At 70.5% G+C, this 113,466-nt stretch carries 97 protein-coding genes (2 of these 97 cut by a window edge); 56 read left to right on the top strand and 41 right to left on the bottom strand.

Features of this window, described 5'->3' with window-relative positions:
• The 8 genes in view from atzF to ACLBKU_RS14815 are tightly spaced (at most 23 nt apart) and all read right to left on the bottom strand, a layout consistent with a single transcriptional unit that may run on beyond the window.
• Positions 1-129: the start of an allophanate hydrolase gene (atzF, locus tag ACLBKU_RS14850; RefSeq protein WP_410180335.1), read on the bottom strand. The gene continues 1,638 nt to the left of window position 1, outside the view; only the first 129 of its 1,767 coding nucleotides appear in the window; its start codon is at positions 127-129; its stop codon lies beyond the left edge, outside the window.
• Positions 126-3,668 (bottom strand): urea carboxylase, encoded by a 3,543-nt coding sequence (gene uca / locus ACLBKU_RS14845; protein WP_410180334.1) that lies wholly within the window; start codon positions 3,666-3,668, stop codon positions 126-128. Before uca ends, atzF begins: the two co-directional genes overlap by 4 nt.
• A complete protein-coding gene (locus ACLBKU_RS14840; protein ID WP_410180333.1) occupies positions 3,665-4,300 on the bottom strand; it encodes an urea amidolyase associated protein UAAP2 in 636 nt (211 codons plus the stop codon). The genes uca and ACLBKU_RS14840 overlap by 4 nt, the downstream gene beginning before the upstream one ends.
• A gap of 23 nt (positions 4,301-4,323) precedes the next feature.
• Positions 4,324-5,145 carry an urea amidolyase associated protein UAAP1 gene (locus tag ACLBKU_RS14835; protein WP_410180332.1) on the bottom strand — a complete coding sequence of 274 codons (822 nt, stop codon included), beginning with the start codon at positions 5,143-5,145 and terminating at the stop codon, positions 4,324-4,326.
• On the bottom strand, positions 5,142-5,618 hold the full coding sequence (locus ACLBKU_RS14830) for a CopG family ribbon-helix-helix protein (protein WP_410180331.1): 477 nt from the start codon (positions 5,616-5,618) through the stop codon (positions 5,142-5,144). The genes ACLBKU_RS14835 and ACLBKU_RS14830 overlap by 4 nt, the downstream gene beginning before the upstream one ends.
• Before the next feature lie 12 nt (positions 5,619-5,630).
• Positions 5,631-6,434, bottom strand: coding sequence for an ABC transporter ATP-binding protein (locus ACLBKU_RS14825; RefSeq protein ID WP_410180330.1), 804 nt, complete (start codon positions 6,432-6,434; stop codon positions 5,631-5,633).
• Positions 6,434-7,249 carry an ABC transporter permease gene (locus ACLBKU_RS14820; RefSeq protein WP_410180329.1) on the bottom strand — a complete coding sequence of 272 codons (816 nt, stop codon included), beginning with the start codon at positions 7,247-7,249 and terminating at the stop codon, positions 6,434-6,436. Before ACLBKU_RS14820 ends, ACLBKU_RS14825 begins: the two co-directional genes overlap by 1 nt.
• 4 nt (positions 7,250-7,253) lie before the next feature.
• A complete protein-coding gene (locus ACLBKU_RS14815; protein WP_410180328.1) occupies positions 7,254-8,354 on the bottom strand; it encodes a putative urea ABC transporter substrate-binding protein in 1,101 nt (366 codons plus the stop codon).
• A 180-nt stretch (positions 8,355-8,534) separates the two neighbouring features.
• On the opposite strand from ACLBKU_RS14815, the gene ACLBKU_RS14810 reads away from it, so the two are divergent.
• Complete coding sequence (locus ACLBKU_RS14810) at positions 8,535-9,524, top strand: YncE family protein (RefSeq protein ID WP_410180327.1); 990 nt, start codon at positions 8,535-8,537, stop codon at positions 9,522-9,524.
• Positions 9,525-9,590: 66 nt separating this feature from the next.
• Here the strand turns inward: ACLBKU_RS14810 and ACLBKU_RS14805 are convergent, their stop codons facing one another.
• Positions 9,591-12,143 (bottom strand): TonB-dependent receptor, encoded by a 2,553-nt coding sequence (locus ACLBKU_RS14805; protein WP_410180326.1) that lies wholly within the window; start codon positions 12,141-12,143, stop codon positions 9,591-9,593.
• A gap of 343 nt (positions 12,144-12,486) precedes the next feature.
• Here ACLBKU_RS14805 and ACLBKU_RS14800 point away from each other — a divergent pair, with 343 nt between their 5' ends.
• The 8 genes from ACLBKU_RS14800 (at position 12,487) to ACLBKU_RS14765 (ending at position 20,585) form a co-directional block, all read left to right on the top strand.
• Complete coding sequence (locus ACLBKU_RS14800; RefSeq protein ID WP_410180325.1) at positions 12,487-13,158, top strand: GntR family transcriptional regulator; 672 nt, start codon at positions 12,487-12,489, stop codon at positions 13,156-13,158.
• 84 nt (positions 13,159-13,242) lie between these two features.
• Positions 13,243-14,151 (top strand): hydroxymethylglutaryl-CoA lyase, encoded by a 909-nt coding sequence (locus tag ACLBKU_RS14795; protein WP_410180324.1) that lies wholly within the window; start codon positions 13,243-13,245, stop codon positions 14,149-14,151.
• 11 nt (positions 14,152-14,162) lie between these two features.
• Positions 14,163-16,220 (top strand): hydantoinase/oxoprolinase family protein, encoded by a 2,058-nt coding sequence (locus tag ACLBKU_RS14790; protein WP_410180323.1) that lies wholly within the window; start codon positions 14,163-14,165, stop codon positions 16,218-16,220.
• A gap of 4 nt (positions 16,221-16,224) precedes the next feature.
• Positions 16,225-18,111: a hydantoinase B/oxoprolinase family protein gene (locus ACLBKU_RS14785; RefSeq protein WP_410180322.1), complete on the top strand. Its 1,887-nt coding sequence runs from the start codon at positions 16,225-16,227 to the stop codon at positions 18,109-18,111.
• Complete coding sequence (locus ACLBKU_RS14780) at positions 18,108-19,289, top strand: CaiB/BaiF CoA transferase family protein (RefSeq protein WP_410180321.1); 1,182 nt, start codon at positions 18,108-18,110, stop codon at positions 19,287-19,289. The genes ACLBKU_RS14785 and ACLBKU_RS14780 overlap by 4 nt, the downstream gene beginning before the upstream one ends.
• Positions 19,289-19,924, top strand: a complete 636-nt coding sequence (locus ACLBKU_RS14775; protein ID WP_410180320.1) for an isochorismatase family protein — start codon at positions 19,289-19,291, stop codon at positions 19,922-19,924. Before ACLBKU_RS14780 ends, ACLBKU_RS14775 begins: the two co-directional genes overlap by 1 nt.
• Before the next feature lie 400 nt (positions 19,925-20,324).
• Entirely contained in the window at positions 20,325-20,438 is a 114-nt protein-coding gene (locus ACLBKU_RS14770) for an enoyl-CoA hydratase (protein WP_410180319.1), read from the top strand.
• Positions 20,439-20,471: 33 nt separating this feature from the next.
• Positions 20,472-20,585 carry an enoyl-CoA hydratase gene (locus ACLBKU_RS14765; protein WP_410180318.1) on the top strand — a complete coding sequence of 38 codons (114 nt, stop codon included), beginning with the start codon at positions 20,472-20,474 and terminating at the stop codon, positions 20,583-20,585.
• A 27-nt stretch (positions 20,586-20,612) separates the two neighbouring features.
• On the opposite strand, the gene ACLBKU_RS14760 is transcribed toward ACLBKU_RS14765, so the two are convergent.
• Entirely contained in the window at positions 20,613-22,838 is a 2,226-nt protein-coding gene (locus ACLBKU_RS14760) for a TonB-dependent receptor family protein (protein WP_410180317.1), read from the bottom strand.
• 191 nt (positions 22,839-23,029) lie between these two features.
• On the opposite strand from ACLBKU_RS14760, the gene ACLBKU_RS14755 reads away from it, so the two are divergent.
• Positions 23,030-24,955: a PAS domain S-box protein gene (locus tag ACLBKU_RS14755; protein WP_410180316.1), complete on the top strand. Its 1,926-nt coding sequence runs from the start codon at positions 23,030-23,032 to the stop codon at positions 24,953-24,955.
• A 3-nt stretch (positions 24,956-24,958) separates the two neighbouring features.
• On the opposite strand, the gene ACLBKU_RS14750 is transcribed toward ACLBKU_RS14755, so the two are convergent.
• Positions 24,959-25,933 carry an alpha/beta fold hydrolase gene (locus ACLBKU_RS14750; protein WP_410180315.1) on the bottom strand — a complete coding sequence of 325 codons (975 nt, stop codon included), beginning with the start codon at positions 25,931-25,933 and terminating at the stop codon, positions 24,959-24,961.
• A gap of 50 nt (positions 25,934-25,983) precedes the next feature.
• On the opposite strand from ACLBKU_RS14750, the gene ACLBKU_RS14745 reads away from it, so the two are divergent.
• The 3 genes from ACLBKU_RS14745 to ACLBKU_RS14735 are packed head-to-tail and all read left to right on the top strand — an operon-like array spanning position 25,984 to position 29,652.
• Complete coding sequence (locus ACLBKU_RS14745) at positions 25,984-27,831, top strand: PQQ-binding-like beta-propeller repeat protein (RefSeq protein WP_410180314.1); 1,848 nt, start codon at positions 25,984-25,986, stop codon at positions 27,829-27,831.
• Entirely contained in the window at positions 27,828-28,907 is a 1,080-nt protein-coding gene (locus ACLBKU_RS14740; protein ID WP_410180313.1) for a VOC family protein, read from the top strand. The genes ACLBKU_RS14745 and ACLBKU_RS14740 overlap by 4 nt, the downstream gene beginning before the upstream one ends.
• Positions 28,908-28,956: 49 nt before the next feature.
• Positions 28,957-29,652, top strand: a complete 696-nt coding sequence (locus tag ACLBKU_RS14735; RefSeq protein ID WP_410180312.1) for a TetR/AcrR family transcriptional regulator — start codon at positions 28,957-28,959, stop codon at positions 29,650-29,652.
• Here ACLBKU_RS14735 and ACLBKU_RS14730 read toward each other — a convergent pair.
• From ACLBKU_RS14730 to ACLBKU_RS14715, 4 genes are all read right to left on the bottom strand, one after another.
• Complete coding sequence (locus ACLBKU_RS14730) at positions 29,618-30,394, bottom strand: SDR family NAD(P)-dependent oxidoreductase (RefSeq protein WP_410180311.1); 777 nt, start codon at positions 30,392-30,394, stop codon at positions 29,618-29,620. The two genes, ACLBKU_RS14735 and ACLBKU_RS14730, sit on opposite strands and share 35 nt — an antisense overlap.
• Positions 30,394-32,715: a TonB-dependent receptor gene (locus ACLBKU_RS14725; protein ID WP_410180310.1), complete on the bottom strand. Its 2,322-nt coding sequence runs from the start codon at positions 32,713-32,715 to the stop codon at positions 30,394-30,396. The genes ACLBKU_RS14730 and ACLBKU_RS14725 overlap by 1 nt, the downstream gene beginning before the upstream one ends.
• Positions 32,716-32,844: 129 nt before the next feature.
• Entirely contained in the window at positions 32,845-33,222 is a 378-nt protein-coding gene (locus ACLBKU_RS14720; protein ID WP_410180309.1) for a response regulator, read from the bottom strand.
• A complete protein-coding gene (locus tag ACLBKU_RS14715; RefSeq protein WP_410180308.1) occupies positions 33,219-34,712 on the bottom strand; it encodes an HWE histidine kinase domain-containing protein in 1,494 nt (497 codons plus the stop codon). The genes ACLBKU_RS14720 and ACLBKU_RS14715 overlap by 4 nt, the downstream gene beginning before the upstream one ends.
• A 242-nt stretch (positions 34,713-34,954) precedes the next feature.
• On the opposite strand from ACLBKU_RS14715, the gene dps reads away from it, so the two are divergent.
• From dps to ACLBKU_RS14690, 5 genes are all read left to right on the top strand, one after another.
• On the top strand, positions 34,955-35,440 hold the full coding sequence (gene dps, locus ACLBKU_RS14710; protein ID WP_410180307.1) for a DNA starvation/stationary phase protection protein Dps: 486 nt from the start codon (positions 34,955-34,957) through the stop codon (positions 35,438-35,440).
• Between the two features lie 11 nt (positions 35,441-35,451).
• Positions 35,452-36,711 carry an alginate export family protein gene (locus tag ACLBKU_RS14705; protein WP_410180306.1) on the top strand — a complete coding sequence of 420 codons (1,260 nt, stop codon included), beginning with the start codon at positions 35,452-35,454 and terminating at the stop codon, positions 36,709-36,711.
• 38 nt (positions 36,712-36,749) lie between these two features.
• Entirely contained in the window at positions 36,750-37,622 is an 873-nt protein-coding gene (locus tag ACLBKU_RS14700; RefSeq protein WP_410180305.1) for a pirin family protein, read from the top strand.
• Between the two features lie 5 nt (positions 37,623-37,627).
• On the top strand, positions 37,628-37,975 hold the full coding sequence (locus ACLBKU_RS14695) for a GNAT family N-acetyltransferase (protein ID WP_410180304.1): 348 nt from the start codon (positions 37,628-37,630) through the stop codon (positions 37,973-37,975).
• 107 nt (positions 37,976-38,082) lie between these two features.
• Positions 38,083-38,994, top strand: a complete 912-nt coding sequence (locus ACLBKU_RS14690) for a helix-turn-helix domain-containing protein (RefSeq protein WP_410180303.1) — start codon at positions 38,083-38,085, stop codon at positions 38,992-38,994.
• On the opposite strand, the gene ACLBKU_RS14685 is transcribed toward ACLBKU_RS14690, so the two are convergent.
• The gene (locus ACLBKU_RS14685) at positions 38,991-39,911 is read right to left on the bottom strand and encodes a helix-turn-helix transcriptional regulator (RefSeq protein ID WP_410180302.1); all 921 of its coding nucleotides are present in this window, start codon (positions 39,909-39,911) and stop codon (positions 38,991-38,993) included. The two genes, ACLBKU_RS14690 and ACLBKU_RS14685, sit on opposite strands and share 4 nt — an antisense overlap.
• Before the next feature lie 210 nt (positions 39,912-40,121).
• Between ACLBKU_RS14685 and ACLBKU_RS14680 the strand changes: the two genes are divergently transcribed.
• From ACLBKU_RS14680 to ACLBKU_RS14645, 8 genes are all read left to right on the top strand, one after another.
• Entirely contained in the window at positions 40,122-40,778 is a 657-nt protein-coding gene (locus tag ACLBKU_RS14680; protein ID WP_410180301.1) for a hydrolase, read from the top strand.
• A 141-nt stretch (positions 40,779-40,919) separates the two neighbouring features.
• Positions 40,920-41,195: a XapX domain-containing protein gene (locus ACLBKU_RS14675; protein WP_410180300.1), complete on the top strand. Its 276-nt coding sequence runs from the start codon at positions 40,920-40,922 to the stop codon at positions 41,193-41,195.
• Between the two features lie 68 nt (positions 41,196-41,263).
• Positions 41,264-43,141, top strand: coding sequence for an amidohydrolase (locus ACLBKU_RS14670; RefSeq protein WP_410180559.1), 1,878 nt, complete (start codon positions 41,264-41,266; stop codon positions 43,139-43,141).
• A 2-nt stretch (positions 43,142-43,143) separates the two neighbouring features.
• Positions 43,144-43,536: a DoxX family protein gene (locus tag ACLBKU_RS14665; protein WP_410180299.1), complete on the top strand. Its 393-nt coding sequence runs from the start codon at positions 43,144-43,146 to the stop codon at positions 43,534-43,536.
• The gene (locus tag ACLBKU_RS14660) at positions 43,533-44,207 is read left to right on the top strand and encodes a DUF1275 family protein (protein WP_410180298.1); all 675 of its coding nucleotides are present in this window, start codon (positions 43,533-43,535) and stop codon (positions 44,205-44,207) included. The genes ACLBKU_RS14665 and ACLBKU_RS14660 overlap by 4 nt, the downstream gene beginning before the upstream one ends.
• 100 nt (positions 44,208-44,307) lie before the next feature.
• Positions 44,308-45,498 carry an efflux RND transporter periplasmic adaptor subunit gene (locus ACLBKU_RS14655; RefSeq protein WP_410180297.1) on the top strand — a complete coding sequence of 397 codons (1,191 nt, stop codon included), beginning with the start codon at positions 44,308-44,310 and terminating at the stop codon, positions 45,496-45,498.
• A 16-nt stretch (positions 45,499-45,514) separates the two neighbouring features.
• Positions 45,515-48,715, top strand: a complete 3,201-nt coding sequence (locus ACLBKU_RS14650; protein WP_410180296.1) for an efflux RND transporter permease subunit — start codon at positions 45,515-45,517, stop codon at positions 48,713-48,715.
• The gene (locus tag ACLBKU_RS14645; protein ID WP_410180295.1) at positions 48,712-50,139 is read left to right on the top strand and encodes an efflux transporter outer membrane subunit; all 1,428 of its coding nucleotides are present in this window, start codon (positions 48,712-48,714) and stop codon (positions 50,137-50,139) included. Before ACLBKU_RS14650 ends, ACLBKU_RS14645 begins: the two co-directional genes overlap by 4 nt.
• An 85-nt stretch (positions 50,140-50,224) precedes the next feature.
• Here the strand turns inward: ACLBKU_RS14645 and ACLBKU_RS14640 are convergent, their stop codons facing one another.
• Together ACLBKU_RS14640 and ACLBKU_RS14635 are read right to left on the bottom strand one after the other, a co-directional pair.
• Complete coding sequence (locus ACLBKU_RS14640; protein ID WP_410180294.1) at positions 50,225-51,235, bottom strand: fumarylacetoacetate hydrolase family protein; 1,011 nt, start codon at positions 51,233-51,235, stop codon at positions 50,225-50,227.
• Between the two features lie 144 nt (positions 51,236-51,379).
• Positions 51,380-52,117 carry an SDR family NAD(P)-dependent oxidoreductase gene (locus tag ACLBKU_RS14635; RefSeq protein ID WP_410180293.1) on the bottom strand — a complete coding sequence of 246 codons (738 nt, stop codon included), beginning with the start codon at positions 52,115-52,117 and terminating at the stop codon, positions 51,380-51,382.
• 226 nt (positions 52,118-52,343) lie between these two features.
• Between ACLBKU_RS14635 and ACLBKU_RS14630 the strand changes: the two genes are divergently transcribed.
• The 4 genes from ACLBKU_RS14630 to ACLBKU_RS14615 are packed head-to-tail and all read left to right on the top strand — an operon-like array spanning position 52,344 to position 56,357.
• Positions 52,344-54,611 (top strand): TonB-dependent receptor, encoded by a 2,268-nt coding sequence (locus ACLBKU_RS14630; RefSeq protein WP_410180292.1) that lies wholly within the window; start codon positions 52,344-52,346, stop codon positions 54,609-54,611.
• The gene (locus tag ACLBKU_RS14625) at positions 54,611-55,468 is read left to right on the top strand and encodes an SDR family oxidoreductase (RefSeq protein ID WP_410180291.1); all 858 of its coding nucleotides are present in this window, start codon (positions 54,611-54,613) and stop codon (positions 55,466-55,468) included. The genes ACLBKU_RS14630 and ACLBKU_RS14625 overlap by 1 nt, the downstream gene beginning before the upstream one ends.
• Positions 55,465-55,893 (top strand): organic hydroperoxide resistance protein, encoded by a 429-nt coding sequence (locus tag ACLBKU_RS14620; protein ID WP_410180290.1) that lies wholly within the window; start codon positions 55,465-55,467, stop codon positions 55,891-55,893. The genes ACLBKU_RS14625 and ACLBKU_RS14620 overlap by 4 nt, the downstream gene beginning before the upstream one ends.
• Positions 55,890-56,357, top strand: a complete 468-nt coding sequence (locus ACLBKU_RS14615) for a nuclear transport factor 2 family protein (RefSeq protein ID WP_410180289.1) — start codon at positions 55,890-55,892, stop codon at positions 56,355-56,357. Before ACLBKU_RS14620 ends, ACLBKU_RS14615 begins: the two co-directional genes overlap by 4 nt.
• A 95-nt stretch (positions 56,358-56,452) precedes the next feature.
• Here the strand turns inward: ACLBKU_RS14615 and ACLBKU_RS14610 are convergent, their stop codons facing one another.
• Both ACLBKU_RS14610 and ACLBKU_RS14605 read right to left on the bottom strand, forming a co-directional pair.
• Positions 56,453-56,806 carry a metal-sulfur cluster assembly factor gene (locus ACLBKU_RS14610; RefSeq protein WP_410180288.1) on the bottom strand — a complete coding sequence of 118 codons (354 nt, stop codon included), beginning with the start codon at positions 56,804-56,806 and terminating at the stop codon, positions 56,453-56,455.
• Positions 56,788-57,867 (bottom strand): amidohydrolase family protein, encoded by a 1,080-nt coding sequence (locus ACLBKU_RS14605; protein ID WP_410180287.1) that lies wholly within the window; start codon positions 57,865-57,867, stop codon positions 56,788-56,790. Before ACLBKU_RS14605 ends, ACLBKU_RS14610 begins: the two co-directional genes overlap by 19 nt.
• 138 nt (positions 57,868-58,005) lie before the next feature.
• Between ACLBKU_RS14605 and ACLBKU_RS14600 the strand changes: the two genes are divergently transcribed.
• From ACLBKU_RS14600 to ACLBKU_RS14575, 6 genes are read left to right on the top strand one after another with little or no spacing between them, the layout of a single operon-like run.
• Positions 58,006-59,301, top strand: a complete 1,296-nt coding sequence (locus ACLBKU_RS14600) for an aromatic ring-hydroxylating oxygenase subunit alpha (protein ID WP_410180286.1) — start codon at positions 58,006-58,008, stop codon at positions 59,299-59,301.
• On the top strand, positions 59,298-59,777 hold the full coding sequence (locus ACLBKU_RS14595; protein ID WP_410180285.1) for an aromatic-ring-hydroxylating dioxygenase subunit beta: 480 nt from the start codon (positions 59,298-59,300) through the stop codon (positions 59,775-59,777). Before ACLBKU_RS14600 ends, ACLBKU_RS14595 begins: the two co-directional genes overlap by 4 nt.
• 10 nt (positions 59,778-59,787) lie before the next feature.
• Complete coding sequence (locus ACLBKU_RS14590; protein ID WP_410180284.1) at positions 59,788-60,990, top strand: thiolase family protein; 1,203 nt, start codon at positions 59,788-59,790, stop codon at positions 60,988-60,990.
• Complete coding sequence (locus ACLBKU_RS14585; protein ID WP_410180283.1) at positions 60,984-62,492, top strand: AMP-binding protein; 1,509 nt, start codon at positions 60,984-60,986, stop codon at positions 62,490-62,492. The genes ACLBKU_RS14590 and ACLBKU_RS14585 overlap by 7 nt, the downstream gene beginning before the upstream one ends.
• The gene (locus ACLBKU_RS14580) at positions 62,482-63,390 is read left to right on the top strand and encodes an alpha/beta hydrolase (protein WP_410180282.1); all 909 of its coding nucleotides are present in this window, start codon (positions 62,482-62,484) and stop codon (positions 63,388-63,390) included. Before ACLBKU_RS14585 ends, ACLBKU_RS14580 begins: the two co-directional genes overlap by 11 nt.
• A gap of 17 nt (positions 63,391-63,407) precedes the next feature.
• Positions 63,408-64,310 carry a LysR family transcriptional regulator gene (locus ACLBKU_RS14575; protein WP_410180281.1) on the top strand — a complete coding sequence of 301 codons (903 nt, stop codon included), beginning with the start codon at positions 63,408-63,410 and terminating at the stop codon, positions 64,308-64,310.
• Between the two features lie 107 nt (positions 64,311-64,417).
• Here the strand turns inward: ACLBKU_RS14575 and ACLBKU_RS14570 are convergent, their stop codons facing one another.
• Both ACLBKU_RS14570 and ACLBKU_RS14565 read right to left on the bottom strand, forming a co-directional pair.
• On the bottom strand, positions 64,418-65,041 hold the full coding sequence (locus tag ACLBKU_RS14570) for a flavin reductase family protein (RefSeq protein WP_410180280.1): 624 nt from the start codon (positions 65,039-65,041) through the stop codon (positions 64,418-64,420).
• Positions 65,041-65,994 (bottom strand): carbon-nitrogen hydrolase family protein, encoded by a 954-nt coding sequence (locus tag ACLBKU_RS14565; protein WP_410180279.1) that lies wholly within the window; start codon positions 65,992-65,994, stop codon positions 65,041-65,043. The genes ACLBKU_RS14570 and ACLBKU_RS14565 overlap by 1 nt, the downstream gene beginning before the upstream one ends.
• Positions 65,995-66,029: 35 nt before the next feature.
• On the opposite strand from ACLBKU_RS14565, the gene ACLBKU_RS14560 reads away from it, so the two are divergent.
• Positions 66,030-67,205, top strand: coding sequence for a cupin domain-containing protein (locus tag ACLBKU_RS14560; RefSeq protein ID WP_410180278.1), 1,176 nt, complete (start codon positions 66,030-66,032; stop codon positions 67,203-67,205).
• Between the two features lie 11 nt (positions 67,206-67,216).
• Positions 67,217-68,128, top strand: coding sequence for a fumarylacetoacetate hydrolase family protein (locus ACLBKU_RS14555; protein WP_410180277.1), 912 nt, complete (start codon positions 67,217-67,219; stop codon positions 68,126-68,128).
• Here the strand turns inward: ACLBKU_RS14555 and ACLBKU_RS14550 are convergent.
• From ACLBKU_RS14550 to ACLBKU_RS14535, 4 genes are all read right to left on the bottom strand, one after another.
• On the bottom strand, positions 68,102-68,530 hold the full coding sequence (locus ACLBKU_RS14550; RefSeq protein WP_410180276.1) for an acyl-CoA thioesterase: 429 nt from the start codon (positions 68,528-68,530) through the stop codon (positions 68,102-68,104). The genes ACLBKU_RS14555 and ACLBKU_RS14550 overlap by 27 nt on opposite strands.
• Positions 68,531-68,534: 4 nt before the next feature.
• Positions 68,535-70,841, bottom strand: coding sequence for a bifunctional salicylyl-CoA 5-hydroxylase/oxidoreductase (locus ACLBKU_RS14545; RefSeq protein ID WP_410180275.1), 2,307 nt, complete (start codon positions 70,839-70,841; stop codon positions 68,535-68,537).
• 6 nt (positions 70,842-70,847) lie between these two features.
• Positions 70,848-71,504, bottom strand: a complete 657-nt coding sequence (locus ACLBKU_RS14540; RefSeq protein WP_410180274.1) for a DsbA family protein — start codon at positions 71,502-71,504, stop codon at positions 70,848-70,850.
• 130 nt (positions 71,505-71,634) lie between these two features.
• Positions 71,635-72,555: a formylglycine-generating enzyme family protein gene (locus ACLBKU_RS14535; RefSeq protein WP_410180558.1), complete on the bottom strand. Its 921-nt coding sequence runs from the start codon at positions 72,553-72,555 to the stop codon at positions 71,635-71,637.
• Positions 72,556-72,871: 316 nt separating this feature from the next.
• Here ACLBKU_RS14535 and ACLBKU_RS14530 point away from each other — a divergent pair, with 316 nt between their 5' ends.
• Positions 72,872-74,782, top strand: coding sequence for a TonB-dependent receptor domain-containing protein (locus tag ACLBKU_RS14530; RefSeq protein ID WP_410180273.1), 1,911 nt, complete (start codon positions 72,872-72,874; stop codon positions 74,780-74,782).
• Here the strand turns inward: ACLBKU_RS14530 and ACLBKU_RS14525 are convergent.
• Positions 74,777-75,292 carry a hypothetical protein gene (locus ACLBKU_RS14525; RefSeq protein ID WP_410180272.1) on the bottom strand — a complete coding sequence of 172 codons (516 nt, stop codon included), beginning with the start codon at positions 75,290-75,292 and terminating at the stop codon, positions 74,777-74,779. The two genes, ACLBKU_RS14530 and ACLBKU_RS14525, sit on opposite strands and share 6 nt — an antisense overlap.
• Before the next feature lie 260 nt (positions 75,293-75,552).
• Between ACLBKU_RS14525 and ACLBKU_RS14520 the strand changes: the two genes are divergently transcribed.
• Entirely contained in the window at positions 75,553-76,545 is a 993-nt protein-coding gene (locus ACLBKU_RS14520; protein WP_410180271.1) for a LysR substrate-binding domain-containing protein, read from the top strand.
• 12 nt (positions 76,546-76,557) lie between these two features.
• On the opposite strand, the gene ACLBKU_RS14515 is transcribed toward ACLBKU_RS14520, so the two are convergent.
• From ACLBKU_RS14515 to ACLBKU_RS14485, 7 genes are all read right to left on the bottom strand, one after another.
• Entirely contained in the window at positions 76,558-77,544 is a 987-nt protein-coding gene (locus ACLBKU_RS14515; protein ID WP_410180270.1) for a hypothetical protein, read from the bottom strand.
• Positions 77,541-78,344: a hypothetical protein gene (locus tag ACLBKU_RS14510; RefSeq protein WP_410180269.1), complete on the bottom strand. Its 804-nt coding sequence runs from the start codon at positions 78,342-78,344 to the stop codon at positions 77,541-77,543. Before ACLBKU_RS14510 ends, ACLBKU_RS14515 begins: the two co-directional genes overlap by 4 nt.
• Before the next feature lies 1 nt (position 78,345).
• Positions 78,346-78,768 carry a DUF6152 family protein gene (locus tag ACLBKU_RS14505; RefSeq protein WP_410180268.1) on the bottom strand — a complete coding sequence of 141 codons (423 nt, stop codon included), beginning with the start codon at positions 78,766-78,768 and terminating at the stop codon, positions 78,346-78,348.
• A 15-nt stretch (positions 78,769-78,783) separates the two neighbouring features.
• Positions 78,784-81,210, bottom strand: coding sequence for a TonB-dependent receptor (locus ACLBKU_RS14500; RefSeq protein WP_410180267.1), 2,427 nt, complete (start codon positions 81,208-81,210; stop codon positions 78,784-78,786).
• Positions 81,211-81,236: 26 nt separating this feature from the next.
• Positions 81,237-82,577 carry an SMP-30/gluconolactonase/LRE family protein gene (locus ACLBKU_RS14495; protein ID WP_410180266.1) on the bottom strand — a complete coding sequence of 447 codons (1,341 nt, stop codon included), beginning with the start codon at positions 82,575-82,577 and terminating at the stop codon, positions 81,237-81,239.
• A gap of 176 nt (positions 82,578-82,753) precedes the next feature.
• A complete protein-coding gene (locus tag ACLBKU_RS14490) occupies positions 82,754-83,572 on the bottom strand; it encodes a DUF6644 family protein (protein WP_410180265.1) in 819 nt (272 codons plus the stop codon).
• Positions 83,569-84,198: a DUF6644 family protein gene (locus ACLBKU_RS14485; RefSeq protein WP_410180264.1), complete on the bottom strand. Its 630-nt coding sequence runs from the start codon at positions 84,196-84,198 to the stop codon at positions 83,569-83,571. Before ACLBKU_RS14485 ends, ACLBKU_RS14490 begins: the two co-directional genes overlap by 4 nt.
• Before the next feature lie 344 nt (positions 84,199-84,542).
• On the opposite strand from ACLBKU_RS14485, the gene ACLBKU_RS14480 reads away from it, so the two are divergent.
• From ACLBKU_RS14480 to ACLBKU_RS14460, 5 genes are read left to right on the top strand one after another with little or no spacing between them, the layout of a single operon-like run.
• Positions 84,543-86,333: a CocE/NonD family hydrolase gene (locus ACLBKU_RS14480; protein ID WP_410180263.1), complete on the top strand. Its 1,791-nt coding sequence runs from the start codon at positions 84,543-84,545 to the stop codon at positions 86,331-86,333.
• On the top strand, positions 86,330-87,328 hold the full coding sequence (locus ACLBKU_RS14475) for a DUF1611 domain-containing protein (protein WP_410180262.1): 999 nt from the start codon (positions 86,330-86,332) through the stop codon (positions 87,326-87,328). Before ACLBKU_RS14480 ends, ACLBKU_RS14475 begins: the two co-directional genes overlap by 4 nt.
• Positions 87,325-88,311 carry a dipeptide epimerase gene (locus ACLBKU_RS14470; RefSeq protein WP_410180261.1) on the top strand — a complete coding sequence of 329 codons (987 nt, stop codon included), beginning with the start codon at positions 87,325-87,327 and terminating at the stop codon, positions 88,309-88,311. The genes ACLBKU_RS14475 and ACLBKU_RS14470 overlap by 4 nt, the downstream gene beginning before the upstream one ends.
• A gap of 14 nt (positions 88,312-88,325) precedes the next feature.
• Positions 88,326-89,702: a hypothetical protein gene (locus ACLBKU_RS14465; RefSeq protein ID WP_410180260.1), complete on the top strand. Its 1,377-nt coding sequence runs from the start codon at positions 88,326-88,328 to the stop codon at positions 89,700-89,702.
• Positions 89,699-91,105 carry an FAD-binding oxidoreductase gene (locus ACLBKU_RS14460; protein WP_410180259.1) on the top strand — a complete coding sequence of 469 codons (1,407 nt, stop codon included), beginning with the start codon at positions 89,699-89,701 and terminating at the stop codon, positions 91,103-91,105. The genes ACLBKU_RS14465 and ACLBKU_RS14460 overlap by 4 nt, the downstream gene beginning before the upstream one ends.
• A 3-nt stretch (positions 91,106-91,108) precedes the next feature.
• On the opposite strand, the gene ACLBKU_RS14455 is transcribed toward ACLBKU_RS14460, so the two are convergent.
• The 7 genes from ACLBKU_RS14455 to ACLBKU_RS14425 all read right to left on the bottom strand — a co-directional run bounded on the left by ACLBKU_RS14455 (position 91,109) and on the right by ACLBKU_RS14425 (position 102,901).
• Positions 91,109-91,453, bottom strand: coding sequence for a RidA family protein (locus ACLBKU_RS14455; protein ID WP_410180258.1), 345 nt, complete (start codon positions 91,451-91,453; stop codon positions 91,109-91,111).
• The gene (locus tag ACLBKU_RS14450; RefSeq protein ID WP_410180257.1) at positions 91,450-93,021 is read right to left on the bottom strand and encodes a serine hydrolase domain-containing protein; all 1,572 of its coding nucleotides are present in this window, start codon (positions 93,019-93,021) and stop codon (positions 91,450-91,452) included. The genes ACLBKU_RS14455 and ACLBKU_RS14450 overlap by 4 nt, the downstream gene beginning before the upstream one ends.
• The gene (locus ACLBKU_RS14445) at positions 93,018-94,511 is read right to left on the bottom strand and encodes a M81 family metallopeptidase (protein WP_410180256.1); all 1,494 of its coding nucleotides are present in this window, start codon (positions 94,509-94,511) and stop codon (positions 93,018-93,020) included. The genes ACLBKU_RS14450 and ACLBKU_RS14445 overlap by 4 nt, the downstream gene beginning before the upstream one ends.
• A complete protein-coding gene (locus ACLBKU_RS14440) occupies positions 94,508-95,890 on the bottom strand; it encodes an MFS transporter (RefSeq protein ID WP_410180255.1) in 1,383 nt (460 codons plus the stop codon). Before ACLBKU_RS14440 ends, ACLBKU_RS14445 begins: the two co-directional genes overlap by 4 nt.
• A gap of 54 nt (positions 95,891-95,944) precedes the next feature.
• Entirely contained in the window at positions 95,945-97,846 is a 1,902-nt protein-coding gene (locus ACLBKU_RS14435) for a serine hydrolase domain-containing protein (protein ID WP_410180254.1), read from the bottom strand.
• Between the two features lie 3 nt (positions 97,847-97,849).
• Positions 97,850-100,210: a TonB-dependent receptor gene (locus tag ACLBKU_RS14430; RefSeq protein WP_410180253.1), complete on the bottom strand. Its 2,361-nt coding sequence runs from the start codon at positions 100,208-100,210 to the stop codon at positions 97,850-97,852.
• A gap of 327 nt (positions 100,211-100,537) precedes the next feature.
• Positions 100,538-102,901 carry a prolyl oligopeptidase family serine peptidase gene (locus ACLBKU_RS14425; RefSeq protein ID WP_410180252.1) on the bottom strand — a complete coding sequence of 788 codons (2,364 nt, stop codon included), beginning with the start codon at positions 102,899-102,901 and terminating at the stop codon, positions 100,538-100,540.
• 65 nt (positions 102,902-102,966) lie between these two features.
• Between ACLBKU_RS14425 and ACLBKU_RS14420 the strand changes: the two genes are divergently transcribed.
• From ACLBKU_RS14420 to ACLBKU_RS14370, 11 genes are all read left to right on the top strand, one after another.
• Positions 102,967-104,082 (top strand): NAD(P)/FAD-dependent oxidoreductase, encoded by a 1,116-nt coding sequence (locus ACLBKU_RS14420; RefSeq protein WP_410180251.1) that lies wholly within the window; start codon positions 102,967-102,969, stop codon positions 104,080-104,082.
• The gene (locus ACLBKU_RS14415) at positions 104,079-105,158 is read left to right on the top strand and encodes a serine hydrolase domain-containing protein (protein WP_410180250.1); all 1,080 of its coding nucleotides are present in this window, start codon (positions 104,079-104,081) and stop codon (positions 105,156-105,158) included. Before ACLBKU_RS14420 ends, ACLBKU_RS14415 begins: the two co-directional genes overlap by 4 nt.
• Positions 105,155-105,541 (top strand): SgcJ/EcaC family oxidoreductase, encoded by a 387-nt coding sequence (locus ACLBKU_RS14410; RefSeq protein ID WP_410180249.1) that lies wholly within the window; start codon positions 105,155-105,157, stop codon positions 105,539-105,541. The genes ACLBKU_RS14415 and ACLBKU_RS14410 overlap by 4 nt, the downstream gene beginning before the upstream one ends.
• Before the next feature lie 31 nt (positions 105,542-105,572).
• Positions 105,573-106,775, top strand: a complete 1,203-nt coding sequence (locus ACLBKU_RS14405) for a M20 family metallopeptidase (protein WP_410180248.1) — start codon at positions 105,573-105,575, stop codon at positions 106,773-106,775.
• Positions 106,772-107,548: a TetR/AcrR family transcriptional regulator gene (locus ACLBKU_RS14400; protein WP_410180247.1), complete on the top strand. Its 777-nt coding sequence runs from the start codon at positions 106,772-106,774 to the stop codon at positions 107,546-107,548. Before ACLBKU_RS14405 ends, ACLBKU_RS14400 begins: the two co-directional genes overlap by 4 nt.
• Before the next feature lie 7 nt (positions 107,549-107,555).
• A complete protein-coding gene (locus tag ACLBKU_RS14395) occupies positions 107,556-108,419 on the top strand; it encodes an NAD(P)-dependent oxidoreductase (protein WP_410180246.1) in 864 nt (287 codons plus the stop codon).
• A 131-nt stretch (positions 108,420-108,550) separates the two neighbouring features.
• Entirely contained in the window at positions 108,551-109,510 is a 960-nt protein-coding gene (locus ACLBKU_RS14390) for a 3-keto-5-aminohexanoate cleavage protein (protein WP_410180245.1), read from the top strand.
• A complete protein-coding gene (locus tag ACLBKU_RS14385; protein ID WP_410180244.1) occupies positions 109,510-110,859 on the top strand; it encodes an aspartate aminotransferase family protein in 1,350 nt (449 codons plus the stop codon). Before ACLBKU_RS14390 ends, ACLBKU_RS14385 begins: the two co-directional genes overlap by 1 nt.
• Before the next feature lie 32 nt (positions 110,860-110,891).
• Positions 110,892-111,692, top strand: a complete 801-nt coding sequence (locus ACLBKU_RS14380; RefSeq protein ID WP_410180243.1) for a TIM barrel protein — start codon at positions 110,892-110,894, stop codon at positions 111,690-111,692.
• A gap of 13 nt (positions 111,693-111,705) precedes the next feature.
• Entirely contained in the window at positions 111,706-112,962 is a 1,257-nt protein-coding gene (locus tag ACLBKU_RS14375) for a cytochrome P450 (RefSeq protein WP_410180242.1), read from the top strand.
• Between the two features lie 31 nt (positions 112,963-112,993).
• On the top strand, positions 112,994-113,466 hold the 5' portion of the coding sequence (locus ACLBKU_RS14370; protein WP_410180241.1) for an alpha/beta hydrolase family protein. 1,003 nt of this gene lie beyond the right edge of the window; the window shows 473 of its 1,476 coding nt (coding positions 1-473); it begins with the start codon at positions 112,994-112,996; its stop codon lies off the right edge, out of view.

The raw sequence follows: 113,466 nt of genomic DNA, 5'->3' as shown, positions 1-113,466 counted from the left end.
CTGCGGCTGATGCGCGTCATAGGCGGCAAGGCGCGCGAGGGTGTCTTCCATCACCGCGCTGGCGGTGGTCGCACCGCTGTTAACGGCGTCCGCGATGGCCCCGGCACTCATGCGGGTGAAGGTGCTCATGAGGCCCTCCGCAAGGCCAGCATCGGCGCGCCGGGGCTGAGCGATTGGCTTTCGGCGATATACACAGCCTCGACCGTGCCGCTTGCCGGGGCCTCGAAGGGGCACTCCATCTTCATCGCCTCGATCACCGCGATCACCTCGCCTTCGGCCACAGCGTCACCGGGTGCGACGAGCAGCTTCCAAACGCTCCCGCCGAAGGGGGCCTCGATGAGGTCGGCGCCCTCGGGGATGTCGATCGCCGCCGTCTCGCCCGCGCCGTCATCGGCCCCCAGCAAGGCGCTGACCCGGTCGAACTCGCCGGAGGCCTCCCACGCCGCGCGCTCGGCATCGAAGGCGGCCTGACGGGAGGCCTCGAAGGCGGCGATGCTTGTCGCATTGTCTGCAAGGAACTTGCGATAGTCGACGAGGCGGAACGTCGTCTCCTCGATGCGGATCGAACGCCGCCCGTGGGGGAAATCACGCCGCCACTCGGCGAGTTCCGCGGCGCTGACGGGGAAGAAGCGGATCTGGTCGAAGAACCGCAGCAGCCACGGCTTGCCCCCGGTGAATTCCGCCGTCTGCCGGTGCGTGTTCCAGACCTGCACCGTGCGCCCGAACAGCTGGTAGCCCCCCGGCCCCTCCATCCCGTAGATGCACATATAGGCCCCGCCGATCCCCACCACGTTGGGCGGGGTCCAGGTGCGCGCCGGGTTGTACTTGGTGGTGACGAGCCGGTGGCGCGGATCGAGTGGTGTCGCGACCGGCGCGCCGAGATAGACGTCGCCGAGGCCGAGAACCAGGTAGCTCGCATTGAAGATCAGGTCGTGGGCCGCCTGCGCGTCGGGCAGGCCGTTGATGCGGCGGATGAACTCGATGTTGTCGGGGCACCACGGCGCATCGTCGCGGACGGCGGCGACGTACTTGTCGATCGTCTCCTGCGTCGCCGGATCGCGCCAGCTCAAGGGCAGGTGGACGATCCGCGAGGGCGCCTCGAAGTCGGCGAGGTCACCCATCGCCTCCTCGCATTCCATCAGCGCGGCGAGCGCCCCCGCCTGATCGAGGCGCTCCCCGTCGAAGTGCAGCTGGAGCGAGCGGATGCCGGGGGTGATGTCGATCACGCCGGGGAGGTTCATCGCCTCCAGCGCCTGCATCAGCGCATGGATGCGGATGCGCAGCGCGATATCGAGCACGATCTCGCCGTACTCGACGAGGATGTTGCGGTCCCCCTGCTGGCGGTAGGTGGTGCGCGGGCGGGTGGCGGTGGCGGGTAGCTCGGCGAGGATCGGGGAAAGCGCGGCGATCGGCTGCGGTGTCGCGGTATCGGCGATGCTGACCGGCACGAAGCGCACCCGGTCATCGGGGCTCAATTGCCCGATCATCCAGCGGTCCTCGGCGATTACGGTGAAGGGGCAGACGAAGCCGCCCAGCGAAGGGCCGTCGGGGCCGAGGATGATCGGCATGTCCCCGGTGAAGTCGACTGCGCCGATCGCATAGGGGTTGTCATGGATGTTGGAAGGGTGGAGCCCCGCTTCCCCCCCGTCGCGCCGCGCCCATTCGGGCTTGGGGCCGACGAGGCGCACGCCCGTCCGGTTGGAATTGTAGTGCACCTGCCATTCGGCCGCGAGGAAGGTGTCGATATCGGCAGGCGTGAAGAAATCGGGGGCGCCGTGGGGGCCGTAGAGGACCCTGAGGTGCCATTCGCGGCCGAGTTGAGGGAGTGCGGCCGCCTCGCCCTCGCCCACCGCGCCCGATCCGAGGTGCAGCACATCCCCCGCCACCAGCGCGCGCGCGGCGTGGCCGCCGAACTGGCCGAGGCTGAAGGTCGCGGCGCTGCCGAGATAGGGGACGACGTCGAGCCCTCCGGCGAGGAGGATATAGCCGCGCATCCCCCCGCCGCTCGCCCGGCCCATCGCGAGGGTCTGCCCGGCGGCGATGGGGAGCGCCTCTCCGCGCGGGACCGGCGCGCCGTCGAGGGTCGCGGCGAAGTCGGCGCCGGTCAGGCAGATCGTCGCCTCGGCCTCGAACAGCAGGGTCGGGCCGCTCGCCGTGACCTCCAGCCCCGCGGTGCCCTCGGGATTGCCGAGGATGCGGTTGCCGAGGCGGAAGGAGCGGTCGTCCATCGGCCCGCTGGGCGGGACGCCCACGCTCCACAGCCCGAGCCGCCCGGGCCAGTCCTGCACCGAGGTCGCGGTGCCCCCGGCGATCACCCGGATCGCGCGGCGCTGACAGGTGACGGCGTCGAGCATCCGGGTCGAGACATTGCCGGAGGTGAAGCCCCCGTGCCGCACGACCTCGCGCAGCCACCGGAGGTTGGTCTCGATCCCGTCGACCCGCGAGGCATCGAGCGCCCGCTGCATCCACGCGATGGCGGCCGCGCGGGTGTCGGCGCGGGTTATCAGCTTCGCCAGCATCGGATCGTAGAAGGCGCTGACCTCGCTGCCGGCCATGACCCAGGTCTCGGCGCGGATATCCTCGGGGAAAGCGACATTGGTGAGCGTGCCGGTGGTCGGGCGATAATCCATCGCCGGGTCTTCGGCATAGAGCCGCACCTGCACCGCGTGGCCCTGCGGCTGCGGCGCGGGCGCATCGAGCATCGCGAAGTCGCCCGCCGCGCCGCGGATCATCCACTCGACGAGGTCGATGCCCATCACCTCCTCGGTGACGCCGTGCTCGACCTGGAGGCGGGTGTTCATCTCGAGGAAGAAGAAATCCTCGCGTTGCGCGTCGTAGAGGAACTCGACCGTGCCGGCGGAGAGATACCGCGCCGCCTCGCCGAGCCGCACGGCAGCGGCGATCAGCTCGGCGCGTTTCTCCGGCGCAAGGCACGGCGCGGGGGCCTCCTCGACGACCTTCTGGTTGCGCCGCTGCAAGGAGCAATCGCGCTCGCCCAGCGCCATGACCCGGCCCGTGCCGTCGCCGAAGATCTGCACCTCGATGTGCCGCGCGCGGGGGACGTAGCGTTCGAGGAAGACGCCCGCATCGCCGAAGCTCGCCTCGCCCTGGCGGACGACGGTCGCGAAGCCCGCGCGCACTTGCGCCTCGTCCTCGCACACCCGCATGCCGATGCCGCCGCCCCCGGCGGTCGCCTTGAGGATCACCGGATAGCCGATCCGCGCCGCCGCTTCCGCCGCCTCGTCCGCGCTCTTGAGCAGCCCCGTGCCGGGCGCGAGCGGGAGGCCCTGCGCCTCGGCGAGCGCCCGCGCGGAGTGCTTGAGGCCGAAGGTGCGGATGTTCTCCGGCGTCGGCCCGATGAAGGCGATGCCCGCGGCCGCGCAGGCTTCCGCGAAATCGGCATTCTCGGCGAGGAAGCCGTAGCCGGGGTGGATCGCGCCCGCCCCGGTTGCCTTCGCCGCCGCGAGGATAGCCTCGACGTTCAGATAGGAGAGCGCCGCCGGGCCCGGCCCGATGCACACCGCCGCGTCCGCCGCGCTGACGTGGAGCGAGCCTGCGTCGGCGTCCGAATAGACCGCCACCGTCCTCAGCCCCATGCGCTTCGCCGTGCGGATGATCCGCGTCGCGATCGCGCCCCGGTTGGCGATGAGGACGGTGTCGAACGTCATGCGGCGACGATCATCCGCACCGGGGTCGGGTTGAAGCCGTTGCAGGGGTTGTTGATCTGCGGGCAGTTGGAGACGACGACGATCACGTCCATCTCGGCCCTCAGGTCGACGGTCAGCCCCGGCGCGGAGATGCCGTCGACGATGCCCAGCGTCCCGTCATCCTCCACCGGCACGTTCATGAAGAAGTTGATGTTGGAGACCATGTCGCGCTTGCCGCGCCCCTCGCGAAGGTTCGCCTCGAGGAAATTGTCGACGCAGGCGTGTTGCGACTTCGTGTGATGACCGTAGCGCAGGGTGTTGGATTCGCACGAGCAGGCCCCGCCGATCGTGTCGTGATACTCCACGGCGCTGGCGACGATGGTCATCATCGGATTGCCCTCGTTCGAGAGCAGCACGCTGCCGGTGCGCAGGAACAGGTTGCCCTGCGCGGCGACCGTATCCTGCGCCGAATAGCGCTCGGCATCGTCGGCGGCGGCGTAGATCAGGAAATCGACCGCCTGATTGCCCTCGACATCGACGATCCGCAGCACCTCGCCCGCTTTCACATGGTGCAGCCACGGCGCGCGGGCGGGCACGATCTCGTCGTGGATGATGGTGCCGGAAAGGCCGGAGAGGGCCGGATCGCTGGTCATGTTCGCGTTCTCGTGGGAAGGGGTTAGCGGCGGTAGTAGTCCTCGGTGTTGAGGAAGGCCCTGAGCCCCTCCGGCGTGGCGGTGCGGACCGGATCGTCCTCGCCCGTCACCGCCCCGCGCCACGCGGTCGCGCGCAGCGGGGTCGAGTGCCAACCCTCGCGCGGGTCGAGGACATGGGGGCAGTTGGCGATCACGAGGATCACCTCCATCTCGGCGCGCAGCAGGACTGCGCGGCCCGGCACGAAGGGGGCGACAATGGGCGTGATGCTGCCATCGGCCTCGATCTTCGTGCCCTTGAACAGGTTCACCGCCGGGTGAACGTCGCGGCGCGTGAGGCCATGCTTGGCCGCGCCGAGGATCAGCCGGTCGCGCCCGCTGGGGAAGGCGCCGGAATTGCGCCCTTCCCCGTATTTCCGAAGGTTGGAGGCTGCATTGGACACACCGCAGAAGGTGTCATGCGTCCCCGCGCCGTCTTCGAGGATGCTCGCCATCACGCGGCCCATGTCGGAGAGCAGCAGCTTGCCCGCCCCCAGATAGGCGTTCCACTGCACCTTGACCGTGTCGGCGACGTTGAGCCGCTCGGTCGGCATTTCGGCGTTGAAGATGTTGAGGCTCGCGCAGGCATCGCCCGCCTTGTCGATCAGCCGCAGCCGCGTGCCGCGCGCCAGCCTGCGCGAGGCGTAGCCGCCGGGCGCGATGGTCTCTTCCCACACCAGATCGGCAGGGGAGACGCCTTCGGGCAGATCGTCCGCCACCGGCGGCAGGACCGGCATGGTCTCGACCCGCGTGCCCCCTTGCGCGCGGGCGTGGTCGCGGGCGGATTTGGGGTCTGCGGTCGCGCTCATTCGGCGGCCTCCTTGTGGGGGGGCAGGTCCTGTTCGTGGAGCGGCGGGAGCAGCGCGGTGGTGGTGACGAGCTGCAATTGCTGCACGCCGCGGATCGCCCTGAGCGCATCGCAGAGCTGCTTCAGCCTGACCGCCGGGCCCTGCACCAGCAGCACCTCGAGCGACTGGTCTTCCTCGAGGAAGACGTGCTGCGAGGAGATCACCTCCTTGAGGTAGTCCCCCTGGGTCTCGGCCAGCTGCTGGCGCACCCGCCCGCCGCCGCCGGTGTAGACGATGGTGACCGTGCCCGCGAGCGTCTCGTCCGGGCGGGTCAGCGCCTCGTGTTCGGCGAGCGCGTGGCGGATCAGTTCGGCGATCAGCTGCGAGCGTGAGGGCAGGCCGCGCTCCTCCACCATCATGTCGAGCTGGCGGAACAGGTCCGCCGGCAGGCTCATCGAGAGGCGCGCGAGGCGCGGGGTTTCGGGGGAGGTCATGCGGCTTGCATCTCAATTATTACCTATCGTGTCAATCGTAATACCGGCCGCTTGTTCAGGGTCCGCAATCCCCGGCTCCGCATGTACTTCCTGACTTTTGCGCGTCAGTTCGAGGTCATAGACCACCCCTGCGCCGTAGCGCTGCGGCGCGTGCGGATCGTGGCGGCGCTTGTCGAGCGTCAGCACCCGCGTGCCGAGCCCGAAGGCCTCCTTGATGTCGTGGGTGACCATGATGACGGTGAGGCCGTGCTCGCGCCACAGCCGGGTGATGAGCGCGTGCATGTCGGCGCGGATGCCCGGGTCGAGCGCGCCGAAGGGCTCGTCGAGGAGCAGGATGCGCGGCCGCTTGATGAGCGCCTGGGCGATCGCGAGGCGCTGCTGCATGCCCCCCGACATCTGCGCGGGGTAGAGGTGCCGCGCGTCGCCGAGCCCGACCTCGTGGAGCATCGCCTCGGCCTCCTCGCGGGCGGCGCGGCGGGCGCTGCCGAACAGCCGCGCGGCGAGCGGGGCCTGTGCGAACTCGAGCCCGAGGAGGGTGTTGCCGAGCACCGTGAGATGCGGGAAGACCGAGTAGCGCTGGAACACCACCCCGCGGTCCGGCCCGCACTCGGGCGGCAGCGGCGCGCCGTCGAGGGTGATGCTCCCGCGCGTCGGGCGCTCCTGCCCGAGGATCACGCGCAGGAGGCTGCTCTTGCCCGCGCCGGAAGGCCCGATGATCGAGACGAACGACCCTTGCGCGATGTCGAGCGAGACGCGCTCGAGCACGACCTTCTCGCCATATTCGACCCAGACGTTCCTGAGCGCGAGGAAGGCCATCAGCGCGCGTCCAGGTGGGCCCAGCCGAACAGGCGACGGCTCGAGCGGGTCAGGGCGAAGTCCATCGCCACCGCCAGCAGCGCGATCCAGGCGACGTAGGGGATGATGACATCCATCGCGAGGTAGCGGCGCACGAGGAAGATGCGGTAGCCGAGGCCGACGTCGGCGGCGATCGCCTCGGCCGAGATCAGGAACACCCAGGCCGGGCCGAGCGAGAGGCGCAAGGCCTCGAACAGCCGCGGCAGCGCCTGCGGAAGCGCGACGCGCAGCACCACGCCCCAGGAATTGGCGCCGAGGGTGAGCGCCTTCACCACCTGCTCGCGCGGGAGCGCGCCGATGTGCCCGGCGAGGTCGCGGATCATGAAGGGGGCGATGCCGATCACGATCAGCGCCACTTTCGCTGTCTCGCCGAGGCCGAAGGTGATGAACAGGATGGGGAGGAGCGCGATCGGCGGGATCACCGCGATGGCCGTCACCAGCGGGCCGAGGGTCGCGCGCACCCGCGGCAGCGCGCCGAGGACGAGGCCGACCAGCAGCGCCGAGAGGGTCGCGATCCCCAGCCCCGCCGCGAGCCTGCCGAGGCTCGCCAGCGTGTCGGCCCAGAACAGGTACTGGCCTGACAGGCGGTCCTGCTCGAGCACGAGGTCCGACATGGCGGCGAGCATCGCGCCGGGGAGCGGCAGGATCTTGTCGGCCGGATTGTCGGCGTGCCGCGCCGCGGCGGCGATGACATAGCCGAGCGCCAGCACCACCAGCGGCGCCGCGCCGAGCAGCAGGGCTCCGCGCCGGCCCGGCGTGGCGGTCACCCAGCGCATCGCCCTAGAGCGTCCCGTCGGCGGCGGCCTGCGTGAAGGTCGGATCGAAGCGCAGGGTCACGGCATTGGCATCGCCGAGCACCTTGCCGCCCGGGAAGCTCATCCCCACCGCATCCGCCGAGCGCGCGCCCTGCCCGAACAGGCCTTGCGCGAAGCTGAAGTCGCGCACGCGGGTCATGGTGGTGACGAGATCGGGCGAGGACATGGCGGCGAGCGCCGCCTTGGGATCGGTGTAGAGGAAGGTGGTGGCGAGCTGGCCCTCGAAAGCCTCGGGCGTGGTGCCCGCGAGCTTCGCCATCGCCGCCCGCGCCGCCGCGCCCTCGGCGTCCTGCCTCGCCATCAGCGCCATCGTCTCGTACCAGATCCCGGCGAGCGCCTTGCCGAGGTTGGGATTGGCCTTGAGCGTCGCGGTGTCGACCACCATCAGGTCGAGGATCTCGCCCGGCACGTCCGCCGAGGTGAACACCGCCCTCGCGCCCGGCACGCCCTTCATGGTCGTCACCTGCGGGTTCCACGCCACCGCCGCGGTCACCTGCGGCGCGCCGAAGGCGGCGGCGATGTCGGCGTCCGAGGTGTTGACCGTCTTGACGTCGGTGAGCTTCAGCGCGTTCTTTTCGAGCGCGCGGGCGAGCAGGTAGTGCGAGACCGACAACTCGGCGAGGTAGACCTCGCGGCCCTTGATCCCGGCGACCGAATCCGCGCCCTTCAGCAGCACCGCGTCATTGCCGTTCGAATAGTCGCCGAGGATGATCGCCGAGGTGTCCTTGCCGCCCGCCGCCGGGATCGTCAGCGCGTCCATGTTCGCGACCGTCACCCCGTCGAGCTTGCCCGCGGTGTACTGGTTGACGCTCTCGATATAGTCGTTGACCTGCACGAAGCGGATCGTGATCCCGTATTTGTCGCTCCACTTCTTCACGATCCCCGCCTGCTCGGCATAGGGCCAGGGCATCCACCCGGCGTAGATCGACCAGCCGATGGTGAAGTCCTTGCGCGGCGCGGCGGCCTCCTCCTCGCCGCCCGAACAGGCGGTGACCAGCAGCGCCGTGAGGGAGAGCAGGGCCAAGGCCCAGATGCGGCGCCACGAGCGAGCAAGGCTGTTCAGCATGATTCGTCCCCGATGTTGCGCCTGCGAACATCAGGCCCCCGGAGCCGTTTGTCCACCGAGAATATTACGATTGCCAGCAAACGTAATATGAGCGAGATTGTTCCGGCCAGCAGGGGATGCGGGACCTCGCGCAAGGGAGTGCGGGGGCCGCCCCTGCGCCTTGCAGAAGGGTCCCGCCGCATGAAGCCTCCCGCCGCCGCTCCGCTCCTCGCCGGGGTCCTCGCCGCCGCGCTCGGCACCGCCGCCTGCTCTGCCGAGCAGGGCCCGCCCCCGGATGACGCGGTCGGCCCGGTGCCCGACCTCGTCGAGAATGCGCTGAAGGTGCCCGGCTTTGCCGACTTCATCGCGATCGACGGCGACACGGCCTGGGTCACCAATGACGGGCGGGTCGAGCAATGGTCGCCTGCCGGCAAGAAGCTGTCGGCCGATGTGCCGCGCCCCTGCGGGACGATGGCGATCGCGGCAGGCTCGCTGTGGGTCGCCAATTGCAAGGGCGGCGAGGTGTGGCGGATCAACCTCAGGACCGCCGCCGTCGAGGCGAAGATCGCGACCGGCCTCGCCAATCCCAAGGGCGAGACCAATGTCGTCGCCGGAGCAGGCTCGGTGTGGGTGCCGAGCGATGCGGAGGGCAAGGTCGCGCGGATCGACCCCGCAACCAACGCGATCGTCGCCACGGTCGGCGTGGTGCCCGAGACCTGGTATCTCGCGTGGGGCTTCGACGCGCTCTGGGCGGTGTCGAGCGAGGGCAAGCTGCTCCAGCGGATCGACCCCGCGACCAACGCGGTCACGGGTACGGCCGCGCTCGGCGACACCCCAGGCTTCCTCGCCGCGGGCGAAGGCGCGGTGTGGGTGCAGGAGCAGGGCGACGGGACGGTCGCCAAGGTCGATCCCGCAAGCCTCAAGGTCGCGGGCCGCACCAAGGTCGGCGACAACCTCAAGTGGGGCGATATCGACACCGGCGGCGGCGCGGTGTGGCTGCGCACGACCGACGTGCAGACGATGGTGGTGATTGACCCCGCCAGCCTCAAGATCCGCGCCCGCATGGGCCCCGCCGTCGGCAGCGGCGCGCTGCGCTGGACGCCCGCGGGGGTGTGGACCTCGGCCCACGACAACCAGACGCTCTCGTGGTGGAGCCCCGCCGCGAAGCCCGCGGCCACGCCCACGCCCTGAGGGCAGGAGAAAAGCGCGCGGGGCGGGTCGCAGAACCCCGCGCGCTCCCTCTTCGGCCCGAAGGCGTCAGAACTTGTAGCTCAGCTCCACCCCGAAGCGCTGGCGCCCGCCGGGGGAAATGAAGGAGCCGCCGAACTCGACCGCGGTGATGACCTCGTTCAGGTACTTCTCGTTGAAGAGGTTTTCGGCATAGGCGATCACCGACCAGTTCTCGCCCTCGAACCCGACGCGCAGGTCCATCACCCCGAAGGCGTCGCGCCGCGCCACCGAGTAGTCCGCCGTGCCGAAGGAAGCCGGCAGTTGCAGCGCCGAGCCGGGGAGCAGCCCGCTGAACAGCGTCGGGTTGGTATCGTTCTGGAGCGTGTGGAACCACGTCGGCCCGGTGATGCGGTAGTCCGCGCGGGTGACGAGATCGACGCTGCCCGTCACCGGCAGGTCGAGCTGCGTGCCGAGGTTGATCGTGTAGTCGGCGGTGTAGGGCGACTTGTTGCCGACCGTCTGCGGGCGCGAGGCGTTCGCCTTGATCTCGCTGCCGGTGACGTTGGCCGCGCCGAACACCGTCCACCCCTTGACCGGCTCGACGGTGAGGTTGAGCTCGCCGCCGTAGACGTCGACCTTGTCGATGTTTGAGACAACGCGCAGCAGGCCGAAGCCGCCGACGAAGAACTCGAAGAACTGCATGTCGTCGATGCTGGTGTAGTAGCCGGCGAGGTCGAACCGGACGGTCCCGTCCAGCAGCGTGCCCTTGACCCCCGCCTCGAAGGCGCTCGAGACTTCCTTCCGATACTTGTCGTTGATCAGCACGTTGGTGCCGATGAACTGGTTGAAGGCCGAGTTGACGATCGCCGCCGAGCCCTGGTTGTTGAAGCCGCCCGATTTGAAGCCGACGCCCCAGTTGCCGTAGAGGTTGATGTCGTCGGTGAGCTCGTAGCGCAGCGAGATCTTCGGCTGGAACTGCTCGAAGGTCTCCGATTGCGGCGCGATCGGCTGGACGACGCCGTTCACCACCTGCTGGCCAGGGTTGATCGGGCCGCCGGTGATCGGATCGCGCACCGCCGGCACGAGGCTCCTCACCTTCCGGTCCTCGATGTCGTAGCGGCCCGCGACCGAGATGTTGAAGCGGTCGGTCACGTCCGCGTCGGCGGCGGCGAAGATCGCGTAGACGTCGGTGGTGAAGCCGTCGTGGTAGAGCTGGGTCGTCGGATTGCTCGTCGAGGGCGCGTTGTAGAGGCGCGGGATGATCCCCTGCCCGAGGTCCGCGCCGAGGCTCACCCCCACCTCGCGGTCGATGTTGAGGTAGTAGGTGCCGACCTGCCAGTTGATCGGCCCGTCGCCGTTCGACGACAGGCGGATCTCGCCGCTGATGTCCTTCTGCTTGCGCGACTGGAACTGCGTTCCGTCGCAGGTCGTCGGGCTGTAGGCGCCGAAGGTCGAGCCGGTCGCGGGGTTGAAGATGAAGGGCACCGGGCTCGTGCCGATGAAGGTCGGCGGGTTGAGCGGGTAGTCGGCGAGCTGCCGGGTCGTGGCGGCGCAGCTATTGGCCGCCGCGACCGAGGCGGGGGTGCTGCCGGGGAAGGTGAAGCGCGCGAAATCGGCCGAGGTGCCGTCGGCGGTCAGCGACTGGTCGACATCGCTGTAGAGCACCCACGCGGTTAGGGTCGCGCCCTCGAACTTGTGCTCGATCTTGGCCGAGGCCTCGAAGGTTTCCTGATCGTTGGTCGGCCGGATGTTCGAATAGTAGTCGAAGGGGTGCTCGTTGACGTCCTCGAAGAAGGCGGGGTTGACCGCTCCGAAATTGGGCAGGTGGAAGCTCGCGTTGAAGTTGATCGAGGCGCCCGAGAGCTTGGCGTAGCGGGCCTTCACGTCGAGTTCGGTGTCCGGCCCGAGGTCGGCGACGAAGCGCCCGTCGATGCCCCACACCTCCTGGTCGTCGACGGTCTTGGAGTTGCCGAGGAAGCGGTTGCGGAAGAAGCCGTCGGTGGTCGAGTAGTTGCCCGAGAGCACGAAGCCGGCGCTCTCGCCGATCGGGGTCGCGATGTAGCCGTTGGCGAGGTAGGTGTTGTCCTCGGCGGCGCGAACCAGCACCCCGCCCTCGAGCCGGTCGCCGGGCTTCAGCGTCTGGAGCACGATCGCGCCCGCGGCGGCGTTGCGCCCGTAGAGCGCGCCCTGCGGGCCCTTCAGGATCTCGACCTGGCGCAGCGTGCCCTGGTTCTGGTTGAGCTGCGCGGTGTTGGTCTTGAGGATGCCGTCGACGACCAGCGCGACCGAGCTTTCCGCGTCGCGCGCGCCGTTGATGCCGCGGATGTTGATCTGGGTGTCGCCCGCCTCGGCGGTGCCGGTGACGATGGTCACGCCGGGGGTGAGCTGGATGAAGTCGTCGGCGCGCTGAACGCCGGTCGCGGCGAGGGTCTCGGCGGTGAACACCGTGACCGCGGCGGGGACGTCCTGGAGACTTTCCGACTGGCGGCGGGCGGTGACGATGATGCCGCCCCCTTCCTGGCCCTCGTCTTCGCTTGCGGCCGCCGGGGCGTCGGCGGGAGCGCTCTGCGCGGCGGCGGGCGTGGCGAGGGCGATGGCGCCGAGCGCCGCGCCGGAGGCAAGAAGCAGACGGACATTCATAGAGCGGCTCTCCTGGGAAAAGCGGGAACGGGGGCAGCGGGAACAGCGGTGGTGGTCGGGTGGATCGCGCACCGGCGCGCCGGACGCACGGCAGGGCGCCGGGCCCTGCCCGGAACGGCTGGCGCTGTTCCCCCGATCTGCGTCACGGCACTCCCCTGTTGCCTGTGTCGCGGTGGGTATTGTATACAAAACGCGTCCGTCAAGCGATTTGCATTCCGCACGCGCGATGGCGAGGGAAGTGTGTTTTTGCCGCCGCACAGGCTTGCCGGGGCGCAGGGGCGGGCGCAGAGAGGATGCATATGAACTTGCGCGCTTTCCCTCCCCCTCCCGAGACCCCCGCCGCATGAGCCGCGCCTCCGACCAGGCCTATGCCAAGATCCGTGCGCACCTCCTGAGCGGTGCTGTCGGCGCGGGGGAGCAGCTCACCGAGGACCAGCTCGCGCAGATCACCGGGGTGAGCCGCACCCCCGTGCGCGAGGCGGTGCGGCGGCTCGAGGACGAGCTGCTGCTGGTGCGCTCGGACACCAAGCGGCTGTTCGTCGCCGATTGGAGCCGCGACGACATCGAGGAGATGTTCACCCTGCGCGGCATGCTCGAGTGCCACGCCGCCGAGCGCGCGGCCAAGCGCCTCTCGCGCGAGCAGGTCGCCGCGCTCGAGGCGCTCAACCGCGACCTCAAGGCGGCGATCGAGCGGACCCCGCCCGACGTCGCGCGCTTCCTCGAGGCCAACCGCGCGTTCCACGAGGTGATCTACGACGCCGCGGATTCGCCGCGCCTGCGCCAGCTGCTCGCGCGGTTGATCGAGGCGCCGGTGGTGCTGCGCACGGCGCGGACCTACTCGCAGGGCGAGCTGAGGCAGTCGGCGCGCGACCATGACGAGCTCGTCGCCGCCTTCCTCGCGCGTGATCCCGACTGGGCGCGCGCGGTGATGGGCAGCCACCTGCGCCGCGCCTTCCACACCTTCGCGCGCGCGGTTGGCCCCGCAGCGAACGACCAGGACGACGGCGGCGGCTGAGAGCCTCGCGGCGGGCGGCAAAGCCCGATTGCAATTGTATACAAACCCGGTAAGTGGGCAGCAGCAGCAACCAGGCGGGACGGCATGTCAGGCGCATCAATCGAACTGGTCGAGGTCGGCCCGCGCGACGGGCTCCAGAACGAGCCGGACATCATCGCCACCGAGGTGAAGCGCGCGCTCATCCTCCGCATGATCGGCTACGGCGCGCGGCGGCTCGAGGTGGCGAGCTTCGTCCACCCGGCGCGGGTGCCGCAGATGGCCGATGCCGAGGCCGTGATCGCCGCCCTGCCCGACCGGAAGGACTGCATCTATGTCGGCCTCGTCCTCAACAAGCGCGGGGTGATGCGCGCACTCGCCACCCGCGAGGGCGGCCGTCGCGGCGTGGATCAAGTCGGCTGCGTGGTGGTCGCCAGCGACACCTTCGGGCAGCGCAACCAGGGCCAGACCATCGCGCAAGGCGTTGCCGAGACGCGCGACATGCTGCGCTTCGCCCGCGCCGAGGGGATGCGCGCGCAGGTCACGATCAGCGCCGCCTTCGGCTGCCCCTTCGAGGGTGAGGTCAAGCATGAGACGGTGCTCGCCATCGCCGAGGAACTCGCGATCGAGCGCCCGGAGGAGATCGCGCTGGCCGACACGATCGGGGTCGGCACCCCGCATGAGGCGGGCGAGCTGTTCGGCAAACTCGGCGAACTGCTTGGGCCAGCGATCCCGATGCGCGCCCATTTCCACAACACCCGCGGCACCGGCATCGCCAATGCCTGGGAGGCGTACAAGGCGGGGGTGCGCATCTTCGACGCCGCGCTCGGCGGGCTCGGCGGCTGCCCCTTCGCGCCGCGGGCGACGGGCAACATCGCGACCGAGGACCTCGTCTACATGATGGAGCGGTCGGGCGTCGCGACCGGCATCGATCTCGAAGCGGCGATCGCCGCCAACACGTGGTTTGCGGGCGAGCTGGGGCGCGAACTCCCCTCGGCGGTCGCGCGCGCGGCATAGAAGGACTGGGCATGACTTACAGGCTGGGCGTCGACGTCGGGGGGACCTTCACCGACCTCCTGCTGTTCGACGAGGCGAGCGGGGCGTTCTGGCGGCACAAGACGCCCTCGACCCCGCATGATTCCTCTGAAGGCATCCTGACGGGCGTAAAGGCGATCTGCGAGAAGGCCGGGATCACCGCCGCCGACATCGCCTATTTCCTCCACGGCACCACGGTCGCCACCAACGCCGTGCTCGAGGGCAAGGGCGCGCGGGTCGGCCTTGTCACCACGCAGGGGTACCGCGACATCATGCAGATCGCGCGGAGCTACGTGCCGGGGGGCCTCGCGGCGTGGATCGTGTGGCCCAAGCCCCAGCCCCTCGCCCGGCTCGAGCACACCGTCGAGGTGCCGGGGCGGATGGACGCGCGAGGGAAAGAGGTCGCCCCGCTCGACGAGGAGGCGGTCCGCGCGGCGCTGCGGAAGCTCAAGGGCGAGGGCATCGAGGCGCTCACCGTCAGCCTGATGAACGCCTACTTGAACGGCGCGCACGAGACCCGCATCGGCCAGATCGCCGCCGAGGAGCTGCCGGGCATTCCCGTCTCGCTCTCCCACGAGGTCCTGCCCGAGATGCAGGAATACGAGCGCACCCTCTCGACCGTCGCCAATGCCGCGGTGCGGCCGGTGGTGTCGAAATACGTCTCCAACCTGCGCACCAAGCTCGAGGCCGAGGGTCTCAAGGGCCGCCTCTCGCTGCTGCGCTCCGACGGCGGGCTGATGAGCAGCCAGAAGGCCGAGGAGCATCCCGTCAACATCCTCATGTCCGGCCCCGCCGGCGGGGTCACCGGCGCGTTGTGGGTCGCCAAGAATGCCGGCTTCCAGAACATCCTCACCCTCGACGTCGGCGGCACCTCGACCGACGTCGCGCTGATCCAGGGCCTCGAGCCGCGCCGCCAGCGCACCACCGAGGTCGGCCACCTCTCGGTGCGCGCCTCGGCCTTGGACGTGAAGACCGTGGGCGCGGGCGGCGGTTCGATCGCCCATGTGCCCGAACTCACCAAGGCGCTGCGCGTCGGCCCGGAGAGCGCGGGCGCGGTGCCGGGGCCGGTCGCCTATGCCAAGGGCGGCACGCTCCCCACCGTCACCGACGCCAACGTGGTGCTCGGCTACCTCCCCGAGGACCTGCTCGGCGGCAGTTTCAAGCTCGACCGCGAGGGCGCCAAGGCGGCGGTGCAGACCATCGCCGACGCGCTCGGCGTCACGCTGATGGAGGCCGCGCGGGGGATCATCGACATCGTCAACGAGAACATGTTCGGCGCGCTCCGGATGATCTCGGTCCAGCAGGGCTACGACCCGCGCGAATTCGCGCTGATGGGCTTCGGCGGGGCCGGCCCGCTCCACGTCAACGCGGTCGCGCGGCTGATGGGCTCGTGGCCCGCGATCTCGCCCGTTTCCCCCGGCGTGCTCTGCGCTCTGGGCGATGCGACCACCCGGATGCGCACCGAGACCGCGAGGAGCTTCTCGCGTCTCGCCCGCGACACGGCGATCGCCGACCTCGCCCGCGTGCTCGACGAGATGGCCGCCCAGACCCGCGGCGAACTGCTGGCGGACGGCATCCCCGAGGAGCAGATCACCTCGCTCTTCGAAATCGACGTGCGCTACGCCGGGCAGGCCTTCGAGGTGCCGCTGACGATCACCAGGGAGGTGCTCGAGCGGGACGGCATCGAAGGCATCCTCGCCCGCTTCGACGAGGAGCACCTCAGGCTCTTCACCTTCAACATGGACACGCCCCACGAGATCGTGAACCTGCGCGCGGTCGCTCAGGGGCAGGCCCCCGCCCTCCCCGCCGCCGAGCTCCCCAGGGGCGACGGCAACCCCGCCGCCGCCAGGATCCGCGATCACGCGATGTGGATCGGCGGCGAGGAGCGCGCGGCGGTGATCTACGACCGTGCGAAGCTCAGGCAGGGCGACGTCATCGAAGGCCCGGCGATCATCACCGAGATGGATTCGACCACCCTCGTCGAACACGACTGCCGCGCGACCGTCGACGCCGTGGGCAACATCCTGATCACTCTGAAGGCGAAGGGCTAAGACCATGCCGGCTCGCATCATCGAAACCAACCCCGCGCCCTTCAACGCCGTCGCCATCGACCCGGTCACGCTCGACATCATCGAGAACGCGCTCAGGAACGCCCGCATCGAGATGGACGCGACCCTCGTGCGCACCGCGATGAGCCCCGGCATCCGCGAACAGGGCGACGCCTTCCCGCTGATCTCCGACCCCGCCGGCAAGATGATCGTCGGCCAGTTCGGCAGCTTCATCGACGGCTTCCTCAAGAGCTACGAGGGCACGATCGAGGACGGGGACATGATCTTCCTGTCCGATCCCTATTCCTGCGCCGGGGCGATCTCGCATTCCAACGACTGGCTGGTGCTGCTGCCGGTGTTCAAGGACGGGCGGCTGATCGCCTACACCGCGATGTTCGGCCACCAGAGCGACATCGGCGGCGCGGTCCCCGGCTCGATGCCCATCGGGGCCTCCTCGATCTTCGAGGAGGGGGTGCGGATTCCGCCGGTGAAGATCTGGAAGCGCGGCGAATACAACGAAGACCTGATGAAGCTGGTCATGCACCAGACCAGGAAGCCCGACTGGTGCCAGGCCGACCTCAACGCCCTCATCGCCTCGTGCCGCGTCGCCGCGCGCCGGGTGATCGAGATGGCGACGCGCTTCGGCGACGACGTCTATGTCTCGGCGACGCAGGAGCTTCTCGCCCGCAACCACCGCGCGATGAAGGCGCTGATCGGCATGGCGGTCGCCGAGGAGCCGGTGAGCTTCGAGGACTATATCTGCGACGACGGCAAGGGCTACGGCCCCTATAAGATTCGCTGCACGATGTGGCGCGAGGGCGACAAGGTGGTGCTCGATTTCGCGGGAACCGACCCTCAGTCGGCGGCCTCGATCAACTTCTTCCTCAACGAGAACATGTTCAAGATGTTCTTCGGCATCTACATGATCATGGTCTTCGACCCGCAGATCCTGTTCAACGACGGGTTCTACGACCTCATCGAGGTGCGCATCCCCGAGGGCTCGCTGCTGAAGCCGCGGTTCCCCGCCGCGCTCTCGGGCCGGACGCACGCGCTGGGGCGGATCTTCGACATCCTCGGCGGATTGCTCGGGCAGAAGACGCCCGAGTTCCTCAACGCCGCCGGCTTCTCCTCCTCGCCGCACCTGTTCTACTCCGGCTGGGACGCGCGCGAGGACGGGACGCGCGACTGGTTCCAGCTGTTCCAGATCGGCTTCGGCGGCATTCCGGGCCGGCCACTGGGCGACGGGCCGGACGGGCACTCGCTGTGGCCGGGCTTCACCAATGTTCCCAACGAATTCCTCGAGCGCTACTTCCCGCTTCGCATCGAGCGCTATTCGACCGCGCCCGACAGCGGCGGGGCGGGCCTCCACCGCGGGGGCAACGGCATCCACATGACCTACCGCTTCCTCGCCGACGGGGAGATCGCGATCCATGACGACCGCTGGTTCGTCCCGCCCTGGGGCGTCAATGGCGGCCACCCGGGTGCGCGGGCGAGGAAGGTGCTCGAACGCGCTGACGGCACCACCGCGATCGTCGGCAACAAGGTCGAGAGCGTCGCGGTGAAGGCCGGCGATCTCCTCCACTTCATCACCTGGGGTGGTGGCGGCTGGGGCGACCCGCTGGCGCGCGATCCCGCGCTGGTCGGCCTCGAAATCCGGCAGGGCCTCGTCACTCCAGAGGGCGCGCGCGCCTATGGCGTGGTCGCCGACGCCGAGGGCGCGGTGGACGTCGCCGCCACCGAGGCGCTGCGGGCCGAAATGTCTGCCTCGCGCGGCGAACTCCCGCTCTTCGACTATGGCCCCGGTATCGAGGCGCTCCGGGCGAACTGCGCGGCCGAAACCGGCCTTCCCGCCCCTGTGCAGCCGGTCTGGAACCTCAGGGAGGCCGCGGAGTGAGCGCGCTGGAGGGGATCAAGGTCGTCGAGATGGGCCAGCTCCTCGCGGGGCCCTTCTGCGGGCAATTGCTCGGCGACATGGGCGCGGACGTCGTCAAGATCGAGCCGCCGGGCGCGGGCGATCCGATGCGCAACTGGGGCCAGGGCGAGGAGAAGGTCCAGTGGGAGGTGATTGCGCGCAACAAGCGCTCGGTCACCTGCAACCTGCGCGTCCCCGAGGGACAGGCGCTCGCCAAGCGGCTGATTTCGCAGGCCGACGTGCTGATCGAGAACTTCAAGCCCGGCACGCTCGAACGCTGGGGGATGAGCCCCGCCGAGCTCCACGAGGCGAACCCCGGCCTCATCATCGCCCGCATGTCGGGCTATGGGCAGGACGGGCCTTACAGCGACCGCGCGGGCTTCGGCGGGATCGGCGAGGCGATGGGCGGGTGGCGCTACATCGTCGGCGAGCCCGACCGGCCGCCGAGCCGTATGGGCATCTCGATCGGCGACACGCTTTGTGCGACATATGGCGCGATGGGCGTTCTCGCCGCGCTCCACCACCGCTCGAGGACCGGCGAGGGGCAAGTGGTTGATTCCGCGCTCTATGAAGCGGTGCTTCAGGTGATGGAGGGGCTCATCCCCGAGTACGACCGCAACGGCGTGATCCGCGAGCGCTCGGGCTCGGTGCTCAAGGGCATCGCGCCCTCCAACGTCTACACCTGCAAGGACGGCAGCTACATGATCGGCGCCAATGGCGATGCGATTTTTTCCCGGCTTTGCAAGGCGATGGGCCGCCCGGAGCTGGCGCAGGACGAGCGCTATGCCACCCACATCGCGCGGGGGCACCACCAGGACGAACTCGATGCGCTGATCAACGACTGGACCGGGACGCTCACCGTCGACGAGGTCGATGCCCTCATGATCGCGCACTCGATCCCCGCCGGCCGGGTCTATCGCGCGCCCGACATGCTCGCCGATCCGCACTTCCAGGCGCGGCAGGCGATCGTCGCGGTGGAGACGCAGAACCGCGGCAAGATCATGATGCAGAACGCTTTTCCCAAGCTCTCGAAGACCCCCTCGGGGATCCGCCGCCCCGCCCCGGCCGAGCCGGGGCAGGACAATGCCGAGGTCTATGCCGAGCGGCTCGGGATCGGGCCCGAGGAACTGGCGCGGCTCGCCGGGGCGGGGGTGATCTGATGGTTGGAGGCTCGCCCTCGGACTCCTACGCAGGCGTCTTCGAGGGGCGACTCCAGCCAGGCACGCGGCCCGCGCTGCTGGTGGTCGATGTCGTGGCGGCCTATCTCGCGGAAAGCTCCCCCCTCTACATGAAAACCGCCGCCGCGGCGCTGGAGAGCAACCGGCGGCTCGCCGAGGCCGCGCGGGGGGCTGGGGTGCCGGTGGTGCTGACCAATGTCAGCTACAGGGAGGACGGTTCGGACGGCGGGGTGTTCTGGCGCAAGTCCCCGGTTTTGCGTGTCTTTACAGAGGGCTCGCCGCTCGGCGTCTTCCCGGACGAGCTCGCAGATCCGGCTGACCATGTGGTCACGAAGCAGTTTCCCAGCGCCTTTTTCGCGACCGGGCTTGCCGGGATGCTCCATGCCCGAGGAGTCGATACCCTGCTGATCGGCGGCTATTCGACCTCGGGCTGCGTGCGCGCTTCGGCGCTCGATGCGGTGTGCCACGGCTTCGTCCCGCTGGTGGTGCGCGAGGCCTGTGCCGACCGGCATTCGGCCCCCCACGAAGCGAATCTCTTCGATCTTCAGGCGAAGTATGCCGAGGTGGTCAGCGAGGCCGCTGCAATGGCGGTCCTGGAGCGGGCTGGCGCGGGCTAGGCGGGGTCTGGAGGGGGTCTGGAGGGGGTGTGGACCCACCCTGGAGCGGGCTGGAATCGCGCGCCATCGCGGCCTTGTCCTTGCAAAGCCTCGACTTTTCGGATTTCGAAGAGTTTTTCGGCGAATTTTCGCGCGGGCCATCGCTATGTGCGACGCTCGCGATCCTAGGCCCCGGCACAGCGGTAGGAAAGCGCGCCCTTCCGCATGGCCGGAAAAGCGCCTCGCCAAAATGCGGCGAAGAATCCCAATCTTTCGTTTCGCTGAACGAGGCCCTGCGCCACTGCGCGACCCGAAACCGCGGAAATCCGCCATTTCTCCAGTTTGGCACACCTGATGCAATCTATCCGGCATCCCCGGGACGGTCCCGGAAACACGAAGCAAAGCCCAAAGGAGACCTCAGATGTTCGCCACCGAAACCACCAGCCGCCTCGCCGCCGCCGCCTTCTCGGTCGTGCTCTCGGCCGCCTTCTTCGCCTACGCGATCCTCCCCGCCAGCCCCTCGCTCGTCGCCTGATCCGGCGAGAGCCCCAAGCCAAGGACCACAGCCATGTTCGCTCCCGACACCGCCGCCCGCTTCGCTTCCGCCGCCTTCGCGCTCGTGCTGACCGCGGCGAGCTTCGCCTACGCGATTATCCCCGCCAGCCCGACCCTGCTCGCCTGAGCCGGGCCGGGTCGGCAGGAAGGAGCTTCAGCCCTTCCAGCCGATCGAAACGTAGAAGCTCCGCGGCGCGCCCGGATCGAAGCCGCCGCCGCCGCCCGGCCGGACCCGCCCGGCATATTCTTCATCCAGCAGATTGTTCACCCCCGCGCCGACCGAGAAGCCGCCCGCGACGGGCCATTCGACCGAGGCATCCAAGACCTCGTAACCCGGCAGGAAGAAATCGGCCACGTTGTTGTCCGCGCCCTGCTGATCGCCCACCGAGGTGAAGATCAGCGCCGCCCGCGCCCCGTCCGTGCCGATCCACGCCAGCGTCGAGCGCAGCAGGTGTTCGGGCGCATATTGCGGGGTGAAGCCGTCCGCCACGCCGCTCGTGAAATCCGCGTCGAGCAGCTGGAGATTGGTCGAAAGCCGCAAGCTGCCGCCCTCGGCCTTCGCCAGCCCCTCGGGCCCGACGAGATCGAGCCGCAGCGCGAGATCGACGCCCTGGTTCCTCATCGAGCCGACATTCTGCCGCCGCGCCCCGCCCGCGCCCACCGCGCCGAAGGGCGGCGAGGCGGGCAGCGGCCCGGCGAGGAAGCCGACCTGGTTCTCGAACTCCACCCGGAACAGGCTCGCGTCGATCCGCAAGGGCGGCGCGGGTTCGGCCTGGAGCCCCGCCTCGACGGTGAAGGCATAGGAGGCATCGAAGGTCCCCGCCGCGTCCACGCCCGCCTGGAAGGTCACGCCGTCATTGTAGAGCAGCGGCTTGAACCCGCGGCTGGCATTGGCGACAAAGCGCAGGGTCTCGCTCGCGTCCCAGGTCACGCCGATCCCGTAGAGCGGCACGGTCTGGGTGTCGGAGCGGTTGCCGAGAGGGCCATTGGGCGCGCCGGGCCCGCCGCCGGTGGCGCTGCCGGTGGCAAGGTCCAATGTCTCGACGACCTTCTGGCGCAGCCGCTCGACCCGGAAGCCGGGGACGATATGCACGTCGCCGAGGCCGAGCTTGACCTCGCCGAAAGCCGCGAGCGTGTCGCCGCTGCGCGAGACCCGCGCGAGCGCGCCCGCGGTGCCGCGGAAATCGGCGTTGCTCGCGCCCTTGTCGACGAAGACCGGCGCGTCGGAGGTGTGGCCGAGCACGCCGAGGGTGAGGCTGTGCTGCGCGCTGCTGCCGAAATCGTGGCGGGCGCGCAGATCGATCCCGGCGGTGTCGAAGACCTGGCGCTGGCGGATCAGCACGTTGGCGTCGGGCGTCACCTGCCCGAAGCTCCCGCCCGCCTGGCGCCAGCTGGTGCGCTCGAAGCGGCTGTAGAAGGCGCGCGCGGTGACCAGCGTCGCGTCGCTCGCCTGCCATTCGAGCGCGAAGGTCGGGGCGAGGCGCTCGATCGCGATGCGATCTCGCGGGGTCGATCCGTCGCGGCGGTCGGCGGCGAGGCGCGCGCGGCTGAGGCCGCCGGGCTCGCCGAACTCGCCCTTGTAGTAATCGAGCGCGAGGGTCGCGGTGACGCTCTCGCCAAGGTAGTGCGCGCGGCCGCGCGCGGTGGTCTGCTGGTGGTCGGAATTGACGCGGCGCGGGCCGTCGCCTTCCGAATATTGGACGAAGCCGTCGGCGGCGAGCGTGCCGTTCGAGGCGGCGAGGCTGGCGAGGCCCGATCGCAGGTCCCAGCTGCCCGCGGCGAGGCGCGCCTGCCCTTCCACTCCGGCCGCGCGGCGCGGCCCCTTGAGGACGTAGTTGATCGCCCCGCCCGGCTGCGGCCCGTAGAGCAGGCCCGAAGCGCCGCGGATGAACTCGACCCGCTCGACCGCCTCCAGGGGCGGGATGAAGTAGCCCGCCGGGTAGGAATACATGTCGGGGACGGCCGGCACGGCGTCCTGGAGGGTGAGGATGTTCCAGCTCTCGTGCGGCTCGCCGAGCCCGCGGTAGGAGAGCGAGGCCCAGGCGCCGTTCGAGACCTCGGAGACGAGCAGGCCCGGGATGTCGGCGAGCGCGACGCGCAGGTTGCGGGTCGGCACCGGGGCGATGTCGGAGAGCACCGCGATGTCGCCGAGCTTGCCGGCGAAGATCAACGTGCCCGACTGATCCGGGAGCCGGTCGCCCTCGCGGTCGGCGGTGACGATGATCGAGGTCGCCTGGCTGGCGGTCGTCCCCGATCCCTGGGCCTCGGCGGCGCTGTCGCTTTCGGCGGCGGCGGTCCCGGCCTCGGCGAGCGCGGGGGCGGCGACCGAGGCGAGCAGGGCGGCGACGGCAAGGCGGACAGCGGCAGCGGGAGAGGACATCGGGGCTCCGGTTGTGGTGAATCGGTGCCGCGGTTTCTTGCTATTGCGAATGATTGTCAATCGATATTAAGGTGCGTCCCGCAGCTCAAGGTCGTTCCGTGGACGCTGCATGAAATGGGGCGGGCCGAACGTCATAGGATTCGGACACAGTTAAGAAACCTGATACGCACACACTCCTGAAGGGATCGAGCTTGCCGAAGGAACGCGCCAGACCTGCCGAGGTGGACGCTGCCTTGCGTGCGCGGCTGATGCTGCTCGTCAAGGCGGTGCAGGAGCTCGCCGGGGCGCGCTGCCTCGACGAAGTGGTCTCGACCCTGCGCGCCACCACCCGCGCGGCGATCGGCGCGGACGGGATCGCGATCGTGCTGCGCGACGGCGAGCACAGCCACTATGTCGCCGAGGACGCGGTCGGCAAGCTGTGGACTGGGCAGCGCTTCCCGCTTGCGGAATGCATCTCTGGCCGCGCGATGCTCGAGGGCGCGCTGATCGCCATCCCCGACATCTATGCTGACCCGCGCGTGCCCTACGAGGCCTATCGCAAGACCTTCGTCGCGAGCATGGCGGCGGCGCCCATCGGCGTGCCGCAGGCCTCGGCAGCGCTGTGCGCCTACTGGGCGAAGAAGGGCCCCATCTGCGAGGAGGTGCTGCAATCGCTCCAGACCCTCGCCGGAGCGGCCGCGAACGCGATCGAGAACGGGCGCCTGTTCGAGCGCCTGTTGGCGAGCGAGCGGCGCTTCCGTACGCTGTTCGAGCTGTGTCCCGTCGGCATCGCGATCTACAATGCCGAGACGCGCGTGGTGCCCGACGTGAACGAGGCGATGCTCGGCATAGCCGGCATGACCCGCCGCGAATTCGAGAGCGGGGCATGGGATTTCGTGCGCGCGACGGCGCCCGAGTTCGTGCCCATCGACGCGCTGGCCCGCGAACAGATCCAGCGCACCGGCGCGATCCGCCCCTACGAGAAGGCCTTCCTGCACCGCGACGGGAAGCGGGTCCCCGCGCTGATGGCGGCGTCGGCGCTCGATGCGGACAGCGGCGCGACGATCGTGGTCGCGCAGGACCTCACCGCGGTGAAGGCCGCCGAGGCCGCGCTCGCGACGAGCGAAGCGATGCTGCGCGGCATCACCGACACGGTGCGCGAGGCCTTCTACACCATGGAATGGCGCGAGACCGGCCCGAAGGTCGCCTATATCAGCGCCGCCTTCGAGGAGATCTGGGGCCGCTCGCGCGAGAGCCTCGTGGAAGCGCCGATGTCCTTCCTCGATGCCATCCACCCCGAGGATCGCCCGCGCGTCGAGGAGGCGGTGGAGCGCCAGAGGGCGGGCCACGAGACCGAGACCGAATACCGCATCGCCGATCCCGCGGGTCGCCAGAAGTGGATCTTCGACCGCGCCTACCCGGTCATCGACGAGGACGGCAGGGTGGTCCGCACCATCGGGGTCGCCGAGGACATCACCGCGCGCAAGCACACCGAGATGCGCGCCGAGCTGATCGCGAAGGAGATGGACCACCGCGCGCGCAACCTCATGACGATCGTGCGCGGGATCGTCGGCCAGACGCTGCGCTCGCAGAACGTCGCGCCCGAGGTCACCGAGGCGCTGCTCGGGCGGCTCGCGGCGCTCTCGGCGGCGCACAAGGCGATCATGCGCCAGAACTACACCTCCGCCTCGCTGGCCGAGCTGGTCGCGCTCGCACTGGAGCCGTTCAGCGCCCGCACCGCGCGGATCGCGGCGAGCGGGCCGGACTGCGAGCTGGTGCCGCAGATCGGGCTGATCCTCGCCCTCGCGCTCCACGAACTCGCGACCAACGCGATGAAGCACGGCGCGCTGTCGGTGCCGGCCGGGACGGTGACGCTCGGCTGGGAGCACGTCACCATCGGCGATGCGCCCGCCTTCCGCCTGACCTGGCGCGAGCGCGGGGGCCCGCTGGTGCCCGCCGCGCGGCCGAAGCTGGCCGGGTTCGGCACCAACCTGCTCGAACAGGGGCTGACCTGGTACGGCGGCGAGACTCGCCTCGACTTCGCACCGGAAGGCCTGACCGCGACGCTCTCGCTGCCGCTCGCGCTCAACCCCGAGGGCGGGCCCGAGGCTGCGCCCGGCCTGCGCGCCGCGGCGTGATCCTCAGGGGCACCTGCCCCCCGGCAGCCCTATGAAGGCGCCCAGCGCCGCATTGGCGCCTTCCGGCTTCTCGAAGGGTGTCCAGTGCCCGACGCCCGCGAGCGTCACGGAGGTGAGGTTCGGCGTCCGCGCCTTCGCGCGCGCGGCGAGGCTCGGGGCGAAGGTGCGGTCGGCGCTCCCCTCGATCAGCAGCACCGGCAGCGCGAGCGGCTTCGCGCGGCGCGGCCAGCGCGGCGCGGCCGCCGCTTGATCGAAGGGCGGGATGTTGGCGCGATACCAGGCGATCCCCGCATCGACCGCCGCCGGATCGGCGAGGCTCGCGCGAAACAGCGCCCCTTCCTCGGCCGTGAGCACGCCCTCCTCGACCATGCGGCGATAGGCGGTCTCGTAGAGCGTCGCGGGCACGTTGCGCTCCGCCACGGATGCCCGGTCGAGCGCGGTGAGGCGCGGGATATAGGCCGAGGCGGCGCGCTGCTCGGGATCCTCGGCCAGCAAGTCGAGGAACAGGTCATACGAAGGCGCGCTCAGCACCGCGAGCCGCTCCACCCGCGCGGGCTTCCACTGCGCATAGGACCAGGCGAGCGCCCCGCCCCAGTCGTGGCCGACGAGCGTCACCTTCTCGCGCCCCGCAAGCGCGGCAATCGCCTCGTCGAGCCGCCGCGCCAGCCGCTCCACGCGATAAGCCTCGTCCCCCGCCGGTCGCCCCGAGCGCCCCGCCCCCGGCGCGTCGATCGCGATCATCCGGCGGCACGCGGCGAAGGCCTCCATCTGGTCGAACCAGACATACCAGAAGCTCGGGAAGCCGTGGACGAGGATCACCGTCGGCCCTTTGCCGGTCGCGACATAGTGGATGCGGCTCTCGCCCGTCCCGAGGTAGCCCTCCTCGTAAGGCTGGCGGCCGACGGCGTTGGCGTGGAGGACCGCGGGATCAGGCGGCGGGGTCCCGAGACCGGCCGCGGCGGCGAGCAGCGCGAGCATTGACACTCCCCTTGTATTGCAATAATCGTCAATAACTGAGGGAGAGAGCCTTGTCACCACATTTCCGCCCCCTTCCGGCGGCCACCCTGCTCGCGGGCCTGCTGCTGCTCGCGGCCTGCGCACCTGCCGAGGAGACCGCCGGCGAGGACCCCGCCGGGACGAGCGCGACCAGCGGGCAGGCGGCGCTGGGCGAGGCGCTCTACAAGGCGAACTGCGCAAGCTGCCATGACGCGGGCGTCGGCGGCGCGCCGACCCGCGCGGCGCTCGAGAAGCGCTCAGCGGCCTATATCAAGGCGGCGCTCACCGCCGGGGTGATGAAGGCGCAGGGCGCGGCGCTCAACCCCTACGAGACCGCGATCCTCGCCGAGCATCTCGGCAGCAAGGCGCCCGTGCAGGCGGAGAGCGGCAAGCGCTGCGAGGGACGCCTCGCACTCGCGGGCGCGCCGCTCTGGAACCGCTGGGGGAACGGGACCGCCAACACCCGCCACCAGCCCGCGACCGCGATCACCCCGGCGAATGTCGGTCGGCTCGAGCTCGCATGGGCCTTCGGCTTTCCCGAGGCCCAGCGCGCGCGCTCGCAGCCGGTGGTGACCGAGAGCGCGATCTTCACCGGCAGCCAGTCGGGCCGGGTCTATGCGCTCGACCCCGCGAGCGGGTGCATCTGGTGGACCTTCGACGCCGCCGCCGAGGTGCGCAATGCGCCGGTGCTCGACATGGGCGCGGCGGGCGGCCCGGCGCTCTATTTCGGCGACTTCGGGGCGCGGGTCTATGCGCTCGACGCGGCCACCGGAGCGCTGCGCTGGAAGACCGAGGTGCGCGATCACCCCGACGGGACGATCACCGGCAGCCTTGCGCTTCACGAAGGGCGGCTGTTCGTGCCGCTCTCCTCGACCGAGGTGCTGAGCGCCTACAACCCGGACTACGCCTGCTGCACCTTCCGCGGCGGCGTGACCGCGCTCGATGCGGCGAGCGGCAAGCGGCTGTGGCGCTGGCATTCGGTCGAGCCTCCGGTGAAGCAGAAGGGCGGCGGCTTCGGCCCGAGCGGTGCGCCGGTGTGGGGAACCCCGACGGTCGATCCCGCACGCGGCCTCCTTTACGTGGGGACGGGGGAGAACTACTCCTCGCCGGCCAACGGCATGAGCGATGCGATCGTCGCGATCGAACTCGCCACCGGCAAGCGTCGCTGGGTGATGCAGGCGACCGCGCGGGACGCGTGGAACGCCGCCTGCGGGACCGACAAGCCCGCCAACTGCCCCGCCGAGGACGGCCCCGACTTCGACTTCGGCGCGCCGCCGATGCTGGTGAAGGCGGGGGCGCGCGACCTGCTGCTCGCCGGACAGAAGTCGGGCGAGATATTCGCCATCGACCCCGACAGGGGGAGCATCGTGTGGCGCAGGCGGGTCGGGCGCGGGGGCTTCAACGGCGGCATCCACTGGGGCATGGCGAGCGACGGCAAGGCGCTGTTCGTGCCCGTCGCGGACACGCCGGGCAGCCGCTTCGCCAAGGGCGACGCGCAGCCGGGCTTGCATGCCTTCGATGTCGCGACCGGCCGGCCGCTGTGGTCGAATGTCGCGCGGCTGAGGTGCAAGGCGTTCAGCTTCGCCTGCATCACCGCGCTCTCGGCGCCCGTGACGCTCGCGCCCGGGCTGGTCTTCGCCGGAGGGCACGACGGGCGGCTGGTCGCACATGACGCCTCGACCGGCAAGGTGCTGTGGATGGCCGAGACCAACCGCGCCTTCCCGACGGTTAACAAGGTGGAGGCCAAGGGCGGCACGATCGACGGCCAGGGCCCGGTGGTCGCGGGCGACAGGGTGATCGTCAATTCGGGATACGACAAGTTCGGCGAGATCGGGGGCAATGTGCTGCTCGTCTACCGCCTCAAGGGAGCCAGACCATGATCCGCCCTGCCCTGCTTGCTGCCGCCTGCGCCCTCATCGCGGGCTGCGCCGCCGCTCCCGCCCCCGCGCCGCTCGCCGCCGCCCCGGTCGTGGCGGGCGCGATCAAGGGCGTCCATCACATCGGCATCACGGTCAGCGACATCGACGCGACGCTCGCCTTCTACCGCGCTGCGGTGCCCTACGAGCTGGTCGAGCGCCGGATGGTCCCGGCGAGCACCTTCCCGGCCGAGGTGCTGGCCAAGCGCAAGGGGCATGTCGAGATCGCGCTGGTCAGGACCCCGACGGTGTTCCTCCAGCTGATCGACCTCGACCCCGCCGCGCGGCAGCCTGCCGAGCGCCGCGCCGTCACCGGGCCGGGCTACACCCACATCTGCTTCCAGTCGCCCTCCACCGCGCCCGCCTACGATCGCTTCAAGGCGCATGGCCTCGCCATGCTCTCGCGCGGGGAGGGGCCGGTCGACCTCGGCGGCTACGGGATCACCTATGCCTATGGCTTCGACCCCGACGGGGCGATGATCGAGATGGAGCAGCTGACCCCGCAAGTGATCGCCGCCCATGGCGAGCTCGGTACCAAGCGCGCGCGGTTCCCCGCCTGGGCGACGCATATCGGCACCATCACCGGCGACAAGCCCGCGCTGGTCGCCTTCTACACCATGCTGCTCGGCCACGGCCCGCGCCGCGAGCTGCCGCCGACGCGGCGCGCGACCTTCGACGCGATCACCGACATCGACGGCATCGTCGCCGAGGCGAGCTGGTTCGACGCGGGCAATTTCGAGCTCGAGTTCTGGCACTACATCGCCCCCGTCCCGACCCCGCGCGGGACTCAGCCGCAGAGGATCGACCGGATCGGCTACAACGCGATCGCCTTCGAGACCGACGACCTCGCCGCCGCCACCGCCCGGCTGGAGCGCGAGGGGGTGCGCTTCGCCGGCAAGGCCTTTACGCTCGGCGGCTGGCGGGTCCGCTATGCCCGCGACCCGGAGGGCAATCTCATCGCGCTCCAGCAGAACGTCGCCGCGGGCCCGGCGCGCTCGATCGACGCCATGCTGTGGCTCAAGGACCGCGCGCCCGGCTGAGCCATCGGGCCAAGTTGATCGCCGCCGCCAGTCTGCTAGGCTCAGGCCCATGGACGCCGCCGTCACCAAGCGCAGGACCCGGCTCGCTCCCGAGGAGCGGCGCTCGCTGATCCTCGATTCCGCCGCCGAGATGATCGCGCAGGGCGGGATCGCGGCGCTGACGATGGACGCGATCGGGCGCGCCGCGGGGGTCAGCAAGTCGCTGGTCTACAACTACTTCCCCAACCTCCAGATGCTGATGAGCGAGCTTCTGGAGCGCGAGTTGAAGCGCCTGCGCCGCCTCCAGCGCGAGGCGATCGGCGCCGCCGACACCTTCGAGGGGATGGTGCGGGCGACCACCCATGTCTACCTCTCCTATATCGAGGAGCGCGGGCTCATCATCGAGCGGCTCCAGCAGGAACCCTCGGTCAGCGACCACCACGATCCCACCGAATACGGGCGCGACGCGGCGGTCGAGTTCCTCGCGCAGATCGTCGAGCGGCACTTCGACCTGCCCCCCGAGGTCGCCCGCGCGGCGACCGACATCAGCTTCGGCCTGCCCGCCTCGGCCGGGGCCTACCTGCTGCGCACGGGGATGGACCGCCAGCGGCTCGAGGACATCACCGTGGCGATGATCCTCGGCTCGATCACCTCGCTCAAGACCGACTTCGCCGCCCGCCGCAAGCCATTGTGGGACGGGCTCGCGGCGGAGCGGCAGGCCGAGGAGCGGCCTACATCGGAAAGATCGACTGGCCCCCGTCGATGACCAGCGTCTGGCCGGTCATGTAGCGGCTCGCGGGCCCCGCAAGGAACACCGCCGCGCCGCCCATGTCGTCGACCGTGCCGAGCTTGCCCGAGGGCGTTCGCCTGAGGCACGCCTCCTGGAAGGCCTTGGGCGTGTTGATGCTCATCTCGGTTTCGATGAACCCCGGCAGGATTGCGTTGGCGCGGATGCCGGCGGGTGCGAGCTCGACCGCGAGCGAGCGCACGAAGCCCGCGACCGCCGCCTTGGTCGCCGAATAGCCCCCGCCCGGCACCCCGAGGATCGCCGCGACCGAGGAGGTGACGACGAGGCTCCCGCCGCTCTTCTGCGCGAGGAACTGCTTCGTCGCCGCCTGGAAGGTGTGGAACACCGAATTGACGTTGAGGTCGAGCGTCGCCTGCCAGTCGGCGGGGCTGAGCAGCGCGAAGGGCTTCCTCACCCCCGAGCCCCCGGCATTGGCGAAGCAGCTGTCGAGGCGGCCGAAGCGCGCCACCGTCTCCTCCATTGCGCGAGCGACCTCGGCAGGATCGGTGACGTCGCAGACGAAGTCCGCGACCTCGGCCCCGCCCGCGGCGAGCTCGGCGCTCGCCGCGCGGTTGCGCTCGGCGTTGCGCCCCCAGATCGCGACCCGCGCCCCCGCCGCGGCGAGCCCGCGCGCCATGCCGATCCCGAGCCCCCCGTTGCCGCCCGTGACGAGCGCGACATGGCCGGAGAGGTCGAACGGCATACCCGGAAGCGCGTCCATCAGAAGCCGACCCTCACGTTGACCCCGTAGACCCGGGGATCGAGCAGGAAGGCGCTGCGGAAGCTGCCGACGAGGTTCGAATTGGTCTCGAGGAAGGTGATGTCGTCGTTGTTCTGGACGTTCTTGACGTAGAAGATCACGGCGAGGTCCTTCCCGGTGTTGACCACCTGGAGCTGCAGGTCGAGCTGCTCCCAGCTGCCCACCCGGTCGGCGCCGACGTTGAACTCGCGCGACCAGAAGCCGGTCTGCGAGTACCAGTCGACGCGCGGGGTCAGCGACCAGCTGCCGGTGACGGGTATCGCGTATTCCGCCGCCAGCTTGAGCGTCCGCCTGGGCGCATTGGGCAATTCGTTGCCCTTGATCTGGAAGAAGGCCCCGCCGCGCGCGGGATCGGAGGACTGGAAGCTGCTCCGGATCTCGGTGTCGAGCAGGCCGAGCGCGCCCTCAAACCGCAGGCCCTCGACCGGGGTCGCGACAGCCTCGAGCTCGAAGCCCTGCACCCGGCTGTCGGGAATGTTGACGTTGGTCGCGAGCGTTCCGACGATGTTGCCGACGATGAGGTTCTTGTAATCGTAGCGGAAGGCCGCCGCGTTGAGGGTCAGCCGGTCGCCGAACAGGGTGTTCTTCGAGCCCAGTTCCCACGAGTTGATGTATTCGGAATCGAAGGTCGGCGTGCCGACGTTGCCGGGGTTGAAGCCCCCCGACTTGAACCCGCGCGAGAAGGTCAGGTAGAGGTTGTTGTCGGGCGTCGGCTGCCACGAGACGCTGCCGCGCCCGGTCCAGGCGTCGAAGCTGGTCTTGCCGTTGAACACCGGGCCGAGCACGAAGGTGCCGCTCGCGGTGCTGATGGTCTTGTCGTCCTTGGTGTAGCGCAGGCCGCCGAGCACCTTCAGCGTCGGGGTGATGTCGACGTAGAGTTCGCCGAACACCGCCTTCGAGGTGACCCGCGCGCCGCTCGTCACGCCCGCGGCGATGAAGCCGTTGGTGCGGTTGGCGGGCATGTAGGTGACGACGCTGCCGCTGCTGTCGGCCTTGAGGTAGTAGCCGCCGACGAGGAAGTTGACGCTCCCCGCGAAGTCCGAGGCGAGCCGCAGCTCCTGGCTGAACTGGTCGCGCGCGCCGTCGCCATATTGGGCCGAGCGCCAGTCGGCGGACGAGATCGTCCGGCCGGGGCCGAGCAGGTAGGTGAGCACCCCGTTGCCCTGCGCATTGGCGGGCGAGATCGCGCTGGGGTTGAAGGCATTGGGCCGCGTGCCCTGGTCGAAGTCGCGCACGCTGTCGTTGTCGCCGTCGCGGTAGCCGGTCACCGAGGTGAGGCGCAGGCTGTCGCCGATGTCCTGGTTGATCTCGAGCGTCGCGAGGAAGTCCTCGGCGCGCTGTTCGGGGAGCACGTCGATCCGCACCTGACGCAGGTCCGCAGGGTTCTGCGAGAAGGTGCCGGGGCGCACGATATTGGGGAGCAGCGCGCGGTCGATCAGGAAATTGACCTGCGGGAAGTTGGTGCTGACCGAGTCCGGCGAACAGCCGAAGGTCGCATCCGGGGTGCACAGCGTCTTGACCGCTCCGGCGCGGTTCGAGTCCTCCTTGAAATACGTCACCACCGCGTCGATCGTCGTCCCCGAACCGCTGTCGAAGCGCGCAGAGCCGCGCAGGGTGAACTGGTCGCGCCCGTCGATCCGCGAGCCGTCCTCGAGGTTGCGGGTGTAGCCGTCGCGCTTGAGGTAGTGCCCGGCGAAGCGCAGCGCGAACTGGTCATTGAGCGGCAGGTTCACCGCGCCCTCGATGCGGCGGCCGTCGAAATTCTCGACCTGCGCGCTGACATAGCCGCCGAAGTCGAAGGTCGGCCGCTTGGAAATGATGTTGACGAGGCCGCCGGTGGTGTTGCGCCCGAACAGCGTGCCCTGCGGTCCGCGCAGCACCTCGATGCGCTCGAGGTCGAAGAACTCGCCGAAGGTGCTGCCCTGCTGGAGGAATACGCCGTTCACGAGCACGCCGATATTGGTGTCGTTCGAGCCGCCGAAGGACTGCGAACCGACGCCGCGGATGGTGAGGTTGCGGTTCGCCGAGAGGATCACGTTGGGGGCGTTGAACTGGAGGTCGAGCGCGTCCTCGATGCGCGCGGCCTGGAGGTTTTCGGAGGTGAGCGCGGTGATCGCGATCGGCACCTCCTGGACGTTCTCCTCGCGCAGCTGGGCGGTGACGATGATGACGTTGCCGTCGTCCGCCGGGGGTTCGTCGGAGGTGGCGGCGTCCTGCGCCAAGGCCGGCTGGCAGAGCGCGACGAGCGGCAGGGCCGAGATGGCCGGGAACAGCTTTTTCATTGGTATCCTCCCCATATGTTATGGGGGCGGGATAGGCCTTAATGGACTATACGTCAATAGTGAGACGCGGACGCGCGAAATTCGGCCCCGCAACAGGTGCGTTGCCGCTCTTAACAGCATGAAACGTCATTAATTGCGGGGCAGCAGCTCTTCCAGCACCTTGAGCAGGTCGCGCGCGCGCAGCGGCTTGGCGAGCACCGGCACCGCCGCCATCGCGGGGGGCAGCTGGCTGGCGCTGAAGCCCGTCACCACCGCGAAGGGCTTAGCCTGCTCCGCCAGCGCCTCGGCCACCGGGAGCGAGCTCTCGCCGCGCAGCGAGGCGTCGAGCACCGCCGCATCGCAGCCTTCCACCCAAGCCATCGCCTGGCGCACGCTCGGACAGGGGCCGACCACCGCGTAGCCCGCGGCGGCGAGCGCGTCGGCGATCTCCTCGGCGATGAAATACTCGTCCTCGACGACGAGGATCCGGGGCTTCACCGGCGCGGCGTCCTGCGGGGGCGAGGTCATGGCGCGTCCTGCTCGGCGATATCCTCGATGGCGCATTCGAGCCGCCAGGCGAAGCCCTCGGGTGCGTAGCCGGCCTCGACCTCGGCGTTGAGGCTGGCGACGAGCATGTCGCTGGTGACGATCGAGCCGAAGCCCCTGTGGGTGGGCGCCACCACCGGCGGCCCGCCGGTCTCGGTCCAGGTCATCACGAAACGCTCTCCCTCTTCGCCCGCCAGCCGCTGCCAGCCGAGCGTGATGCGCCCGGCGTCGGTCGAGAGGGCCCCATACTTGCTCGCATTGGTCACCAGCTCGTGGATCGTCATCCCGATCGCCTGCACCGCCGAGGAGGACAGCGCGAGGGGCTCGCCCGAGAAGACGATCCGCTCGGGGATCATGTCCTTGAAATGCCCGAGCTGCGCCCGCACCAGCGCCTCGAGGTCGACGCCCTTCCATTCGCTGCGCACCAGCAGGTCCTGCCCCTCGGCGAGCGAGTGGATGCGCGCGGTGAAGTTCTCCATGAACTCCTCGTGACTCGCCCCGCCGGTCCGCCGCGCGACCGAGAGGACCACCGCGAGCAGGTTCTTGGCGCGGTGGTTGACCTCGCCCAGCAGCAGGCGGACGTGGCTTTCGCGGTTCTTCTCGTCGGTGACGTCGAGATTGGTGCCGACCACCCACTCGGTCGTCCCGTCCGGCCCCGCGCGCGCCACCTCGACCGCGCGCAGGTGGCGCACCTGCCCGTCGTTGCCGCGCCGGATCCGGAACTCGCGGGTGCTCTCGGTGCAGTGGGCGACGGTCTCGGCAAGGACGCGCTCCTGCTCGGGCGCATCCTCGGGGAGCACGCTCGCCACGTAATCGTCGTAATGGACCGCCCCGTCGGCCGTCTGCGGCAGGCCGTAGAGCCGGAACATCGTGCTGTCCCAGTGCACCGTATTGCTCGCGATGTGCCACTGCCACAGCCCGATCCCGGCGGTCTGGGTGGCGAGCAGGGTCTTCACCTCGCTCTCGCGCAGCGCGTCGAGCGCCGCCTTGCGCTCGGCCGCGCGCCGTTCGAGCTCCTCGACGATCTGTTCCTTGGCGAGCGCCAGCTCGGCCGAGATCTGGCGCTCGCGGCGCAGCTGGCGATTGGCGACCTGGAGGCCGTGGATCAGCACGAGATCCGTGATGACGACGAAGGCATAGAGGCCGAGCGCCACCTCGGCCCCTTCGAGCGTGAAGGAGCGGATCGGGGGGACGAAGTAATACCACGCGACCAGCCCGCACAGCAGCGCCGAGAGGCTCCCGAGCCGCACGCCGAAGAAGAAGGCGGTGATGACCACGGCCGGGAAGAAGGTGAGGTAGGGAAAGCCCGGCGGGAGCGAGCTGTCGAGCAGCGCGCGCGCGGCCCAGGCGAGGCCGAAGATCCCGAGCGTCGCGGCGAGGCCGACGATGCCGCTGTGGCGCGTCGAGGGCAGCGCCTCGACCAGGCGCGTGATCGCGCCCGAGGTCTCGCTTGCCTGCACCGCCTCACTCACATGCGCCCCCTGAAGTGCGTTTCGCATCATGGTATCGAGCACGATTTCGCCCCCGAAGTCGAGAGGGCCCGGGGCCGCACCGCCGATCGCCCCGCCTGTGTCGGCACGGCCCAGTTAGCAGCAAGTTCGGTGCGGTGCGAGCAATCACGGCCCTGCCCGCGGCGCGCCGCGGCGCTACGCCGCGAGGGCGGCGCCGCGCCCGCCCGGGCCGGGCACCGCCATCATCTTCAGGAGACGCCGCGATGACCTACACCTCCCGCCTCGACCTTCCCCGCGCCGTCACCAAGGCCTCGATCGAGCTGCTCCAGGCGCGGCTCGTCGATGCCATCGACCTCGAGGCGCAGATGAAGCAGGCGCACTGGAACGTGCGCGGCAAGGACTTCATGCAGCTCCACGAGCTGTTCGACGCGGTCCACACCATCGTCGAGGAGTTCGTCGACACCATCGCCGAGCGGATCGCGGCGCTCGGCGGCATCGCCGACGGGCGGGTGCAGACAGTGGCGGCGCAGAGCCACCTCTACGAATACCCGCTCGAGGCGCGCGGCGGCGAGGCGCACCTCAAGGCCGTCGCCGGCTCGCTCGCCGAGTTCGGCAAGCTGGTGCGCGCCGACATCGACGCGGCCTCCGAGGGCGGCGACCAGGACACCGCCGACCTCTTCACCGGGATCAGCCGCGAGACCGACAAGCAGCTGTGGTTCGTCGAGGCGCATCTCGACCCGGCGCCCTGAGCGCAGCGGGCGTGCGTGCGCTCGCCGCGGCACCCCTCGCCTTGATGGCGGCAGCGGCGGCGGCGCAGGCGCAGGAAGCCCCGCCGCCGCCCGCGCCGATCCGCCTCTCGGGCGAGCTGCGCGAGCGGGTGACGTGGCAGTCGGCCGTGGCCTTCGACAGCGCTGACCCGGCGGCCGGCCTGTTCTGGACACAGCGCATCGCGCTTGCCGCCGATGCCGAACCCGCCCCGCTGCTGCGCGCCCGGCTCGCCCTCGTCAGCGCGCTCATCGAAGGCGGGGACGAGGCCTCGCCCGCCGAGCGCAACCCGCTCGACCTTCAGGAGGCCTTCGTCGAACTGGGCCCGCGCGAGGCTTTCGTCCGGCTCGGGCGGCAGGAGATCCGGCTCGGCTCGCAGCGCCTCGTCGCGGTGCGCGACGGCACCACCGTGCGCCGCACGTGGGACGGGGTGCGCGGGCACGCGGCGCTGGGCCGGGTGGCGCTCGACGCCTTCGCCTTGAGGCTGGTCGCGGTGCGGCCCGAGGGCCTGTTCAACGACGGCCGCAACGAGGGGCGCGACCTCGCCGGGGTGCAGGCGAGCGTCCCCGCCCCGCTCGGCGCGCTCGACGCCTACTGGCTGCGCACCACCGTCGCGGACCGCGCGACCATCGAGGGCACCGCCGACGAGCGCCGCCAGTCGCTCGGCCTGCGCGCCCACGGCACTTCAGGCGGGTGGTTCTGGGACTGGGAGGCGGTGCTCCAGACCGGGCGCTTCGGCACCGGCACGATCCGCGCCTGGACGCTCGCCACCAACACCGGCCACCGCTGGCAGGATGCGCCGTGGCGGCCCGAGGTGATGCTCTCCGCCAACATCGCCTCGGGCGACGGCACGCCGGGGGACGGGCGCCTCGGCACCTTCAGCGCGCTTTATCCCAATGCGAGCTACTTTTCCGAGAACGCCGTCCTCGGCCCCGCCAACTTCTTCAACCTCCACCCTTACGCGAAGGTCCGCCCGCGATCGGACCTGATGCTGGGGATCGACCTCAACCTGTTCTGGCGCCTCAACCGGGCCGACGGGGTCTACAACCCGCAGGGGCAGCTGATCCGGGCGGCCGGCGGGCGGCGCGAGCGCTTCGTCGATGCAGCGCTTTCGGGGGTGATCGAGTGGACGCCGCGGCCCGGCCTGCTGCTCGGCCTCGTCGCCACCCGCTCGCAGCCGCAGGCCTTCCTGCGCGCGACCGGGCCCGCCGACCCGTCCGACTTCGTCGAGGCGACGGTGCAATTCACGTTCTGATCCCCATGTTGGGCCCTGCCCGATCCAAGGAGTGACCCATGCTCGAACGCGTCATCACCAAGCGCACCCACGACCTCGGCGGAGGCTTCACCGTCGGGCGGGTGCTGCCCTTCCACGTGCGGCGGATGGTCGGGCCCTACATCTTCTTCGACCATATCGGCCCGGTCGAGCTTGCGCCGGGCATCCCGCGCGAGCTCGACGTGCGCCCGCATCCGCATATCGGGCTCGCCACGGTCACCTACCTCTTCGACGGTGCGATCACCCACCGCGACAGCCTCGCGGTGCATCAGGAAATCCATCCGGGCGAGGTCAACTGGATGATCGCCGGCAAGGGCATCACCCATTCCGAGCGCTTCGAGCACGCGCGGCTCCATGGCGCGCTGATGCACGGCATCCAGGCCTGGGTGGCGCTTCCCGAGGCGCACGAAGAAGCCGACCCCGCCTTCTCGCACCATGCCGACCTGCCCGCCTGGGACGAGCCGGGGCTGAGCGGCCGGCTGATCGCGGGCGAGATGGAGGGGATGCGCGCGGGCACCCCGGTCCACTCGCCACAGTTCTACGCGCATTGGCAGTTGGAGCCCGGCGCGCGGCGGGTGCTTCCTGCGGAGTATCCGGAGCGCGCCGCCTATGTCGCCGCCGGCGTGGTCGCCATCGGCGGCGAGCGGCTCGAGGCGGGTGCGATGGCGGTGCTCGCGCCGGGCGCCGAGGTGCCGCTGGTCGCCGAGACCCGCGCGACGGTCATGGTGCTCGGCGGGGAGCCGGTGGGCGAGCGCTTCATGTTCTGGAACTTCGTGCATTCGCGCAAGGACCGCATCCGCCAGGCCGCCGAGGACTGGCGCGAGGGGCGCTGGACCCTGCCGCCGAACGACAATGCCGAGTTCACCCCGCTTCCCGAGTTCAAGGGCTTCTGACCATCATGTCCGACATCGCCATCCGCATCGAGGAGCACGGCCGCAAGGGCCGCTACATCGCCACCGTCGCGGGCCGCGAGGGCGAGGCCTACATCGCCTTCACCCACCGTGAGGAGGGCGTAATCAGCGCCGACCACACCATCGCGCCCGACAGCCTTAAGGGCTCGGGCGCGGCGCTCGCGCTGGTCGAACACCTCGTCGCCGACGCCCGCGCGCGGGGGTTCCGGGTGCTCCCGCTGTGCCCCTATGTCCGCGCGCAATACAGGAAGCATCCCGAGTGGGCCGACGCCTTCACCGTGCCGCCGGACTGGGAGCCGCCAACGGCCAAGGACACAAATACAACCGGTTTGTGACAAACAAGCAAAACTTGTTCAGCATCAAATCGGCTCCAGTATAGCATGAAATCGCAAGTGCAGGGGGGCGCAGTTGCAAGGGATCGGGTACGAAAGGATCACCTTGCATGGGTCAAATACTCACTGCCGTGCCGCCTTCCGGTATCGCCGCCTATGACAACGCCGTGTGGAGCGGCGGCGTCCCCCGCGTGAACCGGGTCTACAAGGCCTTCGGCATGTCGACGCTGCTCCAGTCCGGCGGCGATTGCTACGGCGGGGTGATGGAGGCCGAGGTGCCGGAGAACGACGCCGCGGTCGCGCTGTTCCGCGTGGGCGGCCCGGCCCGCATCGACCGGCGCATCCACGGCCAATCCGCACGCGCCAGCTACCGCGTCGGCGAGGGCACGCTGCTCGCCGCCGGGACCGACAGCTGGTGGGCCGTCGACGAGGCGACCAGCGCCAACTGGTTCCACGTCCACTTCGACCGCGCGCTGGTCGCGAGCGCCGAGGCGACCCACCGCCTGCGGCTCGAGACCGTCCCCTCGATCAGCGATGCGAGCGTCACCGCGCTCGTCAACATGATCTACGAGCTGGTCTCCTATACCGAGGAGCCCGATCCGCTGCTGTGGCAATCGCTCGGACAGGCGCTGCTGTGGCGCCTGCTGCTGCTCACCGGCAAGGCGCGCGAGCCCGACCTCGCGCGCGGCGGGCTCGCCCCGTGGCAGGCGCGGCGCACCACCGAGTACATCGCCGACAACCTCGATCGCCGCGTGACCCTCGAGGAGCTGGCGACGGTCGCACGGCTCTCGCCCTTCCACTTCGCCCGCGCCTTCGCCCGCACCGTCGGGATGCCGCCCTACCGCTACCAGCGCAAGCTGCGCATGGAGAAGGCCTGCGAGCTGCTCGCGACGAGCGGGATGCGGATCATCGATATCGCGCTCGCGGTCGGCTACGAGAGCCCGCAGGCGCTCGCCCGGGTGTTCCAGGCGGCGCATGGCGTCACCCCGTCGGAATGGCGCCGGCGGCACGGCGGAACCTAGCTGAGCGCGCGGCGATAGCCTTGCGGCGTGCAGCCGTAGTGCCGGCGGAACACGCGGGCGAAGGATTGCGGGCTTTCGTAGCCGACCGCGAGCGCCACATCGGTCACGCTGTGGCCCGGCTGGCGCAGTAGCTCGCAGGCACGCTCCATCCGCCGCAGGAACTGCCAGCGATGCGGCGAGCAGCCGACCGTGCGGGTGAAGGCGCGCTGGAAGTGGAACTCCGACATCCCGCAATGCGCGGCAAGTGCCTTCAGCCCGGCCGGCTCGTCGAGCCCCGCCATCAGGAACTCGGTCGCCCTGCGAACCGCCGCCGGACTGAGCCCGCCCGACAGCAAGGGACGCCCGCCGCGCGCCGACCCGCCGATCCGCTGGAGCGCGAGGATCGCCGTGACCAGCAGCGAATCCAGGAGCAGCAGCCCGCTCGCACCCGGAAAGGCGCGCGCCTCGTCGATCTGCGCGAGCACGCCGGCGAGGAAGGGATCGGCAAAGCCCCGGGCGAACAACGGTTCCAGCTCCTCCTGCGCGCGCATCCCGTGGCGCCCGAGCAGCTCGCGCACCTCGTGCATCGGCACGGCGAGCACCTGCGCGATGTGGTCGTGCTCGACCGCGAAGGCCGAAGGGGCGCCCGCGGGGCTGAGGAAGAACGGCGTTGCGGCGCTATCGAAGCGGAAACCGCCCGCGCCGAAGTCGATGTCGGCGCCGACCCCCTGCCCGGCGAGCGAACACAGCACGAGGTCCTCGGTGCCGTGGGTGGTGTAGCGCCCGGCGGGCTGCTCGATCAGCAGCGCCGTTGCGCCCAAGCTGCCGATCGCGGCGGCGTCGAGCACGAAGCGGCCATGCTCGCCCGCGCGGTAGCTTTCGCCGAAACGCCTGTGGTGCTGGCTGCGCGGTCCTTCCCGCAACGTCGTGTGTGCCATCGCGCTCGCCTCGAAGTCCGGCCACAATCCTTGCGGGCCGCGGCAGTCTAGCACGTTCGCCATTCACCGGAAAAGCGCGTCTGCAGAAAGGCGACTTGCGCCGGATTAGCGCAAAATCGGTGCCCTCGCAGCAACCTCGGCGGCGCACGAACACGGGCGCCCCCATAGGCTGGCAGCGGCACGCCCTCTCCAGCAACAGGATCACAAGCCATGCCCACTGCCACCGCGACCCCCGGTGCGGCCCTGCTCGCGCCCGACGATCACCTCCTCATCATGATCGACCACCAGTCGCAGATGAGCTTCGCGACCAAGTCGATCGACGCCATCATGCTGCGGAACAACGCCGCGCTGGTCAGCAACGCCGCGCGCATCTTCGGCGTCGCGACGATCCTCACCACCGTCGCCGAGAAGACCTTCTCGGGCCCGATGTTCGACGAGATCAAGCGCGAGTTTCCCGGCCACGAGGTGATCGACCGCACCACGATGAACACCTGGGAGGACGAGCGCATCGCGGTGCGCGTCAACGAGGCGGGCAAGAGCCGCATCGTGCTCGCGGGGCTGTGGACCAGCGTGTGCATCGTCGGCCCGGCGCTCTCGGCGCTCGACCAGGGCTTCGAGGTCTATGTCATCGCCGATGCCTGCGGCGACGTCTCGGACGAGGCGCACGAGCGGGCGATGGACCGCATGGTGCAGATGGGCGTGCGCCCGATCACCTCGCTGCAATACCTGCTCGAGCTCCAGCGCGACTGGGCGCGGCACGGCACCTACGACGCGGTCACCCACGCGGCGGCGGATTTCGGCGGCGCCTATGGGCTCGGGCTGATCTACGCCAAGACCATGCTCGGCCCGGACGCGCACGAGGGCTGAGCGACGCCCCTGACATTGCCACGTTCGCCGCATCCGCCTGTCCCCCCCCTTGCGCGGGTCCGCAGCGAACGGGCCGGCCGGCCACCGCCCCCGGGTGGCCGGCCCCACCGCCCCCCGCATGAGGGAGGAAGGAGCGAGGCGATGAAGCCCTATCTTGCAGCCCTGGGTGCCGGCCTGCTGGTCGGGATCGTCTACAGCCTGCTCAATGTCCGCTCGCCCGCCCCGCCGGTCATCGCCCTCGTCGGCCTGCTCGGCATTCTCCTCGGCGAGCAGATCGTGCCTTTCGCCCGGCGCCTCTGGAGCGGCCATCCCGAGGCCGTGGCCGAGACCCGCGCCGATTGCGCCGAGCACATCCTCGGGCCCCTGCCCGCGCGCGCCGGGCTGAAGGACGCTCCGGAGACAGGGCGCGAGGCATGATCGACCGCCGCACCGCCAGCGCCGGGATCGCGCTCGCCGGCCTTGCTCCGCTTTTCAAGGGATCGCCGATGCACGCCGCACCGACCTCCGCCGACCTCATCCTCGTGGGCGGCAAGTTCACCACGCTCGACCGCGCCAACCCGGCGCCGGAGGCGGTCGCGATCAGCGGCAACCGCTTCGCCGCGGTCGGCACCCGCGCCGAGGCGATGGCGCTCGCCGGGCCCGACACGCGGGTGATCGACTGCGGCGGGCGGCGGGTTATCCCGGGGCTTTGCGACAATCACATCCACGTGATCCGCGGCGGGCTCAACTACAACATGGAACTGCGCTGGGACGGGCTCACCTCGCTATCAGACGCGATGGCGATGCTGCGCGCGCAGGTCGCGAGGACCCCCGCGCCGCAATGGGTGCGCGTGGTCGGCGGCTTCTCCGAGCACCAGTTCGCCGAGAAGCGCCTGCCGACGCTCGAGGAGATCAACGCCGCCGCCCCCGACACGCCAGTGTTCATCCTCCACCTCTACGACCGCGCGCTGATGAATGCCGCGGCCCTGCGCGCGGTGGGCTACACGAAGGACACCCCGAACCCGCCCGGCGGCGAGATCCAGCGCGATGCCTCGGGCAATCCCACCGGCCTCCTCATCGCCTCGCCCAATGCAGGGATCCTCTACTCGACGCTGGCCAAGGGGCCGAAGCTGCCCTTCGACTACCAGGTCAACTCCACCCGCCACTTCATGCGCGACCTCAACCGGCTGGGGGTGACGAGCGTGATCGACGCGGGCGGCGGCTTCCAGAACTATCCCGAAGACTATGCGGTGATCGAGCAGCTCCACGCCGAGGGGCAGCTCACGGTGCGGATCGCCTACAACCTCTTCACCCAGAAGGCGGGCGAGGAGAAGGAGGACTTCCTGCGCTGGACCTCGAGCGCCAAGTATCACCAGGGCGACGACTATTTCCGCTTGAACGGCGCGGGCGAGATGCTGGTCTTCTCGGCGGCCGACTTCGAGGACTTCCGGATGCCGCGCCCCGACATGCCGGAGAACATGGAGGGCGATCTCGAGGGGGTGATCCGGATCCTCGCGCAGAACCGCTGGCCGTGGCGGCTCCACGCGACCTACGACGAGACGATCACCCGCGCCCTGGACGTGTTCGAGACAGTCAACCGGGACATCCCGCTGGAGGGCATCCACTGGTTCTTCGACCACGCCGAGACGATCAGCGCGAAGTCGATCGACCGCGTCGCGGCGCTCGGCGGCGGGATCGCCTTCCAGCACCGCATGGCCTATCAGGGCGAGTATTTCGTCGAGCGCTACGGCGCCCGCGCGGCCGAGGCGACGCCGCCCTTCAGGCGGGTGCTCGAGGCGGGGGTGAAGACCTCGGCGGGCACCGACGCGACGCGGGTCGCTTCCTATGACCCGTGGGTGTCCCTGAGCTGGCTCGTCACCGGCAAGACCCTGGGCGGCACCGGGCTCTACCCGCAGCGGAACCTGCTCGACCGCGAGACGGCGCTCCGTATGTGGACCGAGAACACCACCTGGTTCTCGAACGAGGAAGGCCGCAAGGGCCGGATCGAAGCCGGGATGCTCGCCGACCTTGCGGTGCTCGACCGCGACTATTTCAGCGTGCCGGGGGAGGAAATCCGCCAGATCGTCTCGGTGCTGACCCTCGTCGACGGCAAGGTGGTCTACGGCGCGGACGGCTTCGCCAGCCTCGCCCCGCCGCTCCCCCCCGCGATGCCCGACTGGTCGCCGGTGAACACCTGGGGCGGCTACAACAAGGCCGCGCCCGGCGCCGCGACCCTCGCCAGGGTCGCGGCGGCATCATGCGGCTGCGCCACCACCTGCGGCGTCCACGGCCACGACCACGCGAAGAGCTGGGGCGCGGGGCTCCCGGTGAGCGACCTCAGGAGCTTCTGGGGCGCGCTCGGCTGCGCGTGCTGGGCGGTGTGACGATGCCGGCGCTCCCTCCCGTCCTCCTCTGGCTCGCGCGGCTCGCGCTCGCCTCGCCCTTCCTGTTCAGCGGGATCACCAAGGCGCTCGACTTCGCCGGGGCGACCGGCGAGGTGCGCGCCCTCACCGGGCTGGAGCCCGCGGGGGTCTTCGCCGCCGCGGTGATCGCGGTGCAGCTCGGCGGGTCGGCGCTGCTGCTCGCGCGGGGCCGCGCGGTGTGGCTCGGTGCGGCGCTGCTCGCGGGCTTCACGCTCGCCGCGACACTGGTCGCGCACGATTTCTGGAACAAGCCCGCGGGCACGGCCTTGCGCGATGCGACGACCTTCCTCGAGCATGTCGGTCTGATCGCGGGGCTGGCGCTCGCCGCATACCTGTCGGGCGGGCGCAGGCCGTGAGCACCAACGAGTCCGGCGGGCTCCTGTCGCTCGCCACGCTGCTCGCCTTCCTCTCGGGCTTCGTCGACACCGCCGCCTTCATCCACATGCACGGGCTGTTCGTGGCCCACGTCACCGGCAACTTCGTGCTGCTCGGGGCGACGCTGGCCGGAGGGGGTTCGCTCGGGGCCGAAGCGCCCGAGGCGCTGCAACTCGCCGCGCTGCCGATCTTCTTCTTGGGCGCGATGCTCACCGGCGCCATCGCCCCGCGCCTTTCCGCCGCCCGCAGCCTGCCGGCGGTGCTGTGGAGCGCGGTGCTGCTGATGCTCGGCGTCGCGGGCGCAAGCGCCTGGGCGGGCGCGGGGCCGTGGGACGCGGCCTCGGCGGTGGTGCTGATCCTCGCGATGGGCATGCTCAACGCGGCGCACCGCCTCAACCCCGCGATGGGCCCGCCCTTCGCGCTGATGACCGGCAATGTCGCGCAGCTCGCGATCCGCGCCGCGCAGCTCCTCCACTTCGCCCCGCCCCCGGCTGAGACGGCCGCGAGCGGGCCCGAGGGCAAAATGCTGCGCGCGGTGCTGGGCTTTGCCGCGGGCTGCGCGGCCGGGGCGGCGGCGCAGGTCTGGCTCGGCCTCGCCGCGGTCGGCATCCCCGCGCTGCTGTTGGCGATCGGGCTCGCGCGGCGTGGCTGAGGCGCGGGAATTGCTGCACCTGCGCCATCCTTGCGCCGAAACGCGCATCCGTGCGTGCGCGACTCGAACCGTCATGATGATCGTGCATTGAAGGGCGACGATGGCAAAGACACGCAACCTGCTGATCGCCGCGGCGCTTTTCGGGAGCGCCGCCTGTTCCCAGCCCACGCCCCCCGCCCCGCCGCCGCCCACCGTCGCGGTCGCCGCGCCGCTCCAGCGCAGCATCACCGACTGGGACGACTATGTCGGCCGCTTCGAGGCGGTCGAGGACGTCGAGGTCGTGCCGCGTGTCTCGGGCAACGTCACCCGCATCGCCTTCCGCGAGGGGCTCGCGGTCGGCAAGGGTCAGGTGCTCTACGAGATCGACCCGCGCCCGTTCCGCGCCGCGCTCGCCCAGGCCGAGGCCGAGGTCGCGCGCGCCCGCGCCAATGCCGCCGTGGCGCGCAGCGAGCTCGCCCGCGCCGAGACGCTGCTTCCCGAGGAAGCGATCAGCAAGGAGCTGTTCGAACAGAAGCGCGCCGTCGCCCGCGCCGCCGAGGCGGCGCTGGCGGGCGCGCGCGCGACCGCCGAGGCGCGCCGGCTCGACCTCTCCTTCACCCAGGTCCGCGCCCCGGTCGCGGGTCGGGTCTCCGACCGCCGCGCCTCATTGGGCGACTACGTCACCGCCGGGCAGACCGTGCTCACCCGGGTCGTCTCGGTCGACCCGATCTGGTTCACCTTCGACGGGGCGGAGAGCTTCTACCTCAAGTATATCCGCCAGGACGCGAGCGGCGAGCGCAAGTCCTCGCGCTATGCCCCCAACCCGGTCGAAATACAGCTCGCCGACGAGGACGGCTACCGCTGGCGCGGGCGGATGGTGTTCGTCGACAACGCCCTCGACCCGCGCTCGGGCACGATCCGGGCGCGCGCCGAGGTTTCGAACCCCGAGGGCTTCCTCGTCCCCGGCCTGTTCGGCCGCGCGCGCCTGCTCGGCTCGGGGGCCTATACCGGGCTGCTCGTCCCCGACGAGGCGGTGATCACCGACCAGACCCGCCGCGCGGTGTTCGTGCTCGGCAAGGACAACAAGGTCGAGATGCGCAATGTCGAGCTCGGGCCGATGGTCGAGGGCCTCCGGGTGATCCGCAGCGGGATCAAGCCGGGCGACAAGGTGGTGCTCGACGGCCTCGCCCGGCTCCAGCCCGGCGCGGTGGTGACGCCCAAGGCGGGCTCGATCCGCCCACGCGCCAAGAATGCCGCGCCGGTCGCGCTGCCGGTCAACGCGCCGCCGCCTGCCGAAGCCAAGTCGCAGTAAGGCGGGGTCCAGCGCGATGACCTTCCCGCACTTCTTCATCAACCGCCCGATCTTCGCGGCGGTGCTCTCGATCCTGATCGTTATCGTCGGCGCGATCGCCTACCCGACCCTGCCGGTCGCGCAATATCCCGAGATCGCGCCGCCGACCGTGGTCGTCTCGGCGAGCTTCCCCGGCGCTTCGGCCGAGACGCTCGCGGAGACCGTCGCCGCGCCGCTCGAGGAGCAGATCAACGGGGTCGAGGACATGCTCTACATGTCCTCTTCCTCGACCGGCGACGGGAACGTCTCGATCACGGTGACCTTCGCGCAGGGGACCGATGTCGACCAGGCGCAGGTGCTGGTGCAGAACCGCGTCTCGACTGCCGAGCCGCGCCTGCCCGAGGAGGTGCGGCGCCTCGGCGTCACGGTGCGCAAGAACTCGCCCGACCTGCTGCTGGTCGCGACCTTGATCTCGCCCGACAACCGCTACAACCAGCAATACCTGTCGAACTACGCGACGCTCCAGCTCGTGGACCGGCTGAGCCGCGTCGAGGGTGTCGGATCGGTGCGGATTTTCGGCGGGCGCGACTATTCGATGCGCGTCTGGATCGACCCCGACCGGGCGACCGCGCTCGATCTCGACGCGGCCGAGATCGTCGCCGCGGTGCGCGCGCAGAACGTCCAGGTCGCCGCCGGGGCGATCGGCCAGCCGCCCTACAACACCGGCGGGACCGCCTTCCAGCTCAACATCCAGACGCAGGGGCGGCTGGTCACGGTCGAGGAGTTCGGCGGGATCATCGTCAAGCGCTTCGACGACGGGCGCCTGATCCGCCTGCGCGACGTGGCACGGATCGAACTGGGCGCGCAGGATTACAGCGTCAACGCCTTCAATTCGGGCAAGCCCACCGTCGCGGTGGTGGTCTCGCAGCTCCCCGGCTCGAACGCGCTCGCCACCGCCGAGGCGGTCCGGGGCGAGCTCGAGACGGCGAAGCGCGACTTTCCCCCGGGGCTCGATTACGCGATCCCCTATGCGCCCACGACCTATATCGAGGCCTCGATCGCGGCGGTCGAGGACACGCTGGTCGAGGCGATCGTGCTGGTCGCGCTGGTGGTGCTGGTGTTCCTCCAGAGCTGGCGCGCGGCGCTGGTGCCGATCATCGCCATCCCGGTTTCGCTGATCGGCTCCTTCGCCTTCCTCGCCGCCTTCGGCTTCAGCCTCAACAACCTCTCGCTGTTCGGCCTCGTGCTCGCCATCGGGATCGTGGTCGACGACGCGATCGTGGTGGTCGAGAACGTCGAGCGCGTGATGGAGGAGGAGGGCCTCTCCCCGCGCGAGGCCGCGCACCGGACGATGGACGAGGTCTCGGGCGCGCTGATCGCGATTGCGCTGGTGCTGATCGGGGTGTTCCTGCCGACCAGCTTCATCCCCGGCATCTCGGGCCAGTTCTACCGCCAGTTCGCGCTCACCATCATGAGCGCGACGGCGATCTCGGCCTTCGTCTCGCTGACCCTCTCGCCCGCGCTCGCCGCGCTGCTGCTCAAGCCCAAGGCCCACGCCGACACCCCGCCCGCCCCCGGCTGGCGCGGCTGGGGGACGCGCTTCGCGCGCGGGTTCAACCGCGGTTTCGACCGGCTCTCGAACCGCTACGGCCGCTTCTCCGCGCGCGCGGTCAGGATGCTCGCGATCGTCGGAATCGCCTATGGCGCGCTGATCGGCCTCACCGTCTGGCGCTTCGCCGAGACGCCGACCGGCTTCATCCCGGCGCAGGACCAGGGCTACCTCATCGCGGTCCTCCAGATGCCGCCGGGCACCTCGCTCGAGCGCACCACCGAGGCGCTCGAGAAGGCGCAGGCGATCGCGCTCGCCAACCCGGCGACCGCCAGCACCGTCGCCTTCGGCGGCTTCGACGGGGCGACCTTCACCAACGCGCCCAACGCGGCGGCGATGTTCATCTCGCTGAAGCCCAAGGACCAGCGCCCCGGCGCCAACCAGCTCTTGGGCGAACTCAACGGCGCGCTCCAGTCGATCACCGCCGGCAACATCTTCGTCATCCCGCCGCCCCCCGTCTCGGGGATCGGCACCGGCGGGGGCTTCAAGATGATGCTCGAGGACCGCGGCGGGGCGGGCTACCAGGCGCTCGAGACGGTCGCCTTCACGATGATGATGAAGGCCAATCAGGCGCCCGGCGTCGGCGGGGCCTTCACCACCTTCAACACCCGCACCCCGCGCCTCTATGCCGACATCGACCGCGAGCGCGCGGAGCAATTGGGCGTCCCGCTCGAGAACGTCTTCGCGACGCTCGCGACCTATCTCGGCTCGACCTACGTTAACGATTTCAACCTGCTGGGCCGCACCTTCCGGGTCACTGCGCAGGCCGACGCGCCGTTCCGCGAGAGCGCGGCGGACATCCTGCGGCTGCGCGTGCGCTCCGACAGCGGGGCGATGGTGCCGCTCGGCGCCTTCGTGACGATCCGCAACGAGGGCGGCCCCTACCGCGTGGTGCGCTACAACCTCTATCCGGCGGCCGAGCTCCAGGGGAACACCCTCCCCGGCTTCTCCTCGGGCCAGTCATTGGGCACGATGGAGAAGCTCGCCGAGGAGACCCTGCCGCAGGGCTTCGCCTTCGACTGGACCGAGCTCGCCTTCGAGCAGAAGCAGGCGGGCAACACCGGGACGGTCGCCTTCGCGCTTGCTGTGGTGTTCGTGTTCCTGCTGCTCGCCGCGCAATACGAGAGCCTCGTGCTGCCGCTGGCGGTGATCCTGATCGTGCCGATGTGCCTCCTGGCGGCGCTGCTCGGGGTGGGTGCGATGCGGCTCGACAACAACATCCTCACCCAGATCGGGCTCGTCGTGCTGATCGGGCTCGCGGCGAAGAACGCGATCCTGATCGTCGAGTTCGCACGGCAGAACGAGGACAACGGGATGGAACTGCGGCAGGCCGCGCAGGAGGCGGCGAAGCTGCGCCTGCGGCCGATTTTGATGACCTCGATCGCCTTCATCCTCGGGGTGCTGCCGCTGGTGCTGGGCCAGGGACCGGGCTCGGAAATGCGCCAGGCCTTGGGCGTCGCGGTGTTCTTCGGCATGCTCGGGGTGACGATCTTCGGGCTGATCTTCACGCCCGCCTTCTACGTCATCGCGCGGCTGTTTGGCGACTGGGTGGGCAAGCGGGTGAAGCGCCGCAAGTCCGGCGAGCCGCTGCCGCCGCCCGCCACTCCCGAGCTGGAGCCGGGCGCATGAGCGCGCGCGCCCTCGCCCCGCTCGCCGCCGCGCTGATGCTTTCGGCCTGCGCGGTGGGCCCGGACTACGTCGTCCCGCCCTCGCCCGGCGGCACTGCGCCGAAGCTCACCGAGGCGGACGCGGCGACCACCGCGCCGACGCCGCTCCCGCCGCAATGGTGGCGGCTGTTCGGCGATCCTGTGCTCGACGGTCTCGTCACCCGCGCTCTGGAGCGCAACACCGACCTGCGGGTCGCTGCCGCCAACCTCCAGCGCGCCCGCGCGCTCACCTCCGAGGCGCGCGCCGGGCGCCTGCCATCGACCACGCTCAACGCGCAATACGTGCGCCAGCGCTTCGGCGGGCAGGTGTTCAATTCGATCGGCAACGTGCCGGTCGTCACCACCGACTTCTTCACCACCGGCGTCGACGCAAGCTACGAGGTCGACCTGTTCGGCGGGGTGAGCCGCGCGGTGCGCGCCGCGATTGCCGACGAGCAGGCCGCCCGCGCGCAGGTGGAGGCCGCGCGGGTGGCGGTCGCCGCCGAGGTCGCGCAGACCTATGCGCAGGGGTGCGCGCTCGCGGTGCGGGTGCGGACCGCCGAGGAGACCGCGACCCTCGCGCGCCGCTCGCTCGGCCTCGTAGAGACGACCACCAAAGCCGGGTACACCGACCGGCGCGACCTTGCCGCGGCGCGCACCGCACTCGCTCAGGCCGAGGCGGCGCTGCCGCAGCTCGTCGCCGAGCGGCGCGCTTCGCTCTACGCGCTCGCCTTCCTCACCGGCGACCCGCCCGAGGAGGTTTCCGAACCGGCCGCCGCCTGTGCCGCGGTGCCGGGCCTCGCCGCGCCGCTGCCGGTCGGCGACGGGCAGGCGCTGCTCGCGCGCCGCCCCGACATCCGCGTCGCCGAGCGCCAGCTCGCCCGCGACACCGAGCGGGTCGGCGTCGCCATCGCGGCGCTCTATCCCCAAATCCGCCTGCTCGGCACCCCCTCGCTCGGCGCGGCGCGGGTCGGCGATCTCGGCTCGGCGGCGAGCTTTGGCTTCTCGATCGGCCCTGCGATCAGCTGGAACTTCCCCTTCAACGGCGCCGCCCGGGCGCGGGTGCGCGCGGCGCGGGCCGACACCGAGGCTTCGCTCGCGCGCTTCGATGCGGCGGTGCTCGTGGCGCTGCAGGAGACCGAGCAGGCGCTCGCCCGCCTTACAGGCGCGCTCGCGGCCGAGGCGCGGCTGCGCGAGGCGGCGGATGCGGCGCGGGAGACCTCGCGGCTCACCGAGCTGCGCTTCAAGGCGGGGAGCGATGATGCGCTGCGGCTGATCGAGGCGCAGCGGCAATGGCGCGCCGCCGAGGCCGCCTATGCCGAGGCCGCCGGGGCGCGGGCGGCGGCGCAGGTGAGCGTGTTCCGGGCGCTCGGCGGCGGATGGGAGGCCGAGGCGCCGGCTGGCTGATTGCGCGATGTTTCACGTGAAACACCGCTGCGGGCGGGGGTTTAGGTGGGGTCTAGAGGGGGTGTAACAAGGGTCTAAAGGGGGTCTAGACCGCGATGACGTGCTGCTCGATGGCCCCGAAGATCGAGTGGTTCGCGGCGTCGCGCATCTCGATCCGCACAGAGTCGCCCGGCTGCATGAACGGGGTGCTCGGCTGGCCATCGCGGATCGTCTCGATCATGCGGATCTCGGCGATGCAGGAATAGCCCGCGCCGCCCTCGGCGACCGGCGTTCCGGGGCCGCCGTCGGCGCCCTTGTTCGAGACCGTGCCGGTGCCGATGATCGTCCCCGCGCCGAGGTTGCGGGTCTTCGCCGCGTGCGCCACCAGCTGCGCGAGGTTGAAGGTCGCGTCGACTCCGGCGTTGGCGCGGCCGAAGGGCTGACCGTTGAGGTCGACCATCAGCGGCAGGTGGATCAGCGCGTCCTGCCACGCATCGCCCAGCTCGTCCGGCGTCACCGCGACCGGCGAGAAGGCGCTCGCGGGCTTGGACTGGAAGAAGCCGAAGCCCTTCTCGAGTTCCGCGGGGATCAGGCCCCTGAGGCTCACGTCGTTGACCAGCATCAGCAGCCGGATCTGCGCGGCGGCCTCCTCGACCGAGCACCCCATCGGCACATCGCCGGTGATGCACGCGATCTCGCCCTCCATGTCGCAGCCCCATGCGGGGTCGCCCAAGGGAATGTCCTGCCGCGGCCGGAGGAAGGAGTCCGAGCCGCCCTGATACATCAGCGGATCGGAGTAGAAGCTCTCCGGCACCTTCGCGCCGCGCGCCTGCCGGACGAGTTCGACGTGGTTGATGTAAGCGCTGCCGTCGGCCCACTGATAGGCGCGCGGGAGCGGGGAGTGCGCCTGCCGCTCGTGGAACCGCTCGCACGGCACCGCCTCGTGCTCGACGTCGCGGGCGAGCACCTCGAGCTCGGGCGCGATCCGGTCCCAGTCGTCGAGCGCGGCCTGGAGCGTGGGCGCGATATAGCCCGCCGCCGAGCAGCGGGTGAGGTCCTTGCTGACCACCACCAGCCGCCCGTCGCGCGTGCCGTTGTCGAGGGTTGCGAGTTTCATGTGCGGTCCGTCCTTGTCTTCTTGTTCGTCATCGCGAGCCGCAGGCGAAGCGATCCATGGCCCGAGTTCGCCGCTCGGCGCGAGGGCAGTCCATGGATTGCCGCGTCGCCTTCGGCTCCTCGCAATGACGAGGAAGAAGCAAAGTCACCGCGCCGACAGCCCCCCATCGACCGCCAGCGTGTGGCCGGTCACGAAGCTCGCCTTGTCGGAGAGAAGCCATGCCGCCGCCTCGGCGATCTCCTCGGGGCGGGCGATGCGGCCCATCGGGTGCGCGCTCGCGGCGGCGGCGGCGAAGTCGGGGTTGGCGACGAAGCCGCGCTCGGTGAGCATCGGCGTCGCCACCGCGCCGGGCAGCACGGCATTGACCCGGATCGCCAGCATGGCCCCCTCGAGCGCCGCCGAGCGCGTCAGGCCGACGACCGCATGCTTCGAGGCCGAATAGGCCGCCATGCCCGCCGCGCCGAGCCAGCCCATCACGCTCGACGTGTTGACGATCGCCCCGCCGCCGTTCGCCTGCAATGCGGGCAGTTCGGCCTTGAGGCAGTTCCACAGCCCCCGCACGTTGACGGCGACAACCTTGTCGAATTCCTCGTCGGGATAGTCGGTGACCGGCAGGAGCGCCCCGCCCGCACCCTCGATCCCGGCATTGTTGAAGGCGCCGTCGAGCGCGGGGAAGCGCGCGATCACCTCGGCGAGCGCGCCCGGATCGGTGATGTCGCAGGCGCAGCTGTGCGCGCCCGGCAATCCGTCCGCGACCGCGCGCACCGCCTCGTCGCGGTCGACCAGCATCAATGTCGCGCCATAGCCCGCGAAGATCCGCGCGGCGGCGAGCCCGATCCCGCTCGCCGCGCCGGTGACGATGATATTGCGACCCTCCAGCATTGTCCAAGTCCCTCTGCCCTATCGCGAACCTGCTTGCACCGACCCGCGCGCCAAGGCTCATGAATAGGCCGCGCCGCGCGATAACATCGGGTGGCATCGCACTTGTATTCATCGCCCCATGCCTGAAATTCACTTCATCTCACCCGCCCCGCCACCGAAGCTTGCCGACACGCAGCGAATGCGGGCCCAAGGGCCGGGTGCAGGCGCGCGACCAGGGGAGAACGAGATGAACCGCGCACACCACATGATTGCCGCGCTGACCGCCGGTCTGATGGCGACCACGGCGATGCCCGCTGTCGCCCAGGACGCCGCGCCCGCGGCCGGCGAGGAGGACACCGGGGCCCCCGTCGGCGACATCATCGTCACCGCCGAACGCCGCGCGAGCAACCTTCAGGAAACGCCGCTCGCCGTGACCGCGGTGACCGGCGAGACGCTCCAGGCCGCCGGCATCGGCGTCATCAACGACGTCGCCGCATCCGTGCCCAACCTCACCTCGACGACCGGGCCGCAGGGCTCCGCCGACGCCAACTTCTTCGTGCGCGGGGTCGGCCAGTTCGACTTCATCATCACCAACGACCCCGGCGTCGGCCTCTATGTCGACGGCGTCTATCTCGGCCGCACCGTGGGGGCGATGCTCGATAGCGGCGACATCGAGCGGGTCGAGGTGCTGCGCGGGCCGCAGGGCACGCTGTTCGGGCGCAACACGCTGGGCGGCGCGATCAACATCGTCTCGCGCCAGCCCGATCCCTCGGGCTTCTCGGGGAGCGCCAGCGCGCTCTACGGCAGCCGCGACCGGATCGAGTTCACCGGCGCGGTCAACGCCCCGATCGGCGCGGACAGCGCGGTGCGCGTCTCGGGCTTCTTCCGCGAGCAGGACGGCTTTGCGCGGAACGCGGCGACCGGCGAGCGCTTCGGCGCGACCGACCGCTACGGCGGGCGCGCGCAGGTCCGCCTCGGGCTGACCGAGACCCTCACGGTGGACCTCTCGGCCGACTACTCGCTCGACAAGTCGAACCCCGCGCCTTCGGTGACCCGCGCGATCGTGCCCGCGCCCTTCTTCCCGCCCGCGGCGCTGGGTGACGTCTTCGATCCCGACAACTTCTACCGCGTCTACGCCTCGAACAGCCCCGAGGCGAGGAACGAGACCTGGGGCTTTTCGGGGACGGTTAGCCTCGAGCTGGGCGATGCGACGATCAAGTCGATCACCGCCTACCGCGAGCTCGACAGCTTTTCGACCTCGGACCCCGACGGCACGCGCTTCCGGCTCTACGATCAGGACGTGACGACGAGGCAGAACCAGTTCAGCCAGGAATTGCAGATTTCGGGCGAGGCCTTCGGGGGGAGCCTCGACTACCTGCTCGGCGGCTATTTCTTCCGCGAGGAGGCGGAGCAGGTCTTGGCGCTGTGCTTCGCCCCGATCAGCGATCCGGGCGCGCAGCCCTTCGCCGCGTGCAACACCTGGACGCAGGGGAACGACCAGACCACCAAGAGCTACGCCGTCTTCGGACAGGCGCGCTACGAGGTGGCGGGCGGGCTCTCCTTCACCCTCGGCGGGCGCTACACCTGGGACAAGAAGGACATCGTCTCGAACCAGTTCTTCGACTTCCGTCCGCAGGCGGTGGGCCCGGGCGCGATCGCGGGCTTCGGCCTGCCCCAGGCGCTGCTCGGGCAGCGGATCGTGCTGCCGATCGTCACCGACCTTGCCGACAGCGTCTCCTTCGAGGAGTTCACGCCCAAGGTGGGAATCGAGTACCGGGTCAATTCCGACGCCTTCCTGTTCGCCTCCTATTCCAAGGGCTTCCGCGCCGGGGGCTTCAACGGCCGGCTGATCCGCCCGCAGGCGAGCGTCCCGGCCTATGCGCCCGATACCAACGACACCTACGAGGCGGGCTTCAAGACCGACTGGCTGGACGGGCGCCTGCGCGTCAACGGGACGCTGTTCTACTCGAAATACAAGGACATCCAGCAGACCATCGTCGATCCGCAGGTGCAGTTCCGGGTGGCGAACGCGGGGGACGCGACGCTGAAGGGCTTCGAGCTCGAGACGGTGATCGTGCCCACCGACGGCTTCCGGATCGACGCCGCGGTGGGCTACACCGACAGCGAATTCGAGAACGTGCCGGCGACGGTCGGCGACATCAACGGCAACCGCCTGCCCTTCAGCCCCGAGTTCACCGTCAGCCTCGCCGCGCAATACGACATCGCGACGAGCTTCGGCACCCTCACCCCGCGGGTCGACTACCGGCTGCAATCCGAGGTGTTCTTCACCGCCTTCAACCTCCCGCTGGAGCGCCAGGAGAGCTACGGCCTCCTCAACGCCCGCCTCACCTGGACCGACCCGGACGAGCGCTTCACCCTTGCGGTCTACGGGCAGAACCTCACCAAGGAGGAATATTTCACCTTCGGCCAGGACGCGCTGGCGACGCAGGGGGTGGCCTATAGCTACCTTGGCCGGCCGCGCGAGTTCGGTGTGACGGCGGGAGTGAAGTTCTGATGGCGGGCCGCCGTGTCCTGGTGATCGGCGGGACGGGCAAGATCGGCCGCCCGCTGACCGCCCTGCTGCGGGAGCGCGGGGCCGAGGCGGTGGTGCTCGCCCGCGGGCCCGGGCCGGGCGGCATCGCGCTCGACACCGCCGATGCTGCCGGGCTCGAGGCCGCCGCGCGCGGCTTCGATGCGGCCTTCCTGACGACCCCGCTCGGGCCGGAGGAAGCCGCGATCGGCACCGCCGCGGTCGCCGCGCTCCGGCGGGCCGGCGTCTCGCGCATCGTCTATATCGGCATCCACAATCTCGAGGCGATGCAGGCGATCCCGCACTTCGCGGCCAAGATCCCGGTCAAGGCGGCGGTGCTCGAATGCGAGGGCGGCACGGTGCTCCAGCCCAATTTCTTCTTCCAGAACGACCTCCTCGCGCTCCCCGCGATTGTCCACGGCGGCATCTATCCCATGCCGATCGGGAGCGCCGGGGTGTGGAGCCTCGACGCCGCCGACATCGCGCTCGCCGCCTCCAATGCGCTCATCGATGGGAAGGGGCTCGGCGCGGCGGTCAACCTGTGCGGGCCCGAGGCGCTGACCGGCCCCGCCTACGCCGCCAACTGGTCCGCCGCGCTCGGGCGGCCGGTGATCTACCCCGGCGACGACATCGCCCCCTTCCTCGGCGCGATGGAGCAGGCCATACCGGGCTTCGGTGACTGGGAGCGCGAGGATTTCCGGCTGATGATGGAAGTGACGCAAACGCTCGGCTGCCCCGCGACCGGGGCCGACCACGCCGCCACCCGCGCCATCCTCGGCCGCGCGCCCCGTTCGCACCGTGACTTCATTGCCGACGCCCTCAAGGAGGAGACCCCCGCATGAAACCCCTCTACACCGCCACCGCCACCGCTTCCGGAGGCCGCAACGGCCATGTCGAATCCGACGACCGCCTCGTCAGCCTCGACCTCGCGATCCCCAAGCCGATGGGCGGCCCGGGCGGCGGGAGCAATCCCGAACAGCTCTTCGCCGCGGGCTATGCCGCCTGCTTCCATTCGGCGATGCAGTTCGTCGCCGGGCAGTCGAAAACCGACGTCAGCGGCTCCTCGGTGACCGGCCACGTCAGCATCGGCACCCGCGACGACGGCCCGGGCTTCGGCCTCGCGGTGCACCACGAGGTGAACCTCCCCACCCTCTCGCAATCCGACGCCGAGGCGCTGGTCGCCAAGGCGCACGAGGTGTGCCCCTATTCGAACGCCACCCGCGGCAATGTCGAGGTGCGCTTCACCGTCGCCGGAGGCGCGGCATGAGCGAGATGGGCTACACCGCCGCGCTCGCGGCCGAGCATGACGACGTCCCGCCGATGCGCGCCTTCACGCAAGCCGATCACCCCAACGCGATCATGCTCTACGAGGCGCACAACGCCTTCAAGGCGGGCGATGCCGAGGCGCTGTTCTCGAGGATGGCGGACGATGTCGCGTGGCATATGCCGGGCGACAACTGCCTCGCCGGGACCTATGTCGGGCGCGAGGAGATCCTCAGGAACTTCGCGATGCTCCAGGAGGCGGTCGACGCCTACTGGGCGCACCCGCTCGACTATTTCGGCAGCGACGACCACGTCGTGCTCATCGCCGAGGTCCGCGCCCGCAAGGGCGACCGCACGCTCAGGACGAAGGAGGCGATGACCTGGCGGATCGAGGACGGCAAGCTCAAGGAATGCTGGCACATGTGCCTCGAGCCCGAGAAGTGGGACGCGTTTTTCGTGAAGGGGTGAAGTCGTCGGCCCGCACTTGATGCGGGCCTTGGCTTCCTTTTTTTCGCTCAGCCAGAAGAAGCCAAGCCCCGTGTCAAGCACGGGGCGACGGCGCTCTAGGGGGCAACCCGCTCCCGCCACGCCTGCGGGCGCCCGCGCATCGGCACGGCAGCCGCCTGCATCAGCTCGGGCGTCCACACGAAGTCGGTGTCGATCACCGTCACCACCCGCTCGACGCCCAGCAGCCCGGCAAGATCGCGCTCCGCGGCCTGCGCGAAGTGCGGGGCCATCGTGCAGCCCGCGAAGGTGACGCAGAAGGTCACCGTCAGCGTCCCCCCGTGGAGCGTCCAGCCGCGCACCAGCCCCATGTCGAGCACCGAGACCGGCCGCCCCGCCGCCACCGAGCACGGATCGTGTATCCGCGCCAGCACCGCGCGGACCTCATCCTCGATCACATCGCCTGCCAGCACGACCACGGCTCCTTCAGCTCCACCCCGTCGAACTCGTCGCCCTGCTGCCGCGCGCGCCAGTCCGCGATGTCGAGGCCGATCATCCGGGCATAGTTGCCGCCAAGGATCATCCGCCTCACCGCCTCGTCGATCTGCGGAATGCCGTGGCGCTCGAGTGTCGCCGCCTCGAAGCGGAAGTCCCAGAACAGCTTGAGCAGGTGCTGCGGATGGACCACGGTGCAGCCCGTCGACCACAGGATCTTCTCCGGCCCGCCCCACTGCATCAAGAGCGCAAGCGCCGCCGCGAAGCGCCCGGGCGCCTGCCACAGCATCGCCGTCGTCGTCTCGAGGTTCGCATAGACGTTCGGGAAGCGCCCGATCGCCATTGCGGTCTCCTCGATGAAGGCCATGCCGGAGTGGACGATCTCGAAGGCCATGTCGGGGAAGGCGTCGGCGGCCTCTTCGAAATCCTCGCCGATCCGGTAGGGGGCGAGCGGGACCGAGCCGTTGGGGAGCGCCTTGTGGATCGCGATGCTCTTCAGCCCCAGCGCCCGCGCGCGCTCGATCAGGCGCAGCACCGTGTCGTCGGTGGCGAGCCAGCGGCGATAGGGGTCCATCTGGTGCGGGTAGAGCTTCACCCCGACCGCGCCCGGCGTGTCGGCGACCTGCCGCTCGAGGTCCTCGAGCACCGCGGAGGCCTCCTGCGTCGGATCGAGGCCGACATAGCCGAGCACCCGCGTCGGCCAGCGGGTGGTCATCTCGACCGTCTTCCACTCGGCCGCGAAGCCGTCCCTGAACCAGGTGTCGAGCCGCAGCGTGTGGGTCGCCGCGAGGCTGGTCTGGCTCTCCGCGAAGATCGTGCGCACCAGCGCCTCGGGGGCCATGTCGGTCATGTAGGTCCCTTGCGGGCACAGCGCCTCGCGAGGGCTGAGCATCGCGTGAAGCCCGTAGGACATCTGGTAGAGCTGCTCGCCATACTTGCTCGCGACATTGTCGGCCGCAAGGTTCAGCGCGTGGATCACCGGATCGATGACGAAGACGTCGTCCGGCAGGTTGGGCAGGTGGGCGTAGGGTGCGGGCATGGGCTCTCCTCGGCCCCTCTTATGCCGCGAGCGCGCCGGCGATCCAGTGTGCGGATGGCGCAGCTTCATAACCAGAATTCATGAACCGGGGGCAGCGGGTGACATGAAGGCGGGGGCGGCGCGGCCTAATGTCCTCGCATGACCACCACCCTCCTCCGGCCCGGCGACCTGGTGCGCCCCGATGCCGTACACCGCTCGGTCTACACCGATCCGGCGATCTTCGACCTGGAGATGGAGCGGATCTTCGGCCGCGCCTGGCTCTACCTCGCGCATGACAGCGAGCTGCCGCAGCCGGGCGACTACGTGGTGCGGCACATGGGGACGCAGGGCGTGATCCTGACGCGGGGGAAGGACGGGGAGGTCCACGCGATCTTCAACCGCTGCTCGCATCGCGGATCGACTCTCTGCGCCTTCGAGAAGGGCAGCGCGCCCGCCGGGCACCAGTGCCCCTATCACGGCTGGCTGTTCAACGCGGACGGCACGCTCAAGGGCATCCCCCACCCCGGCGGCTACGAGGGCGCGCTCGACAAGGCCGACCTCGCCATCACCCGGGTCCGGACCGAGAGCTACCGCGGCTTCATCTTCGGCAATCTTTCCGGCGACAAGGCGGAGCCGCTCGAGGACTTCCTCGGCCACATGAAGACCTCGATCGACGACCTCGTCGACCGCTCGCCGACGGGGAGGCTGGAGGTCGGGAAATACCAGCTGCGCCACTACTACCGCGCCAACTGGAAGATGACCTTCGAGAACCTCAACGACACGATCCACCCCGGCTTCGCCCATGCGGCCTCGGTGGTCTCGGCGCGGGCGGTGGTGGCGGAAGTGGGCGCTCAGAACATCGTGCCGACCGTCGGCATGATGCTGGCGAACGGCAAGCCGATCGACTTCTTCCAGAACCTCGACATGGTGACGGCGCCCGGCGGGCACAGCTATATCGGCGGGCACATGGGGGCGGACTACACCCCCGACACCTCCGACGCCTACACCGCCGCGCTGGTCGACTATCATGGGGCGGAGCGCGCGAAGAAAGTGCTGTCCGTCGACCGCCACCTGATGCTGCTCTACCCCTCGTCCTTCTGGCACGCGCGCTACCAGACGATCCGCATCATCCGTCCGGTCCGCCACGACCTCACCGAGATGATCGGCTACACCTTTCGCCTCGTCGGCGCGCCCGAAGAGACCCACGTCAACGCGATCGAATATTGCACCGGGGCCAATTCCGCCGCCTCGCCGGTGATCGCCGACGACCTCGAGATCTACGAGCGCTGCCTCGAAGGCAACGGCTACGACGCGCGCGAGTGGGTGCCGATGGCGCGCGGCCTGCACGAGGTGCGCGAGGCGGGGAACGAAGCCACCCGCTCGCCCTCGACCTCGGAAATCTACATCCGCAACCAGTTCGCCGCGTGGTCGAAGTACATGGAGCAGCCCGCATGATCGCCGAGGTGACGGCGCTGATCGAGCGGGAAGCCGCCCTCCTCGACGACCGCCGCTACGAGCAATGGCTCGCGCTGTTCACCGAGGACTGCCTCTACTGGGCGCCGGTCTCGCCCGAGATGCTCTCCCCGCGCGAGGGCCCGAGCCACTTCCGCGACGACCGCCAGATCATGATGGTCCGCACCCACCGCTTGGCGAACCCCCGCGCCTTCGGGGCCGAGCCGTCCCCGCGCACCCTCCACGTCATCTCCTCGATCCGCATCGAGGCAGAGAGCGGGGCGGAGATCCTCGCCTCCTCGAGCCAGATCATGCTCGAATACAGGAACCGCGGCCGCTTCGAGGAGGACCAGCGCGTCTTCGGCTCGCGGGTGCGGCATCGGCTCAGGCGCACGCCCGAGGGGCTCAGGATCGCCGAGAAGCGCATCGACCTCATCAACGCCGAAGGGCCCTTCAACGCGATGGCGGCGCCGCTGTGAGAACCCGGTCATGACGATCGCTTACATCCCGTATGGCGCCTATTGGTCGACGCCCTTCGTGCGCTGGCAGGGCGCGCTCGCCGAGCTCCACAGCCTGCGCCTCGCCGCCTGGGTGGCGGAGCGCGCGCTGGCGAAGCGGGAGCTTTCGCCCGAGATCTTCGACTTCGGGGTGCTCGGCATGACCGTGCCGCAGCAGGGGTGCTTCTACGGCCTGCCCTGGGCGATGGGGGCGCTCGGGGCGGCGCAGGTCGGCGGGCCGACGGTCATGCAGGCCTGCGCCACCTCGGCGCGCTCGGTGCAGGTCGCGGCGCAGGAGGTCGCGGGTGGCCTCGCGGAGTGTGCGCTGGTGCTGACCTGCGACCGGGTCTCGAACGGCCCGCACATCTACTACCCCGCGCCCTCGGCTCCGGGGGGCACCGGCGCATCCGAGAACTGGGTGCTCGACAACTTCGCGCGCGATCCCTTCGCCGGCGTCGCGATGATCGCCACCGCCGAGAACGTGGCGAGGAAGCACGGCGTGACCCGCGAGGCGCAGGACGACCTCACCCTCGCCCGCTACGCCCAGTACGATGCCGCGCTGGCCGAGGACCGGGCGTTCCATCGCCGCTTCATGGACCTGCCCTTCGCGGTGCCCGACCCGCGCTTCGGCAAGGTCGTCGCCAGCCTTGAAGGCGACATCGGCATCCAGCCCTCGGACCCCGACAAGGTCCGCGCGTTGAAGCCCGTCGTCGAGGGCGGGAGCGTCACCTTTGCCGGGCAGACCCACCCCGCGGACGGCAATGCGGGCCTCGTCGTCACCACCCGCGAGCGCGCCCGCGAGCTCGCCCGCGCGCCCGGCATCGAGGTCGCGATCCTCGGCTTCGGCACGGCCCGCACCGCCATCGCCCACATGCCCGAGGCCCCGGTCCCCGCCAGCGCCCGCGCGCTCGCGCAGGCGGGGCTCGGCATCGGGCAAATCGACGCGGTCAAGTCGCACAACCCCTTCATCGTCAACGACCTCGTCTTCGCCAGGGAGACCGGCTTCCCGCTCGCGGCCATGAACAACTACGGCTGCTCGCTCGTCTGGGGCCACCCGCAGGGGCCGACCGGCCTGCGCGCGCTCATCGAGCTGATCGAGGAGCTCGCGATCCGCGGCGGCGGGCGCGGGCTGTTCCAGGGCTGCGCGGCGGGGGACACGGCGATGGCCGTGGTGATCGAGGTGACCGGATGCTGACCGGAGCCGACGGCACCCCGCTGTGGGTGCCCGAGACCACCCCCGACCTCCTCGACCGCGCCGCCGCGCGCTGGCCCGACGCCCTCGCGCTCGCCTGCGGGGAGGAGCGGCTCACCTACGCCGCCTATCGCGAGCGGATGCGGATCATCGCCGCGGGACTCGCCGCGCGGGGTGCGAACGGCGGGCGGGTGGCGATCGTGCTCCGAAACGGCATCGACATCGCGCTCGCGCTGTTCGGCGTGCAGGCGGCGGGGGCGGCCTCGGCTGCGCTCAATCCCGACTACACGCCGGGCGAGCTCGCGCCGATCCTCGCGCAGGTCGCCCCGCGCGTGGCGATCACCCATGCGGACCTGCGCGACACCCTCGCCCCGCTGCTCCCGCCGACCTGCGCGATCCTGACCGTCGCCGATATCGAGGCCGAAAGCCCGGGCCCTCGCCCCCTCCCCGCAATCTACCCCGCGAGCATGGCGGTCCTCCAGTTCACCGGCGGCACCACCGGCACGCCCAAGGGCGCGATGCTCAGCCACCGCGCGGTCGCCACCAACGTCGCCCAGCGCGAGGCGGTGCTGCCGACCGTGCCGGGGGAGGAGCGGATCGTCTGCATGATGCCGCTCTACCACTCCTTCGCCGCCGCGATGTGCCTGCACCTTGCGGCCTACAGCGGCGGCGCGCTGCACATCCTGCCGCGCTACCGCCCCGACTGGCTGCTCGACACCATCGCGCGCGAGCGCATCACCCGCCTCCCCGCCGGGCCGACCGTGTTCAACAGCCTGCTGGGTTTCGAGGGCCTGTCGCGCGAGAAGGTGGCGAGCCTCGTCTGCGCCTATTCGGGCTCCGCCCCCCTCCCCCACGACACGCTGGCGCGCTGGGAGGCGGCGACGGGCGTGCCGATTTACGAGGGCTACGGCCAGTCCGAGGCGGGGCCGGTGCTCACCTATCACGGCCCCGGCATGGTGCTGAAGCAGGGCTCGGTCGGACCCGCCCTGCCGCTGACCGAACTGCGCATCGACGGCGACGGCCCCTTGGGCGAGGTGCTCGCGCGCGGCCCGCAGATCATGGACGGCTACCTCGGTCGCCCCGAGGAGACCGCCGCCACCCTCAGGGACGGTTGGCTCCACACCGGCGACATCGGGCGCATCGACGAGCAGGGCTACCTCTTCATCGAGGACCGCAAGAAGGACATGGCGATCGTCGGCGGCTTCAACGTCTACCCGCGCGAGATCGACGAGGCGCTGATGGCGCACCCTGCCGTGCGCGAGGCGGGGGCGGTGGGCGTGCCCGACGCCTATCGCGGCGAGGTGATCTGGGCCTTCGTCGCCGGGGAGGATGCCAGTGAAGCCGCGCTCGCCGAGCACTGCACGCAACGGCTCGCGAAATACAAGCGCCCCGCCCGGCTGGTGGTGCTCGAGGCGCTGCCGCGCACCCCGGTCGGCAAGATCGACAAGCAGGCGCTGAAGGCGCTCGCCCGCGACATGGTGGAGCACGCCGAGAATGCCGCCTGAGCAGCTCGCCCCGATCCGCGCCGGGCTGCTCGCCCGCCGCGCCGCCCCGCCGCCGCCGATCGACGCGCGCCGCGCCGGCTTTGCGGCGCAGATGGCCGCGCTCCCGGTCGATCCCGAGGTCGTCGTCGAGCCGCTCGACCTCGGCGGCGTTCCCGCCGAACGCTCGCGTCACGGCGAGCCGAGCGGGCGGGCGCTGCTGTGGCTCCACGGCGGGGCCTTCGTGCTCGGCTCCTCGCAGAGCTACCGCCCCTTCGCCGCACGCCTCGCGCGGGCCACAGGGGCGGACGTGATCGTCGCCGACTACCGCCTCGCCCCCGAGCACCCCTTCCCCGCCGCCTTCGACGACACCCGCACCGCGATGGATGCGCTCGAGGCGGAGGGATACGCGCCCGGCAGGATCGCGATCGGCGGCGACAGCTGCGGGGCGAACCTCGCGCTCGGCGCGCTCCAAGGGCGTATGGCCCGCCGCGCCGCGCTGCCTTCCGCGCTGTGGCTGATCTCGCCCTATCTCGACCTCACCCACTCGGGCGCGAGCATCGCCGCGCGCGCCGCCGCCGACCCCTTCATCGATCCCGCAGGGATGCCCGAGACCGCGCGCACCTATCTCGGCGAGCTCGACCCCGCCGACCGCCGCGCCTCGCCGCTGTTCGGGCGCGCCGCGGGCCTGCCGCCGACGCTGATCCAGGTCGGCTCCGACGAGGTGCTGTTCGACGACGCCGCCCGGCTGCGCGACCGGATCGTCGCGGCGGGCGGCCGCGCGGTGTTCCAGGAATGGGCCGGGATGATCCACGTCTGGCCGCTCTTCGCCCATGTCGTCGACGAGGGGCAGTGGGCAATTGCGCAGGGAGCGGCCTTCCTCGGCGACGTCTGGGCCCGCGATTTGGCGCAAGCCGGATAGTGCGGTAAGCTTGGCCAATGGAGCTTCGCCAGATCAAGTACTTCCTCGAGATCGTGCGCTGCGCGAGCTTCGGGCAGGCGGCCGAGCGCCTCCACATCACCCAGCCCGCGCTCTCGAAGTCGATCCGCAACCTCGAGCAATCGCTCGGCGTGATGCTGCTCGAACGCCACCCCGGCGGCGTCGTGCCGACCGAATACGGCAAGCTGTTCCTCGATTATGCCGCGCTCATCACCGGCGAGGTCGACAGGGCGCTCGAGGAGATCCAGCAGCTCAAGGGCACCGGGCGCGGGATCGTGCGCGTCGGCGCGGGCGCGACGATGATGCAGTACCTCATCCCCCAGGCGGTGCGCGCCTTCGTCGCGGGCGACGACAAGGCGGTGGTGACCTTCCGCCAGGGCCTGCGCGACGAGCTGATCGCCTGCCTGCGGCGCGGCGAAGTCGACATCGTGGTCGGCTCGATCGGCGGCCTCGCGCACGACGACGACCTCAGGCAGGAGGTGGTGGTCCAGGACGAGATCGTGGTGGTCGCCGACAGCACGCACCCCCTCGCGGGCCGCGAGAGCGTGGGGATCGCCGACCTCGGCGCCTACAAGTGGGTGCTGCCCGACGGCACCGAGGGCGAGCGCAGCCGGCTCACCCGCGTGCTGCGCGGCGCCGGCCTGCCGCCGCCGACCTGCGTGATCTCGACCCCCTCCTCGACCTTCATGGCGGAGATGCTCCGCGAGAGCGAATTCCTGAGCTACCTGCCGCGCGCGCTGATCCAGCTCGACCGCGAATATGCGCACCTCGTGCCGCTCAGGGTCGACACGCCGATCTGGGACGCGGTGACGGTGGGGGTGACCTATCGCCGCCGGGGCGTGATGCTCGCGCCGGTGCGCAAGTTCATCAACCGGCTGATCGAGGTGGGTCAGAGCCTCTGAACCATTCCCGTTCGTCCTGAGCTTGTCGAAGGACTGCGTTTCTCTCGATGCGTCGCGTGGAGCCCAGGTGAAGGACAGCCCGTCGACAAGCTCAGGGCGAACGGAGCTCAGGCGCTGCCCGAATTCCACACCGGGCGCTCCGCCGTGAGGTCCGGGGCGATGCGGGTGTAGGTGCCGGTGCCGGTCACCCGCCCGACGAGGCCCATCGCGTAGGGGTCCGGGCGCAGGCGCTCGGCGTCGAGGAAGGCGTCGTCGATCGCCATCGCCAGCACCTCGCCGATCAGGATCACCGTGTCGGGCGGGGCGTCGACGGTCTGGTGGAGGCGGCACTCGAAGGCGGCGGGCGCGGCGGCGATGGTGGGCGGCGCGACCCGCTCGGAGGGCACCATGTCGAGGCCCGCGAGCGCCGCCTCGTCGACCTCGGACGGCGCATCGACGCAGGTCGCGTTCATCGCCGCGAGCTGGCTCTCGCCGACGAGGTGGATGACGAATTCCCGCGTTGCGAGGATGTTCGCCGCGGTGTCCTTGAGCCGCCCGCCGGGGAGCCGCATCGTGCCGAGCACCATCAGCGGGGGCGATGAACCCATCATGTTGAAGAAGCTGTAGGGCGCGAGGTTGCCCACGCCTTCCGCCGAGAGGGTCGAGACCCACGCGATCGGGCGCGGGACGATTGCCCCCGCCATCAGCTTGTAACGCTGCGCGTCGCTCAAGCGGGCCATGTCGAAGCGCATCAGTTGTCGCCCCGGAAGGCGACGGGGGGCCGCGCGCGGGTGTCGACCTCGAGCCGGAAAACGTCGGGCCGCGCATAGTGCCCGGCAACGTCGAAATCGTAGCGGGCGCGGGGGATCTCGCCGGGATCGATGTCGGCGTAGAGGATCGTCTCGCCCGCATAGTCCGGCCCGGCGAGCACCTCGCCGAGCGGCCCGACGATCATGCTCCCGCCGCGCAGGAGGATGGTGTCGGGATCGTCGCCGAGGGCGCAGTCGTAATCCCCGGGGTAGTCGCCGCGGCGGATGAACTGGCAGGCGGAGAGCACGTGGCAGCGGCCCTCCAAGGCGACGTGGCGCATCGAGGCCGCCCAGCCGTCGCGGTCGTCGGCGGTGGGCGCGCAGTAGAGCGTCACGCCTTGCGCATACATCGCCATGCGCATCATCGGCATGTAGTTCTCCCAGCAGATCACCGCCCCGACCTGCCCCAATGCGGTCTCCACCACCGGCAGGGTCGAGCCGTCGCCGAAGCCCCAGATGAGGCGCTCCGCGCCGGTCGGCATGAGCTTCCTGTGATGCGCGATGGCGCCCACCGCCCCGTCGATGATGAGCGCGGTGCAGTAGAGCGTCGATCCGGCGCGCTCGATGATGCCGATGACGACCACCATCCCCGTCGCCCCGGCCGCCTCGCGGACAGCCGCGACCTCCGGCCCGCCAAGCGTCACCGCCTGATCGAAATAGCGCGCATAGTCCGCCCTGCCCTCGGGCTTCCGCATGCCGACCGGCGTCCCGAAGCTCGCGCCCTTGGGGTAGCCGCCGATGAAGGCCTCGGGGAACACCGCCAGTCGCGCGCCGCCCGCGCCCGCCTCGGCGATCAGCGCGGCGGCCTTGGCGGCGCTCGCGGCGCTGTCGGTGGGGACGGCGCTCGCCTGGATCACGGCGGCGCGGAAGGGCTCGTTGCGAACAGTCATGGCCATGGCACCGATTAGCATGACCGCGCGGGACACGCGCAATGGCAATGTCGCCCGCGCCGATAACCGCCGCGCATGAGGTGAAGCCGATGGGGGAGCAGAGTTTCGACGCCTGGCGCGAGGATGTCGCGGGCCGTGCCAATGTCGCCGACACGCCGGAACTGGTCGCCTATTACGAGCGGCTGGCGAAGCTGGGGACGGGGGCCTTGTGGACCGTCGCCAACAGGATCGAGCCGTGGGAGCCGGTCTCGACCTCGGTGCCGATGCTGTGGCGCTACGAGGACCTGCGCGACGACGTGCTGCGCGCCCTCGACCTCGTCACCCCGGAGCAGGCGGGGCGGCGGGTGGTCTATCTCGAGAACCCGGGGCGCTCCGACGTGGTGGCGGCGGTCGGCTGGCTCTATTCGGGCCTCCAGGTGATGAAGCCCGGCGAATGCGCCTCGAGCCACCGCCATTCGGCCTCGGCATTGCGCTTCATCATGGAGGGACAGGGCGCCTTCACCAATGTCGACGGGCACAAGCTGACCTTGGGGCGCAACGATTTCGTGCTCACCCCCAACGGCACCTGGCACGAGCATGGCGTCGCCGAGGACGGCACGATCTGCATCTGGCAGGACGGGCTCGACATCCCGCTGATGAACGCGCTCGAGGCCAATTTCTACGAGGTCCACCCCGAGCTCAACCAGGCGGTGTCCTTCCCCATCGACGACACCACCGCGACCTGGGCGGGATCGGGCCTGAGGCCGCAGGGGCACGAATGGTCGAAGCGCTATTCGCCGATGCTCAAATACGAATGGGCACCGACCTACGAGGCGCTGACGAACCTCGCCAGGGTCAGCGACGGCTCGCCCTATGACGGGATCATCATGGACTACGTGAACCCGGTGACCGGCGGCCCGGTGATGCCGACCATCGGCGCGCAGATGCAGCTGCTCCGCCCCGGCGAGCACACGCGGGCGCACCGGCAGGTCGGCAGCTTCGTCTACCAGTGCGCCAAGGGCAGCGGATACTCCGTCATCGGCGGCAAGCGCTTCGACTGGCAGGAGCGCGACATCTTCGTCGTCCCCGCCTGGACGTGGCACGAGCACGCCAATGCCAGCGCCGCCGAGGACGCCTGCCTCTTCGCCTTCCACGACCTGCCGGTGATGCGCGCCCTCGGCCTCTACCGCGAGGAGGGGCTCGGCGAGAACGGCGGGCACCAGCCCGTCAGCCCATAGAAGGACTTTCCATGAAACTCGTGACCTATCGCCGCCATGTCGAGGCGGCCGCGCGGCTTGGCGCGATCCAGGACGACCGGGTGGTCGACCTCGCGAAGCTCGGCGCGGCGAGCGGCGTCGACCTGCCCTCGACCATGCTCGAATTCATCGACTTGGGGCCCGACGCCGTGGCGGTCGCCGCGCAGCTGCTGGCCGATTGCGGCGAACGCTTCCCGCTCGGCAGCGCCCTGCCGCTCGCCGACGTCAAGCTGCTCGCCCCCATCCCCCGCCCGCGCAAGAACATCTTCGGGATCGGCCTCAACTACACCGAACACGTCGCCGAGAGCGCGCAGAGCCTCGACACCTCGCCCGACCTGCCGCGCCAGCCGGTGATCTTCTCCAAGCCCCCGACGACGGTGATCGGGCCGGACGAGCCGATCCGGCACAACGGCGCAATCACGCAGCAGCTCGACTGGGAAGTTGAGCTGGCCGCGATCATCGGCACCACCGCGCGTCGCGTGGCGCGCGAGGATGCCCTCAAACACGTTTTCGGCTACAGCCTCGTCATCGACATGAGCGCGCGCGACAACCGCCGGGCGGGCCAGTGGATCTACTCCAAGGGCCAGGATTCCTACGCCCCGATGGGCCCCTGCATCGTCACCGCCGACGAGATTCCCGACCCGCAGACCCTCGACCTCGCCCTGTGGGTCAACGGGGTCGAGAAGCAGCGCAGCAACACCGCCTACATGCTCTTCAAGGTCGACGAGCTGGTCGCCGACATCAGCGCCGGCATCACGCTCGAGCCGGGCGACATCATCGCCACCGGCACCCCCGCGGGCGTCGGCGCGGGGCGGAGCCCGCAGGAATGGGTGTGGCCGGGCGACGTGATCGAAGCCGAGCTTCAGGGCATCGGGCGCCTACGCCACCCCGTCGTCAAGGTCTGAGGGGAGCGCGGCCCGGAGCGACCCGGCGATCGCCTCGGGCCAGGGGCGCGCGGCCTTCGCGTCGAGGTCCATGCACACCAGCACGCCCTGCCCCTTCAAGCGCACCATGCCCCCGCCGGTGAAGGTGAAGCGGTAGTTGCAGCTGCTCCTGCCGACCCTCAGCGGGACCAGCGCGATGTCGAGAAGGTCGCCGAGCATCGCGGGGGCGAGGAACTCGGTGTCGAGCCGCACCGTCGGCGTGCCGATCCTGTCCTCGAGGTGGAGCGCGCGGAAGTCGCGGCCGAGCACCGCGAACCAGTCCTCGACCGCGGCGTTCAGCATCTCGAAGAAGCGCGGGTAGAAGACGATCCCCGCCGCATCGACATGGGCGAAGCGCACCGTCTCGCGGTGGACGAAGCTCACCGGGTCAGGCCCGCAGCGCTTCGGCGAGCTTCGCCTCGGCGCGCGCGAGCTGCTCGTAGCCGGGGCGCACCGCGGCGGGCACGAAGGCCCGCGCCTCGGCGGCCTTGGCCGCGGCGTGGAGCGTGAACATCGGGTTGGCGAGATGCGGGCGCCCGATGCCGATGAGGTCCGCGCGGCCCGCCAGCAGGATCGCGTTCGCCTGGTCGGCATCCTCGATATTGCCCACCGCCATCACCGGAATGCCGGCCTCGTTGCGGATGCGGTCGGCGAAGGGGGTCTGGAACATCCGGCCATAAACAGGGCGCGCGAGCGGGTTGGTCTCTCCGGCCGAGACGTCGATCAGGTCCACCCCTTCGGCCTTGAGCATCCGCGCGATTGCCACCGCGTCGGCGGGCTGGATGCCCTTGTCGCCCGACCAGTCGGTCGCCGAGATGCGGACGAGCAGCGGGCGGCTCGCCGGCCACGCCGCGCGGACCGCGCGCACCACATCGAGCGGCCAGGCCATGCGCGCCGCAAGGTCGCCGCCGAGGGCATCCTTGCGGCGGTTCATGATCGGCGTGATGAAGCTCGACAGGAGGAAGCCGTGGCCCGCGTGGATCTCCAGCGCGTCGAAGCCCGCGTCATAGGCGCGGCGCGCGGCGGCGGCGAAATCGGCCTTGATCCGCGCGAGGTCCTCGCGGCTCGCTTCGGAAGGCACCAGCCCGCCCGGCTTCCACGCCCGCGCGCTCGCTGAAAGGATCGGCCAGGGCTCGGCGAGTGGCACGTCGTAGCCGCGCCCGCCCTCGGGCGCCTTGCAGGCCGCCCGCGCGCCGGCATGGCCGATCTGGGCGCAGGTCTTGCTGTCCGAGTTGGCATGGATGAAGGCGTTGATCGCGTGCCAGCGCGCCACCTGCGCGTCGTCCCACAGGCCGGGGCAGGCGATCGTGGCGCGGCCCTCGGGCGACACGGCGAGCATCTCCGAGACGATCAGCCCCGTCCCCCCGAGCGCCCGCGCGCCGTAGTGGACGAGGTGGCTCTCACCCGCGAAGCCTTCGGTGTCGGCCATGTAGGTGAGCATCGGCGCCATGACGACGCGGTTGGCGAGCTCGACGTCGCGCAGGCGATAGGGCGTGAACAGGGGCTGGCCGGTGCTTTCCCCCGCCCCTTGCGCCCCGCGAAACCAGCGCTCGGCGCCCTCCAGCCAGTCGCGGTCGCGCAGGCGCAGGTTCTCGTGGCTGATCCGCTGGCTGCGGGTGAGGAGCGCATAGGCGAATTGCGGGAGGGGAAAGCCGATATAAAGATCCACGTCCTCGAACCACTCGGTCGAGTTGCGCGCCGCGTTCTGGATGCGCAGCACGGCGGTGCGCCGCTCCTCCTCGTATTCGGCGAGCGCGGCGGCGAGCGCCTCGGGGTCCTCCAGCCCGGGCCGGTCGAGCACCTCGGCGAGCTTGATCGCGTCCTCCAATGCGAGCTTGGTGCCCGAGCCGATCGAGAAGTGCGCGGTGTGCGCCGCATCCCCCAGCAGCACGAGGTTGCCCCGCGACCAGCGCCCGCAGGAGACGCGGCGGAAATTGAGCCAGTTGGCGGAGCCCCTGAGGTGCGCCGCGTTGGAGATCAGCCGGTTGCCGCCCAGATGCCGGGCGAAAAGTGTCTCGCAGAAGGCAATCGCCTCGTCCTGCTCCATGTGCGCGAACCTGAGGCCGTCCCAGGTCTCCGGCGAGCATTCGACGATGAAGGTCGAAGTATCGGCGTTGAAGCGGTAGGCGTGGGCCCAGACCCAGCCGTGCGGCGTGGGCTCGAAGATGAAGGCGAAGGCGTCGAAGAGCTGGTGCGTGCCGAGCCACATGAACTTGTTGCGGCGCACGTCGATGTCGACCTCGAAGTGCTCGGCGAAGCGCGTGCGCACCGCGCTGTTCACCCCGTCCGAGGCGACGATCAGGTCGTAGCCGGGGTAGTCGGCGGGGTCGCTCGAACACTCGTGCTCGAAGTGCAGCTCGACCCCCAGTTCCGCCGCGCGCGCCTGAAGGATTTGCAGGAGGTGTTTCCTGCCGATGCCGATGAAGCCGTGGCCCGAGGAGGTGCTGGTTGCGCCGTCGACCGTCGTCGCGATGTCGTCCCAGTGGGCGAAGCTGTCGGCGATGGTCTTGGCGCTGACCGGATCGGTGGCGGTCAAGTTGGCGAGGGTCTGGTCGGAGAACACCACGCCCCAGCCGAAGGTGTCGCCCGCGCGGTTGCGCTCGAACACCGCGATTTCGTGCGCGGGGCCCCTGAGCTTCATGGCGATGGCGAAATAGAGCCCGGCCGGGCCGCCGCCGATGCAGGCGATGCGCATGGGTGTTCAGCCCTCCGCCGCGGCGACGCGAAGCGCCCGGTCGCGCCGCAGGGCGTCGGCGAAGGCCTCGGTCGAGGTGGTGGTGAGGATCTCGGTCCGCCCGTCGGCGAAGTGCAGGCGGAAGTGGGGCATCGAGGTGACGCCCTGCGCGCGCCATGCCTCGGTCTCGGCGAAGGGCTCGGCAAGGTCGGCATCGCTCTCGAGGTGCGCGAGCGCGGCCTCGGCGTCGAAGCCGTGCGCGGCGGCGGTGCGCGCGAGGAAGGCGAAGTCGATGATCTCGGCGCGCTCGTAGAAGCCGCGGGCGATCGCCTCGACGAGGTCGCCCGCGCTGCCCGGACGCTGCTTCTCGGCCCAGCGCACCAGCCGATGGCCGTCGAGGCTGGCGGGGCCTCGGGTGATTTTCTCGAAGGCGAAGGCGATGCCGAGCGGCGCGCCGACCGAGCGCACCCGCTCCCACATCGGCACCTGCAAGGCCTCGCCATACTTGGCGCGGAACACCTCGAGGAAATCGTGCCCCGCCCGGTCGAAGCCGGGGTTGAGCATGAACTGGTGCCAGGTGATCGTCACCCCCTCCTCGCCCTCCTGCGCGAGAGCGAGCGCGAGCTCGCGCTTGGCGATCAGGCACCAGGGGCAGAGGAAATCATAGACGGCGTCGATGTGCATGGCGGCCTGTTCCCGGACCGGGCCCTGCGCCCGGCGCGCAAGCCGTGATCGGGGTTCGGGCGCGGGCGGGCCAATCACTTCGCGGCCCGCGGCCATGACAAAGGCGCTCGGGCTGAGCCGGCGCGGCGCGCTAGGCCTCGCGGACCACGCAGCGGAAGCCGATATGGGTGGTGGACGTGTCGATCGTCTCGGGATGGCGCGCGGCCGGGCGGTAGCGCCGGCAGTAGTTGGCGGCGCACAGGTGCGAGCCGCCCTTGATGACCTTGCGCCCGATCCGCACCCCCGGGAGCGAATGATCGAGGCTGCCGCGCAGGGTGCCGCCGCGCGGGTTGGAGATCGCGCAGCACGGGCTCTTCTTCCCCGCACCCGTGACCGGCACCGCGCTCCACCAGTCACGGGTCCACTCCCAGGTGTTGCCGATCATGTCGTGGAGGCCGTAGCCGTTCGCTGGGAAGTGGCGCACCGGCGAGGTCCGCTCCCACCCGTCGGCGAGGGTGTTCTCGCCCGGGAAGGCGCCCTGCCAGTAGTTCGCGAGCATCGCCCCGCCCGGCGCCAGCTCGTCGCCCCAGGCATAATCCGCCCCCTCGAGTCCGCCGCGCGCGGCGAACTCGAACTCGGCCTCGGTCGGCAGGTCCTTGCCCGCCCACTTGGCGTAGGCGAGCGCATCGGCATAGGCGACCTGCACCACCGGGTGATCCGAGAGCCCTTCGAGGTCGCTGCCGGGGCCGAGCGGATGCCGCCAGCACGCCCCGGCGACGAAGCGCCACCACTGCGCGGCGTCATGGGTGTCGACCGGGCCTTCGGGGCGGGTGAAGACCAGCGACCCGGCGCGGTCCATGCCGGGGAGGAGGCCGGGGTAGTCCTTCGGGTCGGGCGGGATCTCGGCGAGGGTGACGTGCCCGGTCGCGGCGACAAAGGCGGCGAACTGCGCGTTGGTCACCGGGGCCGCGTCGATCCAGAAGGGATCGACCCTGACCCGGCGCAGCGGCGCCTCCTCGGGGTAGAAGCGCTCCGATCCCATCGTGAAGGTGCCGCCGGGGATGTGCACCATGCCCTCCCGGGACGGCGCGCGGGACGGGGCGCGCTTGCGGGCGGCGGCGGTGCGGCGCTGGTGCATCGGGACCCTCCTTGCCGCCCGGGACTCTGCGCGGCGGGCGCCGCCCCTTGAAGCGCGCCGCGCGGGTCAAGGCAACCATGCGTTCCTCGCGACCGGCGGCGTTGCGACCTTGCGGAAGTAGCATTTGCTATCCCGATCCTTTCCGCCTTGCCATTTCTCTTCTACCCCGGCGCGCGTGAAGCGCCATCACCACCTCCCCGACACGGCAGTCCCGGCACCCGGAACGGCAAGGACGTTCCGCCGCCGTGCCATGGTGCTCTCAGCGGCCGTCCTCGGCACCGTGCCGGACATGGGTCTCGCCCAGCAGGTCGAGGACAATGTCGTCACCAACGCGAAGGACGCCTTCGGCCAGACGGTCGGCAACGAGCGGATCGGCCTCTACACCAACGAGGACGTGCGCGGCTTCTCGCCGGTCGATGCCGGCAATGCGCGGATCGAGGGGCTCTATTTCGCGCCCGTCGACCGCCTGCCCAACCGGCTGATCCGCGGCAGCCGGGTGCGGGTCGGGATCGCGGCGCAGGGCTACCCCTTCCCTGCCCCCACCGGCATCGTCGACTTCGACCTGTCCGCCGCGGCCGCCGCAGGCCAGTTCACGATCCTCCTCGAACGCGGCCAGTTCGGATCGCTTGTCGCCAGCATCGACAGCAACGTCGAGCTGGTGGACGGCCTCAGGGCCTATGCGGGCGGCACGATCCGCCGCCAGAACCGCCACGAGGGGGGCGACTACAAGTCGTGGATCGCCTCGGGCGGGCTCGGCTGGCAGCCTTATGACGGGGCGAGCGTCGTCGCCTTCTGGGGCAAGACCCGCACCTATGACGACGAGGCCGCGCCCGCGCTCTTCCCCGGCGGAGACTACCTCCCGCCGCGCATCGAGCGCCGCGAGACGATCGGCCAGAGCTGGAGCAAGCGCGACAATTCGCAGGAGGTCTACGGCGCGCTCGCCAAGCTCCCGCTCGGCGACTGGCAGCTCGACGCCGGCCTGTTCCGCGCCGAGCGCCGGGTCGATGCCAATTACACCGACCTCTTCGCGAACCTGCGGCCCGACGGCACGGTCGCCAACCGGGTGATGGTGGTGGACGGCAACAACCGCGATCGCACGCTCTCCGGAGAGCTGCGCGTCTCGCGGGTGTTCGCCGACGGGCCGCTCGCGCACCGGCTAACCGCGAGCCTGCGCGGCCGGACCGGCGACCGGCGCTTCGGCGGGGTGCAGCGCATTTCGCTCGGCCCGAGCACTCTCGCCTTCGCCGACGAGCGTCCGCGCCCGGTGATCGCGCTCGGCGTGGACGACACCGACGAGTCCGAGCAGGGCTCGATCGGCCTCGCCTACTCGCTGACTCGCCCGGGGCGGTTCCTCGTCGACGCCGCGATCGCCGCCTCGCGCTACCGCAAGACGATCGACTTCGTGAGCGCCGGGCTCGTGACGGCGACCCGCGACACGCCGGTCACGGGGAGCCTCACCGGCACCTACACGGTGACGCCCAGCCTCTCGTTCTACGGCGGCTGGATGCGCGGCTTCGAGGAGATCGCCGCCGCGCCGCAGAATGCCGTCAACCGCGGCACGATCCCGCCCGCGATCCGCACCAGCCAGATCGATCTCGGCCTGCGCTATGCCCTCACCGGCAATCTCAGCCTTGTCGCGGGCGTGTTCCGCATCCGCAAGCCCTACTACAATCTCGACAACGACCTGCTCTACCGCGAGCTCGGTTCCTCGTCCAACAGCGGCGCGGAGGTCTCTCTCGCAGGGAGCCTGCGCCCGGGCCTGACGATGGTGCTCGGCACCGTGCTGCTCGATCCGCGGATCAGCGGCGAGCTGGTCGATGAGGGCGCGATCGGCCCGCGTCCGGTGGGCTCGATCCGGCGCCGCTCGATCGCCAATCTCGACTGGCGGCTGGACGGGGGGAGGAGCCCGCTGTCCTTCGACCTCGCCTTCGAGAGCCTGTCCGCACGGATCGGCAATCCCGCCAACAGCCTGTCGGCCCCGCCGCGCGAGACGCTCGACCTCGGGATGCGCTACCGCTTCTCGGTGGGCTCGACCCGCGCCCTGCTGCGGGTGCAACTCGCCAACGTGTTCAACGACTACGGTTGGCAGGTCGCCTCGAACGGCGCGTTCCTCTATTCGACGAGCCGACGGGTGCTCGCCGAGGTGCGGGTCGACCTATAGGATCGGCACCGGCGGCGGCTTGGCCTCGAGCGCGGGGGCGAAGGCCTCGTGGCAGGCGATGCAGCTGGCGTTGATCGCCTCGCCCGCGGCGTGGAGGCCCTTGAAGTCCTTGCGCTCGGCCGCCGCCGCGCTCGCCGCCGCGGCGGTGTCGAGGTTGCGGGCGAGGCTGTCCCAGCGCGGATCGTCGAGGCGGTAGGGCGCCTCCCTCAGGATAGCGGCGAAGTGGCGCAGCGTCAGCGCATCGCTCTCCGCGTCCTCCCACTCCTCCTCGCTGACGGGCGCGCCGGAACGGTTGCCGTTCGCGTCGTTCTCGAGCGCGGTCCAGGCCCAGAGCTGGCGGGCGTTGCGCTGGAAGACGTGGCCCATCAGCTCGGGGAGCGGCAGCGCCTCCTGCGCCTCGCCGCGGTGGCCGAGGAACAGCAGGGTCACGCCCGCCCCGACGAGCGCGGCGGCGGCGAGGGACAGGACGCGGTGCTGCACGGGGACCTCGCAATTCTCGCTCGCGGCCATCGCGCGGCCGGTCCTTGGTCCATAATCCCGTGCGGACCGGCAACTAAGCCTTCGTTCGCGCTATCGACATTCCCCTCGGTTCGAAGGGCGGGTCGTCGCAACGGACTTGCCGCGCGAAGCATTCTCTACTAGATTGGTTGAGACAGCTGCTACCCTTCGCAGGATGCTGCCCCACAGCGAAGGAGGCGCTCTCAAATGCCGGCATTGCCAAGAATTCCGCGTTCCCGCAGCACGCTCATCGCCGGCCCGGGAGGGCGCGGATGAACTTCCAGCAGCTCCGCTACGTCCGCGCCGCGGTCAAGAACGACCTCAACCTCACCAAGGTCGCGGGCGAGCTCTTCACCTCGCAATCCGGCGTGAGCAAGCAGATCCGCGAGCTCGAGACCGAACTCAGGGTCGACATCTTCGTGCGCCGCGGCAAGCGGCTGGTCGGCCTCACGCCGGCAGGAGAGAGCGCGGCGCAGGTCATCGACCGCCTGCTCCAGGAGGCCGAGAACCTGAAGCGCCTCTCCGACCAGTTCGCACAGGGGGACAAGGGGCGCTTCATCATCGCCGCCACCCACAACCAAGCGAACTTCGTGCTCCCGCGCCTGCTCGTCGCCTTCGGCGAGCTGTTCCCCAAGGTCGAGGTCGAGCTGCTCCAGGGCAGCCCCAACTTCGTGGTCGACGCGCTGGTGCGGGGAGAGGCCGACATCGGCGTCGCGACCGAGGCGCTCGATGCCAACCCCCACCTCGAGACTCATCCCTGCTTCACCTGGCAGCACGTGGTGATCGCGCCCGAGGGCCATCCGCTGCTCGGCCTCAACGACGTGACGCTCGCCGACATCGCCCGCTACCCGATCATCACCTACAATGCCGAGTTTTCGGGCGGTGCGCGGGTCGTCGAGATGTTCGAGGAAGCGGGGCTCGAGATCGACCTGCGGCTGCGGGCGATGGATGCCGACGTCATCAAGACCTACGTCCGGCTCGGCGCGGGCGTGGGGATCGTCGCGCAGATGGCGATGGTCGGCCGCCCCTGCGCCGACGAGCCGCGGATCGTGCCGGGCTCGGAGCGGCTGTTCGGCTCGAGCGTGACCAAGGTCGCGCTGCAGAAGGGGACCCTGCTGCGAAACTACGCCTACCGCTTCGCCGCGATGCTCGCGCCGCATCTCGATCCGGACGTGCTGAGCGGCAAGCGGCGCGCGCCGCAGTCGGCCCCGCCCCCGCAGATCGCGCCCTTCACGCAGCGCCACGACCTGCACCTGGAGCGGTGAGGCCCCTGCGCCTCACCGGTCGATGACCGGTCCGTCGGACGGCACGCCCACCGCGCCCCCGCCGAAGGGGCCGTTGTTCTCGGCGCAGATCCGCTCCCAGTGCTCGTATTCGAGCGGCTTGCCCGGGGCGTTGACCGGCTTCACGTCGAAGTGCCAGCCGTCGGGCGTGTCGGCGGTGGTATAGCGGCGGGCGGGGATGGTCGCCGTCCAAGGCCGCGCATAGACCGTGGGGTCGGTGAAGGTCGCGACATAGTTGAAGCGCGAGCCGTCGGGCGCGAAGACGAAGCGTTCGGCGACGGTCGCATTCTCGCTCATGAAGTCGCCGTAGCGGCCGAACAGCGCCTTGCCGTTGTTGTTGCGGGTGTCGACGGTAAGCGTGTTGCCCTCCCAGTGCCCGCGAGAATCCCCGTTCCACAGCTTGATCTCGGACGGCAGGTGCGGCGAGCCGTCGAGCCGGATGATCCGCGTTCCGGAATCGAACAGGAAGACGACGTAACCGGGATATTGGCGCACCTCGTAGCCGTGCCACATGAAGGACTTGGGCACCCCGCCCGGCGCGCAGCGCGCGAGCGGCTCGATGTAGCGCGGCTTGTCGGGGTTGGGAAAGTTCCTCGCGAAATCCTCCTGCAGCGCGCGGGCGGCGGGGAGATAGGGGATCTCACCGTCGGCGGGGTCGGAAACGCGGCTCGGCGCGCGCTGGTCGCGCGGGAGCTTGGCGGCGGCCGACGGCTCGCCCGGGGGGCCGGCCTGGGGATCGGTGAAGTTGCTGTGATTGGAGATCGTGTTCGACCAGAACCCGCTCACGTCGGGCTGCCCGTCAGCGAGGCGCGGCCCGGTCCATTCGCCCGAGGCGATCGTCGGCACCGTCTTCTCCCAGCGGTTGGCGTTGGCGGGCGGGGTCGGGGCCGCAGGTGCAGCGGCCTCCTGTGCCAGCGCGACCGGCGCGATCCCGGCCAGAAGCAGCGCCGCGGCTGCCGAAGCGATCCTCGCCTTCATCATTCGCCGTCCTTGTGGGGATAGAAGCTGTCGTATTCGAAGGTGTAGCAATAGTCCTCGATCAGCTGGAAACCAGGGTCGCGGCGGCGGTGCAGCTGCACCGAGACGGTCCAGGGGCGGGTGTAGATGCCGGGCTCGTCGAGCGTCGCGGAATAGGCGATCGTGTTCGCGTCGAGGAAGCTCCAGCGCTCCACCACGTGAAGGTCGGGCCCGTGGAAATTGCCCGCCCGGTCGAGCCAGGTCTCCTCGTTGAAGTCGACCACGTCGACGACCAGCGTGTCGCCCTCCCACCGGGCGCGGCTGTCGCCGAGCCAGAATTCCTGCTGCTTCTCCTCGGGATGGTCCGAGCCGTCCTTGCGGATGGTGCGCACCTGGTTGCCGAACTGGTGGACGAGCGTCAGGTCCTTGTCGCGCTGGAAGATCTGGAAGGGCGCGGGGTAATAGACCCCGCGCGGCACGCCGAGCACCCAGCACTTGAGGCGCGGATCCTCGGTCGCGCGGACCGCGAAGTTGCGGTTGCGCCGCTCGAGCGCCTCGGGGGTGTAGGGGATCCTGCCGGTGTCGACCACGCCCGGCCCCGGCGGCGCGTCGCGGCGGCCGGCGTGGGGCTCGAGATCATAGTCGGCCTCGCCGAGCACCTGCCAGATGCCCGAGAAGTCCGGCTTGCCGTCGGCTGCGCGCGGGATGTCGGCCGGAGCGCGCTGAGGCGCCCCGGCCGGGGCAACCTGCGCCGACACGCTCTGGTGCGCGGGAGAGAGGAGCGCACCCGAAAGGGCCAGCAGAAGGGTTGCCTTACCCCGCATGTTACTTCTCCACCGGCGGCGGCGGGGCGTCGGGGGCGCTGCCGATCTGGACCTTGCGCCCGCCCGGCAGGACGATCGTCGTCGCATAACCGAACGGCCCGCCGTTTTTGGCGCGGTAGCCGGCGAGGCGCAGCGGCACCCCGGCGTGGACGTTCTCGCGGGTGATGTTGAGCGCCCGCAGCGAGGCGGGCGTTCCGAACTCGAAGCCCCAGTTGGTAACCTTGCCGGCCTTGTCCTTGACGTCGAGATAGATCCAGCTGTGCGGGTTGACGAAGCGGACCTTGGTCACGACCCCGTCGATTACCAGCGGCTTTCTGGAATCGAACTCTGCGGCGAAGGCGTGGTGGGCCATCGTCGCGACCGGCACCGCTGCCAGCGCAAGCATGGCCGTGGCGGCTCCGGTCAGAAGCAGTTTGCGGTTCATCCCTTTGGCTCTCCCTCAGTAGGTCGCGCGCAGCAGCGCGCCGACGTAGCGGCGGGGGCCGACCCCGTCGTAGCCGACCGGCGCGGTGTTGCTGAAGTCGTTGACGCTGGTGGTGTAGATCGTGTCGAACAGGTTCTTGGCGACGATGCTGAGCTCGATCTCTGCCTCGCCCACCTCCTTGGCGATGCCGATCCCCGCGTCGGTGAGGTGGTAGCCGTCCTGCACGCCGTAGGGCGAGAGCAGCTGCTCGAGGTTCTGTGCGGAACGGTAGGTGTCGTTGGCGAAGACCCGCAGCGTGAAGCCGCTGTCGCCGATCGGCTGGTCCCAGGTGAAGCCGAGGATCACGTTCCACTTCGGCGCGCCGACGATCTGGCGGCCGGTGTTGTCGCACACCACGATCGACGAGGGCACATTGCGCGGGCAGGTCGCGGTCGACCAGTCGGTGTAGATCGCGTCGTTGTAGGCACCGCCGAAGGTCACCGACAGCGCGTCGCTGACCCTCAGCAGCCCGTCGACCTCGACCCCCCTCGCCCGGATCTTCGGGATGTTGCCGAGGCGCGAGCTGAACCCCGTGGGCGATTCCGGATCGGCGTAGCTGGTCACGTTCTGGTAGTCGCGGACGTTGGTCTGGTAGAGGTTGACGTTGAGCTGGAGCGCGCGGTCGAAGAAGGCGCCCTTCACGCCCAGCTCGAAGTCGGTGGTGCGCTCGGGCTCGACGTTGGCGCGGGTGCCGTCGTTGAGGAAGGCGACCGCGCCCGACTTGCCCCCGCCGCTCGCCGAGGCGTAGAGCAAGATGTCGTCGGTGAGGCTGTAACTGGGGTTGACGAGCCACGAGACCGAGCCGTCGCGGATCGGGTCGCCCTCGATATTGGTGTAGGCCGCGCCGAGCTGGGTCGCGCGGATCGCATCGGCGGCGGCGTTGCCGGTCGAGACGAGCGGGCTGCCGTCGACGAAGCGTGCGCCGCGGGTGGTGATGTTGTCCTTCTGCTCCCAGGTGTAGCGCAGGCCCCCGGTGAGCGTCAGCCGGTCGGTCAGTCGCCAGTTGGCCTGCGCGAACACCGCCTGGCTCTTCGACACCGGGTTCTGGAAGGTGGTCGAGAAGATGTTCTCGAGGCTGGCGCGCAGGAAGGGCAGGTTCGCCGGCGTGTTGAGCGCGTTGAACTGCGCGTTCGAGGCGTAGAAGGCGCCCGCATCGCGGCCGAACAGGGTGCGGCTGGTCGTCTCGGTGTCGATCTCGAACAGGAACAGCCCGGCCTGGAAGTCGATGCTGTCGGTGATGTCGCCGCTGACCCGGATCTCCTGCGACCACTGCTCGGTGTCGACCAGCGTCCCGCCGCGGGCGATGGCAAAGCGGGTCTGCTCGCTGTCGTTCTTCGCGTCGAAGTGGAGCGAGCGCCATGCCGAGATCGAGCGCACCTGGAGCGCGCCGGTATCCCAGTCGACGATCAGCGAGACACCGCCGTTGCGGGTGACGAGCGGCTCGGCCTGGTCGACGTCGATGCGCCGGGTCGAGCCGATCACCGGAGTGTAGCCGGCGAAATAGCTGCGCGCGAGGCGCGAGGTGTAGGTCGTGCCGCGCACCGAGCCGTCGTCGAGCCGGGTCGGATCGATGATCCACGGCTTGGTGTTCGACTTCTCGTTGGTCTCCGCACGGTCGGCGTTGATGCGGATCGTGATGTCGTCCGACGGCGTGAACAGCAGCTGCACCCGCCCGCCCCAGCGGTCGCGCTCGTGCCAGCGCCCGCCGATCGCCGGGTTGACGTTGACGATGTCGCCCGTCTGCTTGTCGAGGAAGAACGAGGCGCGGATCGCGAGCAGGTCGTCGACGATCCCGGTGGAATAGGACCCGCGCGCCTTGAAGGAGCTGCGCTCGATCCCGTTCTCGATCTCGAGCGTCCCCTCGGGCGTGAAGGTCGGCAGCTTGGTGGTGTACTTGATGACGCCGAGCGAGGTGTTCTTGCCGAGCAGCGTGCCCTGCGGACCGCGGATCACCTCGACCTGCTGGAGATCGGTGAAGTCCTGGTAGGTCATGCCGACATGGCCGAGGAACACGTCGTCGACGATCGTGCCGACCGCGGCCTCGGCATTGTCGTTGCCGCTGGTCTTGCCGAGCCCGCGCAGCGACACGCCGGTGCGGCGCGCGTTGGGGGTGGTGGCGGTGAGGCCGGGCGCGCGCTGGGTGAGGTCCGCGATGGTGAACACCCGCTGCTGCGAGAGCGTGTCCGCGCCGAGCACGGTGATCGGGATCGGGACCTTGTTCAGGTCCTCCTCCTTGTTGCGCGCGGTGACGACGATGATCCCGCGGTCTTCGCTCGCGGCGTCCTCTTCCTCGGGCGCATCGCCGGCCGCCGAGGGGCCCTGCTGCGCGTAGGCCGCCGAGGCTCCGGTGAGGAGCAGCGCCGCGGCAAGCGCGCGCAGGCTGGTGGATGTTGCCGACATCATGACCTTTCCTGTTTTCGAAGTTCCGGTCACTTGCCGGGGCGATCCACGCCCCTGGTCAGGGTCGCGATGCGATAGGCCGAGCCGCGTCCGACGGCGTAGAGATGCGCGTGCTCCGGCCCGCCGAAGGCGAGGTTCTGCGGCTGCTTGGGCAGGGGAATGACGCCGAGCGCCGTGCCCTCGGGCGAGAACACCTCGATGCCGAGCGTGCTCGTCACGAAGACCCGCCCGTCCTTGTCGACGACGATCCCGTCGGCGCCGCTGGTCGGTCCGGTCGGCCCCTGCCGGAACCCGGCGAGCTTCGCGAAATCGCGGCGGCCCGTCAGGCTGCCGTCGGCGTTGACCGTCCAGGCGAGCACGAACTCCCCGGCGGTGTTGGCGACATAGACGGTCTTCTCGTCGGGGCTCAACGCCACGCCGTTGGGGCGGCGGATGTCGTCGGCGATGAGCCGCACCTTGCCCTTGGGATCGAGCCAGTAGAAGCCGGTCTTGGGCGGCGTCGCGGGCGGCGGCGTCCCGGCTGCGACGGGCGCGCCGGGGTCGGAGAAGTAGATGTGCCCGCTGCGGGCCAGCGCGAAGTCGTTCGGGCGGTTGAAGGGCTTGCCCTCGAACTGTGCGGCGAGGACCTTGGGCTGAGGCTGCAGCACCGCGATGCCCGAGGGCGCGGTCTGCACCGCCAGAAGCTCGCCCTTCGCCGACAGCGCCAGCGCATTGGCGCCGCCGGTCTTCTCGAGATAGGTGGAGACCGAGCCGTCGAGGCCGAGCTTGACGATCCTGTCGGCGCGGTTCTCGGTGAACAGCACCGACCCGTCGGGGAGCGCGATCGGCCCCTCAGTGCCCTCGAAGCCCTCGCGCACCACCTCGACCCGGGTATTGGCCGCCACGACCCCCGGGATCGCCGGGGCGAGCACCGTCTGGCCGTAGAGGAAGCCGCCCTCCTGGGCGTAGTCCTGGACGCCGACGGCGCCGATGACGGTGAACCCCTTCGCGGCGAGCAGCTTTGCCGCCCGCTGCGCGCGGCCTGCGTGGTTGGACACGGTCACGATCTGGCGATCGCGCGGGATCGCGCTCAGGAAGCGGTCGAGCTCGGTGATCTGGATGTTGAGGAAGGCCGGAAAGCCCCCGATCTGGCTGATCTCGTCGGCACGGCGCACGTCGAGGAACAGGACCTTCTCGGGCGATGCCAGCAGCGCGTCGATCGCGGGCTTGTCGAGCTTGGGTGTCTCCCCGGCCGGGCTCGCCGCCGGAGCCACCGGGGCGGTCTGACCATGGGCCGGCGCGGTGGCGAGGCTCGCGCTCATCGCCGAGCCGAGGAGCGCGAGCGCGGCGGTGCGACCGATGCGGAATTGACGCTGGGCTGTATCTGACATCTTGGAACCTGTTGCTGATTGCGTGTCAGCAGGTTCTATGAAGTCATGATGTTGGGCAGAACAAAGCTTTCGTCATATGCTTATGCGAGGGCGAAAATCGGCAGCATAATGAACGAACTCGATCCGCTCTGTAAGAGCGCGGCCGAAGTATTCGTTTCACTCGGCGAAGTTATAGTTCAGCTGAAGCCGATCCACCGGCCTGCCGCCGCGACGGTGATCCACGCGAGCGACGAAGACAGGGCCGCGACCTGAAGCCGCCCGAACACCGCGCCTGCACGCGCACGCGCCTCGAAGCGGCCGAAGCCGACCGCGGCAGCAAGCGCGAGGAGGATGGCGGCAAGCCCGGGCGCCGGACCGGCCTCGCCCCCCGTCAGGAGCGAGGCGGCAAGGGCGCCGGCGAGCAGCACGCCGAGGACGGCGAGGTAGGCGACGCGGTAGCGGGTGAGGCCCGCGGCGAACAGCGCGAAGCCCGCGAGCGCCACCAGCAGCGCTCCCGAAGCGAGCGCCGCGGTGCTCGCGAAGAGGATCAGTGCCGCGAGCCACAGCCCTCCTGCCGCGAGGGCAAGCGCGAAAGGCGGGCGCGGGTCGCCGGCGTCCGCCTGCCGCACCTCGCGCGAGACCGCGAGACTGAGCGCGATCGCCGCGACGAGCGCGATCATCTTGACGACGAAGGCACCGCTGGTGATGAGGTTCGACAGGGTGGCGAGGCCCATGAACGTGCCCGTCGCGAGTGCGCCGATGGTCCCCGCCCACAGCCAGGGCCGCGTCGCCGCCTCGACGGTGCGTCCGGGCACGTCGGTGAGGACGGCGCCGAGCAGCCGCAGGTTGAGGATCAGCACCGCGCCGCCGAGCACGGCGATGGCGAGGAGGTGGGTCGTCTCGACGATGGCGAACAGCCACTGCGTGTGGTTGAGTTGCTGCACCCACGGCGCTTCCGCCAGCGCGCGAAGCGGCGCCTCGAGCCCGGGCAGGAGGGTCACCAGCCCGAGGCTCACAGCGCCAGCTCCGCATCGACCCGCTCGAGCGTTCGGTCGTAGACCTCGCACTGGGCGAGCGCCGCGACCACCGGGCCGGGGCTCATGCACTTGGTCCAGTCGTAGGCCATGTAGCGGCCCGCGAAGATGACCGCGATCCACAGCATCAGCGAGGCCGCGCCGGAGATGCGCGCGGCGCGCGGCGCGACGAGCGCGCGGTCCCAGTCCGCGCGGTTCGCCTGGACGCGCCAGTGGAACCAGAAGATGTTGATCGCCGCGGCCGCGAGCAACACGAGCTTCACGCGGAACGCGGCATTGTGCCAGTATTCCAGCGGGTTGGAGAAGAACAGCAGCCCGCCGGTCACGATCAGCAGCACGAAGCCGCCGATCGTCCAGGGCAGCACCTGATCGGTCACCCGCGACACCGGCACGCTGCGCATCGTCACCCCGAGCAGGCGCAGGTCGACGAACAGGATCGTCCCGACGAACAGCATCAGCGCGAGCACGTGGGTGCCCTCGATCAGCATCCACAGGCGGTCGGACGAGAGGAGCTGTGCGCTCCACGAGGTGTCGGGCTCGATCAGCCCGGAGGCCGCGACGGTCGCTCCGAAGCGGTATTGCAGGTCGGCGAGCCAGTTGGAGATCATGGTGCAGGTTCGGGTTCCGGTTGCGGGCGCCGCCGTTCTACCGGTCGGGCGGGCGCGCCAGAACCACCGCTTGTTCATATCCAATGCGCCTTTGCTTCTTAACGCGCCGCGCCCGCCGGGAATGAGGATGTTTCACGCGAAACATCGCCGCGAGAGGGAGGCTGGAGGGGGTCTGGACGGGTCTGAAAGGGGTGTGGAAGGGGTCTGGGCGACGCTGGGAGGGGGAACAGTTGAGATGCCCGCAGCGCCCGCCCGGACCCGGCCGATCTCCGCCCCGCCACGCGCGGGACTGGACGAAGCCCGGCGATCCTGTCATAAGTGACTTGACAGTCATATAGAGACCCATGGCACGCAACGAACACACCAGCGCCAGCAGTTCGACCGCGATCCTCGCGCAGGCATCGGCCGGGCGGGCCCCGGAGATCGAGCGCATGCCGCGACCGACGCTGCGCCGGCAGGTCGCGATGCGCGACGGCATCCGGCTCGCCACCTGGGTGTGGCTGCCTTTCGAGGGCGCGGGCCCCTTCCCCGCGATCCTGTTCCGCACGCCCTACAAGGAACACGCCCTCGGCTGGGCGCGGCTCGGCGCGCTCGCCTATCGCGACGCGGGCTATGCCGTGGTCTTTCAGCTGATCCGCGGGGTCGGGGAATCCGAGGGCCACTTCGCGATGATGAACCCGCTCGACCGCAGCGACGGCTACGACACGATCCAGTGGATTGCCGCGCAGGAGTGGTGCTCGGGCGCGGTGGGCATGGACGGATCGAGCTACGCCGCGATGACCCAGCTGGCCGCGGCAGTCACCTCGCCCCCGGCGCTGCGCTGCATCGTCCCCGCAGTCCCCTCGACGCACTTCTTCAAGGACACGCCGCGCTTCGGCGGCATCTTCTCGCGCCAGCACGCGCTCGGCTGGACCCAGTTCACCGCCGTCGACAGCCTTGCCGAGCTCACGCCCGGCCTGTGGGGCAATGCCGCCTTCCTCGGCAACCCGGCGATCTGGCAGCGGCTGCTGTCGCGCCCCGCGATCGACGCGGCGGGCGGCGTGCTCAGCGAGGACCGGCTCGGCTACTACCGCGATGCCGTGAGCCACGACGTGCTCGGCGACTTCTACGCGGCGCGGATGCTCGGCCCGGCGGACTATGCGCGCATCACCGTGCCGACGATGGTCGTCACCGGCCTGTTCGACGGCTCGATGGGCAGCCAGCACCTGTGGGAGATGCTCGAGCGCCATGCGCCCGCCGATGTCGAGCGCCGCCTGCTGATCGGCCCGTGGGATCACGGCCAGGCCTATGTCGGCGGCGGCGCGGGCTACGGCGCGCACCATTGGGGCGAGGCGGGCGCCTTCGACCTTGCCGCAGCGCGGCTCGCCTTCTTCGACCGGCACCTCAAGGGCGAGGGCGAAGGCCCGCGGCTGCCGGGGCGGGCCACCACCTTCGTCACCGGCGCGAACCGCTGGCTCGCCGCCGGGACCTACCCGCACCCGGCGGCGCGCGAGGAGGCGTGGTATCTCCACAGCGACGGCCTGGCGAACCTGCGCGGCCACGGCACGCTCGACCGGACACCGCCCGAAAGCGACGAGCCGTCCGACAGCTTCGTCAGCACCCCCGATCTGCCCTTCGTGCCGGTCGGCGCCTTCCTCGATCCCGACCTGGTGCTCGACCTGCGCGAGCGCGAGCGGCAGGAGGACGTGCTCGTCTACACCTCCGCCCCGCTCGCCGAGGGGCTGACGCTCCACGGAAGGTTCGTGGCCGAGCTGCACGTCGCCGCCGATGCGCCCGATTGCGACGTGTTCTGCTGGCTCGCCGAGGTGCCGCCCGATGGCCGCACCACGCAGCTCTCGCGCGGGCAGCTGCGGCTGCGCTATCGCGAGGGCTTCGACCGCGAAGTGCCGCTCGTGCCGGGCGAGCCGGTGCGCGTGCGGATCGAGATGGATCACGTCGGGCACCGGCTCGCGCCCGGCCACCGGTTGCGGCTGCTGATCGGATCGAGCCTGTTCCCGCTGCTCGACCCCAACCCCAACACCGGCGAGCCGACCGCAACCGCTATCGCGGTGCGCGAGGCGCGCGAGACCGTGTTCCACGATGCGGCGCGGCCTTCGCGGCTGCTGCTGCCGGTGCTCCCGGAGGACCTTGCATGATCCCCAAGCCCTACCTCATGTTCATGGGCCGCGAGAGCGTGCTGCGCAGCGCCAAGACGGCGCTCGGGATCAGGGACTGGGCGCCGCAGGATTGCGTCGCGCAGTGGCGGCTCGGCGCCGAGGCGATCGATCTCGGCCTTGCCGAGATGCGCCCCCGCGCCGCGCGCGAGGCCGGCGCGCGCGCGATGGTGCTCGGGATCGCGCCGGTCGGCGGGGCGCTTCCCGAGGAATGGATCGCGCCGATCCTCGAGGCGATGGAGGCCGGGCTCGACATCGTCAGCGGCCTCCACGCAAGGCTGACCGACGTGCCCGCGATCGCCGAGGCGGCGCAGCGGCTCGGCCGGACCTTGCACGAGGTGCGCCACCCGCGCCGGCCCTTCCCCATCGCGACCGGGCACAGGCGCCCGGGCAAGCGACTGCTGACGGTCGGGACCGACTGCGCGCTGGGCAAGAAATACACCTCGCTCGCGATCGCGCGGGAGATGCGGTCGCGCGGGATCGACGCCGATTTCCGCGCGACCGGCCAGACCGGGATCATGATCGCGGGCGACGGCATCGCGATGGACGCGGTGGTGTCGGACTTCATCGCCGGGGCGGCCGAGACGCTCTCGCCCGCCGCGCACCCCGATCACTGGGACGTGATCGAGGGCCAGGGCGCGATCCTCCACCCCTCTTTCGCCGGGGTGACGCTGGGCCTGCTCCACGGCTCGCAGCCCGACGTGCTGATCCTGTGCCACGATCCTTCGCGCAGCGCGATCGCCTCGACACCGGGCTTTCCCTTCCGCAGCCTCGGCGAGACGCGCGATCTCTACCTGTCGCTGGCGCGGCTGACCAATCCGCAGGTGCGGTTCGCAGGGATCGCGCTCAACACCTCCTCGCTTGGCGAAGCCGACGCGCGGGCGCTGGCGGCGGCGCTCGAGGCGAGCGAGGGCCTGCCGGTCTTCGATCCGCTGCGCTTCGGCATCGCGGCGGCGGTCGACGCGGTGCTCGCATGACGCTGCGGCTCGCGCTGACCGAGCGCATCTGGCCGCTCAGGGAGCCCTTCGTCATCGCCCGCGGTTCGCGCGACGATCAGCCGGTGCTCGAGGTCCGCGTGACCGATGCCGAAGGCCGGTGCGGGCGCGGCGAGGCTTGCGGCGTGCCTTACGCGGGGGAGACTCCGCAGAGCATGAGCGCCGAGATCGAGGCGGTGCGCGGCCGCATCGAGCAGGGGATCGACCGGCACGCGCTGCTGGCGCTCCTCCCGCCGGGCGGCGCGCGCTTCGCGCTCGATGCGGCGCTGTGGGACCTGGAGGCGCGGCAGTCGGGCGTCTCGGCCTTCGCCCGCGCAGGGCTCGAACCGCGCCCCGTGACGGTCAGCCGGACGATCGGGATTCGCGCGCCGCAGGCCCACGAAGCGGCGGCGCGGCAGTTCGCCGCCTATCCGCTGCTCAAGATCAAGGTGAATGCCGAGGACCCGCTCGCCGCGATCCGCGCGAGCCGGTGCGGGGCCCCGGCGAGCCGGCTGATCGTCGACCCCAACCAGAGCTGGACGCCGGAGATGGTGCGCGACCTGGCACCGGAGCTGGCGGCGCTCGGCGTGGTGCTTCTCGAGCAACCCGTTCCGGTCGGCGCCGAGGCCGGGCTCGATGGCTACGACAGCCCGGTGCCGCTGTGTGCCGACGAGCTGATCGACGGCATCGAGGACCTGCCGCTCGCGCGGGGCCGCTTCGCCTATGTCAACATCAAGCTCGACAAGACCGGCGGGCTCACCGCCGCGCTGGCGCTCGCCGAGGCGGCGCGGGCGCAGGGCTTCGGGCTGATGGTCGGCTGCATGAACGGCTCGTCGCTGTGCATGGCCCCGGCGATGGTGCTCGCGCAGCTGTGCGAATTCGCCGACCTCGACGGTCCGCTGCTCCAGGCGGAGGACGTCGCGCATGGCTTCGCATACGATAATGGCCGGATCGCGCAGCCGCACCAGCCGCTGCTGTGGGGATGAGAGAGGGAGACAGGATGATGGACCGCCAGCGACGCAACGACCGCCTGTGGGCGCGCGAGCCCGAGGCCGAGGCGGTGCTCGCCGCCTTCCTCGACGATGCGCTCGCCGGGAATGCCCCGGCGGCGGCCTTCGCGGGGCGGCTGCTCGAGGACACCGCGATCCGCCTGCGCGACATCCTCGATCACATCACCCTCGCCGAAGCCGCCGCGGCCGCGGGCTTCGAGCGCGCGGGCTGGAGCCCGGCGGAGGCCGGGGTGTGGCGCAACGCCGCGGGCCTGTTCCCGCCGCTGGTGCTGGGCGATCGCACCACCGTGTGGCTACGGGTCGAGGATGTCGCCACCTTCCTCGAGGCCAACCGGATCACGGCCCCCATCGAGGGCGTGCCGGGCAACCCGCTGCGCCGCGCGATCGCCTTTAGAGGCGGCAGCACCGATGTCGGCGTGGTGGAGCGCAGCGGGCACGCGGGGTTCGACGTCCCGGAGGTCCCGCAGGACCTCCTGCGCCTCGCCCGCATCCACTTCAACGCCCTGCGCGTGCGGCGGCGCGAGTTCGACACGGTCGAGGCCGGGCTCGCCCACACCGAGGCGCTGGTCGACGCCGCGATCGCCGATCTCGGCCCGCACTGGGCCTGCGATCTGTGGCTCAAGGCCGAGCGCGAGTTCTGGATGAAGCGCTGCGCCTCGGGCCGCTTCCAGAAGCAGCGCCAGGACGCCGCCGGGGTCGGCTGGTGCAACATCGACCACCACACCTACGACAGCTCGCGCCGCCACTTCCGCCACACCATCCGCATCCTCGAGAAGCTCGGCTACGAGCTGCGCGAGATGCTCTACGCGGGCGAGCTCGCCGGGTGGGGCAGCCAGGTGCTCGAACAGCCGGTGATCGGCTCGACGATCTTCGCCGACGTCGATCTCGCCCCCGAGGAGCTGACCATCGACTTCGCCCACGAGGTGCTCCCCGACCTCCCCCGCCACCGCCGCGCCGGGCTCTTGTCCGAACTGCTCGGGGAATCGATCCTCGAGGCGGGGCTCAACCACGTCGCGGGGCTCTACGACAACGTCGCGCTGCGCGGCCAGCTGACCGCGGCCGGCATCGCCTTCATGACGCCGTTCTCGGACTTCGCACACCTCTACCAGGAGCTGACCTGCGGCGACATGGCCCCGGTCGATCCGCGCCGCGTGGACGCGCTCGAGGCGGCCGGGCACATCGGCGCCGAGGAGGCCGAGAAGCTGCGGCTCGAAGGCTCGATCGTCACCCACCTCGAGAACATCGAGCGCAACGACGGCTTCAAGGGCTTCAACCGCGAGGGCATCGATTCGGTGCTGCGCAAGCTCGATCCGCGCGCCTATCACGGCGAGGGGATCACCGAGGCCGTCGCGGGAGCGATCTCGTGAGCGCGGCGGCGCCGCGCCGCCGCGACGCGCGGGTGGTCGAGAGCGTCGTCGCCGAGCTCCACGGCCTCCTCGGCGAGCGCGTCGCCACCGGCGAGGCGGTGCGCGCCGCGCATGGCCACGGCGAGGGCCTCCAGGACCCGATGCTCCCCGACGCGGTCGTGTTCGCGCGCTCCACCGAGGATGTCGTCACGACCGTCAACGCCGCCCGCCGCTTCGGCGTGCCGGTCATCCCCTTCGGCGTCGGCACCTCGCTCGAAGGCCAGATCCAGGCGCTCCACGGCGGCATCAGCCTCGACCTTTCGGGGATGGACCGCGTCATCGAAGTGAACGAGGGCGACCTCGATTGCCGGGTCGAGGCAGGGGTGACGCGCGAGGCGCTCAACCACGCGATCCGCGACAAGGGCCTGTTCTTCCCGCTCGACCCCGGCGCCAACGCGACGCTCGGCGGGATGGCGGCGACGCGGGCGAGCGGCACCAATGCGGTGCGCTACGGCACGATGCGCGAGGTGACGCTCGGCCTCACCGTCGTCACTCCGCAGGGCGAGGTGATCCGCACGGGCACGCGCGCGCGCAAGTCCTCGGCCGGGTATGACCTCACGCGGCTCTACGTCGGCAGCGAGGGGACGCTCGGCGTCATCACCGAGCTGCAACTGCGGCTGTTCGGCATCCCCGAGCAGATCGCGGCCGGCCTCTGCCAGTTCGAGACCCTGCGCGGCGCGGTCGAGGCGGTCACCGTCCTGCTCCAGATGGGCATCCCGCTCGCCCGGATCGAGCTGCTCGACGAATTGCAGATCAAGGCCTGCATCGCCCACTCGGGCCTTGGCGGGCTGGCCGAGCAGCCGACCCTGTTCTTCGAGTTCCACGGCTCGCCAGCGGCGGTGCGCGAGCAGATCGAGCAGGTGCGCGCGGTCGCCGACAGCTTCGGCGGCGGCGCCTTCGACTGGGCCGAGCGGCAGGAGGACCGCACCCGGCTGTGGACCGCGCGCCACAATGCCTACTGGGCCGCGCGGGCGCTGAAGCCGGGCTTCGAGAGCTTCGCGACCGATGCCTGCGTGCCGATCAGCCGGCTCGCCGACTGCATCCTCGAGACCCGCGAGGCGGCGCAGGCGTCGGGCCTCACCTGTCCGATCGTCGGCCATGTCGGCGACGGCAATTTCCACCTGCTGGTGCTGTTCAGGCCCGACGACGCCGCCGAGCGCGCCCGCGCCGACGCGCTGGTCGCCGGGATCGCCGAGCGCGCGCTGAGGATGGGCGGGACGATCACCGGCGAGCACGGGGTCGGGCTCCACAAGCTCGCCCACATGGCCGAGGAGCACGGCGAGGCGCTGGCGGTGATGCGCCGGATCAAACGCGCGCTCGACCCCGACGGGCTGATGAACCCGGGCAAGACCGTGCCCGAGTAGGCCTCAGACGACCGCGGTGATCCCGATCTCGACGAGGAACTGCGGCAGGGCGAGCTTCGCCTCGACCGTCGCGCGCGCGGGGGCGTGACCCTCGGGCACCCAGGCGTCCCAGACCGTGTTCATCTCGGCGAAGGTGGCGATGTCCGCCAGCCAGATCGTCGCGCTGACGATCCGCGTCTTGTCGCTGCCGGCCTCGGCGAGCAGGCGGTCGATGCTGGCGAGGATGTCGCGCGTCTGGGCCTCGACCGAGGGCACCGGGTCGCGCGCCACCTGGCCGGCGAGGAAGACGAAGCCGCCCGCGATGACGGCCTGGCTCATCCGGGCTCCGGGTTCGATGTAGCGGATCATGCGGGCAACTCCGATGGCTGGGCGGTGGACCGGAAAGGCAGGCGGCGCGTGCGCAAGGTCGACAGCAGCACCGTGCCGCCGCGATGCTCGAGCGTCCCTGTCCAGCCGTCGCGCTCGGACACCAGCGCCCAGATATCGCTCGTCTTGCGCACGAGGCCGAAGCGCGCCTTGCCGTGATCGGTGGTGATCGTCAACTTGCCGTCGGCGTCGACCGCGGCCTCGGCATCCATCTCGGTGCAGCGGTAACGCCCGGCGATGGCGGCGCTGCTCTGGTCCGCGGCCGCGGCGAGCGGCTCGAGCCGGTCGATGCCGCCGAACTCGTGCCATTCGAGCGCATCGCCGGCCTGCGCGATCCACGCCCCGGCCATGAGGTTCGCCGGCAGCCAGGCGCGCCCGTCCTCCTCGATCCGCAGCGGCATGGTGACCGGGTCGAACGAGAGCGCCACGCTGTCCCCGGCATCGACCAGCGCGATGAAGCGGCCTGTGTCCGGCGAGCGATAGCAGCCCGGTCTGAGCACCCGCGTCGCGGCGCTCTTGGGTGCGGGTTCGAGCCCCTCGATGCAGGCCTCGACCGCCTTCCACGCCGTCTCGGCGGCGCTCACCCCGCTGGTGTTGGCGAGCACCACCACGTCGAGCGCGTGGTCGGGAAGCGTGAGCATCTGCGAATTGCCGCCGAACACCATGCCGGTGTGGAACAGCGTCCTGAGACCGCGCCAGGTGCCGGTCACGAGGCCCCCGGCATAGCCGGTCTCGCTTCCCCGCACCCGGCCGCTGCGGAACATCTCCTCCCAGGTCCGCGCGGTCCCGATGCGCCGCTCGCGCATCGCCCCGAGCCAGCGCAGCATGTCGTCGACGGTCGAGACGAGGTTCCCCTCGCCCCCGACCTCGGGCCCGAAGATGCCGCGCCGGTGGCTTCCATCGGGCTGCGCGACGTGGAGGGTCGCGCTGCCGGGCAGGAAGTCGGTGTCGAAGGGCCGCGCCGCGGTGTCGTGGAGGCCGACGACATCGAAGATCCGCTCCTTGACGAAGGCGGCGTAGTCCATGCCGGACAAGCGCTCGATCAGCTCGGTGAGCAGCACATAGCCGCCGTTGCAGTAGTTCCAGTCGGTGCCGGGCGCGAAGTTGGTGCTGGTGAGGCGGCGCAGCAGGGCCCGCTGCACGGCGTGGGGCACGGCGTCGGAGCGGCCCATCACGCCCGAGGTCAGGTCCATGACGTCGAGGCTGTCGCGCATCCCCGAGGTGTGGGTGACGAGGTGATGGATGGTGATCGGCTCGGCCCAGTCCGGCATATCGGGAAGGTGCCGGCGGATGCTGTCGTCGCTCGCGAGCCTGCCCTCCTCGGCGAGCAGCAGCACGGCGAGCACGGTGAAGTGCTTGCTCGTCGAGCCGATGCGGATGCGGCTCGCGGGGGTGAGCAGCAGCGGCGCCTCGCAATTCGCGAGGCCGTAGCCGCGGCGGAACAGCGGCACGCCCCGGTGCGCGACGCCGATCGCGAAGCCCGGCGCATCGCTGCGGTCGTGGGGCTTCAGCGCCTCGGCGAGCTTGGCCGCGTCGAAGGTGACCCTCACGCGCTCCTCCCCGCGATCACCAGCGGGACCGGGCGGCCATGCGTCGCCCAGGGATCGGCGAGGCGCGGGTGGAAGACATTGTCGCGCCTGGTGAAGGTGAAGTTCGCCATGTCGATATCGAGCGCTCCGGGCGAGGAGACCCGCCACATGTGATCGGCGACGGGGCCGAAATCGTGCTCGAAATGGCTGCTCGACTTGACCACGATCAGCCGCTTGGACCCGAGGTCGATGCCGAGCCCGGTGAAGAAGTCGGTGCCGTAGACCTGGGTGCGCAGGTCGTTGACGAGGATGTCGATCCCTGCGTGCCTCAGCCAGACGGTAAGGCCGGTCTTGGTGCGCGCCTCGAAGCAGCTCTGGGTGTGATCCGCGGCGATGCCCATCACCTCGACCTCGAGGTCGACGGGGTCGCCCGACATCGGCCCGGTCTTCCCGCCGAGCCGCACCGCGAGGCGCGCCCCCACCCCGGCATCGCGCGCCACCTGCGCGAGCACCGGATCGTAGAAGCTGCCGATCGCCACCTCGCCGAGCCCGCGCTCGAGGATGGCGCGCAGGAAGAAGGTGCTGTCGCAGGGCGCGCCGCCCCCCGGATTGTCGCTGTAGTCGCCGAGCACCACCCGGCCTTCCAGGTTGGCGGCGCGATCGAGGCTCTCGGCGATGCCGGGATAGGTCGGGCGCAACTCTTCTCGCGCGGCATAGAGCCGCTCGGCCAACCGCTCCGCCGCGCCGCTCGCCAGCGCGGGATCGCGGTCGGCATAGACGAGGATGCGGGTGCCGACGTCGGCGACGTCGGCCCAGGGAAAGCCGTGCGCGATCGAGGCCGAGAGGATCCCGGGCTCGCCCTCGATCGCGCGTGCGAGCGCGACGATCGAGCGCATCGGCTCGTCGAAGGTCGGGTAGAAGCCGATCATCCGCGTGTCGATCAGCGCGGCGACGGGCGCGAGCTCGCCGGCAAGCTTGCGGTGGCACAGGTCGAAGAGCTCGGCGGCGCGCTCCGAGCCGTCGACGTGGGGATATTCCTTGTAGGGGATCACGAAGTCCGCCGCGCGCACCAGCTCGGCCGAGAGGTGGCAATGAAGGTCGAGCTCGACGCCGATCGCCGCATCGGGCACGATCGCGCGGATGCGTTCGACGAGGTCGGCCTCGCAGTCGTCATAGCCGGTCGCGACCATCGCCCCGTGGAGGAGGAGGAGCACCAGCCGGACCTCCCCCGCCGCCGCGAGATCGGTGAGGATCGCGTCGCGAAAGCCCTCGTAGACGCTCTGCACCGTCTTTCCCGCAGGCTCGGCCGAGAGGGTCAGGCTCTCCACCACCTCGTAGCCCGCAGCCTCGGCCAGCTCACGATAGACCGACAGGATCTGGCCGCCGAACCCGTCCTTCTCGAGCGAGGCCTTGCGGGTGATGCCCCCCAGCTCCCACGCCGACATCCCGGTCGGGAAGGGCGAATGGCAGTTGGTCTCGGTCGCCATCGAGGCGATGAAGGCGCGCGTCATGCGTCGGTCTCCAGCGCAAGCTCGGCATAGGCGTCCTGCGAGCGCCAGAACAGCAACGCTCCCGCCAGCAGGCCCGCAAAGCCGATGACCGAGGCGGAGTAGAGCAGCGGGAAGTCCATCGCGTCCTTGAGCCGGTCGGAGATGAACCCGACCGCGACATAGCTCAGCGCACCCGCCATCCCGACGAAGCTCGAGATCGCGAAGATCCGCGAGCGCAGGTGGATCGGCGCCATGTTCTGGAGGATCGTCGGGATGGTCATGGTCGAGATCATCCCGGCCGTCGCCTGCACGCCCCACAGGATGTAGAGCTGCGGCACGCTGCGCACGAAGCTGAGCGCCAGCGCGAGCAGCGCCTGGACGAACAGGCTCCATGCCAGCACGTAGATCGGCGTCTTGATACCGAACTTCGGCTGAAGCCACTGCATGATCGGTGCTCCCACCAGGAAGCCGGCGATGCCCGACGCGAGCCCGACGCCTGCCATCCACTCGCCGCTCGCCTGCGGGGTCTGCTCGAAATAGCGCTGGGCGATCACCGGCGCCCAGCCTGCCGTCGCCACCGAGCCGAAGGCCATGAACAGCGCCGCGGTCATGGTCGCCGTCCACGCGCGGCGGTGCCGCGTGAGGAACTGCCAGACCGTCTCGAGCCCTTCGACCGGCGCGGGGGCCTGCTCGGCAACCGGGGCGTGCGCGGCAGGGGCCCCCGCCACCCGCCGCGGAAGGAGGAAAATCGGGACGATGGCGAGCGGCGCGAAGACCACGGTCATCAGGAAGGCGAGACGCCACTCGTGCATCGCCCCGAGCTCCGCGGGAAGCAGCGGGCGGACCTCGGCGACGACGACGATCAGGAGCCCGGCGATATAGATGCCGAGCACGCCCGCGAGCCGCGCCGCGATGGCATAGGCCGAATTGGCGAGCTGGCGCGCCGACTTGGGAAACAGGTCCGGGATCATCGCATAGGCGGCAGGCGTGGTCCCCGCCTCGCCGATGCCCACGATCGAGGCGAACAGCAGCAGCAGCCCGAACCCCGGCGAAAGCGCGCAGCCGAGCACCGCGAGGCTCCACAGCAGCATGCAGGTGCCGACCACGTGGCGGCGGTCCTTGCGGTCGGAAATCCACGCGATCGGGTAGACCGTTATCAGCCCGACGAGCGTGAGGCCGACGCCCTGGAGGATGCCGAGCTGGGTATCGGAGAGCCCGAGGTCGTTCTTGATCGCCTCGGCGAAGATCACGAAGATCTGGCGATCGACAGTTGCGTAGATCGTCCCGAAGAACAGCACCCCGAGGCCGAGCCATGCCGAGAGCGGCACCGGCTCCTTGACCAGCGTCGGGTCGGCGACGGCGGCGTCGGCAATCGCGGGCGGCGCGTGGTGGACCGTCATGGCCTTACTCCCTTTCTGTGCCGCACACGGGCGCGGTGCTTGCGGCTTGGCCCTTCACGACGCCTGCTCCTCAAGGCAGGCGCGGAACCGATAGGCGCGCTGGCTTTCGCGGATCACGAGCTCGGCCGCGTCGCTGCCCGGCGGCGCGGTGAAGGCGAAGCCCCGCAGGACCGGATGCGCGGTGACGTAGGAGAGCGACCCGTCCGGCTCGTCGCGCACCCGCATCGGGCAGGCGATGCTCGCGAAACGGAACAGGAGGCCCTCGCCCTCGCCTTCGGTCCACAGGTCGCCGAGCGCGTCGGAGCTGTAGCGGGCGGGCAGGCGTCCCGGGGGCGGAACCCGGGTGGCGGCGTTGAACTGGGCGAGGTCGGCGGCGATGCGCTGCGCGGCCGCGGCGACATCGGCGGCGGCCTTGGGGGCGGCGCCGTAGAGCACCTCGACCAGCCGCCGCTTGAAGGCGGGGAGCAGGAACATTCCCGAATCCGCGTTGGTGAGCAGCACGGCGCCGATCCCCGCCTCGGGAAGCACGAGAATGTCGCTCATCGCGCCCGGGGTGCTGCCGCCGTGGTGGATCACGCTGACCCCCGCCTCGCGGTCGGCGACGAGACCCATGCCGTAATGCGCATTCGCCCCCATCGCCACCCCCGGCGCGCGGCGGGCGAGCAGGTTCTCGCGCGAGACGAGCTGCCGCCCGCCGGGCAGGCGACCCTCGAGGAGTTCGAGCCGCACGTAGCGGATCAGGTCATGCGCCGAGGACCAGGCGCCGCCCGAGGGGCGCGAGGCGTAGTTGGTCATGGCGATGCCGGGGTCGACCGCGATCGTGCGCCCGGCGGCATCCTGCCCATGGAGCGCGGCGTGATTGCCGGCCCAGGCCTCGGCGCGGTCGAACGTCGTGCTCTCCATGCCGAGCGGACCGAAGATGCGCTCGGACAGCGCGAGGTCGTAGCCGGTGCCGGGGTCGAGCTCCGGATGCGCGACCGCGCCCCCGATGAAGCCCGCCGCCGCCGCCATGAGGTTGTTGTACTGGTAAACCTCACCGAAACCGCTGGTCGGCGTCTCGCCCTCGAGCATCTCGAAGATGCGGCTCGCCGGCGTGTCGGCGCGGTTGGTGAAGCTCCACACGAGGTCGCTGCGCGGCAGGCCGGTGGCGGCGCTGACCAGGTGGCGGATCGCGATCCTGTCGGTGAGCGCCGGGTCGCCGAGCCGGAAGGCGGGGAACACCTCGTGGGCGATGGCGTCCCAGGCGAGCCGCCCCTCGTCGACGAGGCTGGCGAGCAGCAGCGTGGTCAGGCCCTTGGTGTTGGAGGCGATGGCGAAGAGGGTGTCGGCGTCGACCGGCCCGCCGGTTTCGACCGACCGCACCCCGAGCCCGCCTTCGAAGACGATGTCCTCGCCCTCGACCAGCGCGATGCCGATCCCGGGGATCGCGAGGCGGTCCATCGCCTCGCGCAGGAAGTCGAGGATCTCGGCGATGGCGTCACGGTCCAGCCTGCGCGGCGTCACCCCCGACACGTCCTCGGGCCGGTGGCCTGGGGCGTGGAGGCTCTGGAGAACCAGCATGACAGCCGCCGCGCGCATCTCGAAAGTCGCCATCGACCCTTCGACGATCGCGACGGTCCAGCCCTCCGGCGTGCCGAAGGCGCTCGCCTGCTCCCAGCGACCCGGTTCGGCAGGTTCGTAGAGGGTCGAGAACACCTGCGCCCAGCCCTGCCGCGGCGCCTCGGCCGCGGCGACGCGGACCGGGCGCGCGGGATCGAGCGACGCCGCCGCCCGGGCGAGCGCGGTCGCCTCCTCCCCCGTCGCCGCCGAGGCAATGTCGACCAGCCGGAGGGCGAGGTCACCCTCCGGCGCGGTCAGCACGATGCCCCGATCCTCCGCGACCGCCGCCCATCCCTCGGGGCTTGCGAAGCTCGCCCCGAGGACGGGCGTGGTCACGCGGCTTTCGGCATCGCTCATCAGCTAGAAATTGCTGGTGACGACGAGGCCGAAGGTGCGGGGCTGGATGATCGCCTTCGTCCCGGTGATCGTCGGCGCGCCCGCCCCAGCGTTGCTGTAGGTGAACATGCCCCGGCTGTCGGTGATGTTGCGGGCGTAGGCCTCGATCCGGATCTTCCCGATGTCCGCCCCGGCGCGCAGCGACAGGGTGGTGTAATCGGGCAGCGGGATGTGCGGCGTGGCGAAGATCGAGGTCCCGAAATCGGTGAACCGCTCGCCGACATAGGATGCGGTGAAGCCGAAGAAGCCTTCCGTGTCACCGCCCAGCGGCAGGCGATACTCCCCGTCGAGGGTGAGCGTCAGATCGGGGACCCACGCCAGCCGGTCGCCCTTGGCGCCGCCGATGCCGGGCGCATCCTGCTGGAGCTTGGCCTCGGTGTAGGCCCCGTTGACCATGAAGGTCAGGCGCTCGCTCGGCCGGGCGGTGACGGCGAATTCGACGCCTTCCGAACGGGCCTCACCGGCGTTCCCGGTGACCCCGATGATGGTGTTGTTGAGCGGCACCAGCGAGATGATCTGGATGTCGGTCCAGTCGATCCGGTAGGCGGCGATGTCGAGCGACAGGCTGCGATCGGGAAGGGTCGTGCGGAAGCCGAGCTCGTAGTTCATCGTCGAGTCGGACTTGTAGCCGAGCGGGTAGTTCGGCGGCGCGTTGGGCGGCACCAGGTTGGGCCCCCCCGGGCGGAAGCCGCTCGCGACGCGGCCGTAGATCAGCGTGTCCTCGTTGACCTTCCACTTGGGCGAGACCGAGAAGGTCACGGCATCCTCGTCGGTATTGATGGTCTGCCGCGAGGGCGGCTGCCCGGCCGGAATGCCGAGGAAGCCGTTCCCCACGCCGAGCAGCGCGCGCTGGTCGTTGGTCGAATAGCGGATGCCGGCATTGATCTCGAACCTCGGCGAGAAGCGCAGGTCGATCTCGCCGAAGCCCGCAAACTCGGTGTACCGCGCGTCGATCGTGTATTCGCCGCCCGGGCCCGGAGGCGTGGTGATGACCGCACCGGTGGTCGCGTTGACGAATTGCTGGTCCTGCGAGGAGAAGGTGTTCTCGTGGGTGTAGAACCCGCCGATCTGCCAGCCGAGGAAGCCCTCGCCCTGCGATTGCAGGCGCAGCTCCTGCGTGAACTTGGTCAGCTTGAAGTATTCCTTCCCGCGCAGCAGCGTCGGCTGCCCGCCGAACAGGAAGTTGGTGAGGAAGAAGTTGGCGCTCACCGGCACGCCGAAGGGCGCGGCGGGGCTGGCCGGCGGAAGGTAGCCGGCCGCGCCCGCGCCGCCGTCGCGCAGCTGGCGGTTCTCGGCGCGGCTGTAGCTGGTGATCGATTCGAGCGTCACCCCGCCGAGATCCCAGTCGAGCTCGCCGCCGATGTTGTAGAAATCCTGCGAGCGGGTGGCGAGCAGGTAGCGGCGCTGCTCGAGGTCCCCGGCGAAGGGCTTGAAAATGTCGGGCCCGGGCAGGGCATAGGTGCGCGGCGAGCCGACCACGTCGACATTCGGATCGGCGCGGGTCTCGAGGCGCTGGTAGAAGCCGGTCACCCGCGCGGTGAGGGTCTCGGTGGCGTCAACCTTGAGCGAGAGCCTGCCGCCGTAACGCTTGCCGCTGTTGACGTCCTCGATCCCGAGGTTGGTGTCGTCGATGAAGCCGGGGAGCTTCTGGTAGAAGCCGCTCGCCCGGATCGCCGCCTTCTCGCCGAGCGGGGCATTGACCACGCCGCGCACCGCGTAGCCGATCTCGCCGCCGTCGACGGAGTTAATCTCGCCCTGCGCGCGGCCCGAGAAGCCGCTCGTGTCGGGGGCATTGGTGACATACTTGATGAGGCCGCCCTGGCTGTTCGCCCCGTAGAGCGTGCCTTGCGGGCCCTTGAGCACCTCGATCGCGGCCATGTCGAAGGTGTCGAGGTTGGAGGTCAGGAGCGCGCCCTGGAGCAGCGCGTTGCTCGATCCGATCGGGCTGTCGTCGACATAGACCGCGACGGTCGAGCCGGCCCCGCCGGCGTTGAGGCCGCGCAGGATCAGGCGGGTGACGACCGGGCTCGAGGTCTGGATCGAGAGGCCGGGGACGAAGGCGGTGAGATCCTGGAAGCTGCGCACCTGGCGCTTTTCCAGTTCCTCGCCGGTGATGACGGTGACGCCCATCGGCACGTCGACGAGGCGCTCGTTGCGCTTGGTAGCGGTGACGATGATCTCGTTGGCCGAGACCGACCGGTCCGCATCATCCTCGGCCGCGGCGGTGCCCGAGTCCTGCGCGCTTGCAGCGCCCGCCGCCAAGGCTGCCGAGGCAACGCCCGCGGCCAGCGCGGTGCGGATCGCGAAATTCCGAATCCCGACCATCTTCAAACCCCCTCATTATCGGCAACAGCCGCAGGTTGAGCCCTTCCGCCACGGGGGCGATCCTCCCTGACCGCCTCTTATGACTTATAAGTCATGTTATGTGCTCAGGCCGCCCGGTGTCAACAAGCTTGCGCGCAGCCGCAACGATAGAGTCATCTATGCAAGCGCAGGCGCGGGGAAGCGACGAAACAAGGGTCTATGATTCCACGAGATTATCTTGAGGCACGCTTGCGGTCAGGGGTGGAGACTATGCCCCCTGCGGCGATCTTTCAGGCCAGTTTCGAGGACCCTTCGAGGCGACCTTGCGGTACAGTCGTGACCGAAACGTCACAGCCATCCGGCTTCGCGGCCGTGGACTCGGCCCAGCACGCCAAGCTCCTGCGGGCCATAGGCGAGGGGGGGAACCGCAGGCGGCGACTCCCCGCGCAGATGCTCGACCAGGAAGTCCCAGATGCGCTGCTGCGCGTGCGCGCTGGTTAGCTGCACCATGTGCCCGGCCCCCGGCACGATCAGCATCTCGAAGCGCTTTCCGGCGGCGATCAGCCTGTCCGCGAAGCGGAGCGTCTGGGTCGGGTGCACATTGTCGTCGAGTTCGCCGTGGATCAGCAGCAAGCGCCCCTCGAGCCGGTCGGCGAGGCGGGCGATGCGCTGGCGCTCCCACGCGCCGTCGCGGTCCGCGCCGACATATTTGAGCACCCAGCCGCACAGGTAGTCGGCCGGGTCGTAGGGGCCGCAGATCGCGATCCCGGCGCGGTAGACCTGCGGATAGGCGAGCATCGCATAGGCCGCGGCCGCACCCCCCGCCGAGGCGCCAAGGATCCCGACCCGCTCGCGATCGAGGAACGCGAAGCGCTCGCACAGCTGCCCGATCACCGCGACGTGATCGGCCATCTGCGGCTCGAGCAGGTCGCCATACCCCGCCTGGTGGAAGGCCCGGCCGCGAAACGGCAGCCCGCGGCTGTCGCAGATCATCGCCGCCAGTCCCAGCTCCGCCAGCGCCTGCGCCTGGGCAGCGACGCGCCCCCCGTCGGTGCGCGACAACAGCACCGATTGCGGGCCGGGATAGGCCAGATCGAGCAGCGGCAGCGGCGCGCGCCCGTCATGCCAGCGCGGCAGGTAGAGCGCCGCCTTGAGCGCCGTCGTCCCGTCCGCCGCCGTCACGTCGAGCCACAAGGCGCGTTCCGGCTCGGTGCGACGGGTCTGCGCGGCGATGACGCTCTGCCTGCCGGTCCGTGTATCGAGGACGAGGGTGTGCGTCGGCGCGAAGGGCCCCGATCGGCGCACCACCACGGCTCCCCCGTCGGGCGACACCGAGCGCGGCATCGTCGCGCCCCGCAGACCGTCACCGTCCGGGGGAGGCATCTCCGGGCAGACCGCAACGTCGCCCTCGGCCATGCTCCCCGCGAGCAGCAGGTCGGTGCGACCCGTGTCGAGGCAGACCCGCGCGAGGCTGCGCAGCATCGGGTCCGCCTCCCCGCCGAGCCCGGTGGCGGTGATCAGGACCGTGCGCCCGGCCTCGTCGACATCGACGATGTCGCGCACCTGCCATTGCCCTTGCGTGAGCTGGCGGATCACCTCGCCGGAACGCGCGTCGAAGAGGTAGAGATGCCCCCACCCGTCGCGTTCCGACCACCAGATCACCTCGTCGCGCGAGGCGAGATAGCGGCACACCGGGGGGTGGCCGATCAGGGGGTGGCTTTCGACATAGCCGTCCTCCGCCTGCTCGGTGAGGACCACGCGCTCGGAGCCGGTTGCGAGCTCAGTCATCACCAGTTCGAGCCGGCGCTGATGGCGGTCGCCGCGGACCCGGCAGATGCGCGTCTCGTCCATGAACCAGGCGTGCCGGTTGAGCAGCGGCGGAAACAGCGTCACGTCCTCATCCGGCATATCGACGCGCCGACCCGAGGAGGGATGGATCGCGACCAGCCGGCAGCGCGGCAGCGGATCGCGCGCGGTGGCATAGCGGAAGCGGTGCGCGAGCGGTTGCCCTCCCCCCGCCGGCGCGCTCTCTACGATGGTGCGAAACGGCAGGTGGCGCTCGTCGATGCGGTGGGTGAGCAGCCATTCGCCTCCCGGAGACCACAGCGCGACCGGCTGGGGCGAGCGCCGCAGCGCGATGCTCGCGAGGCTAGCCTGCGGGGGCTGGCCATAGGGCCAGTCCGCCTCGCCGTCTGTGGTCAGCGGCCTCGCCTCGCCGGTCGTGCCGTCGTGGAGGACGAGGTCATGCCCGTCGATCCGGACGGCGTGGCGGCCATCGGGCGAGCGGACTTCGGGTTGCGTCGGGACGTGCGCCTCGCTCACCGCCTCGCCCGTCTCGAGGTCGATCGTCAGCGCCTTGTCGCGGAACCGGATGACGAGCTCGCCCGGCACCTTGCAACCGTAGCCCAGCGCGGTCCGGGCGGCGGCCTCGAAGTCCGGGAAGCGGGCGGCGAGCGCGGCGAAGATCCGCTCGGGCGGCAAGGCCGGGCGCGCACTTCCGGCGGCGCGCGAGGCGAGGAACGGCAGGGGGAGGATCGCTCCGTCCGGCTGCTCGACCTCGGTCACGAAGAAGAAGCGGTCGGCGTCGATCCAGTGCCCCTCGACCGCCGAGCCGGCGAGGCCCGCCGCGACGGACGTCGGCAAGGCCTGCGCGGCGGAACGATAGCGCTCGCTCAGTGCCGGAACCGCCGCCTTGCCGTCATCGCGCGTCATGTCATCGTTCATATGACTTACAAGTATAGTTGAAATGCGGGAGCCGACAAGCCATAGTGGCAGGCATGAGCGAGAATGTCGATGTCATCGTCGTCGGCGCGGGCATGGCGGGTGCGACCGTCGCCGCGGAACTTGTCGGCGCTGCCTCGGTGCTGCTGATCGAGGCCGAAACCCGTCCGGGCCACCATGCGACTGGCCGGTCAGCTGCACTCTACGCCCCGGGCTATGGCGGCGGCCCGGTCCGCACGCTGACGCTCGCCTCGCACGCGGCGCTGCTGCAAGCCGACGCGCAGGGGCGCCATTTCCTCAAGCCGCGCGGCGGGCTGTTCGTCGCGACCCATGCGCAGGCCGGCTCGCTCGCGGCGATGGCGCGCTCGAGCGGCGGCACGCTGGCCCCGCTCGATGCCGCAGAGACGGTCGCGATGGTGCCGATCCTGCGGCCCGAGGCGATCGCCGGGGGGCTCGACGACAGCGTCGCCGCCGACATCGACGTCGACCTGCTCCAGCAATCCTATCTGCGCCGCTTCCAGCAGGGCGGCGGGACCCTCGCCTGCGACGAGGCCCTGGTCAGCGCCGAGGCCTCGGGCGGAGGCTGGCGCGTGCGCACGACGCGGCGCGAGATCGGCTGCGGCGTGCTGGTCAACGCCGCCGGTGCCTGGGCTGACACGGTCGCCGGCAAGGCCGGCCTCGGCCCGCTCGGCCTCCAGCCCAAGCGCCGCACCGCGGCCCTGGTCGAGCCGCCCACCTTCCCCGGCTTCGAGAGCTGGCCCGCGGTCATCGACATCGACGAGCGGTTCTACTTCAAGCCCGACGCCGGCCTGCTGCTGGTCTCGCCGGCCGAGGAGACCGACGTCGAACCGCACGATGCCTATGCCGACGACATGGCGCTTGCCGAAGGGATCGAGCGAATCCTCGGGGTGGCGAGCATCGCGGTGACGAAGGCGCCGCGGGCCTGGGCGGGTCTCAGGACCTTCGCGCCCGACCGCCTGCCGGTGATCGGCGGCGACCCGCGCTCGGCGCCCCCTTTCCTGTGGCTCGCCGGACAGGGCGGATACGGCATCCAGATGGCGCCCGCCGCCGCGCGCCTCGCCGCCGCGCTGACGCTCGGCGGGACGCTCCCCGACTTCGCGAGCGAGGCGATGTTGGCCGAGGTCTCGCCGACGCGGTTCGCGCACGCATGATCGCAGCGGACCCGCTATTCTCCCGGCTGTGCAGCGAGGCGCTCGCAAGGGCCGGCAGCGCACCCTCGGTCGCGGCGGCGGTCCGGTGCCCCGCGCGCGGTGTCGATTGGCAGGGCGGCGCGGTGCGCGGCGCGCCGATCGGCCCCGGCTTCGCCGACCGGCCGTTCCGCATCGCCAGCATCACCAAGCCCTTCGTCGCTGCCGCGATCCATCGGCTGGCCGAGACGGGCAGGCTGGCGATCGCCGATCCGGTCGCGGGTTTTCTCCTGCCGCGGACGAACGCGATGCTGCGCGACGGCGGCCATGATCCCGCGGCGCTGCGCATCGCCCATCTCCTCACCCACACCGGCGGCCTGCCCGATCACACCGCGACCGCGAGCTACCGCGCCGCCGTCGCAGCGACCCCGGACAGGCGCTGGGAGCGGCAGGAGCAGGTCGCCCTCGCCATCACCGAGGCCCGCCCGGTGGGAGCGCCGGGCGAGGTCTACAGCTATTCCGACACCGGCTATGTGCTCCTCGGCGAGATCGTCGAGCAGGTGTCCGGCCAGCCGCTCGCCGGGGCGGTGCGCCAGCTCCTCGATTACGCGCGCCTCGGCCTTGCCTCGACCTGGTGGGAAGGCGCCGAGCCGCCGCCACACGGCGCTCTCCCGCCTGCGCGGCTCGCCGTCGGGGCTGCCGAGGGGATGGATTACGATCCCTCCTTCGACCTGTTCGGCGGCGGCGGGTTGATCGCCACCCTCGCCGACTGCAACCGCTTCCTGGCAGCCCTGCTCGGGGGCGAGGTGCTGGCGATGCCGCACCTCGTGGGCGCGCTCGCGACCCCGGCCGCGCGGCGGCCTGCCGATGCGCCGACCTGGCGGACCCACAACCACCTGCTCGCGAGCATGGCGGTCGGGCGCCACTGGGCGCTGGGGCATACCGGCTTCTGGGGGAGCGCCGCGGTGCGCATCCCGGCCCTCGGCGCCGACATCGCGGTGTCGCTCAATTGCGGCGACCCCGAGGCCTTCGCCGCCGCCCGCGCCCTGCTCGGCGGCCTCGCCGACGCGCTCGACACCATCGCGGAGTCCTCGCAATGACCGATACGGATGACCTCGCCATCGCCATCGTGCAGCGCCAGGCCGACGCCTGGAACGCCAAGGACGCCGACCTCTTCGCCGCGTGCTACACCGAGGACGCGGTCGTGCGCAGCACCGTGGGGGACGACGAGCTGGTGATCGCCGGTCGCGAGGCGATCCGCGCCAGCTATGGCGAGCGCTTCCGCAACCATCCCGAGCTGCGGGTCGTCATCGAGCACCGCCATTGCCACGAGGGCCTCGTGACCGACCTCGAATACTTCCCCGGCCGCGAGATGCGCGCGACCGCGATCTTCCGGGTGCGCGGCGGGTTGATCGACCGCGCCTGGATCCACGCCGCACAGCGCCTGATCCCCGACACCGCCCCCGCACAGGCTCCGGCTTGATTGCGAACCGCTTTCGCAGGAGTATCGCCCGATGAACGAGATTGCCTGGTCCGCCCGCGCCGAAGAGCTCCTCCCCGACCTGGTCGCGCTGCGACGCGCGATCCATGCCGAGCCCGAGCTGGGGCTGCACAACCCGCTGACCCGCGACAAGATCAGGGCCGCGCTCGATGGCCTGCCGCTCGCATGGCGCTCGGGTCCCTCGACCACCGGCCTCATCGCCATCCTCGAAGGCGCGCGGCCCGGGCGCACCGTGCTGCTGCGCGGGGATACCGACGCCCTGCCGATGCCCGAGGAGACGGGCCTCGATTTCGCCTCGCGCTTTGCCGGCGTGATGCACGCCTGCGGCCACGACAGCCACGCCGCGATGCTGGTCGGCGCGTGCAAGCTGCTCGCCGCCCGGCGCGAAGAGATCGCAGGCCGCGTGATGTTCATGTTCCAGCCCGGCGAGGAGGGTCACCACGGCGCGCGCTTCATGATCGAGGACGGCCTGCTCGATCCCCTGCCCGATGCCGCCTTCGCGCTTCATGTCATGCCCAATGCGCCGCACGGCGTGCTGAGCGCGCGCGCCGGGGCGATGCTCGCTTCCTCGGACCGCTTCATCGTCGAGGTCACCGGGCGCGGCGGCCACGCGGCGATGCCGCATGACGCGCTCGACCCGGTTCCGGTCGCCTGCGAGATCGTCCTTGCGCTCCAGACCTTCGTCGCCCGCCGCATCCCCGTTGCCGACCCGGCGGTGCTCACCGTCGGCCAGATCGTCGCCGGCACCACCGACAACGTGATCGCCGACACCGCGCGCCTCCTGGGAACGATCCGCACGCTCTCGCCGCGCTCGCGCGGGACGATGCTCGAGGCGCTCGAGCGGATCGCGATCGGGATCGCCCGCACGCACGAAATGGACGCGTCAGTCACTCATATCGAAGGTTTCCCCGTGACGATGAACGATCCCCGCGCGGTATCGCTTGCCGAACGTGTGGTGGGCGATATGTTCGGACACGACAGCTGGATGACCATGCCGGCGGCCAACATGGGGGCGGAAGATTTCTCCTATGTGCTGGAAAAGGTGCCCGGGGCGATGATCTTCCTGGGGGCGAGCCAGCACGGTTCGGACTGGAAATCCTGCTGCGCGCTGCATTCGACCGGCATGGTCCTGGACGAAAGCGTGATGGCGCGCGGCGCGGCGCTGCATGCCGCAATCGCGACGCGGTTTCTGGAGAAGGGGTTCGAGGACCAGTGACAGCGCCCAAGGCAACCCGTGCGAAGCGGACCCGAGACGCGTCCGCCGCCCCGGCGAGCGCCGCTGTGCGCAATGCGGGCGGCGTACGGTTCGTCGCCTATCTCCAGGCGATGGCGTCCGAGATCAAGGCGGTGCGCAACAGCGAGAAGACCAAGCTGCGCCTGATGATCTCGGCGCTCAACCTGCTCGAGCAGGTCGGGTTCCGCGAGCTCAACCTCGACGAGGTGGTCGGCGACGCGTCGCTCGCCAAGGGGACCTTCTACATCCACTTCCCGAGCAAGGAGGATTTCCTGATCGAGCTGGCAACGCGCTATCTCGAGTTCGAGCAGGCGACGATCCCGCTCCGCCCGCCGGCGGCCTCGCCCTTCGCACAGCTGCGCGAATGGCTCGGCTGGTACGAGCGGACCTTCGAGCTCAACGTCGGCATCATCCGCTGCATCGTCCAGATGGCCGAGGTGAGCTCGGAGATGCGCAGCCTCTGGCACCGCCGCAACGGCACAATGGTCGACCGGGTGCTCGCCGGCTGGTATCCGGCGCGCGGGGGCGTCACGCCCGAACTCGCCCGCCTGTCGCTGCGGCTCGCCGGGGGCATGCTCGACCAGAGCCTGTTCGAACGCTACAAGGTCCAGCTCGGCCCCGGGCGCGAGGAACCCGAGGATCCCGCCCTGCTGAGCGAGCTGCACGTGCTGCTCGCCTACCGCGCGATCTACGGCGCCAATCCGCCCGAGGAGGAGCTCGAGCTCACCAAGCCGCTGCTCGGCTGGCCGGGCTGAGGCCACCATGCGCATCGGCGTGCTCGGCACCGGCATCATGGGTGCCCCGATGGCCCGCAACCTCGCGCAGGCGGGTCACGCCGTCACGGTGTGGAACCGCACGCACGCGAAGGCGCAGGCGCTGTCCGGGAACGGCGTAGAGGTCGCCGAGACCATCGCCGCGGCGTGCCGCGCGGCCGCGCTGCTGGTGGTCATGGTCAGCAACGACGAGACCGCCGAACGGGTGTTGTTCGGCAAAGGCGGTGCCTCGACTGCCCTGCCGCCGGGCGCGATCGTCGCGATGATGAGCTCGATCGGCGTGGATACCGCCCGCAGCCAGGGAGCGCGCCTTGCCGAGCGCGGGATCGGCTATGTCGACGCGCCGGTCTCGGGCGGCGAGCGCGGCGCGGTTGCCGGAACGCTCGCGATCATGGCCGGGGGCGATGCGGACCACGTGGCAGCGATCCGCGAGCCGCTCGCCGCGCTCGGGCGCCTGACCCATGTCGGGCCGGTCGGCAGCGGTCAGCTCGCCAAGCTCGCCAACCAGGCGATCGTCGGGATCACGATCGGCGCGGTTGCCGAGGCCCTGATCCTCGCCGAGGCCGGCGGTGCCGATCCGGCGGCGGTGCGCGATGCGCTGCTCGGAGGGTTCGCGGATTCGACCGTGCTGCGGCAGCATGGCGAGCGGATGATCGCGCGCGACTTCGCGCCCGGCGCCCATGCGACCACGCAGCTCAAGGACCTGCGCAACGCCGCGCGCCTCGCCGAGAGGCTCGGCCGTCCCCTCCCCTTCACCGCGCTCGCCCACGACCTCTATGCCGCGCTGTGCGAGGGCGAGCTCGCGGCGCGCGACCACAGCGCGCTCTATCTGCACCTCGCCGGGCAGCGCTGACCTGCCAGTCTTGAACGCGCCACGCGTGGCCAGCGGTTCGCCCCTTTCGGCCGCGGCAAAGCCGCGTGCGAGCTGCGCTTGCATCCACCCGTTATATGACTTAGAAGTCATTTAGACGGGAGAGAACGACAATGCGCAAACTCAACAAGGTCATCATCACCAGCGCGACCACGGGCAGCACCCACCAGCCCTGGCAATCGCCCCATCTTCCCGTGACGGTCGAACAGGTGGTCGAGGATTCGGTCGCCGCCGCCGAGGCCGGTGCCTCGATCATCCACCTCCATGCGCGCGAGCCCGACACCGGCAAGCCGACCTGCGATCCGGCGATCTACGAGCAGTACCTGGTGCGCATCAAGCAGCGCACCGACGCGATCCTCAACCTCACCACCGGCCAGCCCGAGCTCGGCTACACCCCCGAACAGGCGCTCGAGCGCCGGCTGATGGCGCCGCTGATGTTCTCGCCCGAGATCACCTCGTTCAACATGGGCCCGCTCAACTCGGCGCAGTGGACCCAGCTCGACAGGATCACGAAGGAAGGGATCGAGCTGCGCGACTGGGAGCGCGCCTACCTCGAGGCCGGGCGCTACCACACGATGCTCAACCCCTACACCACGATGGAGCGGATCGCGAAGGAGCTCGGCGAGGACCGCGGGGTGCGCTTCGAGTTCGAGTGCTTCGACATCGGCCACCTCTACACCCTGCGCCTGATCGCCGACCGCGGGTGGGTGAAGCCGCCGTTCTTCATCCAGTCGGTGCTCGGCTTTGCCGGCGGCCTCGGGCCCGACCCGCGCCACGTGCTGCACTTCAAGGAGACCGCCGACCTCCTCTTCGGCGACGACTACATCTGGTCGCTGCTCGCCGCGAGCAAGGCGCAGCTGAAGCTCACCACGATGGCGGCGATCATGGGCGGCAACGTGCGCGTCGGCATGGAGGACAGCCTGTGGATCGGCAAGGGCAAGCTCGCCCATTCGAGCGCCGACCAGGTGCGCCGCATCCGCTCGATCCTCGAGACGCTCGACATGGAGATCGCCACCCCCGCCGAAGCGCGCGAGTGGTTGCAGACCAAGGGCGCGGACCGGGTGAACTTCTGATGGCGACAAAGATCAGCGCGGGCCCTTCCGACGGTGCGGAGCCGACCGACCGCTCGCGCGCGCTGTTCGCCCGCGCCCGGGCGGTGATGCCCTCGGGCTACACGCGCGATCTCGTCGCCGCCCAGCCGCATCCGCAATATGCCGACACCGCCGCGGGCTGCTGGATCACCGATGTCGACGGCAACCGGCGGATCGACTGGGTGAACAACTTCGCCTCGATGATCCACGGCCACGGTCATCCCGCCATCCTCGAGACGATCGCGAGCCAGGCCGCGCGCGTCATGAACGCCGTCCTGCCCTCGGAATGGGAGGTGCGGCTCGCCGAGCTGCTGGTCGAGCGCATCCCGAGCGTCGATGCGGTGCGCTTCACCAATACCGGCACCGAGGCGAACGCGCTGGTCACAAAGGCGGCGCGGGCCTTCACCGGCAAGACCAAGATGGCGAAGATGGAGGGCGGCTATCACGGCCAGTTCGACCTCCTCGAGGCGAGTTTCCAGCCGGGGACCGAAGCCGGCGGAGACCCGGCACGCCCGGTCGCCGTGGCGCACAACCCCGGCACGCCGCAGAGCCTGCTCGACGAACTCGTCGTCCTGCCGCTCAACGACATCGCAAACGCCCGCGCGATCCTGCGCGCCGAGGCGGACAAGCTTGCCGGCGTGATCCTCGATCCGTGGCGGCTCCAGGGCGGCATGGTCCGCCCGCACCAGGACTTCATCGCCATGCTGCGCGAGGAATGCACCCGGCTCGGCATCCTCCTCGTTTTCGACGAGGTTGTCTCGCTGCGCACCAGCCATGGGGGCGAGCAGGCGCGCATCGGGATCACGCCCGACCTCACCACGATGGGCAAGATCATCGGCGGGGGCCTGCCGATCGGCGCGGTCGGCGGGCGGCGCGACATCATGGCGGTCTTCGAGATGGAGCGCGGCGCCGGCAAGGTGAAGCATTCGGGCACGTTCACGGCCAATCCGCTGTCGATGGCGACGGGCTATGTGGCGATGGAAATGCTCACCCCCGAGGTGTTCGACCGGCTCGAGCGGCAGGGTGACCGCCTGCGCGAAGGCCTCGCCCGCATCCACCGCGACGCGCGGCTGCCGGGCGCGATCACCGGGGACGCCTCGTTCACGACGATGATGTTCACCGACCGCCCTTGCGCCAATTACCGCGACCTTGCGACGGCCATGTCCGATGGCCTCGCCGAGCGGCTTCAGGTCAGCCAGGGGCTGCTGCGCGACGAGGGGCTCTTCACGCTGCGCGGCAACTTCATCGGTTCGACGGCCATGACCGACGACGACATCGACTGGACCATCGCTGCGGCCGCAAGGGCTCTGCCGCCACTGGGTCGCGCATGACGCCGGCGCGCTTCAGCGGCAGCGTGTCGCTGATGGCGACCGCCCTCCCCTTCGCCGCGCGTTTCGCCGCCTTGAAGGCGTGCGGCTTCGAAGGCGCGGAGATCCAGCGGATCGGCGAGGCCCCTGCGGGCGAGATTGCCCGCGCCGCCGCGGACAGCGGCCTGCCGGTCGCCCTCGTCAATGTCGGCATGGGCGACCTTGCCGAAGGCGGCCCGGGCCTCTCGGGCGTGCCCGGGCGCGAGGACCTCTTCCGCCGGCGCTTCGCGGAGGCGGCGATGCTGGCCGAAAGCCTCGGCGCGGCGACCCTCCATCTTGCCCCCTCGCGCGTGCCCGAGGGGGTGACCCGCGCGGCGTGCCGGGACACCTACCGCGCCAATGTGAGCCACGCCGTCGCCGCAGCGCGCGGTGCCTCCTTCTCGGTCGTGATCGAACCGATCAACCGCTTCGACATTGCCGACGTGCTGCTCGACGACCTCGCGACCGGCGCGGCGCTCGCCCGGGCAACGGGTGCCGGACTGCTGTTCGACGCCTACCACGTCGCGCGGATGGGCCTCGATCCGGTGGCGGAATGGAACCGCCACCGCGACATGATCCGCCACGTGCAGGTCTCGGACGCACCGCAGCGCGGGCGGCCCGGCAGCGGGACGATCGACTTCCCCGCCTTCTTCGCCGCCGTGGCGGCTTCGGGCTATGGTGGCTGGATCGGCGCGGAATATGCGGCCGGGACACTCGGCGAGGCGGACGAGGAATGGCTTGCGGCGGCCCGGCGGCCAATCCGGCAAGCGGCCCGCAGCGAGCGCCTGGCGAATGGAACGGTCGATGCGCGGGCCTGACGAGGGCGGGACCATGAGGGTCGTATCCTGCCCATCCGAGGCCGCCGCGGTGCGTTCGCCGCACTGCATCCACGATGCGGCGGCCCCCGCGGGAATGCCGATCAGCGACCTCGATCCCTTCGCGCCCGATTTCCTCGCCGAGCCGCATGCCGGCCATGCGGCCCTGCGCGACCTCGGCCCGGTGGTCTGGCTCGCCCGCTACAACATCGCGGCCGTTGCCCGCCATGCCGAGGTGCGGGAGGTGCTGCGCGACTGGGAGAGCTTCTCCTCGGCGCGCGGCGTGGGGATGGAGGACCTCGAGCGGCACGATCGCCTGCGGCTGCCGAGCGTCATCCTCGAGACCGATCCGCCGCTCCACACCGCCTCGCGCGGCGTGCTCGCCAAGGCGCTGGCACCGGCGCGGATGAAGCTGTTCGCCGAGGAGGTCGCAAGCAAGGCCGATGCCGTGCTCGACGCGGCGCTGACCCGCGGCGACATTTGCGGGGTCGCGGACCTTGCCGAAGCCCTGCCGCTCGCGGTGTTCCCGGACCTGATCGGCATTCCGCAGCAGGGCCGCGCGAAACTGCTCCCCCACGCCGACATGATGTTCAACAGCTTCGGGCCGCGCAACGCCCTGTTCGCGGCATCGCTCGCCGGAGCGGCGCATGACTGGGTGGAGGAACTCGGGAAGCTCGAGCACCTCGCGCCCGGCAGCCTCGGTGCGGAGATCCACCGGATCGCGGGCGAGCGCGGCTATGATCCGGCAGAGGCAGGCAAGCTCGTGCGTGCCCTGCTTCAGGCCGGTCTCGACACCACCGTGAACGGCCTTGCCGCCGCGTTGCTGTGCCTCAGCGACGCCCCGGGGCAGTGGGAGCGGCTGCGTGCCGAGCCCGACCTGGCGGGTGCCGCCTTCGACGAAGCGGTGCGGCTCGAATCCCCCGTGCAGACCTTCTTCCGCACCGCGGCACGGGAGGTCGAGCTCGGCGGGTTCCGGCTCGAGCCGGGCACCAAGGTGCTGATGTTCCTCGGTGCGGCCAATCGCGACCCGCGCCGGTTCGATGATCCCGACACCTACCTGATCGGGCGGAACGCCGCCGATCACGTCGGCTTCGGCACCGGCATCCACCATTGCATCGGCCGCCCGCTGGCGAAGCTCGAGGCCGAGACGCTGCTGCGCAGGCTTGCCGTGCGCGTCGCGCGGATCGAGCCGCTCGGCCCGCCGGAGCGGCGGCTCAACAACACCGTGCGCGGACTTGCATCGCTGCCCTTGCGGCTTGTTCCGGCGGCCTGAACAAACAAAGGGATAGGGGAGAAACCTGGAGATGTGGATCATCGAGGCGATCACCGCGGTCGGGGCGGTGCTGCTCATCATGGGGGCACCGTGGCGCAAGGGTGGCCCGCGCGCGCTGCCGGGGCTGCTGCTCGCGGTTGCCGCCGGGCTGGCGCTCATCGTACTCTTCGATCCGCTGCGCTGGCAGCTCTGGCCGCTGTTCGTGCTGATCGCGCTCGGACTGGTGCTGGGCCTGTGGCGCTGGCGACGCGGGCAGACCCCGCGCGCCTGGTGGGTGCGCGGGATCGAGGGGATCGTCGCGCTCGGCCTCGCCGCGATCGCCGCGTTGCCGCTGCTGGTCTTCCCGACCTTCGACCTGCCACGCCCGAGCGGCCCGATGAAGGTGGGCGTCACCGACCTCGCCGTGACCGACCCCGCGCGCGAGGACCCCTATTTCGGCGGCAAGCGCGAAGTCGCGGTGCGGGCCTGGTATCCGACGACCGAGGAGTGGGACGGCCCGATCGC

This window comes from Erythrobacter sp. NE805, from assembly GCF_046452355.1.
In the GTDB taxonomy this organism is placed as follows: domain Bacteria; phylum Pseudomonadota; class Alphaproteobacteria; order Sphingomonadales; family Sphingomonadaceae; genus Erythrobacter.
The sequence above is the reverse complement of the archived record's forward strand: the minus strand, read 5'-3'. Positions and strand labels throughout refer to the sequence as shown.

Coding starts and splice junctions, on each gene's coding strand:
- uca (WP_410180334.1), bottom strand. CDS start 3,668: ATGACGTTCGACACCGTCCTCATCGCCAACCGGGGCGCGATCGCGACG.
- ACLBKU_RS14840 (WP_410180333.1), bottom strand. CDS start 4,300: ATGACCAGCGATCCGGCCCTCTCCGGCCTTTCCGGCACCATCATCCAC.
- ACLBKU_RS14835 (WP_410180332.1), bottom strand. CDS start 5,145: ATGAGCGCGACCGCAGACCCCAAATCCGCCCGCGACCACGCCCGCGCG.
- ACLBKU_RS14830 (WP_410180331.1), bottom strand. CDS start 5,618: ATGACCTCCCCCGAAACCCCGCGCCTCGCGCGCCTCTCGATGAGCCTG.
- ACLBKU_RS14825 (WP_410180330.1), bottom strand. CDS start 6,434: ATGGCCTTCCTCGCGCTCAGGAACGTCTGGGTCGAATATGGCGAGAAG.
- ACLBKU_RS14820 (WP_410180329.1), bottom strand. CDS start 7,249: ATGCGCTGGGTGACCGCCACGCCGGGCCGGCGCGGAGCCCTGCTGCTC.
- ACLBKU_RS14815 (WP_410180328.1), bottom strand. CDS start 8,354: ATGCTGAACAGCCTTGCTCGCTCGTGGCGCCGCATCTGGGCCTTGGCC.
- ACLBKU_RS14810 (WP_410180327.1), top strand. CDS start 8,535: ATGAAGCCTCCCGCCGCCGCTCCGCTCCTCGCCGGGGTCCTCGCCGCC.
- ACLBKU_RS14805 (WP_410180326.1), bottom strand. CDS start 12,143: ATGAATGTCCGTCTGCTTCTTGCCTCCGGCGCGGCGCTCGGCGCCATC.
- ACLBKU_RS14800 (WP_410180325.1), top strand. CDS start 12,487: ATGAGCCGCGCCTCCGACCAGGCCTATGCCAAGATCCGTGCGCACCTC.
- ACLBKU_RS14795 (WP_410180324.1), top strand. CDS start 13,243: ATGTCAGGCGCATCAATCGAACTGGTCGAGGTCGGCCCGCGCGACGGG.
- ACLBKU_RS14790 (WP_410180323.1), top strand. CDS start 14,163: ATGACTTACAGGCTGGGCGTCGACGTCGGGGGGACCTTCACCGACCTC.
- ACLBKU_RS14785 (WP_410180322.1), top strand. CDS start 16,225: ATGCCGGCTCGCATCATCGAAACCAACCCCGCGCCCTTCAACGCCGTC.
- ACLBKU_RS14775 (WP_410180320.1), top strand. CDS start 19,289: ATGGTTGGAGGCTCGCCCTCGGACTCCTACGCAGGCGTCTTCGAGGGG.
- ACLBKU_RS14770 (WP_410180319.1), top strand. CDS start 20,325: ATGTTCGCCACCGAAACCACCAGCCGCCTCGCCGCCGCCGCCTTCTCG.
- ACLBKU_RS14765 (WP_410180318.1), top strand. CDS start 20,472: ATGTTCGCTCCCGACACCGCCGCCCGCTTCGCTTCCGCCGCCTTCGCG.
- ACLBKU_RS14760 (WP_410180317.1), bottom strand. CDS start 22,838: ATGTCCTCTCCCGCTGCCGCTGTCCGCCTTGCCGTCGCCGCCCTGCTC.
- ACLBKU_RS14750 (WP_410180315.1), bottom strand. CDS start 25,933: ATGCTCGCGCTGCTCGCCGCCGCGGCCGGTCTCGGGACCCCGCCGCCT.
- ACLBKU_RS14740 (WP_410180313.1), top strand. CDS start 27,828: ATGATCCGCCCTGCCCTGCTTGCTGCCGCCTGCGCCCTCATCGCGGGC.
- ACLBKU_RS14735 (WP_410180312.1), top strand. CDS start 28,957: ATGGACGCCGCCGTCACCAAGCGCAGGACCCGGCTCGCTCCCGAGGAG.
- ACLBKU_RS14730 (WP_410180311.1), bottom strand. CDS start 30,394: ATGGACGCGCTTCCGGGTATGCCGTTCGACCTCTCCGGCCATGTCGCG.
- ACLBKU_RS14725 (WP_410180310.1), bottom strand. CDS start 32,715: ATGAAAAAGCTGTTCCCGGCCATCTCGGCCCTGCCGCTCGTCGCGCTC.
- ACLBKU_RS14720 (WP_410180309.1), bottom strand. CDS start 33,222: ATGACCTCGCCCCCGCAGGACGCCGCGCCGGTGAAGCCCCGGATCCTC.
- dps (WP_410180307.1), top strand. CDS start 34,955: ATGACCTACACCTCCCGCCTCGACCTTCCCCGCGCCGTCACCAAGGCC.
- ACLBKU_RS14700 (WP_410180305.1), top strand. CDS start 36,750: ATGCTCGAACGCGTCATCACCAAGCGCACCCACGACCTCGGCGGAGGC.
- ACLBKU_RS14695 (WP_410180304.1), top strand. CDS start 37,628: ATGTCCGACATCGCCATCCGCATCGAGGAGCACGGCCGCAAGGGCCGC.
- ACLBKU_RS14690 (WP_410180303.1), top strand. CDS start 38,083: ATGGGTCAAATACTCACTGCCGTGCCGCCTTCCGGTATCGCCGCCTAT.
- ACLBKU_RS14685 (WP_410180302.1), bottom strand. CDS start 39,911: ATGGCACACACGACGTTGCGGGAAGGACCGCGCAGCCAGCACCACAGG.
- ACLBKU_RS14680 (WP_410180301.1), top strand. CDS start 40,122: ATGCCCACTGCCACCGCGACCCCCGGTGCGGCCCTGCTCGCGCCCGAC.
- ACLBKU_RS14675 (WP_410180300.1), top strand. CDS start 40,920: ATGAAGCCCTATCTTGCAGCCCTGGGTGCCGGCCTGCTGGTCGGGATC.
- ACLBKU_RS14670 (WP_410180559.1), top strand. CDS start 41,264: ATGCACGCCGCACCGACCTCCGCCGACCTCATCCTCGTGGGCGGCAAG.
- ACLBKU_RS14665 (WP_410180299.1), top strand. CDS start 43,144: ATGCCGGCGCTCCCTCCCGTCCTCCTCTGGCTCGCGCGGCTCGCGCTC.
- ACLBKU_RS14655 (WP_410180297.1), top strand. CDS start 44,308: ATGGCAAAGACACGCAACCTGCTGATCGCCGCGGCGCTTTTCGGGAGC.
- ACLBKU_RS14650 (WP_410180296.1), top strand. CDS start 45,515: ATGACCTTCCCGCACTTCTTCATCAACCGCCCGATCTTCGCGGCGGTG.
- ACLBKU_RS14645 (WP_410180295.1), top strand. CDS start 48,712: ATGAGCGCGCGCGCCCTCGCCCCGCTCGCCGCCGCGCTGATGCTTTCG.
- ACLBKU_RS14640 (WP_410180294.1), bottom strand. CDS start 51,235: ATGAAACTCGCAACCCTCGACAACGGCACGCGCGACGGGCGGCTGGTG.
- ACLBKU_RS14635 (WP_410180293.1), bottom strand. CDS start 52,117: ATGCTGGAGGGTCGCAATATCATCGTCACCGGCGCGGCGAGCGGGATC.
- ACLBKU_RS14630 (WP_410180292.1), top strand. CDS start 52,344: ATGAACCGCGCACACCACATGATTGCCGCGCTGACCGCCGGTCTGATG.
- ACLBKU_RS14625 (WP_410180291.1), top strand. CDS start 54,611: ATGGCGGGCCGCCGTGTCCTGGTGATCGGCGGGACGGGCAAGATCGGC.
- ACLBKU_RS14620 (WP_410180290.1), top strand. CDS start 55,465: ATGAAACCCCTCTACACCGCCACCGCCACCGCTTCCGGAGGCCGCAAC.
- ACLBKU_RS14615 (WP_410180289.1), top strand. CDS start 55,890: ATGAGCGAGATGGGCTACACCGCCGCGCTCGCGGCCGAGCATGACGAC.
- ACLBKU_RS14605 (WP_410180287.1), bottom strand. CDS start 57,867: ATGCCCGCACCCTACGCCCACCTGCCCAACCTGCCGGACGACGTCTTC.
- ACLBKU_RS14600 (WP_410180286.1), top strand. CDS start 58,006: ATGACCACCACCCTCCTCCGGCCCGGCGACCTGGTGCGCCCCGATGCC.
- ACLBKU_RS14595 (WP_410180285.1), top strand. CDS start 59,298: ATGATCGCCGAGGTGACGGCGCTGATCGAGCGGGAAGCCGCCCTCCTC.
- ACLBKU_RS14590 (WP_410180284.1), top strand. CDS start 59,788: ATGACGATCGCTTACATCCCGTATGGCGCCTATTGGTCGACGCCCTTC.
- ACLBKU_RS14585 (WP_410180283.1), top strand. CDS start 60,984: ATGCTGACCGGAGCCGACGGCACCCCGCTGTGGGTGCCCGAGACCACC.
- ACLBKU_RS14580 (WP_410180282.1), top strand. CDS start 62,482: ATGCCGCCTGAGCAGCTCGCCCCGATCCGCGCCGGGCTGCTCGCCCGC.
- ACLBKU_RS14575 (WP_410180281.1), top strand. CDS start 63,408: ATGGAGCTTCGCCAGATCAAGTACTTCCTCGAGATCGTGCGCTGCGCG.
- ACLBKU_RS14570 (WP_410180280.1), bottom strand. CDS start 65,041: ATGCGCTTCGACATGGCCCGCTTGAGCGACGCGCAGCGTTACAAGCTG.
- ACLBKU_RS14565 (WP_410180279.1), bottom strand. CDS start 65,994: ATGGCCATGACTGTTCGCAACGAGCCCTTCCGCGCCGCCGTGATCCAG.
- ACLBKU_RS14560 (WP_410180278.1), top strand. CDS start 66,030: ATGGCAATGTCGCCCGCGCCGATAACCGCCGCGCATGAGGTGAAGCCG.
- ACLBKU_RS14555 (WP_410180277.1), top strand. CDS start 67,217: ATGAAACTCGTGACCTATCGCCGCCATGTCGAGGCGGCCGCGCGGCTT.
- ACLBKU_RS14545 (WP_410180275.1), bottom strand. CDS start 70,841: ATGCGCATCGCCTGCATCGGCGGCGGCCCGGCCGGGCTCTATTTCGCC.
- ACLBKU_RS14540 (WP_410180274.1), bottom strand. CDS start 71,504: ATGCACATCGACGCCGTCTATGATTTCCTCTGCCCCTGGTGCCTGATC.
- ACLBKU_RS14535 (WP_410180558.1), bottom strand. CDS start 72,555: ATGGTGCACATCCCCGGCGGCACCTTCACGATGGGATCGGAGCGCTTC.
- ACLBKU_RS14530 (WP_410180273.1), top strand. CDS start 72,872: ATGGTGCTCTCAGCGGCCGTCCTCGGCACCGTGCCGGACATGGGTCTC.
- ACLBKU_RS14525 (WP_410180272.1), bottom strand. CDS start 75,292: ATGGCCGCGAGCGAGAATTGCGAGGTCCCCGTGCAGCACCGCGTCCTG.
- ACLBKU_RS14520 (WP_410180271.1), top strand. CDS start 75,553: ATGAACTTCCAGCAGCTCCGCTACGTCCGCGCCGCGGTCAAGAACGAC.
- ACLBKU_RS14515 (WP_410180270.1), bottom strand. CDS start 77,544: ATGATGAAGGCGAGGATCGCTTCGGCAGCCGCGGCGCTGCTTCTGGCC.
- ACLBKU_RS14510 (WP_410180269.1), bottom strand. CDS start 78,344: ATGCGGGGTAAGGCAACCCTTCTGCTGGCCCTTTCGGGTGCGCTCCTC.
- ACLBKU_RS14505 (WP_410180268.1), bottom strand. CDS start 78,768: ATGAACCGCAAACTGCTTCTGACCGGAGCCGCCACGGCCATGCTTGCG.
- ACLBKU_RS14500 (WP_410180267.1), bottom strand. CDS start 81,210: ATGATGTCGGCAACATCCACCAGCCTGCGCGCGCTTGCCGCGGCGCTG.
- ACLBKU_RS14495 (WP_410180266.1), bottom strand. CDS start 82,577: ATGTCAGATACAGCCCAGCGTCAATTCCGCATCGGTCGCACCGCCGCG.
- ACLBKU_RS14485 (WP_410180264.1), bottom strand. CDS start 84,198: ATGATCTCCAACTGGCTCGCCGACCTGCAATACCGCTTCGGAGCGACC.
- ACLBKU_RS14480 (WP_410180263.1), top strand. CDS start 84,543: ATGGCACGCAACGAACACACCAGCGCCAGCAGTTCGACCGCGATCCTC.
- ACLBKU_RS14475 (WP_410180262.1), top strand. CDS start 86,330: ATGATCCCCAAGCCCTACCTCATGTTCATGGGCCGCGAGAGCGTGCTG.
- ACLBKU_RS14470 (WP_410180261.1), top strand. CDS start 87,325: ATGACGCTGCGGCTCGCGCTGACCGAGCGCATCTGGCCGCTCAGGGAG.
- ACLBKU_RS14465 (WP_410180260.1), top strand. CDS start 88,326: ATGATGGACCGCCAGCGACGCAACGACCGCCTGTGGGCGCGCGAGCCC.
- ACLBKU_RS14455 (WP_410180258.1), bottom strand. CDS start 91,453: ATGATCCGCTACATCGAACCCGGAGCCCGGATGAGCCAGGCCGTCATC.
- ACLBKU_RS14445 (WP_410180256.1), bottom strand. CDS start 94,511: ATGACGCGCGCCTTCATCGCCTCGATGGCGACCGAGACCAACTGCCAT.
- ACLBKU_RS14440 (WP_410180255.1), bottom strand. CDS start 95,890: ATGACGGTCCACCACGCGCCGCCCGCGATTGCCGACGCCGCCGTCGCC.
- ACLBKU_RS14435 (WP_410180254.1), bottom strand. CDS start 97,846: ATGAGCGATGCCGAAAGCCGCGTGACCACGCCCGTCCTCGGGGCGAGC.
- ACLBKU_RS14430 (WP_410180253.1), bottom strand. CDS start 100,210: ATGGTCGGGATTCGGAATTTCGCGATCCGCACCGCGCTGGCCGCGGGC.
- ACLBKU_RS14425 (WP_410180252.1), bottom strand. CDS start 102,901: ATGACGCGCGATGACGGCAAGGCGGCGGTTCCGGCACTGAGCGAGCGC.
- ACLBKU_RS14420 (WP_410180251.1), top strand. CDS start 102,967: ATGAGCGAGAATGTCGATGTCATCGTCGTCGGCGCGGGCATGGCGGGT.
- ACLBKU_RS14415 (WP_410180250.1), top strand. CDS start 104,079: ATGATCGCAGCGGACCCGCTATTCTCCCGGCTGTGCAGCGAGGCGCTC.
- ACLBKU_RS14410 (WP_410180249.1), top strand. CDS start 105,155: ATGACCGATACGGATGACCTCGCCATCGCCATCGTGCAGCGCCAGGCC.
- ACLBKU_RS14405 (WP_410180248.1), top strand. CDS start 105,573: ATGAACGAGATTGCCTGGTCCGCCCGCGCCGAAGAGCTCCTCCCCGAC.
- ACLBKU_RS14395 (WP_410180246.1), top strand. CDS start 107,556: ATGCGCATCGGCGTGCTCGGCACCGGCATCATGGGTGCCCCGATGGCC.
- ACLBKU_RS14390 (WP_410180245.1), top strand. CDS start 108,551: ATGCGCAAACTCAACAAGGTCATCATCACCAGCGCGACCACGGGCAGC.
- ACLBKU_RS14385 (WP_410180244.1), top strand. CDS start 109,510: ATGGCGACAAAGATCAGCGCGGGCCCTTCCGACGGTGCGGAGCCGACC.
- ACLBKU_RS14380 (WP_410180243.1), top strand. CDS start 110,892: ATGGCGACCGCCCTCCCCTTCGCCGCGCGTTTCGCCGCCTTGAAGGCG.
- ACLBKU_RS14375 (WP_410180242.1), top strand. CDS start 111,706: ATGAGGGTCGTATCCTGCCCATCCGAGGCCGCCGCGGTGCGTTCGCCG.